Genomic DNA, 115,343 nt, shown 5'->3' with positions numbered 1-115,343 from the left:
CAAACCTTGCGTGAACTTAAACGTCGTGGTGGCGGTACCGCGTTGACCACCGCTTGTGCTGCCGGTGGGCTTGGCTCAGCAATGATTTTGGAGAGTAACTAATGACTGATACGAAACGCGCATTTACTTTAGAAACGCGTGACGATGGCGTCGCGGTTATTCACATCGATGTGCCTGGCGAATCAATGAATACCTTGAAAGCGAGCTTCGCTGAAGAGGTAAGTGAGGTACTGGGCAAACTTGAGCAACTGAGTACGCTCAAAGGTATCGTGGTTATTAGTGATAAGCCGGGTTCATTTGTCGCTGGTGCTGATATCAGTATGATTGATGATTGCGAAAATGCTGCTGACGCGGAAAGTCTTGCGCGCCAAGGGCAAGCGATGTTTGATCGCATCGAGCAATTGTCGGTACCTGTTGTCGCAGCGATTGACGGTGCTTGTTTAGGCGGTGGTTTAGAGTTGGCACTCGCCTGCCATTACCGCGTTTGTACGGATAATGACAAAACTTCGTTAGGCTTACCTGAAGTGCAATTAGGCTTGCTGCCGGGCTCCGGTGGTACTCAGCGCTTGCCACGTCTGATTGGCATTCAAAAAGCACTGCCGTTGATTTTGGCCGGCAAGCAGCTGCGGCCTAAGCAAGCTAAAAAGCTGGGTATTGTTGATGATGTTGTGCCAAGTAGTATTTTGCTTGAAGCGGCCGTTGAGAAGGCGCTAAAGAGCAAAGCAAAAGTACAACGAGTGCACCACAGCTTACTCAATAAAGGCCTTGAAGGCACTCGTTTTGGTCGTGGCATCATTTTCAAGAAAGCGCGCGAGCAGGCGCAGGCAAAGGCTAAAGGTAATTATCCGGCGATCGATGCCATCATTGATACGATTTCCTATGGCGCTGACCATGGCTTCCAAGAGGGGCTTCAGTACGAAGCGCGCCAATTTGGCATGCTCGCGATGACACCAGAATCGAAGCAATTACGCGGTATTTTCTTTGCGACAACGGCGATGAAAAAAGAAACGGGTGCTGGTGATACTAAACCCGGCTCGGTAAGCCGCGTTGGCGTATTGGGCGGCGGTCTCATGGGCGGTGGAATTGCCTATGTAACAGCAGCAAAAGCCGAGATTCCTGTGCGCATTAAAGATATTGCTGAACAGGGCATTGTGCATGCAATGAAGTACAGCTATGACCTGCTAAACAAGAAAGTTAAACGTAAGCATATGCGCCGTGCTGAATTAGAAAAGACCATGCTACGACTCAGCGGTACCCTCGATTACTCTGGGTTCGAGCGCACCGATCTGGTAATCGAGGCGGTCTTTGAAGATCTTGAGCTGAAGCAAAAGATGGTCGCTGATATTGAGGAACATGCGCAAGAGCATACGATTTTCGCGACCAATACATCGAGCTTACCGATTACGCAAATCGCCGCAAAAGCCAAGCGTCCCGAGAATGTGATTGGGTTGCATTACTTTTCGCCAGTAGACAAAATGCCGTTGGCGGAAATTATCACTCATACGAAGACCTCCGATGCGACCATTGCAACGACCGTGGCGCTAGCGAAAAAGCAAGGCAAAACGCCGATCGTGGTAAAGGATGGCGCAGGCTTTTACGTTAATCGTATTCTTGCCCCTTACATGAATGAAGCGGCACGTCTGGTCCTCGGTGGCGAACCTATTGAAGCGGTTGATAAAGCCTTGGTTAAATTTGGCTTCCCAGTTGGTCCGATGAAATTAATGGACGAAGTCGGCATCGACGTTGCGGCGAAAGTTGCGCCAATTATGGCCAACGAGCTTGGCGATCGCTTTCGCGCACCAGATGCGTTTGGAAAGCTGTTAGATGACGAGCGCAAAGGCAAGAAGAACAAAAAGGGCTTTTATGCGTATAGCGGTAAAAAGCCTGGCAAGGAAGTCGATAGCAGCGTATACAACCTGCTCGGAGTTCAGCCAAATGCGCAGCTTAGTGGTAATGAAATAGCACGTCGCACGGTGTTTTTAATGCTGAATGAAGCCGCCTATTGCTTAGCCGAAGGGATCATCCGTAGTCCGCGAGATGGCGATATAGGCGCGATTTTTGGTATTGGTTTTCCACCATTTCGTGGCGGCCCATTCCGCTACATCGATAGCCTAGGCTGCGCTGAAGTTGTCGGCCAACTGCGCGGCTATGCTAAAGCACATGGCGAACGTTATGAGCCAGCACCGTTGTTGGTCGAAATGGCAAATGAAGGCCGTTCGTTTTATAATGACGATGACTAATACGAAGTAGGTGGCTATGCAGGCAGTTTCGGCTGACTTCATAGCCATTATTTAGGAGGTTGTTTTGTTGATCGCGCTGTGTTGTTTGTTGTCTGCGCTACTTGTTTATATTCAAGCTTTACGCAATGCCATGGGGGCTAAACGCTGGGGGTTCGCGGCGTTGATGCTTGGCCCGGTTGTTCTACCGTTATTTATCTCACACAAACGTATGACCTTGTTGCGCGCGTTGGGTCGCGACAATGTGCTTTGGCAGCCGCATTAAGGACTGTTTTTTAGCGTCGCAAGGGTGGTGCTAATATGGGCCAGAAAGTTCTCGCTGCGCAGCGGTTCGGCAAAGAGGAAGCCTTGCGCAAACTCACACTGTAAGTTGCTCAAGGTCGCTGCTTGTTCTAAGTTCACGACTCCCTCAGCAACCACATCAAGACCTAAATTGTGCGCCATGGCGACAATCGATGCGACCATGTTGCGGTCACGTTCAGCGCCATTGATGTCGTCGATGAAGGCCTTGTCGATCTTCAATGTTTGAATCGGGAAGCGCTTCAAATAAGCGAGTGATGAATAGCCAGTACCAAAATCATCGAGCGCTAGGTGAATGCCAAGGTTATTCAGCTCGGTCATGATTTCAATCGCGCGTTCGGGATCGTCCATAACCACGCCCTCTGTAATCTCTAGCTCTAAATAACTTGGATGAAGCTTTTCTTCTTGCAAAATAACCATGATGCGTTCGGCTAGATCGGGCTGCAAAAACTGCTTCGCTGACAGGTTGACGGCCACGCGGCCCTGCACGGCACCCGCTTCAACCCACTCGCGCATATCGCGGCAGGTTTGCCGTAACACGCGTTCACCGACATCGATAATAAGTCCAGTTTCTTCGGCGAGTGGAATGAACTCGGCGGGACTGACGACGCCGACGTCCGGTATCTCAAGCCGTACCAGTGCTTCCAAGCCGACAAACTTATTTGTGCGTAATGAAACCTTGGGCTGGTAGTGCACCTGCAAATAATTATTCCGTAGAGCGTGCCGTAATTGGTTTTCAACTTGCAACCGTCGCACGGCATTTTTGTTCATCGACTCATTAAAGAATTGGTACGTAGCACCACCACGATTTTTCGCATGATACATTGCCGTATCAGCATTCTGCAGTAGCTCTTGCGAGGATTGTCCGTCGTTCGGGTAAACAACAATACCTATCGAACTACTGACCACGATGTCATGGTCGCTAATATGAAATGGTTGCGAGAGACACTCTAAAATACGTTTAGCGGCGGAGGTGATCACCCGTACGTCAGTCGTATCCTCAAGCATCAAAACGAATTCGTCGCCACCGAGTCGATAAAAGGTGTCTTGTGGGCGGCCCACTTCACCAACACGCTCGGCAACATGCATGAGTAAGTGATCACCGACTTCATGCCCAAGTGAGTCATTGATTTTCTTAAAGTCGTCCAAGTCGAATAACAGCAGGGCATGCATAATACGCTTGCGTACTAAGTTTGAATGGCTGACTTGGAAGTAAGAGCGATTCGGTAGGCCCGTTAGGGTGTCGGTATTCGAAAGACGACGGAGTTCCCGTTCAGCGTTTTTACGATCGGTGATATCTGAGAAGGTAGCGACGTAATACGAAATTTCTTTACTCTCGTCACGGATGGCATCAAGGGTAAGCTCCATTTGATAAACGGTGCCATCCTTACGCAAATCCTCTAGCTCGCCATGCCAAGTTCCTTGCTGTTGCACTATTTGCTTGATCTGTTCAAGGTGATCTGGACTGTACAAACTAAAGCGCAGTGAACGGCCAATCATATCGTCGCGACGATAGCCAGTGATCCGTGAAAAGGACTGGTTGGTTTCCACCACATTAAATTGCGCGTCATAGATACAGACGCCATCGGAAATGTTAGTGATCGAGGCAGCCAACATCTTTAAGCGCTCTTCAGCGGTGACCAGTGGCGTTATATCTTTTAAGGTCCCGGTCATTCGGCGCGGGCGCTGTTGCTCATCGTAGGTAACAATCTTGCCGCGATCGAGAACCCACATCCAGCCTTTGTGTGAGGCTACACGATAGGTTTGTTCATAGTGGTCGGTTTTACCTTCAAGATAATTGCGCAGCGTCCAACGGACTTTGGCAAGATCCGCAGGATGGATATTTGATTTGCCGGTGTCATCACCAAAGCGAATTCCATCCTCTGGGAAGTTCTTTAACTGACGCCATGTGTTATGGCGATGTAACTCATCGGTGTCGATATGCCAATCCCAAAGTTGGTCGCCACTGCCCCACAAACTCAGCTTTAAGCGTTCCTCACTGTCGCGCAGGAGGTGAATGGCTTGTCGCCGCGTGCTAATAATGGCACCAACGCCGACGAGAATGCCGATGAGCAACGCCGCGTATAAAGCTATCGCCCATGGCGACAACCAAAGTGGGGCCGCAACATCAAGCTCGATGGTGCGTGTACCGAACCAATAGCTACCGTTTGGTGAGGCCTCTACACGAAACGTATAATTGCCGAAATCAAGATTGGTGTACGTTGCACGACGATAGTCCGCATCGGTATAAATCCAATTTGCGTCAAACCCGTCCAGTTTATAACGGTATTGAAGCTTTTGAGCACTTGGCGCATAAGGTGCGCCAAATTCAATGGTGAGCGGTTCTTGCAAGCGCGGAACATGCAGTTGTGTCGCATTGTAAAGTTGCGCGAGATTGCGTTCGTCAAGGGTATCGGCACTTATGGGCTTATTGGCAACACGTAAGGTAATCAGCTCCACACGCCAGTCATTACCCGAGCCAACTTGAGCGTATGCTGACGGGGTTAGACTAGTGAGCGAAAATGCACTAGTTAGCAACAGTAAAAAAGCGACAGCTATGCGGCCCAGAACTATTTTGTTTTGGGTGCAAGCCGACCACCACTTTCTCAATTGTGTATCAAAGCGCACGTGTCATCCCATTGTTGGGTTGTGTTTCGCCACAACTCTTATTTTTGTTATACCGCTCAAGTTACCCAATAATCTCGAGGCTGTCAAAGTTCTTTAGGAGTTGCCGTAATATAGCCGTGATGCCCCGTTGTAGCTAGGATTTCGGCTAATTGCTTGATGAAAAACAAAGTTGTATTCGATTCAAGCTCTAGGGCCATTTGTTCAAGGCGGTCAAAACTTACATCAGCTGGCGAAATAGTGCTCCATAAACGCTGACTACGTAAGCGTAAATTGGTATCTGGTTCACGTAACTTACGAATGAGGTATCCCTTCACTTGCTCGAGTTCATCGTGAATACGATCATCGAATTGACTTAAAAAATGCTGCCTAAATTCGTCAAGTGCGTCGCATAAGTGCTCTGCTTGCTGGTTACTCGATTGCACATACATGAGTAGATGAGGGCGCTGCTCTATCGGCATATAGGTGCTGCCCACCAGATAACCGAGTTGTTGACGCGTGCGAAGTTCATTAAACAAGTGCGGCTGAATAAACTGATTGAGCAACAACATATTGGTTTGTTGCAGGACGCTGGTGTCAGGGCCTTGGATAACCAGCATTGCCGCATGATCAGAGTGGTGCGTTTCAAGTTGGCCACGAGCGTCGAGTTTCCCAGCGTGCTTAAGTTGTTCGAGGTCGCGTGTGGCTGGCATGTTGGCTTGCAAGTCAGCTTGCATCGAAAAGCTTTGTGACGCACAGTCAGTCAAGGGCTTAAGTACGTTCGGGGTCAGATCGCCGTGGGCAAATAGCTTTAATTCAACCGCTGCAAATAATTGCTCATGCCAAGCATCGAAGCTTGCGCGGGTAATAGTGTCGAGGGCCTCTGCAAGATCGCTAAGTGCATACATATGAGGTTGTAGTAAAACATTTAAGCGAGCAAACAACAGATTTAGAGGTTTGTTCGCAAGCGCTGACTGCCAATTGACACATAGTTTTTGTTTGATATCGGCGAAGCGCGAGTCACTGAAAGACGTCGAACGCATGCGCTGCAGAAGATCTTTGCTGAGCTCTACGATACCTTGCGAGTAACCACTTATGTGTAAAGTGATGCCATAGTGCTGTGGGTAAATATTAAAATGTAGGCCCGCAATTTCGGCATCGTAACAATCTTCATTAAGGCGATCGATCATCAGTTCACACCAGAGGCGGGCGCTGGCGTAATGACGCGCACTCGCCGTAACATTTGGCAACGTAAATTGACAATAAATGTGCGCTTTGGGTGCTCTAAAATCAGGATCTTGTAAATGCCACAACGTGAGGCCTTCCGCTAGCTGATAACATTGTGGTTGCCGTGAAATCGGCTCTTCCAGCGGCAACGGTGAGCTTAACGGGTGGAGGTAAGGATTGGGCGCCGGCAATTGAATGCTTTTTGTTTGTGCATTCCGCCACTTGTCCTTCTGCTCTTCGGTGAACGGACGTAGTTGATAGTCAGTACCATAAATCGGTTCATGCTGATCGACTTCGACCTCTCGGTGAATCAGCGTTGCACGCAAATTGTCCACGTGCATAAGATTCAGTAATTCGCGAGCTTTAGTGGTATTGAGCTGGTCCATGCGATAGTCGCCAAAGATCAAGTCATGCGGCTCATAATGATGCATATTGATAGCAAGTTGTGGCGCAAGGTCGGCCGTCCGAGCTGGCTCTTGAAAACGAAATGCGTTAGCAATAGCGACTTGTCGCTCACGGTAACGCCAATCTTCAAGCCCCTCGTTCTTAATTCGTTCAACAGCTCCTAGCACTGCCATAATAATTTGATCGGTTTTAGCTAGCCCCTCCGCAGTGAGTTGCATGTTGAGGTTAAAGTCTTTGAAGTTACTACCACTAATACCGCCACCGGCAGCTAAGCTATTAATTAAATTTGCGTGATGCAGTTCAGCGTAGAGGCTGCCAGGTCCTTCGTAACCTAATAAGTGAGCGATGAAACTTGTGGTTTTGTAGGGGTAGTCGTCGTCGATGCTAGGTAGTGCGAAAGCAAGTATTAAACGGCGAGCGTCTTTTAATGGACGAACATTGAGTTGCACCGCACGCTGCTCAGGTAAATAAAGAGCTGCTTGTTCTGGGCTAGCAGAAGGCCCATTGCCGACGATGGCGCTAAAGTGCTGGTGCGCCAATTGTTCTAGCTCGTCCAGTGATTGCGGGCCCGCCAACACAAGTGTCATACGATTGGCTCGGTACCAGGTCGCGAAAAACTCACGCATGCGATGGTCTAGGCCGGTGGTGTCACCGTTTTCTGTAAGTGTCGCGAAATTCCCTACGGAAAACTTTGAAAAGGGATGCGCAGGATTGGCGGTTGCCTTGTGGACTTGATACAACCGTCGTAACTCGTCTTTGCGTTTCATCTGAAACTCAGACTCTATCGCATTAACTTCTTTGGCAATCCATTCAGGGTTGAATGTCGGCTCGTAAAAAAAGCGCGAGAATCGGTCGAGAGCAGCGGCGAAGCTTGTGGCGTCCACACTGCAATAGTAACTACTGTACTCAGTTCCCGTCCACGCATTGTGGTGACCGCCGTGTTGATGAGTAAAGTCTTGGTAAGCAGTGGCTTCGGGGTATTTGTGGGTTCCCAAAAACAGCATGTGCTCGAGGAAGTGAGCAAGTCCTTGGGTGTCATTGGGATCTTGGAAGTGACCGGCAGCGACCGCTACAGCGGCTGTGCTCTGTTGTGCATCAGGATCGTGTACGAGCGCACAGCGCAAGCCATTAGGTAAGCGAACCATCGCATAGTGGCGATGGTCAGTCGGGCTTTTAATAATGTCAGTGAAGCGCTCGAGGCTGTTGCTCGGTTCCATACACTCCCCATTCGGTGCTTAAAATTACGGAAGTGCGCTGGCAACAGCCTGTTTATTGATCCAGCGGCGTGTCAAAATTCTTTGGACGATCAAAATCACCAGCATAGTCTGTGAGTTTATTATCAACGAAAGTGAGCGTCACTGTTCGACGATAATCATCACCACTGCCAGAATCCATGTTGAATACATAGTACCAAGTGTCGTCGGCAAATACATTTTCGGCGACCGGTGCGCCAAGAACATAATTCACTTGTTCTTTGCTCATACCGATGCGCAGTTGGTCAACATCGCGTTGCTCCAAATAGTTACCTTGTGGGACGTCAATCCGATGTACTAGACCATCAAATACGGAGCAACCACTCAGTGCGATCACTAGGCTTGCCAACAATAATTTCTTCATAAAATAGACTTTACTTCTCGTTTATGGAGTTCAATAGTTCTGATGATAAACAAAGCAAGGCTGAATAACTAGCCTTGCAGAGTTTAGATTGACCTATTTATTGCGGAAACGTTCATTTAGCTAGCATTTGCCAATAATTCTTTGGCATTCGCTTTGGTGGTATCGGTAATGCGATCTCCCCCAAGTAACCGTGCTAGCTCGATCACACGGTTGTCGTGATCAAGGGCGGTCATTTGGGTTTCAGTATGCTCACCGTCGGTCGTTTTATCTACCCGTAATTGTTGGTGAGCTAGGGCGGCAACCTGCGGTAAATGTGTCACGCAAATCACCTGATTTTGCTTGCCAAGTTGGCGCAATAATTTACCAACTGTAGCGGCAGTAGCACCACTTACACCAACGTCAACTTCATCAAACATTAGTGTCGGAGTTGTCATTTGTGCGGCGGCAATCACCTGTACCGCAAGACTGATACGCGAAAGCTCACCGCCGGACGCGACCCGAGCCAATGACTGCAGCGGTTGGCCTGGGTTGGTGGTAACTTGGAATTGCACATTATCGGTGCCAACACGTGTTGCTGGTGCATCGGCTTGATGCTCCACTGCAATAACGAAGCGCCCATGCGGCATATTTAATTCACGCATGGATTGTGAAATTTGTTCACCTAACTCTTTTGCCGCGTGTTGGCGCTGTGCCGATAGCTTTGCAGCACATGATCGATAATGTTGTGCGGCAACTTGAACGGCTTCATCAGAGTTAGCCAGCGCATCCGCGGCGGCGTCGAGCTCTGCTAATTCAGCTTTCAATTGCGCATGTAAACTTGGCAACGCCGTTGGTTCAAGTTGATGCTTGCGCGCTAATTGCACAGCTTGGGTGACACGTTTCTCGGCGTTTGCTAAAGCATCCTGGTCGAGCTCGATAGCGTCACTGTAATGACGTAATTCACGGGCTGCTTCTTCGATTTGGACACTGGCTTCAGTCAGCATTTTAACTGCGGGCTCGAGTGTTGGATCATTGTCGAGTTGCTGTTCCAAGCGTTGTACGGCAGCCTGAACTAACCCATAGGCATTATTATGCTCACCTTCGAAGAGGGCATTGACCGCAAATTGGCTGTCTTCTTGTAAAGCAGAACTGTTACTCAATTTCTTATGCAGTTGTTCGAGCTCTTCGTATTCACCTTCTTGCAGTGCGAATTGATCCAGCTCTTCCACTTGATAACGGATCAGTTGTGATCGTGCTTGACGCTCTTCCTGTTGTTGTATCGCTTGTTTTTGTTTTTTTCGCAAATCGTACCATTGGCGATAAGCCGAGCTAACATCGTTAAGCAGGTCATCATGGCGTGCGTACGCATCAAGTAATTCAAGCTGGTGTTCCGGTTTGGTGAGCAATTGGTGTTCGTGTTGACCGTGAATGTTCACTAACAGCGGCGCTAGTTGCTTCAATTGTGTGACGTTCACAGGGCAACCATTGATCCACGCTTTAGAACGCCCTTCGCGGGTTATGACACGACGCAGAACACAGTGTTCAGGTTCATCTTCGTCGAGCAACTCTTGTGCCGTTAACCATTCATGTGCGGGGCCTGACGGGATTAGTTGAAAACTTGCGATGACTTCCGCTTTCTCTGCACTAGGGCGAATGGCATCACTATCGGCACGGTCGCCCAAGCAAAGCCCGAGAGCGTCGAGAGCAATTGATTTTCCTGCGCCGGTTTCACCGGTAATGGCGGTCATACCTTGTTTAAAGTCAACGTCGAGTTGCCGAACGACGGCAAAATTGCGAACGTGTAGATGCACCAACATAAAAAAGCTCCTTACGCATAACGTGCTACAACTACTGTGTTTACATACAGTAGTTATACAGTATTTATACAGTAATGCAAGTCAGAGCTTAAAAGAGTCGGCTACCCCAACCGAGTTTATTTCGTAACACTTTGAAGTAGCTGTGATCTTTAGGGTGTAATAGCGTCAAAGTATAGGCGTATTTGTGGATCAACACTTCGTCGTTGGGGAGTACTTCCATGCGCATATGGCCGTCACAACTTAACTGCAAATTACCATTATCCGGTGAAGGTTTGAGGTGTAAGGTACAGTTCGCACCGACCACGATGGGGCGACTACTTAAGGTATGTGGGAACATAGGAACTAAACTAATCGCGTCTAATCCCGGGGTTAAAATTGGTCCGCCACCGGATAACGAATACGCAGTGGAGCCGGTAGGCGTGCTTACGATTAATCCATCAGAACGCTGGCTATAAACGAAGTCACTGTCGACATAAACTTCAAACTCGATCATGTGGGCGACTTTGTCAGAATGCAGCACGACCTCGTTGATCGCACGACCAACATTATGGCGATGACCATTACGGATGACTTCGGCTTGTAATAGGAAGCGTTCTTCAGTGATAAAGTCACCCGCTAATACCGCACGAAGTTGCTGCATGACATGGTCGGGGTCAAGATCGGTAAGAAAACCGAGGTTGCCGCGGTTAACGCCGACCACGGCGACGTTATGCTCGCAAAGAATGCGTGCCGCGCCGAGCATGTTGCCGTCACCTCCCACGACCACTGCTAAGTCTGCGGCTTCACCCAGTTGCTCGAGGGGAAGGGTCGCTCGTTCACGCCGATCGAGCTGTTGCGCAGTGCGCTCTTCAATGATGACATCCAAACCAAGGGATCCCAACTCTTGCTCTAAGGTAAGGAGCGTGGCGCGGGTCGCTTCATGATTGACCTTACCGAGTAGAGCAATGCGTTGAAAGGCTAGCGCCTGTGGATTTGCCATAAAACTTCCCTCGATTTTTATGCAAAATACCTTGAATCAAAAAATCGTGCCCCCATAACAGAGCACAAGCTTAGTTATATCACATTGAAAGAGTAACGAAACATGACCCAACACGATTCTGCGAAGGAAAATGAACAAAAAGTTGCAGTTGATGAGCACGAGCCAGAAACTGTAGAGCAGACAGAAAGCGAGACGCAAGACAGCGGTGAAGAGCAAGTACTGTCAACCGTAGCAGACGAACGTATTGCTGAGCTGGAGCTTGCACTCAGTCAAGCGGAGCAGCGGGCGGAAGAATCGAAAGATCGTGCCGTACGAGCTGTCGCCGAAATGGAAAATGTGCGTCGTCGCGCTGCGCAAGATGTTGAGAAGGCGCATAAATTTGCTCTGGAGAAGTTTGCCAATGAATTGTTGACTACGGTCGACAATCTCGAACGCGCGCTAGCGATCGCAGACCAAGAAGAAAGCATTAATGCCAACTTTCTGGAGGGTATTGAGCTTACGCACAAGAGCCTGCTGAGCACGCTAACTAAATTTGGTGTTGAAGCGGTTGGCGAAGAAGGAGAAACTTTTAATCCAGATTTGCATCAAGCGATGTCAATGCAAGCTGCTGAAGGCAAAGAGAACAATACTATTTTGGCGGTGATGCAAAAAGGCTACACATTGAGCGGACGTTTATTACGTCCAGCGATGGTAATGGTGGTAAAAAACTGACACAGGTTTGAAACAAAGAAGCCAGTCTAGGGGCGTCCTGAGCAACATTTTTAGGTTGTAATGTTGTTCTTATGGTTTATTATCAAGCGTTAGGGGGAGGAAAAGCCTGCGCTTTCGAGTTCCTCTTAGATGATAATCATCATAAAAACAATAAAGGATGTCCTATGACTACATTCCTCGAAGAGTTGAAGCTGAGTCGCTTGGCTATCGCTATGGGTTGCGTGTTCGCCGCAACAAGCCCTGTAGCCTTAGCGCAAGATACCGGTTCAGACGAAGATAATGACAATGCGGTAACTGAAGAACCGCAAGAGAAAATCCAAGTTTTGGGTTCTCGCATCCGCACTGATGGCCTCGACCAGGCCGCTCCTGTTGAAATCATTAATGCCAGCGACGCCGTTGACCAAGGTCTTGTCACGCTTGGTGATTTATTGCGTACTTCTACCGTTGCTGCGGGTTCAAACCAAATCACAGCGGCGACTTCAACTGCCTTTGTCACCGAAGGTGGTACGGGTACTGAAACCTTCTCGCTGCGTGGTTTAGGCGCGAACCGTACGTTGGTATTGTTGAATGGCCGCCGTATCGGCCCTGCGGGTACTCGTGGTCAGGTTTCTGCGTTCGACTTGAACATCATGCCTTTGTCTGCCGTTGAGCGTGTTGAGATCCTGAAAGATGGTGCTTCTTCACTTTACGGTTCTGACGCTGTTGCTGGTGTTGTAAACATTATCACTAAATCGGGTGATGAAAGTAGCCTCAACCTGAACATGAGTCAGCCGATGGACGACGGCGGTGCTCAGTTCCGCTTAAGCGGTACCATGGGCCGTAGCTTTGACAGCGGCTCATTACGCGTAGTCGGTGACTACCAGCGCACCCAAGAGCTTGCGCGTGGTGACCGTGATGTATTTGCTTGTGGTACCCCTTACTTCTTCGACCCAGATTCAGGTGAGCGTGTCGATGTAGTTGATCCACGTACCAACGAATACCATTGTAATGACTTACTTTGGGGCCATGTTTGGATCTATGACTACTCGGGCGAAGTACCTCCAGGTGCAAAAGCGCAGTATGATTACGATGGTGACTTAGGTCAGTACCTCGACTCGTTTAACGATCGCGCGACCGGTCCTAACTCTATGCGTACCCCAGAAGGCTGGTACCCAGTCGCTTATGACCGTGAATCGTTCGGTGTAACCAATGCCGACCATCCTTTCCAAGACTTAGAAACGCTTTCACCAGAAACTGAAGTTGCGACTGTTTTTGTTGAAGGTGAATACTGGGCGTCAGATACCACAACTTTGTACACCGAAGTGTTGTTAAACCGTCGTAAAACCATCACAAATGGTTATCGTCAGTTCTGGAGCTACCTCTACAACGAAAACTTCTTCTCTGGTGATACGCGTAGCGAAGGCTGGACAGGTGCGCAGTGGTTAAGCCCAACGCCGATCACGGATCACTCGGGCAGCGAAATTACTGTAGATTATCGTCGTTTTGTTGCCGGTATCGAAGGCTCAATCGGTGATTGGTACTGGGATATCAACTACCAAGACAGTCGCAGTGATGGTGACTATCAGCAGAAAATCATCTACCAAGATGCGATTTTCGATCAGAACTTCCTGACCGGCTCATGTGAAGGTATGGAGCTGTCGGTACGTGGTATTCCTTGTAAAGATGTACCGTGGCTCGATCCGCAATTCTTGGCGGGTAATATCAGCCCAGAAATGCAAGAATTCTTGTTCGGTTCTGAAACCGGTAACACCATTTATAACCAACGCACGTTGGAAGGTATTATTACTGGTGATCTAATGGAACTCCCAGCCGGCTTTGTAGGCATGGCAGCGGGTCTATCGTTCCAGCAAGATAAGATCAATGATACCCCAGGAGAAGTGACACTTCAGGGTAACAGCTGGGGTATGTCATCTGCAGGTATCACACGTGGTAAATCATTCACGCGCGCAGCCTTTGCAGAAGTGCAAATCCCAGTTGTTCGAGACTTGCCATTAATGGAAAGCTTGGATGTTTCGGTTTCAGGTCGTTTCACTGACGTTTCAACCTATGGTAGCGATACTACTTATAAAGCGGGCTTGAACTGGTCAGTGGTTGAAGGTTTCCGTATTCGTGCTTCACGTGGTACATCGTTCCGGTCACCAGCGCTTTACGAATTGTTCCTAAACGACCAGTCAAGCTTCGCAAGCCAGCGTAGTGTTGATCCATGTATTCGTTGGGGTGAGAATCTCGAACAGGGTAATATTTCCGATAATGTTGCGGCAAACTGTGCTGCTGACGGCATCCCGGAAGATTACGCTGGTGGTGCAATTTCAGCCACAGTCGTCACTGGTGGTGGTTTCGGTACGCTTAAAGCTGAAACTTCTACTGCGAACACTGTTGGTTTCGTCTGGACACCAAGCTTCACTGATTTCGCGATGAGTATCGACTACTTCGATATCGAAATCGAAGGTGAAGTAACACTGCTTGGCGCAGGCCAAATCGTTGGTGGTTGTTATTCGTCACAGAACTTCGAATCAGAGCCGCTATGTGATCAGTTCTTCCGTAATGAAACTGACCTGCGCGTTGAAGAAGTTCAAGGTAATTACTTGAACATCGCAAGCCAAGTGAATACTGGTGTCGATTTGCAAATGAGCTATCCGTTCTCTACTGATTTCGCTGAGTTCGAATTGAGTTATGAGCACACGTATCAGATTGAAGCTTCAAGCAAATTACTACCAACCAGTGAGCGCCAAGACCGCGCTGGTCGCTTAGGTCGCCCTGAGCACGTGGGTAACTTCAACTTTGCGATGATGAAAGGTGATTGGACCTATAACTGGACCGCACGTTACATCGGTGAAGCATCGAACCACGAGTGGTATGGTGACGGCGAGTACCGTGATGATGCTACTTATTGGGGTGAGGAGGTTCGTATCGACCTTGCTACTCCATCGGTGATCTATCATGCGTTCTCTGCAACTCGTGACTTTATCGACGAAGGCTTGAGTATCACTGTTGGTGTTGCGAATGCATTCGATAAAGAAGCTCCTCAGATTTCTTCGAGCAGCTACGCGACGCGTGTAGGTAACGCAGCCTTCTACAGTCAGTACGACTGGTTAGGTCGCCGTGCCTTCGTCAACATTGCTTATGACTTTTAATTAGCAGTGTAGACACAAGCACTAAGATAAAATGCCGACTTTTTGTCGGCATTTTCTTTTTTATAGGCCGCGAAAATGGCAAACTCATAGAACGAATAACAACAACAGTGAGCAAACAATGGCGCGTATTGTGACCAAGCCTGATACTCTTAACGAACGTAATCAGGACTTTGACCAACAAGTTCTAACCGTTCCCGTTTTTTTGAATTCAGTGCCGAAATGTGGCACCCATTTAATTCGCAATATCTTTCGGATGTTTGTGCCCGTAAACCAGCAATACCACGATACTTTCATTCAAATTCCGGTTTTGCGGCAGCATGTCGGAGCGTTTAATCCGTTGCAGCCCAAATTAAGTTGGGGGCATTTGCTTTTTTCTGACGAGGCCTGCATCGCGCTTCACAAAGCGCAGCATATTGTGGTGGTCCGTGACCCTTACGACTGGGTTTTAGCGCGCGCACGTTTCTTCTTATCAGATAATTTTCAAGGTAATTTAGAGCATCTCAAGGCTGGGCAAATTAATCTTGAAGAGATTCTCAACATGATGATTTTTGGTATCCACCAAAAAGTGCCGTCATTGGCTGATATTTTCGATAATAACGCAGCAGCATGGTTGGGCACGGGTGTGAAACTGGTGCGCTACGAGGAGTTGCGCGACAACGTCGTCAATCTCGACAGCGATGAAGCAGAGTCGTATTTCCGCGAATTGTTGGCACCGCTTAACTTACGCGAATTTCCAGCGGACTGGCGCGAGCGTATCCGCGTGGGTGCGGATCGCGAGCAAAGCGGGACCTACCGCGATAACTTGAGCAATACAGCATTTTCGATCCCGAATGAGCTACCTGAGCAACAACGTAAACTGGTTGATTATGCAGCTCCGGGCCTCCGAACGTTACTCGGTTACAACGAATAATTACAACGCACTAAGCGGAGTAGGTTATGGAAAAGCGGAAGATTCTTATTGTCGGTGGTGGCTCGGCTGGCTGGATGGCGGCTGCTTATCTCAATGGCGCGTTAAATCGGCGGGGTAATGACCATCGTGTTGATATCGAGCTACTCGAATCACCTGACACACCCCGTATTTCGGTCGGTGAAGCAACGATTCCCTCGATGCGACACTTACTCGCCGCTATTGGTATTGACGAAATGGAATTCATGCGGGTCACCGAAGGTACGTTTAAGCAATCGATCAAATATGTGAACTGGGTTCACAATGACAACAGTTTTTACCACCATCCGTTCAGTAGTCTACGCGCTCAACCTATTGATTACGCCGGTAGTGATTGGCTTCGCTCTGACCGCAGTGTGCCGTTCATGGAAACCTGCTCGATTCAGCCTTTAGTTTGTGAGTGGGGGCGCGCCCCCGTTATGTTTGGTGAATGGCGCATGGGGGCGCGGCTTAATTATGCGTATCAGATGAATGCGCAAAAATTTGCCGATTATCTGCGTGACTTCTCCACCGCTCGAAATGTTGTACATACCATGGCCAATATGGCGGAAGTGAAGAAGCATGCCAATGGCGATATTGCGAGTGTTACCACCGACAAAGGCCAAGAAATCACGGCGGATATTTTTGTCGACTGTACCGGCTTCCGCTCGCTGCTGTTGGAAAAAGAAATGGGCGTTGGCTACGAAGATTTTGGCAAGTACCTGCTTTGCGATCGTGCGGTGACGATGCACGTGCCATATGACACGCATTATCCAGGCATGGTGCGGCCTTATACGACCGCTACAGCGTTGTCGAACGGCTGGATTTGGGATATCCCCATGCAAACCCGTCGTTCGATTGGTTATGTGCATTCCAGTGCCTTCATTGATGAAGAGGCAGCCGAGCGTGAAATGCGCGCCTATCAGGGCGGCAATACCGATGATTTACCGTGCCGTTTTATACCTTTTAAAGCAGGGCGACGTCATCAACAGTGGCAAGGTAATTGTGTCGCTATTGGCTTATCTGGCGGTTTTATTGAGCCACTTGAATCGACCGGACTTTATTTGAGTGATTTAGGTGCGGTGCTACTCGCTGAGCACTTTCCTTGGCGCCGAGAAGATCAAGAAATTCTTGCTGCACGATATAACCGTCTGATGACCAACCGTTATTATGAAATTCTCGATTTTATCAACATGCATTACTGCCTGACGAAGCGCACTGATACCGAGTTTTGGCGTACCGTACAAGAGCGTGAGCACATTACTGATCGCTTGCAAGCTAAGTTTGAGTTTTGGCGGCATAAGCCACCGAGTGCTCATGACTTTCAAGACCAAAATTTCGCTGCGCTTGTTGGGCAAGCCGATGGTGCGCTGCCACCGCTCGGTTCTGGTCTGATGGATGCACGCTCTCCAGTAGATACGGGCGGCTTATGGAATCACGAAAGTTACGAATGCATTTTGTATGGCATGGAATTTTTGCAAGAGGAATGTGATCAATGGTTCGGTGAGCGCCGTCCACCAACCCAAGTCAATCCGGCAATTTTGCAACGTTTGCAAATGGCGCGACAGATGCTACCGCCACATGAACTCTGGCTCCAGCGAGCGTTGGGCATGAAGGACTACCCAACAGCTGCGCGTCCAAAAGGCTGGGTTTAAGAAAAAAATTAACCACAAGGCTTGTAATCCTTTTTCGCAACCCCATAACACTGTCAACCAAAGATAAATTACCTGAGCGGGCATTGAAAAAATTTAGAGATGCCCCATATCAGGAATAACGAAGTATTTTGAATGTTGGAGTTTGGAGACAGTCATGGGCAAAATTATTGGTATTGATTTAGGTACAACGAATTCGTGTGTTGCTGTACTTGATGGCGACAAAGCACGCGTTATCGAAAACGCTGAGGGTGATCGTACAACGCCTTCGGTAGTAGCGTTTACAGACGACGGTGAAACTTTAGTGGGTCAGCCGGCCAAGCGTCAGGCGGTAACCAACCCAAATAAAACCCTATTTGCAATTAAGCGTTTGATTGGTCGTCGTTTTAAAGATGATGAAGTGCAGCGCGACATCGGCATTATGCCTTACAAAATTGTCGAAGCGGACAATGGTGATGCATGGGTTCAGATCAATGACGATAAGAAAGCGCCACCGCAAATTTCTGCTGAAATCTTGAAAAAGATGAAGAAAACTGCGGAGGACTTCCTTGGTGAGAAAGTGACCGAAGCAGTTATTACTGTGCCTGCCTACTTTAACGATGCGCAACGCCAAGCAACCAAAGACGCTGGCCGCATTGCTGGCTTGGAAGTTAAGCGTATTATCAACGAGCCAACCGCAGCTGCACTTGCTTACGGTATGGACAAGAAGAAAGGCGATAACACCATCGCTGTGTATGACTTAGGTGGTGGTACTTTCGATATTTCAATCATCGAAATCGATGAAGTTGAAGGCGAACATACCTTTGAAGTACTTGCTACCAATGGTGACACTCACCTTGGTGGTGAAGACTTTGACAACCGCTTAATCAATTACTTGGTTGAGCAGTTTGAGAAAGACCAAGGTATCGATTTACGCAAAGATCCTTTGGCAATGCAGCGTCTAAAAGAAGCGGCCGAAAAAGCTAAGATCGAATTGTCATCTGCACAGCAAACCGAAGTGAACTTGCCGTATATTACTGCGGACAACACCGGTCCTAAGCACTTGGCGATTAAAGTAACGCGCGCCAAGCTTGAGTCATTGGTTGAAGACTTGATCAGTAAGTCATTGGAACCGGTTAAACAAGCACTTGCAGATGCAGACCTCTCGGTCAGCGATATTCAAGACATTATCATGGTCGGTGGCCAAACGCGGATGCCGAAAGTACAGCAGGCCGTGACCGATTTCTTCGGTAAAGAGCCACGCCGTGACGTGAACCCTGACGAAGCAGTAGCTGTGGGTGCTGCGGTGCAGGCTGGTGTGTTGCAAGGTGACGTGAAAGATGTCTTGTTGCTTGACGTAACGCCATTGTCGCTCGGTATCGAGACCATGGGCGGCGTGATGACCAAACTGATCGAGAAGAATACGACGATTCCTACGAAGCAGTCGCAAACCTTCTCAACTGCTGAAGACAATCAGTCAGCGGTAACTGTTCATGTTATCCAAGGTGAGCGCAAGCGTGCGGCAGACAACAAATCATTAGGTCAATTTAACTTAGAAGGTATTCGCCCAGCCCAACGTGGTGTACCGCAAATCGAAGTAACCTTTGACCTCGATGCTGACGGTATCTTGCATGTGTCTGCGAAAGATAAAGACACAGGTAAAGAACAAAAGATCACCATTAAAGCTTCATCAGGTCTAAGCGACGAAGATGTCGAGAAAATGGTACGTGACGCCGAAGCACACGCTGAGGAAGACCGTAAGTTCGAAGAGATGGTGCAAGTACGCAACCAAGCGGACGGCTTAGTGCATGCGACTCGTAAGCAACTTGAAGAAGTTGGTGACAGCTTAGATAGCGCAGAGAAAGAGAAAATCGAAGCGGCTATCGGTGAGCTAGAAGCAGCTGTGAAGGCGAACGATAAAGAACAAATCGAAGCCAAACAGCAAGCGCTTATTGAGGCGTCGAGCAAGCTCATGGAAGCAGCGCAGCAAAAAGCGCAGCAAGCTGGCGCTGATGCCGATGCTGGCGAGCAACAAGCGAAGCAAGACGACGATGTTGTTGATGCTGAGTTTGAGGAAGTCAAAGACGACGAGAAAAAGTAAGCATACGCCCACCGGGTGTCTGTGATAACAACGCACGGGGGTTGCCAGCAGGTGGCCTCCGTGTGTTTGTATCAGGACAAAGCAAATTAGGAAAAGTGGAAGACGCAAGATTATGGCGAAACCAGATTTTTATGAAGTGCTGGGCGTAAGCAGAGATGCCAGCGAACGCGACATCAAAAAAGCTTATAAGCGTATGGCGATGAAGTATCACCCAGACCGTACCAAGGGTGATAAAGAGCTAGAGCTTAAGTTTAAAGAAGTGAAAGCAGCGTATGAAGTCCTTATGGACCCACAAAAACGCGCAGCCTACGACCAATATGGACACGCAGCCTTTGAACAAGGCCAAGGTGGCTTTGGTGGTGGCGGTGCTGGCGCAGCCGACTTCGCGGATATTTTTGGTGATGTGTTCGGTGATATCTTTGGCGGCGGCCGGCGCGGTGGTGGTCGTGCGCAAGCGGCACGAGGTGCTGATTTACGCTACAACCTTGAATTATCGCTGGAAGAGGCGGTGCGTGGTAAAGAAGTCGAGCTGAAGATACCGAAACTGTCAGAATGTGAAGATTGTGACGGTTCAGGTGCGCGCAAAGGTAGTGGCGCAGAAACCTGTTCACACTGTCATGGTGCTGGCCACATCCAAATGCGCCAAGGCTTCTTTGCGGTGCAGCAGCCATGCCCGCACTGTCGTGGGCGCGGCAAGGTCATTAAAGATCCATGCCGCACCTGTCATGGCGAAGGTCGCGTAGAGCGCACTAAAACCCTGAATGTAAAAATTCCGGCAGGCGTTGATACCGGCGACCGTATCCGCTTAAATGGTGAAGGTGAAGCGGGTGAAATGGGCGCTCCAGCGGGCGACTTGTATGTGCAGGTTCACGTGCGCGAGCATCCAATTTTCAAACGTGATGGCAATAATTTATATTGTGAAGTACCTTTAAGCTTTACGCATGCAGCGTTAGGTGGCGACATTCACGTGCCGACATTGGAAGGCAAGGTGAAACTGAAGATACCTGCGGAAACGCAAACCGGTAAGCTGTTCCGCTTGCGTGGCAAAGGTGTCCGTTCAGTTCGTACTGGAGCGACTGGCGATCTTATCTGTAAAGTGGTGCTGGAAACACCGGTCAACTTGTCAGAAAAGCAGAAGGATTTGTTGCGTCAACTGGATGAGTCGATGGGCAGTGGCGATGAAGCCGCACGTTATCGCCCGAAAGAAAAAGGCTTTTTCGATGGCGTAAAACGTTTCTTTGATGACCTCCGTGGCTAGTCGCGGAGGCGAAAGTTAGGAGAAAGCATATGCGCACCTTGAAGACGGTTTTCATTGCAACGGCAGTCGCTGGACTGGTGGCTTGTACGCAATCGCCGACAGGTCGTTCGCAACTGCAACTATTTAGCAGTGATGAACTGGCTCAACTGGGTGCGCAAAGTTATAGCTCCATTAAAGAAAAAGAAAAGGTTTCACGAGACCCAGCACTCAATCAGTATGTGCAGTGCATTACCAATGACCTCATCTCGGTGCTGCCATCACCATGGTCGCAGCAGCAGTGGGACGTAACGGTATTCGAGAGTGAGCAGGTGAATGCGTTTGCCTTGCCGGGCGGAAAGATTGGCGTTTATACCGGACTCATCGATGTTGCCGAAACTCCCGATCAGTTAGCCGCGGTTATCGGCCATGAAATTGGCCACGTGATTGCTCAACATAGCAATGAGCGGATGTCGAATCAGTTTGCGGCAGGTCTTGGTTTGCAGCTTGGTGGTATGCTCATCGGTCAAGAAATGGATAGTGACCAAGCGGCGCTGGTGATGGGTGTGCTCGGTGTGGGCCTACAATTAGGTTATATTTTGCCTTACTCGCGGATTCACGAGAGTGAGTCAGACGAACTGGGGATGCAGTACATGGCATCGGCCGGTTATGATCCGCGTGAAGCGGCAGAGTTGTGGCGAAATATGGCCAAACAAGGCGGGCCAACGCCACCAGAATTCTTATCAACGCATCCATCGCCACAAACCCGCATCGATGCGCTAGAGCAACTAAGCGCTGAAGCAATGCCAACCTATCGCCAAGCCCCCCGCGCGAACTGCCCGAAACCTTAACAGCGTTCTTTGCTGTTGGTAGCCCGTGGTTCTACCACGGGTCAAACCTAACGTTTTGACCATTTTCGTTGAATTCAGCATAACCCGTGGTAGAACCACGGGCTACCCGTAATGCCGAACGTGCGAATAACGCATAACGCATAACAATTCGATCTAATCGTAAATCACGGAAGCCCCGTACAATACGCAAAAGTTCAACAGCGAAGAGGATGTATGCTGAAAGCGTGGTTTGCGATTCCGTTCTGGCAACGGGTGCTGGGTGCCTTTGTAATAGGTGTTGTGGCCGGTTTACTGGTGCCTGACGTAGCGGTGCAACTGAAGCCGCTGGGCGATGTATTTATTCGAGCATTGAAAATGCTTGTAGCGCCACTGATTTTCTGTGCGATTGTGAATGCTATTTTGCAGTTTGGTGAAGGCGAAGGTCTTGGCCAGATTGGTGCGAAGACGGTTGGTCTATTCTTGTTCACTGCGGTGATTGCCAGTCTCATTGGTTTGAGTGTCGGTAGTCTGTTGGACGTGACTGCGACACAAGACTTGAGTGCTGCTGCAGATTATCAAGAGAAAGAGGTACCAGGGCCCGCTGCAGTATTTTTGAACATGATTCCGGTGAATCCGTTTGCGGCATTAGCCGAAGGTAAGATCTTGCAGATTGTTGTGTTCGCTGCATTAGTGGGGATTGCGATTCGCCAAGTGGGAGAACCAGCTCGGGCTTTAGGTAATGTACTAAAGTCTGGTGCACAGGTTATGTACCGTATTACCAAAATGGTGTTGGAACTGACGCCTTTTGGGGTATTGGGCCTGATGGCTTGGGTTGTGGGGCATTATGGGCTAAGTAGTTTGGCGCCATTGGCGGCCTTTATTGGAGCCATTTATCTGGCGTGCTTACTCCATATTTTCTTAACCTACGGCACTATGGTGCGTTTGGCTGGGATGTCGCCCTGGTACTTTTTTAAATCTGTGTTTTCGGCGCAGCTCGTGGCATTTACTACCTGTAGTAGTTTTGGCACGATTCCGGCGGCGCACCAAGCGATCACGGAACGTTTAGGGGTGAAGAAGTCTTATGCGAGTTTCGTGTTGCCACTAGGCGCGACGATTAATATGGATGGTTGTGGCGGCATTTATCCGGCTATTGCATCGATTTTCATCGCGCAACTTTATGGTATTCCGCTAGAGTTCACTGACTACTTGTTAATTACCGCGACAGCTACCTTGGCATCGATTGGCACAGCGGGCGTGCCCGGCACTGCTTTAGTGATGCTGACCGTAACCTTAAATGTGATAGGCTTACCGCTTGAAGGTATTGCTTTTATCGCTGCGGTCGACCGAATTATTGATATGATGCGTACAGCAACAAATGTAACCGGCGATATGGCGGTTTCCGTCGTCTTGGGTCGGCAGGAACGCGAACAAACTTTAGCAATGGAATCGACATCTTGATGAGAGTTGGAGTAATTGGCGCTAGTGGGCGCATGGGGCAGGCGGTCCTGCAAGAATTGTCTGAGTCTGAATTAGTGCCGGCTGCGGCAGTGGTAAGCGCGCACTCAGCCCGTCTTGGGCAGCCTACCTTGGCCGGACTAAATTTTTGTGCTGGCAGCGAACTGCAAGCCGGCGCTGTTGATGCCCTTATCGACTTTAGTTTACCTGCAGCTTTAGCGAGCAATTTGCAGCTCGCGCAGCGCTTGGGTGTGCCTATTGTGGTGTGTACAACAGGGTTAAACACCGAACATGAGGGGCTGTTAGAGAGTGCCGCTAAATCGATTCCACTGCTTTATGCGGCAAATACCAGCGTCGGTGTTTGTTTACTCGAGCAATTGGTGCACTTGACCAGTGCGAGTCTGCCTGCTGCCGATATTGAGATAACCGAAGCCCATCATAGTGCTAAACGTGATGGCCCATCGGGTACTGCACTATTACTTGGCAAGGCCGCTGCTCGAGGCCGTGGTGCGAACTTCGCTGACGTCGATGCAGGCGTTCGAGGTGATGGCTTGCGCGAGCCGGGCAGCATCGGTTTTGCGGTACTGCGGGCCGCCGATATCACTGGTGAACATTCGGTATTAGTTGCACAGCCAGGGGAGCGCATCGAGTTACAGCATCGAGTGACGGATCGACGTATTTTCGCAAGCGGTGCTGTGCACGCTGCGCAGTGGCTTGTTGAGCAACCTGCTGGACGTTATAGCATGGCGGACAGTTTAAACTTAAGGGATCACCTTACGACGTTACTGAAACAAATTTAGCTAGACGCAGCAGCGCTTTTTTTATAGAATACGACCAATTTGCCGACGCAAAGTTGGCAAGCTGAAAACGCGCACTTTTAAGCTGGTGCAAGGTAATCAACGGGGAAGTCAATTTTTGATTCACCCGTTTTTTTATGTACGGAGGTTAACCTTGAGTATTCTAGCGAGCCATTCAGCGAGCAAAGCCATTTTGGTGCTTGCGGATGGAACTGTTTTTCACGGCACAGCTATCGGTGCCGGTGGCACGGCAGTCGGCGAAGTTGTTTTTAATACCGCCATGACCGGCTACCAAGAAATTCTCACCGATCCCTCCTATGCTGAACAAATCGTTACTCTCACTTATCCCCATATTGGCAATTACGGCACTACCCACGAAGACGAAGAATCCAACCGCGTTTGGGCTAAAGGTCTGGTGATCCGTGACATGTCACTTAAAGCAAGCAACTTCCGTCAAGAGCAATCACTAGGTGACTATCTGCGGCAGCGAAATGTGGTAGGTATTGCGGATATTGATACGCGTAAATTAACGCGCATTCTGCGCGAGAAAGGGGCGCAAAACGGCTGTATCATGGCCGGTAATGTCGATGGCGAACTGGATATCGACAAAGCGCTAGAGCTTGCCCGCGGTTTCCCGGGACTACAAGGTATGGATCTCGCCAAAGAGGTGACGATTCGGACGCCACACGAGTGGACGAGCACCAGTTGGCAACTAGGCGAAGGCTTTGGGGAATTAACTGAGCCTAAGCTTCATGTTGTTGCCTACGATTATGGTTGTAAGCGTAATATTTTGCGTATGTTGGCGGACCGCGGCTGTAAAGTCACTTTGGTGCCAGCGCAAACACCTGCGAAGGATGTCCTCGCACTGAATCCAGACGGTGTGTTTTTGTCGAACGGGCCAGGCGATCCAGAACCTTGTGACTATGCGATTACTGCGATTCGCGAGCTAATTGAGGCGAAGTTACCGATTTTCGGTATCTGTTTAGGTCACCAACTATTAGCGCTGGCCAGCGGTGCGAAAACTGGCAAAATGAAGTTTGGTCACCATGGTGCCAACCATCCGGTGCAAGATCTAGCCACTGGCCGCGTGATGATTACCAGTCAGAACCATGGCTTTGCGGTCACCGAAGACAACCTTCCGGACAATTTAAAAGTGACGCACAAATCACTCTTCGACGGCACGTTGCAGGGCATCCACCGTACGGATGTGCCGGCCTTTAGTTTCCAAGGACATCCTGAAGCTAGTCCAGGGCCGCACGATGCCGCGCCATTGTTTGATCACTTTATTGAATTGATGAGCCAGCACGCCTAAGCGCTGCCGGAACGGAGGACGAATTTAATTATGCCAAAACGTACCGACATAAAGAGCATCCTCATTCTAGGCGCTGGCCCAATCGTGATTGGCCAGGCCTGTGAGTTTGATTACTCGGGCGCGCAAGCTTGTAAAGCTTTGCGTGAAGAAGGCTACAAAGTCATTCTGGTGAACTCGAATCCAGCCACCATTATGACTGACCCAGAGATGGCAGATGTGACCTACATCGAGCCGATTCACTGGGAAGTGGTTGCCAAAATTATCGAAGTTGAGCGTCCAGACGCAGTACTGCCGACCATGGGTGGGCAAACGGCGTTGAACTGTGCGCTCGATTTGGATCGACACGGTGTCTTGGAAAAATACAATGTCGAAATGATCGGCGCGAACGCTGATGCGATTGATAAAGCTGAAGACCGCGACCGTTTCGATAAAGCGATGAAGGCGATTGGTTTGGAAACACCAAATGCCGAAGTCGCGCACAATTTAGACGAAGCTTTTGATGTACTTGATCGCTTGGGCTTCCCATGCATCATTCGGCCGTCGTTCACGATGGGCGGCAGCGGTGGCGGTATTGCCTATAACCGCGAAGAATTTGAAGAAATTTGTCGTCGTGGCCTCGACCTTTCAACCACCAATCAGCTGTTGATTGACGAATCGTTGATCGGTTGGAAAGAATACGAAATGGAAGTGGTACGCGACAAAAATGATAACTGCATTATTGTCTGTGCCATTGAAAACTTTGATGCGATGGGCATTCATACCGGTGATTCGATCACGGTAGCTCCAGCGCAAACGTTAACGGACAAAGAATACCAGTTGATGCGTGATGCAGCGATGGCAGTGTTGCGCGAAATCGGTGTGGAAACCGGTGGTTCAAACGTCCAGTTCGGTATCGATCCAAACACTGGCCGCATGGTAGTGATTGAGATGAACCCGCGCGTTTCACGCTCTTCAGCGTTGGCATCAAAGGCTACGGGCTTCCCAATTGCAAAAGTTGCGGCCAAGTTGGCAGTGGGTTACACCCTTGATGAACTTGAGAACGAAATTACTGGAGGCGTAACTCCGGCATCGTTCGAGCCTGCACTTGACTACGTAGTTACCAAAATCCCACGCTTCAACTTTGAAAAATTTGCCGGTTGTAATGACCGTTTGACCACGCAGATGAAGTCGGTGGGCGAAGTGATGGCAATTGGTCGTAACCAACAAGAGTCATTACAAAAAGCACTACGTGGCCTAGAGATTGGCGCCACAGGATTTGATCCTATGGTTGACCCGTCTGACCCAGAAGCACGCGGTAAAGTTATTCGTGAGCTTAAAGAACCAGGTGCCGAGCGCATTTTTTACATTGCCGATGCCTTCCGATTAGGCATGACGGTACACGAAGTATTTGAGCAGACCCGCATCGATGAATGGTATTTGATTCAGATCGAAGAAATCGTCTTGCTGGAAGCTGAAATACAGAAGCTTGGCATGGCGGGGCTCGACGAGCGTGTATTGCGCGTATTGAAGCGCAAAGGTTTCTCGGATGCACGTATTGCCGACATTCTTGATGTCGCTGAAGCAGAAATTCGCCGTCGTCGTCACGAGCTCAACGTGGTACCTGTTTACAAGCGTGTTGATACCTGTGCGGCAGAATTTGCATCAGATACGGCTTACATGTATTCGACCTATGACGAAGAATGTGAAGCTGCGCCATCGGATCGTGAGAAGATCATGGTCATTGGTGGTGGTCCTAACCGCATTGGTCAGGGTATCGAGTTTGATTATTGCTGTGTTCATGCCGCGCTTGCGCTGCGCGACGACGGTTACGAGACCATCATGGTCAACTGTAACCCAGAAACGGTTTCCACCGATTACGACACCTCGGACCGCTTGTACTTCGAGCCGATCACTTTGGAAGACGTGCTGGAAATCGTGCGCGTTGAACAGCCGAAAGGTGTGATTGTTCAGTACGGTGGCCAAACGCCATTGAAGTTGGCTCGTGAACTTGAGGCGAATGGCGTTCCTGTCATTGGTACCTCGCCTGACGCTATCGATCGTTCAGAAGATCGTGAGCGCTTCCAAAGTGCAGTACGTCGTTTAGGCTTGAAGCAGCCAGAAAACGCTACGGTCACCAAGGTTGACCAAGCATTGCGTGAAGCTGAGCGTATTGGCTACCCACTGGTTGTGCGTCCAAGCTACGTACTGGGTGGCCGTGCCATGGAAATCGTCTACGATGAAAGCGACTTGCATCGTTATTTGACCGATGCTGTGAAAGTTTCGAATTCGGCACCGGTGTTGCTGGACCGTTTCTTAGACAATGCGATTGAGGTGGATGTAGACGCCATTTGTGATGGGCAAGACTTGTTCATCGGCGGCATTATGCAACACATTGAACAAGCCGGCGTGCACTCAGGTGACTCAGCTTGTTCCTTGCCGCCTTACTCGTTAAGCGACAAAATTCAAGACGAGCTACGCGAGCAAATGCGTAAGCTAGCTTTTGAATTGAACGTTCATGGTCTTATGAACGCACAGTTTGCCATTAAAGATGATGAAGTGTACCTGATTGAGGTGAATCCGCGTGCGGCGCGTACAGTGCCTTTCGTCTCGAAGGCGACCGGTGTGCCGTTGGCGAAGATTGCGGCGCGGGTGATGGTGGGACAGACCTTGCAGCAGCAGGGCTATACCAAAGAAGTTATTCCACCTTACTTCTCGGTGAAAGAAGTCGTGATCCCGTTCGCTAAATTCCAAGGTGTGGATCCAATTCGCGGGCCAGAAATGCGCTCTACCGGTGAGGTCATGGGTGTTGGTGAAAGCTTTGAAGAAGCCTACGCCAAAGCGAACCTTGGTGCTGGTGAAGCGCTGGCGAAAGCAGGTAAAGCATTGTTGTCGGTACGTGATGGCGACAAAGCACGCTTGTTTGATCTTGCGCGTGGTTTGCTTGGCCTCGGCTTCTCGTTAGAGGCCACTCGCGGTACAGCGAAGATGCTTAGCGAAGAAGGTATTACCTGTTCGGTAGTGAATAAACTGCAAGAAGGCCGGCCAAATATTGTTGATGCAATTAAAAACGGCGAGTACAGTTACATCATTAATACCGTAGAAGGGCGCCAGGCAATTGAAGACTCAGTCTACATTCGTCGTGAAGCACTCTTGAATAAAGTGATTTACACCACCACGTTAAATGCAGCCTTTGCCACTGTTAAAGCAAATACTGCAGATGACCGAGCACGGGTAAATTCACTGCAGTCATTACATAAAAGGGTTCAAACAGCATGAGTCAAATTCCAATGACGACCCGCGGCGCCGAGATGCTGCGGGAGGAATTGAAGCGTCTAAAAACTGAAGATCGACCACGCATCATCCAAGCGATTGCCGATGCGCGTGAACACGGTGACTTGAAAGAGAATGCCGAATATCACGCTGCACGCGAGCAGCAGGGTTTTTGTGAAGGGCGTATTCAAGAGATTGAAGCAAAACTGTCAAATGCACAGATTATTGACGTTACTAAGGTACCTAACCAAGGCAAAATCATCTTTGGCTCGACGGTGACACTTTACAATACGTCAACCGATAAAGAAGTGAAGTACCGTATTGTTGGTGATGATGAAGCGGATATCAAACAGAACCTGATCTCTGTGAATTCACCCATTTCTCGTGCACTGATTGGCAAGCAAGTAGATGACGTGGCGCGAGTGAACACGCCTAACGGCGAAGTTGAATACGAAGTCGTGAGTGTGGAGTATATTTAAAATCCACGTCTAACGACTTGTTATTTCTCATCATTTAAGAACGCGATTAATTCGCGCTCTTTTTGTTTGCGCTCCTTCCCACTCTGTGGAGCACCTTGATAATAGTCTTGCACATCCGGAAAGACTTCTTCGATGGGGCGCTCCAATACTTTGGCAAGCGCAACAGCCACCGAGCGCGAACGTGCCTTTCGCGAGGCCACTTTCGATATGAGGGACGGGCTTTTGCCTAACGCTTTTGCGAGCATCGAAAAGTCGAAACCGCGTTGCGCTAATTCCATTTTTATTTTTTGACTATCCATTGTGGCTCAGCTGTGGTTGAATGTTTTCTTGTGAATTCACTGTGAGTTCACATAGAATTCAAATGAATTGTTTTAGAAGTCAAAAGACACTATTTAAGGGAAAAAGATGTCAAATGACACAGAGATAAATACTACACAAGGACCGCAGAAAAGCAATGTTGAAATGCTCAATATGGACGAGGTGGTTGCGCGGTTACGACTGTATTTTGGCGATGAGTCAACTGCCTCGTTAATGCGTCGGCTTGGTATTCCACAGTCCACTTATGGCAACTGGCGACAACGCCAGAATGTCACCTATGATCATTTGGTCCAAGGGCTTTTGCGCGTCGGTATTTCATTGGATTGGTTTTTTGCGCCACGCCAGCAACTCGATTATCCACGGCCGTCGGACTTACATGTGGACGAGCCGATTATGCTGCACTACAAGCCGTCTTCTGACACCGAGGAGGTACTGCGGGCGACAGCCGAGGTGAAGCCATTCCTACGACGTTATCAATTACCGGAAACGCCGCGTAATCAGCAGTTGTTGGTGGATACTTATTTAGCATCGCGCGCCGATCATATCGGACTTGACTTTGCTTTGAATCAAATTGCATTAGCGTTGAGTTGGCAGCCAGATGACACGTCGGACGACGAAGACTGAAGAGGACGAAAGCGCGGTCAAGACAAAGACGTGCATCGTAGGGCTACGATGCACGTGACTAAATAGAGTTTATCGACGAGGAAGTTGAATTTTACCCTCTGGACTTGGCTTGTAGAGGGTTAAAATTTTACCGACGACCTGCACACGGTAAGCTTGTGTATGGGCAAGTATGGTTGCGTAGACTTGCTCACGCACTTCACGATCTTCCTCTGGCACTTTCACTTTAATTAATTCGTGGTGATTAAGCGCCAGTTCAATTTCGGCCATTACACCTTCCGTTAGGCCGTTAGCGCCCAACAAGACGACTGGTTTCAGGCTATGCGCCAGACTTTTTAGGTGCTGTTTTTGTTTATTGCTTAATGTTAACCCTGCGGCCATGTAATAATATCCTACTATCACTTGAATTTTCGCTATTCTACCGCCATCTGGGTAGAAGAAGCCAGTTTTGGTATTGAGGCAATGGGAAAAAAACGATCAGCAAGCAGCACCCGATGGCTGCAAGAGCACTTTAGTGATCATTATGTACAAAAGGCCCAGAAGAAAGGGTTACGTTCACGTGCGGTGTTCAAAATCGAAGAGATTCAGAATAAAGACAAGCTCCTGAAACAGGGAATGACCGTGGTTGACCTTGGCGCTGCGCCAGGTGGCTGGTCGCAGTATGTGGTAGAGACGCTGCAGGGTAACTGCCAAGTCATTGCCTGTGATATTTTACCGATGGACCCGATTGCTGGAGTAGACTTTCTTGAAGGGGACTTCCGCGACGAAAGTGTGTTGAATGCTTTATTGAACCGCATCGGTGGTAAAAACGTAGATGTAGTACTGTCGGATATGGCACCCAACATGAGTGGTAACGATAATGTCGATCAACCACGTGCGATGTATTTGGTTGAGTTGGCATTAGACATGTGCCACCAAGTTTTGAAACCGAATGGCAGTTTTGTCGTCAAAGTATTCCATGGACAAGGTTTCGAAGAATTTTTGAAAGACGTACGCGCGGCATTTAAAACCGTGAAAACGCGCAAACCAGACTCGTCTCGAGCACGTTCTCGTGAGGTCTATTTGGTAGCGACAGGATACAAATTGTAGTAGGCTGTTGCGCATGCAACGCAAGTAAATGAGGTAGTCAGCTTTGAGCGATATGGCAAAAAATCTAATTCTATGGCTAGTGATCGCTGTTGTTTTGATGACAGTGTTCAATAGTTTCAGTCCCGGTGCAAACAATGGTTCGCAGGTCGCATACAGTCAATTTGTGTCACAAGTGAACAATGGTGGCGTGCGCAAAGTTGACATCGACGGACGAATGATTACCGCGCAGTCGCGTACAGGCGATACCTTTACCACGGTAATGCCAGTGCATGACCCTGACTTGCTAAACGACTTGTTAGAAAACAACGTCGAAGTGGTAGGTAAACCACCAGAAGAGCCTAGTATCCTGACTTCGATTTTTATTTCGTGGTTCCCGATGCTATTGCTGATCGGGGTGTGGATTTTCTTCATGCGACAAATGCAAGGTGGCGGCGGTGGCCGTGGAGCCATGAGCTTTGGTAAGAGCAAAGCTCGGTTGATGAGCGAAGATCAAATTAAGACCACGTTTGCCGATGTCGCCGGTTGTGATGAAGCCAAAGAAGAAGTTTCTGAACTGGTAGATTACTTACGTGACCCGAGCAAATTCCAGCGTCTTGGCGGCAAGATCCCGAAAGGCGTGCTGATGGTCGGTCCTCCAGGTACCGGTAAGACGTTGATTGCAAAGGCCATTGCTGGTGAAGCAAAAGTACCTTTCTTCTCAATTTCTGGTTCAGACTTCGTCGAGATGTTCGTCGGTGTCGGTGCGTCGCGTGTACGTGACATGTTCGAACAAGCGAAAAAGTCAGCGCCTTGCATCATCTTTATTGACGAGATTGATGCGGTAGGACGTCAACGTGGTGCCGGCCTTGGTGGCGGTCACGATGAGCGTGAGCAAACCTTGAACCAAATGCTAGTCGAGATGGATGGTTTCGAAGGCAATGAAGGTATTATTGTGATTGCGGCGACCAACCGTCCAGACGTACTTGACCCTGCGCTCTTGCGCCCAGGCCGTTTTGACCGTCAGGTACCTGTAGGCTTGCCAGATGTGCGAGGTCGTGAGCAAATCTTAAAAGTACATATGCGTAAGGTACCGCTTGGTGATGACGTTGATGCATCAGTTATCGCGCGTGGTACGCCTGGGTTCTCGGGTGCCGATTTAGCAAACCTAGTGAACGAGGCTGCGCTATTTGCGGCGCGTAATAACAAACGTGTCGTGGCGATGGAAGAATTTGATAAAGCCAAAGATAAGATCATGATGGGTGCGGAACGTCGCTCAATGGTCATGACTGATGAAGAAAAAGCGATGACCGCTTATCACGAAGCTGGTCACGCCATCGTTGGTCGTTTAGTGCCAGAACATGATCCGGTCTACAAAGTGTCAATCATTCCACGTGGTCGCGCTTTAGGTGTCACCATGTACTTGCCTGAGCAAGATCGTGTGAGTCACACCAAGCAACATCTTGAGAGTATGATTTCAAGCTTGTTTGGGGGCCGTTTGGCTGAAGCCATCATTTATGGCGATGAGAAAGTGACGACCGGCGCTTCTAACGATATTGAGCGAGCTACGCAAATTGCGCGTAAAATGGTAACTCAATGGGGACTTTCTGAGAAAATGGGCCCATTGCTGTACGCTGACGATGAGAACGAAGTTTTTCTTGGTCGTTCAGTGACTCAGCACAAGCACATGTCAGATGATACCGCGCGAGCGATTGACCAAGAGGTTAAGCTCTTCATTGACCGCAATTACGACCGCGCGAAACGTATTCTTGAAGAAAACATCGATATTTTACATTCGATGAAAGACGCACTGATGAAATATGAAACCATCGATGCCGATCAAATTGATGATCTGATGAATCGTCGTGATGTACGTGAACCGCGTGACTGGCAAAAGCCGGACCAAGATAACAATACCAGTGGTGGTGCAACGGCAAGTTCCGAAGAACGACCGTTGACAGATGGTAAGCCGGGTGACGCACCGGCCAGTTAAAAAGAAAGCCCCGACTTCGGGGCTTTTTTATGAGGATCGAGCCATGAGCACAGCCGTACTTCCCCAAGTGATGGGTATTTTAAACGTCACACCGGATTCATTTTCCGATGGTGGCCGTTTTAACCACCTCGACCAAGCGCTGCGCCAAGCAGAGCAGATGATTGCCAACGGGGCGAGCTATATCGATGTCGGTGGTGAATCGACCCGCCCTGGTGCCGATAGCGTAGGAGTGCAAGAAGAAATCGACCGTGTCATCCCAGTGATTGAAAAGCTGCGCGCCGAAACGAATGTGGCGATTTCGTTAGATACCTGCAAGACAGCGGTTATGGCTGAAGGCTTAAAGCAGGGGGTGGCAATGATCAATGATATTCGTGCCCTGCGAGATAATGGCGCGCTAGCGCTGTTGGCGCAGCATGACGCTGATGTTTGCTTGATGCACATGCAAGGTGAGCCGCGCACGATGCAGCATGAACCGCGCTACGATGATGTGGTTGTTGAAGTAAAGGCGTTTTTACAGGACCGTATTCGCGCCTGCGAACAAGCTGGAATCCATAAAGAACGTCTTTTTCTCGATCCGGGCTTTGGTTTTGGTAAGTCTGTAAGGCATAATTACCAGTTATTACAACGCATGCAGGCCTTTCATGAACTGCAGTTACCGTTGTTGATTGGCGTGTCGCGTAAGTCGATGTTGGGTCATGTTACTGGCCGCGACGTAACCGACCGTCTACCAGCGAGTCTTGCTGCCGCAACGATTGCAGCAATGAAAGGGGCACGTATTATTCGCGTGCATGATGTCAGGGAAACGGTTGATGCAATGAAAATAGTTGCTGCAACCTTGGCTGGAGATTTCAGTTGAGTCAACGTAAGTATTTTGGCACTGATGGCGTCCGCGGACGTGTCGGTGACTTTCCTATTACTCCGGATTTTGCCGTTAAATTAGGTTGGGCGGCAGGAACTGTATTGTCGAAGTCTGGCAATCAACGCGTTTTGGTGGGTAAAGACACGCGGTTGTCGGGTTATATGCTCGAGTCTGCGCTTGAGGCAGGATTGCTCTCTGCTGGTGTGAGTGTTGAATTTCTTGGGCCGATGCCAACCCCCGCGGTGGCGTATTTAACGCGTAATTTTCGTGCGGCTGCTGGCATTGTGATTAGCGCTTCGCATAACCCTTATTACGACAACGGTATTAAGTTTTTCTCTGATTCGGGAAGTAAGCTGCCTGATGCGGTGGAAAGTGAGATTGAACGTTTATTAGACCAAGAGTTGGTCTGTGTGCCGTCCGAACAAATGGGGCGCGCTAGTCGTATCGACGACGCTCCTGGGCGCTATATTGAGTTTTGTAAAAGTGCGTTTCCGAGTGAACTGTCGCTCACCGGATTAACTATCGTGGTGGACTGTGCCCATGGCGCCACTTACCACATCGCTCCAGACGTTTTGCGTGAACTTGGTGCACAAGTGATTGAAATTGGTACTGCGCCAAATGGCGTGAATATCAATGCAAACTGTGGTGCAACGGATCTGGCTGCGTTGCAAGCGGCAGTCAAAGAGCACAAAGCTGATCTCGGTTTCGCCTTGGATGGCGACGGTGACCGTTTGATGATGGTCACAGCCGAAGGACGCATCATCGACGGTGACGATGTTATTTACATTCTTGCTCGTGCGGCCCAACAAGATGGCCTTTTACAAGGTGGTATCGTTGGCACATTGATGTCGAACTTTGCCCTCGAGAAATTTTTTGCTGAGCGGAATATTCCGTTTGTGCGTGCCAAAGTTGGCGACCGCTATGTGATGGAAGAATTAGTGAAACGCGATTGGAAAATTGGCGGTGAGAATTCTGGCCATATCATCAATCGTCAATTTCATAGCACTGGTGACGGTATTATTGCTGGGTTACAAGTGCTTACTGCGATGCAACGAGAGCAGTGCAGCTTGGCAGAGTTAATGAAAGGGTTTGAAAAGTACCCGCAAACGTTGATTAACGTCCGCTTCAAAGCCGGTTCCGATCCACTCAGCGATGAAGCGGTCAAAGCCGCGGTAAAAGACGTGGAAGAACGCTTGGGCGATGAGGGCCGAGTATTGTTACGCAAGTCAGGTACAGAACCCTTGATTCGTGTAATGGTTGAAGGCCGTGATGAACAGATCACCAAGTCCTTCGCGCAACAAATTGCTGGCGAAGTTGAGGCGGCGGCGAATTAATAAGCAGTCTCGCTGATTTATCGAATTCAGTACTTGTAAGTTAGCGGCAGGTTATGTAATATCTCGCCGCTCTTGAGGTAGCAACTTAAGACCAAGAGGCAACTATGCAACGGCAATCGTTAGTTATCGCTAACTGGAAAATGAATGGCTCACGCCATCTAGTGAAGCAGTTGGCAAAGACCTTGCGCGATGCGCCGGAAGTGTTAGCTGACGTGACTGTCGCGGTATGTCCTCCAGCAGTGTTACTTGCGGCGTGGCAAAGTGAAGTGTTTTATGACCAAGTGCACCTTGGTGCGCAAGACGTCAACGAAAATGCTGCAGGCGCGCACACTGGTGAGCATAGCTTAGATCTTGTCGCTGAAGCCGGTGCTGAATACGTGCTCGTTGGACATTCAGAACGTCGACAGTTCTATGGCGATACTGAACAGCGGATTCAGGCGAAAGTTGCTGCAGCGTTAAGTGCTTCCGAGACGAAATTTAAAGTCGTTCTCTGTGTCGGCGAAAGCGAGCAGGAACGTGAAGCGGAACAGACCATGCAGGTCGTGCAAGCGCAGCTAGAAAGTGCCTTGCAAAACGTAAGTAGTGCGCAAATGGCGCAGGTGGTTGTTGCTTACGAACCCGTTTGGGCTATTGGTACTGGTAAAACAGCTAGCCCGGCGCAAGCACAGGAAGTTCACGCATTTATTCGACAGTGGCTGCAACAGAAGTATGATGTTGCGGGCACGAGCGTACCACTTCTGTATGGTGGTAGCGTAAAGGCAGAGAATGCCGAAACTTTGTTTGCAGAAGCAGATATTGATGGCGGCTTGATCGGCGGCGCAAGTCTTGAACCAGAAGCGTTCCTTGCTATTTGTCGCGCAGCGCAAGCCCGGAGAAGTTAACTATGTACGAATTTTTATTGATTGCGTATCTTATCGTAGCCATCGTGCTGATCGGTTTTATCATGATTCAGCAGGGCAAAGGTGCCGACATGGGTGCGTCTTTTGGTGCTGGTTCATCAAATACGGTATTTGGCTCAGGCGGTTCAGGTAACTTTTTGACCCGTACTACAGCCGTCGTAGCGATTATCTTTTTTGTATTAAGTCTGGTTCTAGGTAATCTTTCTTCAGGTAATGGTGATGTTGAAAGCGAGTTCGAAACTATCGAAACGCCAGCACCAAGCATGAACGAAGTTCCAGCGTCTGACGAAGAAGTTCCTAACTCTTCAAGCGACGTACCTGAGTCAAACTAAGTAACTGTTTTTTGCGGATGTGGTGGAATTGGTAGACACGCTATCTTGAGGGGGTAGTGCTTTCGGGCGTGCGGGTTCAAGTCCCGCCATCCGCACCAAATAGAGCAACTGAATGTTGGTTGCGTTTCCTTCGGGAATCCTTATAATATGGACACGTTTTCGGACGCGGGGTGGAGCAGTCTGGTAGCTCGTCGGGCTCATAACCCGAAGGTCGTAGGTTCAAATCCTGCCCCCGCAACCATTTAACAAAGGGTCCAGTGTTTTAAAAGCCCCGCAGCAGTTCGGGGCTTTTTACTATGTGACCTCTGCTGCAATGCGGTACGGCTAGGAACTAGCGGTCGAATTGGCAGCACTAACACTGGGCGTTTACGCCCTTTTTTTGTTTCAGGAGTTCAAGAATTTGGCACGTATTGAAGAACGCTTAGTCGAGATGCTAGAGCCTGCAGTGGCGGCGCTAGGGTTTGAGTTATGGGGTGTGGAATTTGTTCGCGCTGGCAAGCACTCAACTCTGCGCGTTTATATTGATGATGAAAACGGTATTAGTGTTGATGACTGTGCCGATGTAAGCCATCAAGTAAGCGCGTTATTGGATGTTGAAGATCCAATCTCAAGTGAGTATTACTTAGAAGTTTCGTCGCCCGGTATGGAGCGACCGTTCTTTAGTGCGGCACAAATGCAAGACTATCTGGGCGAAACAGCGGCGGTAGAGCTGACCATGGCTCAGCAAAACAAACGCAAATTTAAGGGCGTGATCAAAGCAATTGATGGCGACCAGGTTGAATTCGAAGTTGATGGTGAACCACTGAAGGTTAGCTACTCAACAGTTAAAAAAGCTCATTTAGTTCCTCAGTTTAACTAAGGATTGCGCAGGCGAGGCAAGATAATGGCAAAAGAGATTTTATTAGTTGCAGAAGCTGTTTCGAATGAAAAAGACGTGTCGAAAGACAAGATCTTTGAAGCGCTAGAGTCTGCGCTGGCACATGCAACCAAGAAAAAATATGACGGTGATATCGACGTACGCGTCAGTATTGACCGTACTACCGGTGATTTTGACACGTTCCGTCGCTGGTTAGTGGTCGACGACACTGAGCAGCCGCTTGAGCATCCTTATCGCGAGATTAGTTTGGCTGCGGCACAGTATGAAGATGCGTCGGTAGAAGCTGGCGATTATGTCGAAGAGCAAATCGACTCGATTCAGTTTGACCGCATAACGACGCAAACTGCGAAACAGGTTATCGTGCAAAAGGTACGTGAAGCTGAGCGCGCGAAAGTGGTTGATGAATACAAAGACCAAGTGGGTGAGCTTGTCAGCGGTATCGTGAAGCGCGCGAACCGTGAACACGTGCTACTCGACCTTGGCAATAATGCCGAAGCGATGATTTATCGTGAAGAGATGTTACCGCGAGAGTCGGTGCGCGTAGGCGACCGTGTTCGTGGTTTGCTTTACGATGTTCGTCCTGAAGCGCGTGGCGCGCAGTTGTTTGTGAGCCGCACGCATCCTGACTTCTTAGTGGAATTATTCCGCATCGAAGTTCCAGAGATTGGCGAAGAGATGATCGAGATCCGTGGCGCAGCCCGCGATCCAGGTTCACGAGCTAAAATTGCGGTGAAGAGTAACGATCGCCGTATTGACCCCGTCGGTGCCTGTGTAGGTATGCGTGGTGCGCGAGTGCAAGCTGTTTCTGGTGAGCTTGGTGGTGAGCGTGTTGACATCGTCTTGTGGGACGATAACCCAGCACAATTCGTGATCAACGCGATGGCGCCTGCTGAAGTAGCGTCGATTGTTGTGGACGAAGATGCGCACACCATGGATATCGCCGTAGAAGAAGGTAATTTAGCTCAAGCGATTGGTAAAGCTGGACAAAACGTACGCTTGGCGAGTCAGCTGACTGGCTGGCAGCTTAACGTGATGTCTGAAGAAGAGTTTACCGAGAAGAACGAAGCAGAAGCGCAGCGTTTGCTTGATTTGTTTACTAAGCATCTCGCTATCGATGAAGATTTCGCCGCGGTATTGGTTGATGAAGGTTTCTCAACACTTGAAGAAATCGCTTATGTACCAATGGACGAGTTATTAGCTATCGAAGGCATGGACGAAGATATCGTTGACGAACTTCGTAATCGTGCACGTGCAGTGTTAACAACGAAAGCACTGAAAGATGAAGAATCACTTGAAAGCGCAGAGCCAGACGAGACCCTCTTGAACTTAGAAGGTTTGGATCGTCATTTGGCGTATGTGTTTGCCAGCAAAGGGATCATTACCCTTGAAGATCTGGCTGAGCAAGGTATTGATGATCTTGCTGAAATTGAAGAGTTAACCGAACAACGAGCTGGTGAGCTGATTATGCAAGCGCGTAATATTTGCTGGTTCGGTGACGAAGAATAAGATCAACGGGGGTACGACGGACTATGGAAGAAGTAACGCTGGATAAACTAGCTGAAGATGTAGGTACGACAGTTGATCGTTTGGTGACCCAATTTGCTGAAGCTGGCATGAAAAAGTCAGCTGGCGATTCGGTAACTGAAGACGAAAAACAAGCGCTGTTGGCGCACCTTAACAAGCAACATGGCGGCAAAGGCCCGCAAGAGCCGAGCAAAATGACGTTGAAGCGGAAAGAGAAGAGTACGCTTAGCATTGGCGGCGGTCCGCGTAGTAAGTCTGTGCAAGTTGAGGTGCGGAAGAAGCGTACGTATGTGAAGCGTTCTGCGCTCGAAGAAGAGCAAAAAGCTGAGCAAGAAAAAGCTGAGCAGGAACGTTTGGCTGCTGAAGCAAAACGCAAAGAAGAAGAGGCGAAAGCTGCGGCAGAAGCCAAAGCTAAAGCTGAGCAGAAAGCAGCGGAAGAGAAGGCCAAACAAGAAGCTGCGCGCAAAGAGAAAGAAAAAGCTAAAGCGAAAGCTGAAGCTGAAAAGCGTGCTGCGATGACGCCAGAAGAGCGTAAGAAAGCAGACGAAGCGAAAGCTGAAGCTGAAAAATTACGTAAGGCGCAAGAAGAAGAAGCTCGCAAAAAAGCTGAGGCTGAAGCGGCACGTCAAGCTGAAGAAGCGCGTAAACTTGCTGAAGAAAATGAAGCACGTTGGCAAGAAGAAGAAGCCAAGCGTAAGCAAGCTGAGCAAGAAGACGTTCACTTCACCACCTCTCAGTATGCACAGGAAGCGGAAGACGAGCAGGACGTCGATGAAGAGCGTCGTAATCGTAAAAAGTCGAAGCGTCGTGCGAAAGATGATGAGCGTGATGAAGCTCCACGTCGTGAAAAACGTCGTAAGGGCTCGAAGCGTTCAACTCTACAGCAAGCCTTTAATAAGCCTGCAGCACCAGTTGAACGTGAAGTGAAGCTTGGCGAAACCATCACCGTAGGTGAGCTTGCTAACCGTATGGCAGTAAAAGCGAGCGAAGTCATCAAGACCATGATGAAAATGGGCGAGATGGTTACCATTAACCAAGTCCTTGACCAAGAAACAGCATCGCTTGTTGTTGAAGAGATGGGTCACAAGGTTCAGTTGGTGAGCGATAATGCGCTCGAGCAAGAAGTACTTGCTGAACGTAACGAAGGTGAAGAAAAGGCGAAAGCGCCACGCGCACCTGTCGTTACCGTTATGGGTCACGTTGACCACGGTAAAACCTCACTGCTGGATTACATTCGTAAAGCTAAAGTCGCTTCAGGCGAAGCCGGTGGTATTACGCAGCATATTGGTGCTTACCACGTTGAAACCGGCCATGGCATGATCACCTTCTTGGATACTCCAGGTCACGCAGCGTTTACTTCAATGCGTGCTCGTGGTGCCAGTGCAACGGATATCGTTATTCTTGTCGTTGCAGCGGATGACGGCGTAATGCCGCAGACCATTGAAGCGATTCAGCACGCGAAAGCTGCTGGCGTGCCGATTGTGGTAGCCGTGAACAAGATGGATAAGCCGGAAGCAGATCCAGATCGCGTGAAGAATGAACTTGCTCAGCGTGATGTTATCCCTGAAGACTGGGGTGGTGACGTACAGTTTGTGCCAGTGTCTGCACACAGCGGTCAAGGTATCGACGAGTTACTTGAAGCCTTGTTGTTGCAAGCCGAAGTACTTGATTTACAAGCTGTATCTGATGGTATGGCGCACGGTATCGTAATTGAATCACGCCTTGATAAAGGTCGTGGCCCAGTAGCGTCTATCTTGGTTCAAGAAGGTACCTTACGCCAAGGCGATATCGTTCTTTGTGGCCTTGAATATGGTCGTATCCGAGCGATGCGCGACGAACTTGGCCGTGAAATCAAAGAAGCTGGCCCTTCGATTCCAGTCGAGATTCTAGGTCTGTCTGGCGTGCCACAAGCTGGTGATGAAGCAACAGTTGTACGAGACGAGCGTAAAGCTCGTGAAGTTGCGAATTATCGTCAAGGTAAATACCGTGACGTGAAGCTTGCGAAACAGCAGAAAGCGAAGCTGGAAAACATGTTTGCGAACATGCAAGAAGGCGACGTACAGGAACTTAATATCGTTCTGAAATCAGACGTACAAGGTTCTTTGGAAGCCATTGCAGATTCGTTGCAGAAACTCTCTACTGATGAAGTGAAAGTCAATATCATTGGTAGCGGCGTTGGCGGTATCACTGAAACTGATGCGTCACTTGCCAGTGCTTCAAATGCTATCGTGGTGGGCTTTAACGTTCGTGCCGATGCTTCAGCGAAGAAAGTCATTGAGCAAGAAAGTGTGGACCTGCGTTATTACAGTGTCATTTATGACCTGATTGACGAAGTGAAACAAGCCATGGGCGGCATGCTTGCACCTGAGTTCAAGCAACAGATCATTGGTTTGGCCGAAGTTCGTGACGTGTTCAAGTCGCCGAAGATTGGGGCAATTGCCGGCTGTATGGTCACCGAAGGTATCGTGAAGCGCTCTGCGCCTATCCGCGTATTGCGTGACAACGTGGTGATCTATGAAGGTGAACTTGAGTCACTACGTCGCTTCAAAGACGATGTGCAGGAAGTACGTAACGGCATGGAATGCGGTATCGGCGTGAAGAACTATAACGACGTTAAAGTTGGTGACCAAATTGAGGTCTTCGAAACCGTCCAAGTCGAACGGAGTCTATAACCCTTATGGCGAAAGACTATAGTCGTACAGAACGGGTCGGTCAGCAGTATCAGCGTGAAATAGCGCTGATACTGCAACGTGAAATCAAAGATCCGCGGGTATCCATGGTGACGGTGTCAGCAGTGGAAGTCTCGCGCGATTTGGCCTATGCCAAAGTCTTCGTTACCTTCTTACAAGACGATGACCAGCAAGTGAAGCAAGGTCTGAAGGTGCTTAACGACGCCTCAGGCTTTGTCCGTTCATTGTTGGGTAAGCGTGTACGTGCGCGGATAACGCCAGAATTGCGTTTTGTACATGATCCGTCGTTGAACGAAGGTATTCGTATGTCACGTTTGGTTGATGACGCGATCCGTCGTGACGAAGAACGCACGCACTCTAAGGATGAGCACGGAGACGACTAATGGGACGACGTAAATCGGGTCGCGAAATTAGCGGCGTGATTGTCTTAGATAAGCCTCTGGAACTTACCTCAAACGCCGCACTACAACAGGTGCGGCGTTTTTTTGATGCCCGTAAAGGTGGCCATACTGGGGCGCTGGACCCATTGGCAACCGGCGTTTTGCCACTGTGCTTTGGTGAAGCGACTAAACTCTCTCATTTTGCCTTAGAAGCTGACAAAACCTATGTGGTCACGGCAAAGTTGGGGCAGCGCACGAGTACCAGTGACGCTGAAGGCGAGGTAGTTGAAGAGCGGCCAATAAACTTTACTGAGCAACAGCTGACAGCGGCTATCGCGCAGTTTACTGGAGCGCAAGAGCAATCACCGTCGATGTTCTCTGCCCTCAAACATGAGGGGCGACCACTGTATTACTATGCGCGTCAAGGCATTGATGTGCCGCGCAAGTCGCGCGTTATCACCATTCATAAAATTAGTCTAATTGAGCTGTCAGGTGACTTGTTGACCCTTGAAGTGACTTGTTCAAAGGGCACTTATATTCGCACCTTGGTGGACGATATGGGCCAGTATTTAGGCTGTGGAGCTCACGTACAGGCGCTACGACGCACTTGGATTGAAGGGGTAGAGGGTACCATGGTCACCCCTGAAGAACTCGCTGCTCGTGCCGCGCAATGTGACCCCGGAAGCGGTGATTTCGCCGCGTTGGATGCCTTGCTGTTACCTTGCGATACGGTGATCCAACAAATCCCTGAAGTTTTTATTGAGCCTAATGATGGACCGCGCTTCACAGCGGGGAATCCAGCGCAAGCGGTCAACGCAACTGCGCAACCTGAAGATGTGATTCTGCGCGTGAAAACTGCCGACCAGCACGAACTGTTAGGTTTAGGCTTTTGGCGCGACAATAAAATTATGCCGAAGCGGGTGCTTAGCATTGCTAAAATTTAGCTGAGTACGTATAATGCTCGGCGATCGCGTCGGTGCTGAATTAGTGATTGGCACTGACTGTTTTAACTACTAGGAGTAATTTATGTCACTAACTGCGGCACAAAAAGCTGAAATCGTTAAAGATTATGGCCAAGGCGAAAACGACACTGGTTCACCAGAAGTTCAAGTCGCTTTGTTAACCCATAACATTAACGAGTTACAGGGCCACTTTAAAGAACACGCAAAAGACCATCACTCACGTCGTGGTTTGTTGCGCATGGTAAGCCAACGTCGTAAATTGTTGGACTACCTGAAGCGTAAAGACAATCAGCGTTATGCGACTCTGATTGAGCGACTCGGTTTACGTCGCTAAGCAATGTTCGAAAAAGGGGGCCGCAAGGCCCCTTTTTACTTATAAAAGCGCTATTGGCTATTCGCTGTTCGCTATTTGATAGATCAAAACAGATAACGAACAGCAAATAGCAAATAGCAAAGAACGTAATCAAGAAGAAAGTAGGAAAGGAAAAAAACGTGAATCCAATAACTAAGCAATTTCAATACGGTCGTCACACAGTGACACTAGAAACTGGTGCGATGGCGCGCCAAGCGACCGGAGCCGTGCTTGCGAGCATGGACGATACAACTGTTTTGGTGACTGTGGTTGCCAAAAAAGAAGCCAACGAAGGGCAAGACTTTTTCCCACTCACAGTTAACTACCAAGAGCGTACCTACGCTGCGGGTAAAATCCCTGGTGGTTTCTTCAAGCGTGAAGGCCGTCCATCTGAAAACGAGACCTTAACGTCGCGTTTGATCGACCGCCCAATTCGTCCGCTGTTCCCTGAAGGGTTCAAGAACGAAGTTCAAATTATCGCCACTGTCGTTTCAGTAAACCCACAAGTAAGCCCTGACATCGTAGCGTTGATTGGTGCATCTGCTGCACTTTCAATTGCTGGCGTTCCTTTCGCTGGCCCAATCGGTGCAGCGCGCGTTGGTGTTCTTAACGATGAATACGTGTTGAACCCAACTTTGGACGAGTTAGCTGAATCTAAGCTTGACTTGGTCGTTGCTGGTACAGAAAACGCGGTGTTGATGGTTGAATCTGAAGCACAGTTACTGTCTGAAGATGCGATGTTAGGCGCAGTGGTTTATGGCCACGAGCAAATGCAATCAGTGATCACTGCAATCAACGAATTTACCGCTGAAGCTGGTAAGCCGAAGTGGGACTGGCAAGCTCCTGCAGAAAACACTGCATTGAAAGACAAAATCAAAGCGTTGGCAGAACAGGGTATCGGTGATGCTTACCGTATTACTGAGAAAGCCGAGCGTTATGAGCAAATCAGCAAGTTGCGTGATGAAGTCGTCACCCAATTAACCGCTGAAGATGAAACACTTGATGCAAAAGAAATCGGCGATATCTTCCATGCGCTAGAAAGCGACGTGGTGCGTAGCCGTATTATCGCTGGTGAGAAGCGTATCGATGGCCGTGACCCAGATATGGTCCGTGGCTTGCATATCGCTACAGGCGTATTGCCGCGCGTACACGGTTCAGCTGTGTTTACACGTGGTGAGACCCAAGCTTTGGTTGCCGCAACCTTAGGTACTGAGCGCGATGCACAAATGATCGATGACTTGGTGGGTTCAAGCAACAATCGCTTCATGTTGCACTACAACTTCCCTCCATACTGCGTGGGTGAAACCGGTTTTGTTGGCTCACCTAAGCGTCGTGAAATCGGCCACGGCCGTTTGGCGAAGCGTGGTGTGCAGGCGGTAATGCCTTCACAGGACGAATTCCCGTACACCATCCGTGTGGTTTCTGAAATCACTGAATCGAACGGTTCAAGCTCAATGGCTTCTGTGTGTGGTACTTCGCTCGCATTGATGGACGCTGGCGTACCTATCAAAGCATCTGTAGCAGGTATCGCTATGGGCTTGGTGAAAGAAGGCGATAAGTTCGTCGTACTTTCTGACATCCTTGGTGACGAAGATCACCTTGGCGACATGGACTTTAAAGTAGCCGGTAGTAAAGACGGTGTGACTGCTTTACAGATGGATATCAAGATTGACGGTATCACTCGTGAAATCATGGAGCAGGCACTTGAGCAAGCGAAAGCTGCACGTTTACACATCTTGACTGTGATGGATGATGCGATCTCTGGCGCTCGTGAAGAACTGTCTGATTTCGCTCCGCGTTACCACACCATGAAAATCAATCCGGACAAGATCCGCGACGTGATCGGTAAAGGTGGCGCAGTGATTCGTGAATTGACGGAAAGCACCAACACCAACATCGAGATCAACGACGACGGTACTGTGCGTATTGCTGCCACTGACCAAGCGTCAGCGCAAGCGGCGATTGACCGTATTAAAGAGTTGACTGAAGACGTTGAAGTCGGTCGCATCTACCAAGGTAAAGTTGCACGTATCGTCGATTTCGGTGCGTTCGTGACTATTTTGCCTGGTAAAGATGGCTTGGTACACATCTCGCAAATCGCTGAAGAGCGCGTGAACGATGTAAACGAGTACCTGACTGTTGGCCAAACTGTTCCAGTGAAAGTACTGGAAATCGACCGTCAAGGCCGCGTACGTTTGAGCATGAAAGACGCAGCAGAGAAACCAGCGCAAGCTGAAGCTGCCGAGTCAGCAGACAATGCAGAAGAGAAAGGTCAAGACGAAGCGGAGTAAGTCGCGTTTCGGATCTTTACAATTCTCTACGAAAAGGGGCTTCGGCCCCTTTTCTTTTTTGTTGAAAGTTGCGCTATGATGGAAGCCACACCAGCGAGAAAGGAAGTGGTATGAATTACGCGAAAGTCGTTGCCGTGTTATTAACCATAGGAGCGCTTAGCGCTTGTACGGTAACGCCGCAAAAAGAGCAGGGTATGCTCGCCAACCTAGTGGTACCGACCCCCCAAGTGGCTGATGGTAGATTCCAACTGGAAGTGGCTAAGCTGACGGAAGTGATCACCCGTGGTGAAGACGAACTCGATGCAGAAGCTATGGGGCAGTTGCTGTATCGCCGCGGTAGCCTTTATGATGCGCTTGGGCTAGCAACGCTGGCACGAATCGATTTTAATCGGGCGCTGGATTATCAGCCGCGACTTGCCGATGCCTACAATTATCTAGGTATTCACTACACCCAAGTTGGTCAGTTTGATTATGCTTATGAAGCTTTGGATGCTGCGCTTGAGCTTGAGCCAGAGCATCCTTATGCACACCTAAATCGCGGTGTAGCGGGCTATTATGATGGTCGTTTTGACCTCGCACTTGCCGATTTTGAGCGCTTTTATAACGCCGACCCAGACGATCCGTACCGGGCTCTTTGGCGCTATCTAGCGGCGGTTGAGCTTGACGGTGCGGAGCAAGCAACGCAGCAACTTGCGGCAGCGCGCTTAGCGACGAACTCTGATGCTTGGGCATGGGGGATTGTCGACCTCTATGTTGGGGGGATGAGCGAGCAAGAGTTTTTGCAGAGTTATGCAACGAAGCAATTGGGCGCTGATGAAACACTAGCCGAGCGAATGTGTGAGGCTTATTTCTATTTGGGCAAACTACAGCAGTTGCAGGGCAAGTGGGAAACCGCTGCGGTCTATTTTCGGTTAGCCTTGGCGACCAACGTGCACTTATTTTTAGAGCATCGCTATGCCGCCATTGAAATGGATGCGAGTCAAGCGCGTGCGACTCAACAAGCACAACGTAAATAAGGCTAAATTAGCGCTAGCAACGGCCGCATTGCTGGTCAATGGCCTGAGTTGGGCACAAATGACCAGCGTCGATGGTGCTATGGGTTATAACCCATTCGCACAAGCAGCGCAGACAACAACCTGTGAAGCGGGCGATGAGATTATTTCTGTATGGCTGCCGCAACAGGGCGCTGAGATAGCAAAGTCGGTTCTGCAACGTTGGCAAAGTCATCCATTAGCTCGCCTGAGCGATTGCCTTGAACCGCGCTACTACACCACTGCGGCGTCCCTGCAATGTACTGCATCTGGCGAACGCCAACACATGCGTTGTGATTTACCGCTGTTGCCGCACGAGGTTACGCAGCGGCATATTGTTTTTACCCAAGCTGAAATTGCGAGCGCGTCGACCACGCAAATGGTGCTACCACTCACCGCACAATTAAGTGTCTTTGCCCATGAAATGGCTCATTGGCTTGGTTTTGCTGACGAATATGAAATGTCGCCAAGCCTTGCGCAACATTACTGCAGTGGCCGTTATAATCATCCGTCTTTGAATGTGGTGACGACTCAACAACAAGAGCTTTCAAGCGCGCAATTAAAACAACTTTGGCGCCGCTTACCTTGGCGTGATGCGGTGTCTGATTGGCGTATATTGGGGCAACAGCAAGCCGATGGCTATTGGCGTTTAGGTTCTGCAAAAGATAGTGACGTAGGCCTTTTCGCTAGCAAAACCTGCGCTGGAGTTGCGGGTGTCTATAGTTGGAAGCCAGTGGCGCGCTTAACTGCGATGGAGTACCACGATGTTAACTATTGGCCAGCGGTTTACTTAGAAACGGCGCTGAAGTTACAACGCCGTAGCGGTCTGCGCGATCATAATAATTGGGCAGAGTAGGGCGAAAAACCAGACTAAACTACGTAGTTTGTCCCAGTTCGCCAGGTAGAGCACGTGGTAAAGGATTCGAAAGCTAATAAAGCCTACCGCAAGCCATTGATTCAACTCTGTAACTTGGTCGGTAGCAATCACCACTAGTACTGCCGCAGCGAACAAAGGAAACGCCTCGTAGGCATTGTAGTGACCGGCTACAGCCCGTGCTCCCGCACCCGTTAAGCGTTGTTGTTGGGCTCGTGGGTGGCGGTTGTCGTAACCATTATCGCGGTTCTGAAAATACACTACTGGCGCTTTGGCCGCGATGGGTAGCAAGCCGGCAATTAGCAAACACCAAATCAAGATACTCATCGCGCACTCCTTATCAGCTATTTGACTTCTTTACCGGCGGCCTGCAGATCGGCGTGGTATGAAGAACGTACAAGCGGACCGCTGGCGATATGGGTAAAGCCCATTTTGACGCCTTCTTCGCGGAACATTTCAAACTCGTCTGGGGTAACGTAGCGTGTTACCGGCAAGTGATGACGGCTTGGCTGCAAATACTGACCAATAGTGAGCATATCGACATCATGTGCACGTAAGTCGCGCATAACCTCGAGGATCTCTTCGTTGGTCTCGCCGAGGCCTACCATAAGACCTGACTTAGTACGAACATCCGTGCGAGCTTCTTTGTAGCGCTGCAGCAACTCCAGTGACCATTTATAGTTAGCACCTGGGCGCGCAGCTTTGTACATGCGCGGTACAGTTTCTAAATTGTGATTGAAAACGTCAGGCGCTTCATCGCTAAGAATATCGAGCGCAACCTGCATGCGACCACGAAAATCCGGTACCAAGACTTCGACCTGAATGCCAGGGCTGTGCGCGCGGATCTCGCGAATACAGTCGGCAAAGTGTTGCGCACCGCCGTCGCGTAAGTCATCACGGTCTACCGAGGTAACCACAACATACTTCACTTTCATGTCACGTACAGTAGCACCGAGTTTAACCGCTTCTTCAGGATCAGGCGGTAACGGTCGGCCGTGCGCAACGTCACAGAATGGGCAGCGCCGTGTACAAATCGCGCCTAAAATCATAAAGGTAGCGGTACCGTGATTAAAACATTCAGGTAAGTTTGGACACGAAGCTTCTTCACAAACCGAGTGTAAACCATGCTTGCGCATCGCTTGCTTGATTTCATCAATACGTTGCGTTGAGGCTGGCAACTTCACTTTCAGCCACTCAGGTTTACGCAACATTTGGTCACGTTCAGTTGGGACCACTTTTACCGGGATCAATGCCATCTTGTCGGCATCGCGTAGTTTGACGCCCGGTTCAACTCTAACTGGCTTGGACATAAGCGTTGTCGAATCCTGTCTGTTGGTGAATGTCTTGATAGCCCAATCGTTCTGCAAAGAGTGCAGTAACACGTTGAGCGGCCTGAGCTACTTCTGCAGGGCCACCGAGCTCGGCGGTTTGAATCATCTGCATACCAGCATAGCCACAGGGGTTTATGCGTAAAAATGGACTCAAGTCCATATTAACATTGAGTGCCAGCCCATGAAATGAACAACCGCGTCGAATTCTTAGGCCTAACGAGCATAACTTAGCGTCATCAACGTATACGCCAGGTGCATCAGGACGCGCAGCCGCCGTAACATTATGTTCCGCCATTAAGGCTACGATCGTTTCTTCGATATGGGTCACGAGTTGGCGTACGCCAATTTTAAGACGTCTGAGGTCGAGTAAAAAGTAGACCACCAGTTGTCCTGGGCCGTGATAAGTCACTTGACCACCGCGGTCGACTTTCACCACCGGGATATCGCCGGGCGCTAAAAGATGCTCTTCTTTGCCAGCTTGCCCCTGTGTAAATACCGGCTCGTGTTCGAGCACCCATAGTTCATCGGCGCAGCTTTCGTCACGCTGGTCAGTATAATTTTGCATCGCCTGCCATACGGGTTCGTAAGGCTGTCGACCTAACTGACGAATAATCAGCTTAGAGGACATAGCGTACGTCTTCGATGGCCGCTAACGCGTGGTATAGCGTTTCAATGTGCGTTTGGCTTTCGACCCGCACTTGGATCGAAACCGAATGATAGTTGCCTTTACTACTTGGCTTTACGGTCGGGCTGTAATCGCCCGGCGCATGTTCTTGCGCAACCGCAACCACCGCGTCAGGAAGGTCTGGTTTCGCCAAGCCCATTACCTTAAAGGTAAAGTGGCAAGGGAATTCAACCAGCTCGTCAAAACGGGTTCTTTGCATTACCTACTCCTCTGTACTTTACTGCGCGCTGAGTTGGCGCTTGCTGGCGTGGAAAGCATGTACCAGTTGTTCAGTGACCTTCCCACAACCGCCTTGACCGATGATTATATCATCAATTTGCCCAATCGGCTGTACTTCGCGGCTGGAACTGGTAAGAAAAAGCTCGTCCAATTGTGCTAGGTCAGTCACCGCAAAAGCTTGCTCGTGAACCGGTATTCCCAATTCGCGCGCAAGTTCAATGACCCACATGCGGGTGATGCCAGGTAAAATCAAGTGGTCGGTAGGTGCCGTATAGAGTTCACCGTTTTTAACGGCAAAGTAGTTACTTGAAGCACCTTCAGTAATCAAGCCATCACGGTGAAGGATGGGCTCTAAGGCGCCGCAAGCTTGGGCTTGCTGTTTTAGCATGATGTTGCCGAGCAAACTGATGCTCTTAATGTCACAGCGTAACCAGCGAATATCTTCGAGTAAGGTAGCTTGAGCTGGGGCCGGAACATCCCAGTGCACGGGCATGGCTGACACGCTCGCGAAAATAGTGGGCGCCAACGGTCCTTGCGGCAGATGGGAGCGTTTCGCCTCTGCTCCACGGGTGACTTGGATATACACTAAGGCGTTGTCGCTTTGATTGCGTGCCAAAAGGTCATCTATAAGCTCAAGCCAAAACTGCTGCCCGGCGCTTTCGATCGCAAGTGCAGCAAGTGAGCGTTCGAGTCGCGCTAGATGGTGTTCGAGGAGAAAAGGTTGGCCCTGATAGACAGGTACGACTTCGTAGATGCCATCCGCAAATAAAAAGCCTCGGTCAAAAACCGAGACTTTTGCAGCTTCCGGGGCGAGCCACTCGCCATTTAAATAGACGCTCTCAGGCATGTTCGCCCCCTTAAACTAAATAATTACTCGCTTTCAAACTTACGTAGTACCCAGTCGGTAAGCTGCTTAAACACACCGCCCTCAGCAACGTCATTTAAGGTGACCAACGGATAGGAAACGAGGGTTTCGCCTTCGAGCTGAATACTTACGGTGCCAACTTCGGTACCTTTTGCAATCGGAGCTTCAAGTTCTTGAGCAAGTTCAATACTGGCTTTCAAGTTTTCGCGTTGGCCGCGTGGCAATGTCATAACGGCGTCATTAGCAATACCAAGTGCTACGGTGTCTTGTTCACCGCCCCAGACACGCTGATCAACAAAGCTTTCGCCGGCACTGTAAGCTTGTACTGTTTCGTAGTAACGGAAGCCATAGTTAAGCAACTTTTTACTTTCAACTTTACGTGCTTGCTCACTCGTTGTGCCCATGACTACAGCCACCAAGCGTGTATCGCCTTCAACTGCTGAAGATACTAGGCTGTAACCGGCTTCTTCGGTGTGACCAGTCTTGATGCCATCAACGTTCATGCTGGCATCCCACAATAAAGAGTTGCGGTTGTATTGTTTAATGGAATTGAAGGTAAATTCTTTCTCGCTGTAAATCGCATACTCTTCAGGGACGTCACGAATAAGCGCAATGCCCATTGTCGCCATGTCGCGTGCTGAAGTGTATTGTTCTGGATCTGGAAGACCATGGCTGTTCATAAAGTGGCTGTTGGTCATACCAAGCTCGAACGCATAATTGTTCATCAAATCAGCGAAGGCACTTTCGCTTCCGGCAATATGCTCGGCCATAGCGACACAGGCATCGTTCCCCGAAGAGATAATAATGCCACGGTTCAAGTCAGCTACGCTGATTTGTTTACCAACCTCGATAAACATTTTTGACGATTCTGGGAAGTTCTTTGCCCAAGCATTTTCGCTGATGGTCACCAAGTCATTCGGGCTTACACGACCATCTTGAATTTCGCGACCGATGATGTAGCTGGTCATCATTTTTGTCAGACTTGCGGGGGCGAGTTGTTCGTCGGCATTCCCCTCGGCGATCACGTAGCCCGTGGTGTAATCTACCAAAATATAACCTTTGGCATTAACTTGTGGGGCTGGCGGGATAATCGCGGCATTTGCGGCGATGCTAACAAGACCCGCAAGTAGGGCGACGGCACGCGTCAACTGTGATACGACAGATTGCATGATTGATTTCTCTACGTTGTCTTAATATATGGATTTAGCGCGCCGAATAGTAGCACAGCCGCACTCGAAAGGCAGCGTCTATGGGCTCACCGGCACTCGAAAAACATCGCTATAGCCATCAGCTCTGAGCTGTAGGAGTAGTTGATTGGTTTGCGCTGCGGCAAACGGCCCCAACATTACAGCATGTAGACCATTTTTGGCTCGAGTAGTTGCAGGTACTTCATAGATTTGTGCTAATTTCGTAGCTTCTTGTTCGAGACGCTGTGGATCACTCCCCGCGACCACTTGAATATAATACTGACTTTGCGTATCGGGTTCGAGTGGTGGCGCAACCGCCAATGCTTGGTTGGCACCCTCCGGGTGCAAAGCTTCGATGCGAACTCGCGCGGTGCCGGTGGCAAGCATGCCGAGTTTGTAGGCGGCAACGTACGAAAGGTCGATCATACGATCACCGTGGAAGGGACCACGGTCATTCACCCGAACCACTACAGACTTATTATTGGCAAGGTTCGTAACACGCACATAAGTAGGCAGTGGCAAGGTTTTATGTGCAGCACTCATGGCGTACATATCGTAGGTTTCGCCATTCGATGTTAAGTGACCGTGAAACTTTTCACCATACCAAGAAGCCGTACCTTCAGCGATGTAGCCGCGGGCATCCGGCATGATGTTGTAGGTTTTACCGAATAAGGTATAAGTGCGGTTACCTTGGCGGCTTGGGGGGAGTGTTTTCGGCGTAGGTTCAACCAGTTCATCAGCATGGGGTAAGCGGCTCGGGATACTATCATGAGCTTGGCTATAACGACTGCTCGGTGCAGAACTGCAACCGACGAGCAGCAGAAGAGTCAAAGCGAGGCTAATAAGTACGCGAGTCATGCTTGATCGTGAGTCCTAAACAAAGAGTGTTAGCGTTAGTAGTGTTCAGCGACAACTTTGGCACAAGCAGCGACCAATAGGTAGTCATAAAGCCGTAAAACTTCTGCAAACGCCTTATTCCATGACTTAGGCATGCACCAAGCGACGGTTCGTCGCGATTGCCATCAGTAAACCAAAACCGGCGAACAATGTCACCATCGATGTACCACCGTAAGAGATCAGAGGTAGTGGTACGCCGACCACCGGTAGCAGGCCCGAAACCATGCCCACATTAACCATCACGTAGATAAAAAAGGTTAGGGTGAGGCTGCCGGCCAAAAGCTTTTGGTACACGCGTTGGGCGCGCATCGCAATAATCATGCCGCGAAAAATGATAAATCCGTACAAGGCGAACAGACCGACCACGCCAAGCAAGCCAAACTCTTCACTAAAGACGGAAAAAATGAAGTCCGTATGACGTTCAGGTAAAAACTCTAGTTGTGACTGGGTGCCGTGCAGCCAGCCTTTGCCCTCGATCCCGCCAGAGCCAATCGCAATCTTCGACTGAATAATCTGGTAACCAGCGCCTAATGGGTCACGCTCGGGGTCTAAGAAGGTTAGTACCCGTTGCCGCTGGTAATCACGCATCAAAAACATCCACAGTACGGGAATAAAAGAGCCAATGGCGACGGCGAAAAAGCCAATAAGCTTCCATGACATACCGGCCAGAAACAGCACGAAAATTCCTGAGCACGCAATCAGTAATGAGGTTCCCAGATCTGGTTGATTAGCAATCATGAGCACCGGGATAATGAGCAACAGAAAGGCGCCTGCAAGCCGTGTTAGTGTTGGCGGCATACCTTGTTCAGCGATAAACCAGGCTATCGCCATGGGTACCGCAAGTTTCATTAATTCTGAGGGCTGAATCGTCGCAACACCTAGGTTAAGCCAGCGTTGTGCGCCTTTGCTGCTCTCACCGACTAAGAGCACAGCAACAAGTAAAACAAGCCCGACACTGAAAATCGGTAGTGACCAGCGCTGCACACTATCGAGTGGTATTTGCGCAATCACGAACATGGCCACAAATGCTGCACCGACACGGATAACCTGGCGTTCGGTCATCGCCATGCTCTCGCCGCTAGCGGAATAAACGGTGAACAAACTCACCACCGAAATCACTAGCAACGCCAGAAAAAGCGGGGGATCGATATGTAAACGTTGTAACCAAGACGTTTGTTGTTGTTCAGGGAGCATTGGCGGCCACCGTTTCTTCAGGTTGTTTCGCAGCGAAGTAAAAATCGAGCAGTTCACGCGCCATCGGTGCAGCCACAGAACCACCGCCACCAATCACGTTTTCAGCAGTGATTACGATGACCACTTCAGGATTCTCCGCTGGGGCGTAGCCCACGTACATAGCGTTATCGCGGTAACGTTCGGCGATTTCTTCAGCATTGTATTCTTCATCTTGACCGATACTGCGAACTTGCGCAGTACCCGTTTTACCTGCCGAGGTATAATCTGCACCTTTGAATGCTTTATGAGCAGTGCCCTTGATACTGGAAACGACTTTTTCCATGCCGTCGAGGGCAATATCCCAGTGCTCCGGATTACGAAGCTGTACTGGCGGTTTTTGTTCAATAACCGCGGGGAGCTCAATTCCCGCATCTTGAATCGCTCCGAGTAAACGTGGCACAGGCCGCCCGCCACGATTGACCATGACTGCCGTGGCAACCGCAAGTTGCATCGGGGTGACCGTCCAGTAACTTTGCCCGATACCAATAGAAACAGTTTCTCCGGCATACCAAGGCTGATTAAAGCGGGCGCGCTTCCAACCGCGACTAGGCATTACGGCAGCTGATTCCTCGCCGATGTCGATACCGGTGAGCTCGCCGAAGCCATATTGGTACATGTGCTCTGAAATCGTATCGATACCTAATTTTAGCGCAAGGTCGTAATAAAAAGTGTCGCAACTTTCAATAATAGCGGTGTCGACATTAACCCAACCATGGCCCCAAGATAACCAGTCGCGGTATTTGTGATTCACGCCCTTAATTTGAAACCAACCGGGGTCCCAAACTTGGCTGTCGCGGGTGATCGTGCCTTCCTCTAGGCCTACTACGGCCAGTTGAGGCTTGATGGTAGAGGCTGGCGGGTACCCCCCTTGAGTGGCGCGATTAAGTAATGGTGAATGACGTGAGTTCAACAAGCCTCGGTATTGCTCAACCGAGATACCTTGGGCAAACCAATTGGGGTCATAGCTTGGTTGGCTCACCATTGCTAAAATGCCACCATCTTCAGGGTCCATGACGATGATGGTACCGCGCTGTTCGCCTAATATTTTTTGCGCTTGTAATTGCAGCTCAATGTCTATTTCCAGCACTAAGTCTTGGCCGGGGATCGGCGGTTCAATTTCTAACGTACGTAATTGTCGTCCGTGAATATCAACTTCAATTTGTTGATAGCCAACGGTGCCATGCAGTTGTTCTTCGTAGTAACCTTCGACACCAAGCTTACCAATCGTGCGTGTTGCTGCATAATTGGCATTGATGCCCTGTTCTTTAAGGCGTTGCACGTCACGTTGGTTGATTTTGGCAACGTAACCGAGTGCGTGGGTGAGCGTCTCGCCATAGGGGTAATAACGGACGAGGCGGGCTTCAATGCTGACGCCAGGAAATTCGTGTTGCCGCGCAGCAAAGCGCGCTGCTTGCGCTTCGCTCATTTGGTCAAGCAAGATAACTTGTTCGAAGCGTCGTTCGCGTTTGCGGTTACGTTCAAATTGATCGAGTTGTTCTTGCGTAAGTCCAAGTAAATTACTTAGGTCTGTGAGTGTTTGCGTTAGGTCTTCGACGCGTTCGGGAACCACTTCGAGACTCAATACAGGAATGTTCTCTGCTAATAATTTGCCGTTCCGATCATAGATGAGGCCGCGGTTGGGGGCTAAGGGTACAACTTTGATGCGGTTATCATTCGAGCGCGTTTGGAAGGTTTCGAACTGCTTAACCTGCAGTTGATACATGTTCGCTAACAAAATCATGAAAACACTCACCACAATCACCAGCGCAACAACCACTCGGCGCCCGAATAAAGCGCTCTCGGCATGGTGGTCGCGAATCGTGGTACGGCGTCTTCTCATCATTTATTCACGGTGGTACGGGTGGTTAGCGTTGACACTCCAAGCGCGATAAAGCGCTTCTGCAAGGATAACCCGCACCAACGGGTGGGGTAGCGTGAGTGCCGATAAACTCCAGCGTTCATCTGCGATGGCACAGCATTCCGATGCGAGTCCTTCAGGACCGCCGACGAGCAGACTGATATCGCGGCCATCCATTTGCCAAGCGCTTAAGCGTTCGGCAAGCTTCGGGGTGTCCCATGCACGGCCACCGACTTCAAGGGTGACCACGCGGTCACCTTTACCGATAGCCGCTAACATAGCATCGCCTTCCTGTTTAGTCAGCCGTGCGATGTCGGCGTTTTTACCGCGTTTACCCGCCGCGATTTCGATCAGTTCGAGCTGACAGTCAGCGGGTAGTCGCTTGGCGTAGGTGTTATAACCTGTGGTGACCCAATCGGGCATTTTCTGTCCGACAGCAATCAACCTAATGCGCATTAACGCGGACCCCAGAGCTTCTCAAGTTCATAAAAGTCACGGATTGATTCTTGCATAACGTGTACAACCACATCACCAAGATCAACTAATACCCACTCGGACGTCTCAGCTCCTTCAACGCCAATAGGGGGGATGCCATGATGTTTTGCTTCGGTCGCAACATGGTTGGCGAGACTCTTTACGTGCGTTTTCGAGTTGCCCGAGCAGACCACCATGTATTCAGCGATATCTGTTTGATCGTGCACATCAAGTACTTTGATATCCCGACCTTTTAAATCTTCAAGTTTATCGACCACAAAGTCGCGTAATTGTTCAGCTTGCAAAAGTGAAATTCTCCATGATGTATTTCAGCGGCTTAGTTTACCACGAGCGCGACGGAAAAAGCAGTGCCTAGCGACCGTACAAATGCTGTTGTTCAATAAAGCGCGCAACGCGGGCCGGGACTTGTTCTCGCCACGCGGTGTTACTGGCAATTGCAGCACGTAATTCGGTTGCTGAGACGGCAATATTGGGGGGGTCGAGTAGGTGGATTTTGTTGCTATGCGTGCGCACTAGCTCTTCGACTGCGGTTGTCCACGGCGTGTCTTGCGCAAGCCTTTGCATGACCGCTAAGTCAGCGTAATTGAGGAGCTCCTGCCAGCCGTACCAGCTATCAAGTTTGGCAAATGCATCGTTGCCAAGTAGAAAAATAAGCTTATCCTGCGGCCAGCGCTCATGCATTTCACGTAAGGTAAGTAGGCTGTAGGACGGGCCGTCGCGCTTAAGCTCCCAATCTTCAGCAACAATTTGAGGGTTTCCCGCATAGGCGAGTTCAACCATGGTAAGACGTTGCTCAGCGCTGGCGCCGGGGTAGTCGCGATGGGGCGGTTGCGCACTTGGCATAACATGCATCACGTCGCCATTGAGTTCGGCGAATGCCGCCAATGAGGTGGTCACATGACCGTTATGAATGGGGTCAAAAGTGCCACCAAAAATTATGCGTAACATGAGCTTATGAATTCGGGTTCTTTCGCAGGAGCGCACAGCAAGACGACCGCATGGCAGTACAGCGTTGCAAAGTCTTCGCCTGAGTCGCGTTTAAAAGCGTATTCTAAACGGACAAGTAAGCGACTTAAACGCGCTAAATGCTCGCGGCTAATGCGCTTAGCAAAGGCTTGGTAGGCGCCTTCTTGGTTGCGCCAAATCCCCAGTGACATAAGTTCTCGAGACCCAAGGTTGCCTTGCTGTAAGCGCTCGAGCTTTTGTAGCTCGCGTTGCAGCATCCAATTCAAAATAGCAATTTCGGCTTCTTCTTCGAGCAATCTTTGCAAACGTTTCAAGGCGCTTTTAAGGTCCCCAGCAAGAATCGCTTCTTGTAAGGCAAACACGGTAAAGCGACTTTGATCTTGGGCTGCATCCATGATTGCTTGCGGAGTAAGCGGTTGCGGCAAATCAGTTAATGCTAACTTTTGCAGTTCTTGATCGAGCGCAAGCAAGTTGCCTTCAAACCAATCGGCTAATAACTGCACTGCATCGCTGGTTAGGCTGACATTGTGACGTTGACTGCGTTGTTGAATAAAGTTAGGTAACTGTCGGCGGTCAGGGCTGTTGGCCTGCACTACCGGGCCAGCTTGCTGCAATAGTTGGAACCATTTGGCTTTAAGTTGCTCTTGTTTGAGTTTGGGGCCGGTAATAACCAGTATTTGGTCGTCCGGTAATTCCGCGCAATACTGTTTGAGGGCTTCGGCACCTTCACGGCCAGGTTTCGCATCAGGGAGCTCTAGTTCGACCAAGCGAAGGTTGGAAAACAAGCCAAAGTTGGCGCCTTGTTCTATTAGCTGTGACCAGTCAAACTGCTGATCTTGGATAAACCGAGTCCGTTCATCGATGCCTTGAGCGCGTGCTTGCGCACGCACCAATTGTAATGCGTCATCGAGCAACAATGGCGTATCGCCAAACACTGAAAGTAAAGCGGGGAGGCCATGTTTTTTCAGGTGCTGTTCGAGTTCCGCCAGTTGCATTATGGACTCTCGGCAAGTTGAGCGATGACCTGTCGCAACAGTTGTTGTGCAGCTTGTTCACGCATTTCGGCGACTAACACTTCGCGTTCACGCGTTTTGGCAAGGGCAAAGTTGGGATCGTCTTGGTAATCACGGAAGACTTCGACCTGCAATGCTTTCTCGGCTCGCTGTGGCGCGCGCAACACGTAGTCGACGGTGTAGATAAGTTCGTATTCGGCCACCTGACCACTCGCGGAAAGGCTTAACGTGCGCCGAGTTAGGCTATCGCGTACGATGTCGATGTTGGCGTACTGATTGCTACTGCTGGCAAGAACCTCGACACCCGCTAAGGTAAAGCGTTCACGCACTTGTTCAGCGACTTCACTAAATTGCGGTGCCGAGATACTCGCTTGCTGCAGTTGCGGCGGCAGTTGATAACTACCGCGCAACTGGAAGCCACAACCTGCTAGCGATACTACTGACAGCAATGTGAGAGTGAGCACTAAATTACGCATTGTGGCTTTTCCTTTGTCTTAACAGCTCCGCTTAGAACCTTTATTGCCAACCTTAATTGGCGACCTTAATTCGCGACAATATTCACCAGTTTACCCGGCACATAGATTTGCTTGCGAATGGTTTTATCGTCAATGAAACGCTGAACATTTTCATCCGCCACCGCAGCAGCAATAACGGCATCTTGCTCGGCATCGGCGGGCACGTTGATCTTGCCACGCACCTTACCATTCACTTGCACCACAACTAAAATACTACTGGCGACCAAGGCTGATGCATCGACTTGCGGCCACGGTGCGAAGGTAATGTCACTGTCGTGCCCGAGTTCGTGCCAAAGCGTTTCGCTTAAGTGCGGTGTGACTGGTGCAAGCATCAGTACTATCGCATCTAATGCCTCACGCATGATGCCACGGTCAATGGCGTCTTCGAGGCTGGCTTTTTGCAGCTTGTTCAAGAGTTCCATGATCGCCGCAATCGCAGTGTTAAAGTTCTGGCGGCGGCCCATATCATCGCTAACTTTTTCAATAGTGCGATGTACTTCACGTCGCAGCTCTTCTTGTGCGCTCGATAGTTGGCTAAAGTCGTTGCTATGCTCTTGCGTGGCCACCGCTTGATAGTCGGCAACCAAACGCCAGACGCGGCGCAAGAAGCGTTGTGCGCCCTCGACACCAGAATCAGACCATTCAAGGGTTGCTTCCGGCGGCGCGGCAAACATCATAAACAATCGCACGGTGTCAGCGCCGTATTTATCGATCATAACCTGCGGGTCGATGCCGTTGTTTTTCGACTTCGACATTTTAGTCATACCACCGTAATGCACTTCTTTACCGTCGGTCGTTAAGATCGCTTTGACAATCTGACCTTTACTATCGCGTTCGACAATTTCAACATCAAGTGGTGAGTACCACGTGATCTTACCGTCGTCAGCTTCACGGTAGTAACTGTCAGCTAAGACCATACCTTGCGTGAGTAGGCGTTTGAAGGGCTCGTCTGAGCTGACTAAACCGGTGTCACGCAACAACTTGTGGAAAAAGCGCGCATACAAGAGGTGCAAGATGGCGTGCTCAATACCGCCGATGTATTGATCCACAGGTAGCCAATAGTTCGCTTGCTCAGGATTCAACATTCCGTCGTGGAAGTTTGCACTACAGTAGCGAGCGTAGTACCAAGACGACTCCATAAAGGTATCGAACGTATCGGTCTCGTGTTCTGCTGGCGCGCCGTTATAGGTGGTTTTACGCCACTCAGGGTCGGCCTTAATCGGTGATTGGGTACCATCCATCACAACGTCTTCCGGCAAGGTTACCGGTAACTGGTCTTCTGGCACCGGTACCGAGGAGCCATCGGCCAAGTTGAGCATTGGGATTGGCGTGCCCCAGTAGCGCTGGCGCGAAACCCCCCAATCACGTAAACGATAGTTGACTTGACGGCGGCCAATACCTTGTTGGCTCAACTCTGCGGCGATAGCATCAAAGGCTTCGGCGCTGCTCATACCCGAATAGGGCCCTGAGTTGACCGTGGTGCCTTTGGCGGTGATTGCGGCTTGGCTAATGTCGTGCTCACCTTCGGCGGGGTCGATCACCACCTGAATAGGCAAGTCGTAAGCAGTGGCAAACTCCCAGTCACGTTGGTCGTGCGCGGGAACAGCCATGACTGCGCCTGAGCCGTAGTCCATCAAAACAAAGTTGGCGACCCAAATGGGGATTTCTTCACCAGTCAGTGGATGCTTAGCATGAAAACCAGTTGCCATGCCTTTTTTCTCGATGGTGGCAAGGTCCGCTTCGGCCATTTTGGTGGTTTGAATACTCTCAATAAAAGCTGCCAACTCAGGGTTGCTGGCTGCAGCCTCTTGCGCCAATGGGTGTTGCGCAGCAACTGCCATGTAAGTGACACCATAAAGGGTATCCGGACGCGTGGTGTAAACCGTTAGTGGCTTTTCATGGTTGACCACGGAAAAGTCAATTTCAACGCCTTCAGAGCGGCCAATCCAGTTGCGCTGCATGGTTTTCACCTGCTCAGGCCAACCTTCAAGTTGCTCTAAATCGTCAAGTAACTCATCGGCATAGGCGGTGATTTTAATAAACCACTGAGGTATCTCTTTTTGTACTACTTTGGCGCCTGAACGCCAGCCGCGGCCATCGATAACTTGCTCATTGGCCAATACGGTGTTGTCTACTGGGTCCCAGTTGACGGTAGCGTTTTTCTTGTACACCAAGCCTTTTTCGTAGAGCTTGGTGAAGAACCACTGTTCCCAACGGTAATAGTCGGGGCGGCAGGTTGCCACTTCACGCGACCAGTCGTAACCAAAACCGAGCGATTTAAGCTGGTTACGCATGTAGTCGATGTTCTGATAAGTCCACTTGGCAGGTGCCGTTTTGTTGGCGACTGCGGCATTTTCTGCCGGTAGGCCAAAGGCGTCCCAACCCATTGGTTGTAGGACATTTTTGCCTTGCATACGTTGATAGCGGGCTACCACATCACCAAGTGTGTAATTGCGCACATGGCCCATGTGTAATTTACCGCTAGGGTACGGAAACATCGACAGGCAATAGAATTTCTCTTTACCTGGTTGTTCGGTAACTTCGAAAACTTTGTCGCTTTCCCAACGCTGCTGTACGGCAGCTTCAATCTGTGCTGGATCGTAATTATCCTGCATGAACTTTGACATCTGAGAACCCATTAAATCGCTGGCTAAAATGAAAAACTTACAGTGCGTACCACATCACTAACATCACCACGATGCCGGCAAGGCCAAAAAAACCATACTCGAAGCGTTCGCGCTGTTCGGCGTCGCGATCGTCTGGGTTGCGGTGAAAGAGAAACATGCCAATGCTTGAGACACCCAAGGTGCCAGCTGCGGTTAACAGGGCAAACAGGACTGCTGCAAAGATATTTTCCATGATGTGTTCCAACTGTTAATGAAGAGACGCTAGTAAAAGTGCTTACAGTTTACTGATTTTAGCGGCGAATGACTACGGGTAATGCACCGCCAATCAGGATCAAAATCGCTAACAACCAAGCACCGTAGCCACCCCATAACGCAAATGGCGTTAAGCCTTGCACGATCGGAACTTGTGCTGACAGCGTGGCGGCTTGAAACTGCTCAGCCCGCGCGAGCCACTGTCCGCGTTCGTCGGTCATCGCGGTGATGCCACTATTGGTGGCACGGATCAATGGGCGTCCCAGCTCGATTGCGCGCATACGGGCGATTTGCATATGCTGGGCGGGGCCGTGGGAGCGACCAAACCAAGTATCGTTGCTAACGGTAAGTAAGAAGTCCGTGCCTGGTGTAAAATTCGCCCATACCTGCTGTGGAAAGGCGATTTCATAACAAATAGCGGTGCTAAAGTCCCAGCCTTTAGCGCGCAATGGTGCTTGCACGTAGGCGCCGCGACTGAAGGATGACATGGGCAAATTAAAGAGTGGAGCCAAGGGGCGGAGCAAATCACCAAATGGCACAAATTCACCGATCGGTAATAATTGATGCTTTTGAAAGCGATTGCTGTGACCGTGGTGGTAAGCTTCTTCGACTCCGAAACTACCGTCTTGTCCCAGCGCAATGACTGAGTTGTAGTAGTCGTCACCGCCAATATCGATAATCCCAGTGATTAAGCCGGTTTCGGTTTTTGCCATTTCGTCGTGCATGATGGCAAGAATGTCATCGGTGTAGGGTTCCGGCATAGTAACCGCTGACTCTGGCCAAATCACCACGTCATGGTCGTTGTAGAGTGTCCTGGTTAAGTCCAAATAGAGATTCAGGTTCGGCCAGTGTTGATCGGGATCCCACTTGATCGACTGACTGATGTTGCCTTGCACCAGTGCTATTTTTACGTGTTCTCCGGTACGCGAGATGGCGGTGAGCTGACTCAACACGAACGGCAACAACAACAGGCCTGCGATGACAGCAGGTGCGCGCCAATGCCGTTGTTCAATGGTACGGACCGTGAGTAAGGCAATGGTCATCAGTATGACGCTGAGGCCGGTGCCACCAAACCAACTGGCGTAGCTGGCGAGCCAAGTATCGGTTTGGGTATAGCCTAAATCGAGCCACGGAAATCCAGTAAGCAACCAACCACGCAGCGCTTCCGCCGCTAACCAGGTGAGTGGTAGGCTCCAATAGCCTATTGCGCCAAAACGCACGTTAAGCCAGCGCCACGCGAATAAAGCCAAGGCGGGAAATAGACTGAGATAAGCAAATAAGAGTAACAGAATGCCAACAGAGGCGATGGGATGTAAGCCACCGAAGGTATCAATGCTAACGTAGATCCAACTGAGTCCAGCAGCAAACCAGCCGAGACCGAAGAAATACCCTAAACGCCAAGCATCACTTGGTTTCTTATCTTGCAAAAGCCACAACAGGGCAGGCATGACCAGAAACGGTAGCCATGCTTGCGCAAACGGCGCATAACTAAATACCAGCACGGCGCCAAGCCCTAGGCAGGCAAGGCGGCTAAGGGCTGCCTGCCAACGTCGCGTTGTGCGTGGCATGGTTAAACGTCCGCTTCTTGCTCAGGGGGTGGCTCGGGAAAGCTCACCTGCAATTGTTGGATACGACGTTTGTCGGCGCCAGTGACTTTGAAATTAATGCCACTTAAAACAATTTCTTCACCGGGCTTGGGCAGGTGACCAAAGCCATGCGCAACCATGCCGCCAATGGTGTCGTATTCTTCGTCACCAAATTGGGTTTCGAAGTAATCATTGAAGTCTTCGATAGTGGTTAAGGCTTTCACCGAGTAGCGGGATTTATTGATACGGCGAATATCGGCTTTGGTGTCTTCGTTGTAGTCGGTTTCGTCTTCAATGTCACCGACAATTTCTTCCAGAATATCTTCAATGGTCACGAGGCCGGAAACACCGCCATACTCGTCGACCACAATCGCCATATGATAGCGTTGTGAGCGGAACTCTTTCAGCAGTACGTCGACACGTTTGCCTTCTGGCACAATCACCGCAGGGCGAATGACCTTGGTCAGCGCAAATTCATCGTCGGTCATGCCAAAGCCATACGCCAGCAAATCCTTGGCGAGCAATATACCTTCAACATGGTCTTTATTTTCACTGATGACCGGATAACGGCTGTGTTGGGCGTCAATTACAATAGGTAAGAACTCATCGACTTTTTGATTAATGTCGATGGTGACCATTTGCGAGCGCGGCACCATGATGTCGCGCACTTTGAGTTCGGCGACGTCAAGCACGCCCTCAATCATTTCTTTGGTGTCGTTATCAATCAGGTCGCGTTCTTCAGCGTCCTGAATAAGATCGACTAACTCTTCGCGGCTGTTCGGCTCTCCGGTAAACAGTTGCAACAGTTTTGTTGCCCACGATTTACGCGCAGAACCGTTGGTAGAGTGGGGATGGTCATCGCTCATTAGCTGGTATTGCTCCGTTTAGTCACCAACTTCGACATAAGGGTCAGCAAACCCTAAGCCGGTTAAAATAGTCGTTTCGAGGCGTTCCATACGGTCCGCTTCAGCGTCTTCAATATGGTCATAACCTAGCAAATGCAAGGTGCCGTGTACAATCATATGCGCCCAGTGTGCCACTAAGGTCTTGCTCTGCTCGCTGGCTTCGCGTTGCACCACGGGGGCGCAAATCACCAGATCACCGAGCAAAGTCACGGGCATCGGAATCGGTGCCGTGAACGGAAACGATAGCACATTGGTCGCGTAATCGCGTTCCCGGTAGCTATGGTTGAGTTCGCGGCCTTCGTCTTCATCAACAATGCGCACGGTCAGCTCAGCTGCACCGTCTTGCCATTGGACGCCTTGTAAAGCCGCCTGCACCCATGCCTCAACTTGTTCGGCCGTCGGCAGATGTTGCGCTGCCGAGGCATTTTGCAGGTCAACTGTTAAGTCAATCATGCGCGGCCGTCAAAGTCTTCATAGGCTTGCACAATACGTTGCACGACGGGGTGACGCACGACATCGCCGGCTTGGAAAAAGGTGAAACTAATATCGGGCACGTCGCGTAAAACCTCGATCACATGCCGTAAGCCTGACTTTTGTCCACGCGGCAAGTCAACCTGGGTAATGTCACCGGTAATGACGGCACGTGAGTTGAAACCGATCCGCGTCAAGAACATTTTCATCTGTTCACAGGTGGTGTTTTGGCTTTCATCAAGAATAATAAAGGCGTCGTTGAGTGTGCGTCCACGCATGTACGCGAGTGGTGCAACTTCAATCACGTTACGCTCGATCAGTTTCTCGACGCGCTCAAAACCAAGCATTTCAAACAAGGCATCGTAGAGCGGACGCAAATACGGGTCGACCTTTTGCGCTAAATCACCGGGTAAGAAACCAAGTTTCTCGCCGGCTTCAACTGCGGGGCGGGTGAGCAGAATACGACGAATTTCTTGACGTTCAAGGGCATCGACAGCGGCTGCTACGGCCAAGTAGGTTTTACCGGTACCGGCAGGGCCGACACCAAAATTGACGTCGTGACTTAAAATCGCGCGCACATACTCGGCTTGATTATGATTACGCGGCTTGATCATGCCGCGCTTGGTTTTGATGTGCGTCATTTTCTCAGCCGCAGGGTCGCCTTTCCCTTGCTCGAGCACATTCGCTTGTTGAATCGCTAAATGCACTTGTTGCGGCTCGATTTCGCCAGCTTTGCCTTTAACTGTCGCTGTTTCAACGTACAGGTCACGTAGCAGCTTTGCTGCCGCGTTGACGGTATGTTGCGGACCAATTAAGCGAAAGGCATCGTTACGGTAGGTAATTTCAATGCCGAGGCGGCGTTCAATGTGCTTTAAATTTTCATCGAACGGGCCGCAGAGCTCGGCCAGACGCCGGCTATCTGCCGGCTCTAGGTTTATATCTAATGTAGTGAGCTGTGGACTCAAAAGAACCTCTTTTAGCTTGCTTACGACGACTGTTGTGGCGGAATAAAGCTAGCCACACCAAGCTCATCAGGTTGCGTGCGTGCTTGGCGCGCAAGAATGGTTTGCGGTGCGGTATCGACACGCAGCCCCATTTCATCTTCAACCCGAATCACGTCACCGCGCAGTGAGTTTGCAAATACGTCAGTGATCTGCACATCGACGAATTTACCGACCATGCGTGGGTCACCTACAAAGTTGACCACACGGTTGTTTTCGGTACGGCCACTCAGTTCCATCGGATCTTTCTTCGATGGGCCGGTCACCAAAATACGTTGTTCAGTGCCTACCATACGCCGCGCATGGGCGTGTGCCTGTTGGTTCAAGCGCTGCTGCAAAAGCTGCAGACGCTGTTTCTTAGTTTCTTCAGTGACGTCATCAGGCAAGTCCGCCGCTGGTGTTCCAGGGCGCGCACTGTAAATAAAGCTGAAGCTTAAGTCGAAGTCGATAGCTTGAATCAAGTCCATGGTCGCTTCGAAATCCGCGTCGGTTTCGCCTGGAAAGCCGATAATAAAGTCAGATGACATAGCCATCTCTGGGCGGATTTTCTTCAGCTTGCGAATCTGTGCTTTGTATTCAAGCGCGGTGTGGCCGCGCTTCATCAGCGTCAACACGCGATCAGCACCACTTTGCACTGGCAAGTGCAAATGATTCACCAGTTCTGGAATGGTCGCGTAGGCCTCGATAATGTCATCGGTGAACTCCACCGGGTGCGAGGTGGTATAGCGAATACGGTCAATACCATCAATTGCAGCCACTAAGTGCAACAATTCTGAGAAGCGGCAGACCGAGCCATCGAAGTGTTCGCCGCGGTAGGCGTTCACGTTTTGCCCAAGCAAGTTTACTTCGCGTACGCCTTGCTCTGCCAATTGTGCGATTTCATAGAGCACGTCATCAACCGGACGGCTAACCTCTTCACCGCGGGTATAGGGCACCACACAGAACGTACAGTACTTGCTGCAACCTTCCATGATTGAAACAAACGCCGAAGGGCCATCTGATGTTGGCTCAGGCAAGCGGTCGAATTTTTCAATCTCTGGGAATGAGATATCTACCATTGGTGTATGGTCGCTTTGCACCTGCTTGACCATTTCTGGTAAGCGGTGCAACGTTTGCGGACCAAACACGATATCGACAAATGGCGCACGGCTACGAATGTGCTCACCTTCTTGTGAAGCCACACAACCGCCAACCCCGATCACGAGGTCAGGCTTGCTGTCTTTCAGCGTTTTCCAGCGACCGAGCTGATGAAACACTTTCTCTTGGGCTTTTTCACGAATCGAGCAGGTGTTGAGCAGGATCAAATCAGCATCTTCTGCTTCGGCTGCGACTTCATAGCCGTGGGTTGCCTTCAGTAGATCTGCCATTTTTGCAGAGTCGTACTCGTTCATCTGGCAGCCCCAAGTTTTGATGTATAACTTCTTGCTCATAAAATTGTTGCGCTCACTTGCGTTGGTGTATGTCAAAAGGGTCGTTATTTTAGCCTGTTCTGACCTCAACTGCCAACTTTGCCGCTGCTTTCTGCTTTCCGTCTTGTACGAATGGCAAGATAACCTGCCACAGTGATGATTGCGGCGCCAACGAGCATGTACCAGGTAATGGCTTCGTCCCAGAACCAATACCCCATCAGCGCTGCAAAAATAACCGAGCTGTAGGTGAACACACCGACTCTTGCGGCGGGGGCGATGGAGAAGGCTTTGGTCATGCCAAGCTGTCCTCCGACGGCTAACAAGCCCATCACGGCAATGCCTATCCAGTGTTCTGCGGCGATAGCTTGACCAAGCCACAGCAGCGGAATGGCCGACAGCAGCGTGCCAAGGGCAGCGAAGTAGAAGACGATTTTGCTTGATGACTCCGTCGCTGACATTTGTCGAATCAGTGTTTTGGTGAATGCAGCCAAGCAAGCAGCGATAAAGGCAACGAGAATAACCGGCGATAACTCAGCGCTGACGGGGTTTAAAAACACGAATGCGCCCAAAAAGCCAATGGTAATCGCAATCCAGGTTTGCGGAAGAACAAGTTCATTGAGCCAAAGTCGTCCGATAATTGGGATCAAGAATGGCGACAACAGTAATACCAGCGTCGCTTGCGCAAGAGGAATGGTGGCAATGGCATAAAAAAATAGGTACATGGCTGTTAGGCCAGCAATACCGCGGGTTAAGTGGAAACGCCAAGCTTTCGTTTTAAATGCACCAGGGCCTTTGCGCCATAGCCATGGCAAGAGTACGACAAAGGTCATGAGACTGCGGAAAAACACCAGTTGCTCAGACGGTACGTCAGTGCTCAAATACTTGACCATAGCACTTACTCCGGCAAAGCAAAGTTCTGCAGCTAATACAAGCAAAGACGCAATGACGACCGTGCGTTGAGGAGTTTCCATAACTGCCATAGATTCACGCCTTAGATGCAAGCCTTAGTTTCAGTAAGGAAAGATAAAATGAACCGATATCTTATCACGAACAGTTATTTCAGTGGCGGGGCTGTGTATACTTGGAGCTGTGTTTTCTATTATGCGAGCTAAGTTAACTGGGTAAGAGCTAACGATGCAGATTGTGATTGTAGGCGGTGGTTTGGTGGGAGCGAGTGCGGCAGTTGCTGCGCTGCGTGACGGACACAAAGTAACGTTGCTTGAACGCGGTGCGGCACCTGATGCTGCCGCAGCGAACGGCGATTGGGATTTACGCATTTCATCAGTTCACCAAAAAAATGTGGAATGGTTGGAACAGCTCGGCGTTTGGACTCATGTCGATGCGCAAAAGTTCTTCAGCTATGACGGTTTAAGCGTCACCACCCGCGATCGACAAAGACTTCATTTTGCTGCTGATGAGGTCAATGCTGAACGGTTAGGCGTGATGGTCGAAAATGAAGCCTTAGTGCGCGCCTGTTGGCAATTGCTACGCACGCATGAGGCCGCTAAGTTGCTGGCCGAAACAGAAGTACAGAACTACGACCTTGAGCAACGTGTGATAACACTTAGCGATGGTAAGACGCTGAGCTACGATCTATTGCTGGGTGCCGATGGCGCCAATTCTGCCGTGGCCAAAGCTGCTGGCATAGGCATGCGCGGCTGGGATTACGGCATGCGTTGCTTATTGGCGATTGCTGAAGTTGAACAACCGTTGCCGACCGAAACATGGGAAGTTTTCCGCGCCGACGGTCCTTATGCACTATTGCCGCTGGGTAGACATTTAGCATGTCTCATCGATTACCGTGCAGAAGAAGAGTGGCACAATGTGACAAAGGCCGAAGTTGAGCAAAAACTTCAGGCTACTTTCGCTGATGTGATTGGTCCTTACAAGTTACAAAAACAGGCAAGCTTTCCATTACGCCGCCAGCGTGCGCTGCGTTATTTTGATGCTCGAGGTGTGGCTCTGATCGGTGATGCCGCGCACAGTATTCATCCGCTGGCTGGGCAGGGCGTGAACTTAGGCTTTGCGGATGTGCAGGTTCTTTTTGAGCGCCTGGCTGCAGAACCACTGACGTCAGCGCTGACAAGTTACGAGCGACAGCAAGTGCACGTGAACCAACAAATGATGCGTGCCATGGATGCCATTCACTTTGGTTTCCGTAGCGAACATTTATTACCGCGCGCTGCCATAGCAGTTGGTTTAGGTGCCGTAGCGCAGATCAAGCCATTAAAACGACAGATTATTAAAACGGCTATGGGATGGTAGTCGTTGAAAAGCAAGCATAAAAAAACCGCCGAAGGGCGGTTTCTTTGCATCGTTGCGGCCACCATGTATAAGATGGTGCGGAGGGAGGGACTTGAACCCTCACGTCCTTTCGGACACTAGCACCTGAAGCTAGCGCGTCTACCAATTCCGCCACCACCGCAACAAGCAGTGAGATGGCTGGGGTACCAGGATTTGAACCTGGGAATGGCGGGATCAAAACCCGCTGCCTTACCGCTTGGCTATACCCCAACTCTCGGAAAACAGCTTTTAAGTGGCTGGGGTACCAGGATTTGAACCTGGGAATGGCGGGATCAAAACCCGCTGCCTTACCGCTTGGCTATACCCCAACTTAGGCTTAAAAACTTGCGCTCACCGTGAAAGGTTGGTGCGGACGGAGAGACTTGAACTCTCACGCCGTGAGGCACTGGAACCTAAATCCAGCGTGTCTACCAATTCCACCACGTCCGCCCATTGCAATTTGGTTGGTGGCTACGGCGAGATTCGAACTTGCGACCCCAGCATTATGAGTGCTGTGCTCTAACCAGCTGAGCTACGTAGCCATACCAAAAATTTTCAAACTGCGCTCGGTGAGTGCGGCGCGTATTATGCAAATCAGGGACTCAAGCGTCAACCTCTTTTTCGCAAAAAAACGCGTTTGCTGGCGCGATTGCTCAAAAAAACGTTCGTTTGGTTATTTAATCAACGCCAGTATCTTTACCACGGCAATTCTTCCCCATTACTGTGACGGAAACAACCGGTGGTGGCGAGCGTGAGCTCGTCGATGCGTTTGACCAAGCGCGAGGCGGCTTCTTCGGCGCTGATGTCGCCGCGGTTGTTGACCATGTCGGTTTGTACGTAGCCGGGGTGCAGCATAGCGACCGCAATTCCAGCATCTTTGAGGTCGTTGGCCAGTGAGACGCCAGCGGCGTTAAGTGCGGCCTTGCTCATACGGTAACCGTATTGTCCGCCAGAGCCATTGTCGGCCATGGAGCCCATGCGCGAGGTGATTAAAATCAACTTGCTCTCTTTCTTCAATAGTGGCCGCAGCGTGCGGCTCAACTCTAGTGGTGCCACAGCATTGACGGTGAACTGGCGTTGCATGCTGTCGGTGGCAAAGCTGTCAAAGTTGTCGCCTTCGAGAATCCCGGCGTTGTTGATAAGAATATCAATCGGCTCGTCAGCAAGGCGCTCGGCGAGCAGCTCGCGCGCTTTTGCGTCGGTGACGTCAATCCCATCAATAATAGCGACGCCAAGTTGTTCTAGTTCGGCTGATGGCTTTCGACAAACGGCGGTGACGTTTGCGCCGCGTTGCTTAAATTGCGTGGCGAGGGCTAAACCGATACCGCGGTTAGCGCCTGTAATGACAACATGTTCGCTCATAGTTACTCCTTTGCTGAGTTTAAATTAGTCGCCGCCGGGAATGCCCCCGTGGGTCAGTTTTTTCGGATCGAGTAAGGCTTCAAGTTCGTCCCGTGAAAGGTCGGTCATTTCTTCGGCGACGTCGATGACAGGGCGTTGCTCCTGATAAGCTCGCTTGGCGATTTTCGCCGCTTCGTTGTAACCAATCACCGAGTTCAATGCCGTGACCAAAATTGGATTGCGTGCGAGTGCTTCCTCGAGGCGATCATGTTTAACATTGAAATCAGCAATGGCGTCATCGGCGAGGCTGCGCATGGCTTTGGCGCTGATCTCAATGCTTTCAATCAGGTGATACGCAATTAGCGGTAACATCACGTTGAGTTGGAAGTTACCTTGTTGTGCCGCTGTGGCAATGGTTTGGTAACTGCCTGCAAGGTGCGCTGCGACCATAGCCACGGCCTCAGGAATGACGGGGTTCACCTTGCCGGGCATAATGCTGCTGCCGGGCTGCAAGGCTTTGAGTTCAATTTCGCCCAGCCCTGCCAATGGCCCGCTGTTCATCCAGCGTAAGTCATTGCTGACTTTCAGTAACACTGCGCCACAGGCATTTAATGCGCCGGCCAGTTGTAGACTGAGTTCTTGCCCCGAAATACCGGCAAAGGCATTGGTCGCTGGGTGAAAATACTGTTCGGTACGTTCACTTAAATGCTGGCAAAACTGCTGGCGAAAGGCTTGTGGGGCATTAATGCCGCTGCCGACAGCGGTGCCGCCTTGGGGCAGGGCACGTAAGCGCTCGCAAACTTCGTTAATGTTGAGCTGGCAGTGATGCAGTTGCGTGCTCCAAGCACGTAGCTCTTGCGCCATAGTGATCGGCATGGCGTCCATTAAATGGGTGCGACCGGTTTTCACCACTTCTTCTAGGCTTTGCGCTTTCTCTTCAATGGTGCGCTGCAAATGTACAATAGCGGGCAGCCATTCGTCATGCAAAGCCAATACGCAACTGACCTGAATGCTGGTTGGAATAACGTCATTACTGCTCTGGCTGCAATTGACGTGGTCGTTCGGGTGCACCTTGGGACCGTTAGCACGGTGAACCGTTTCTGCCAAAACTTCGTTCATATTCATGTTGGTACTGGTGCCAGAGCCGGTTTGAAAAATGTCGAGGGGGAACTGGCTCATATCCGGCGCTGCGCTAATTGCGTCGGCTGCCTTTACAATAGCTGCAGCTTGAGCTTCGGTGAGTAAGTCGAGATCAGCGTTGGCTTGGGCGGCAGCGGCTTTAATATGGGCTAGGGCACTGATGGTGCGAGCGGGAAAACGGAGGCTGCTGAGGTGAAAGTTCTGTCGAGCACGTTCGGTTTGCGCGCGCCAGAGCGCTTCTGCTGGTACCTCAATTTCTCCCATGCTATCTTTTTCGATACGAGCTTGTTTCGACATACTTAGTTCCTCTTCTAAGGATTCACTTAATTATTATTAAGCATGGGGTGCAAATGCTGAACTTTCAAATCTCACTGCGACTTTTACTGCCGACGCTCTTGTTTGTTGGCGGATTGACGATGGTTCAAAGTCAGGCGCGTGAACTTGAAATCGTGGTTACTGACGCTAACGGGCAAGTGCTCCCGCAAGCGGTCGTTTCTATCGACTTTGCGCCCGCAGCAAAAGCACCCACAGCAGCCATCATTGACCAGGTCGATCGCTTGTTCACCCCATTTATTTCAACGATCCAGCCGGGCTCAACGGTGAACTTCCCGAACAGCGATAATATCCGCCATCAAGTGTATTCGTTTTCGCCAGCGAAAACCTTTGAGTTACCTCTGTATAGTAACCGCGAGGCTCCGGCGATCACTTTTCCAGAGCCAGGCATTGTGGTGTTAGGTTGTAATATACATGACCACATGCGGGCTTATTTGTATGTGAGTCCGCATGCGCAATCACGTTTGACGGATGACAATGGCCTCGTGATACTTGAAGCACCTAGCGATGCTACGCAGGTGCATGTGTGGTATCCTGGGCTTGGTGATGAAACTACCGCCGAGCGCCACTTTGACGTAGCGAGCGATCAAGCGCAGCTGCGTGTGCAACTCCAAGTCGCGCCGCAACAGCAAAACCCACCACCGCCATCACCGCTGCAGCAGCGCTTTAATAAGTTAAAAGACCATGCGCATTAGTTTTCGCTCTCGGCTACTGCTGCTCTTTATCAGTTTGGCTGGCGGCGTGCTACTGGCCACGCTGATCGCGGTGACGTTTGCTACTGAAAAGCAGGCTGAACTGACGGTGGAGCGTGAACTCGCCGTGAGTGAGCGGGTATTAGGTGAGCTACTTAAACGTCGGGGCGAGCAATTAGAACAAGCGGCACAGGTATTGGCTGATGATTTTGGCTTTCGTGAGGCCGTCGCTAGTGGTGAGCAAGCAACCCTCGTTTCCGCCATGGTGAACCATGGTGATCGCATTGGTACGCAGTTGATGGCGCTGTATAGCGTCGACGGTGAAGAATTAGCAAGTACACATGCACTGCCAACAGGAACCGATTTTAGTGCGTTACGTGGCGTGCGCTTGATTGACGGTGAACTCTTTCAACTGATAACCGTGCCTGTGCGCGCGCCAGATGTTATCGCCTACGCAACCTTGGGCTTTATTATCGATGACCAACTTGCCGATGCGCTTAAGCAACTGACCAATACTGATCTGACATTCTTTGATAGCCAGGGACAACGGGTGCTCGCCTCGAGTTTAAAGCAACCATTGCAACAAGAGTTGCTGACCGCGGCGGGCCAAGATCAGCTTACCGCTTGGCTAGAAGAACAGGAACTCGCTGGACATTTGTCGACATTTAATGCCATTGAATTGTTGGTAAGTACCTCGCGGCTCGATGCGACGCAAGCTTTTCAGAACTTGCGCACGCAATATTTAGGTTTCGGTTTTGCAACGTTGTTGGTTGCATTGGTCTTAGCAATTGCGACTGCAAGGTATTTTAACCAGCCGCTCGCGCGTTTAACCCAAGCAGCCGAAGCCTTGCGCCGAGGTCGCTATGACGCGCCCTTGAACCTTAAACGCCAAGACGAGTTTGGCCAGTTAGGGGCAACTTTTGACACTATGCGTGAGGCCATTGCCGATCGTGAGCAACGCATTGTGTATCAACTCGAGCATGATTTGCTAACGAGTTTACCGAATCGCGAATCATTTTATAAAAACCTTCAACAACGCCTGACTGCGCGACAGAGTGGGGTCATGCTAGTACTCAACATCATGCGCTTTCGTGCCCTCAACGATAGGTTAGGACAAAGTTTCGGAGACCAAGTTTTACAACACGTTGCTAAGCGTTTGCGTGAAGTGTTTGCTGCAGATTGTTTTGTTGCGCGCTTGGCGAGTGATGAGTTTGTGGTGCTCTGTGATACCGCCGCAGAAGAGCAACTTGGCGCAAGTCTCAAAACCCTGCAGCGCACACGTTGGCATGTAGGTGAGGCGAGCTATCGCTTGGAGTTTCGAGCTGGCACAGTGCGCTTTCCGGAATACGGGGCTGAAGTCGATGTGTTGTTGCGGCGTGCGCAATTAGCCGCACAGTTGGCGCGTGCAGAGAAGCAACTCTTGGCGTCGTATCAGCAGGGGAGTGACGAGAGTTATTTGCGTCGCTTGCAGATTCTTCAGGCATTGCCCGATGCCATCGCAAGCCGCAAGTTGCAGTTGCATTATCAACCTAAAATCGATTGTACAACGGGTCGCGTGGTTGGTACAGAAGCTTTGATTCGCTGGCAACACGAACAGTTGGGCGTGATTCGACCTGATGAATTTATTCCGCTCGCCGAGCAGTCCGGCGATATTCTCCGAGTGACGCGATGGGTATGCGAGGCGGCTTTGAATCAACAACAGTATTGGTTGGAGCAGGGCGTCGATGTGCAAATGTCGGTGAACCTATCCGCTTTAGATTTGCAGTCTGATGACTTTGTTCAGTTCATCGCTACGGAACTCGATAAACGCCATCTTGATGCTTTTAAATTAACGCTGGAAGTCACTGAAAGTGCGGTGATGGCTGACCTCGAAAAGGCGCAACAGCGCTTGCGCGAGCTGCGTGAACTAGGCTGTAAGATAGCGCTCGACGATTATGGTACGGGCTACGCGTCGTTAGCGCAGTTGAAGCATCTTCCGCTCGACAAATTGAAGCTGGATCAAAGCTTTATCCGCGGTCTAAATAGCAATGAAAGTGACCGTATTATTGTGCAGTCAACATTAACTTTAGCCCATCAGCTGCACTTGCACACCGTCGCTGAGGGCGTCGAAGAAGAAGCCGCTTGGCTGCTATTGCAAAAGATGGGGTGCGATACCTTGCAGGGCTATTATTTTAGTCGCCCCTTGGTGGCAGTGGAATTTGAGCAGTGGCTTATAAACGAAGCTCCAAAGTTTAATGTGAAAGAGAAAAAGGCATTCAATGATGATTAATGCATTTGCTAAGCAGGTTGGGATTGGCCTTATTGCAGGCATCAGCTTGGCTTGCCAAACAGTTTACGCTGATGATGGGAAATTGCTTGCGACCGGCGCTGTGACCTCTATCGAGGGCTCTGGTGGTGGTGGTATCGTGCCATGGGCAACCACCGCGAGTTACGCTGAGGAAGGCGAGTGGGGCGTAACCGTGAATGCCAACTTTGCGGATGTCGAAGACTTTCAGTTGGGCGTGCAGAGCCTTAACTTCACCTACGATAATCGTGTTGAAGTAAGTTTCGCTCAGCAACGCCTAGGCCTGAACACTATTGGCGGAGACCTAAAACAAGATATCTTCGGCGTTAAGGTGCGACTCGCGGGCGATTTAGTTTATGGCGATATGCCGCAGTTAAGCGTTGGATTACAACACAAGCGCAACCAAACTTACGGCTTGCCCGCTGCGGTTGGCGCGCAAGACGACAGCGGCACGGACTTTTACTTTAGTGCCGCGAAAGCCTGGCTTGCAGGCCCTTTGGATAGAACTTGGGTGGCCAACTACACACTGCGGGCAACGAAAGCGAACCAATTAGGTTTGCTGGGTTTTGGCGGCGATAAGAATGACAGTTATGACTATGTGAGCGAAGCCAGTTTGGGGATGTTCGTTAATCGCTATTGGCTGGTTGGTGTGGAGTATCGTCAGAAGCCCGATAATTTGGGCTTTGCCAAAGAGTATGACTGGCGTGACGTGTTTGTCGGCTGGTTCCCAACTAAATCGGTCGCTTTGGTGGTCGCGTATGTTGATCTCAAATCGATCGCAGGTTTGCCTGATCAAACAGGTGCCTATGCGTCATTACAGGTGAGCTTCTAAGGAGTAGCGGCGATGAAATTTTTGCAAATGACCTTGATGAGTTTCGTTCTCCTGCTTGCCAGTGCGGGCGCTCATGCGAGTTCCCTCTACCAGGAACTTGGTGAAAAACAGGGCATTGATGACCTCATGGCGACCTTTGTGCTGGAGATTGCGGAAGACGAGCGGGTGATCGAGCACTTTGAAAATGCCGACATTGATCGTTTTCATCGCATGATCAGTCTGCATGTTTGCGAGTTAGTGGGCGGGCCCTGCACGTATGACGGCGCCAATATGATTGAAGTTCACACCGGCATGGGTATTACCCGTACTGAATTTAATGCGATTGTGGAAAATTTAATTGATGCCATGGAACAACATGAGATTCCTGTTTCTGCGCAAAACCAATTGCTTGATATTCTTGCTGATTTCCATGGCGAAATCGTAGGTCGTTAATTATGACGCTTGTCTCAACCGAATGGCTCGCGGCACGTCTAGATGATCCACAGGTCAAAGTATTTGACGCCAGCATGCAAAAGGTTATCGGTCGTACTCCGCTTGAATACGACCATTTACAGGTGATTCCTGGCGCGCGCAACCTTGTGCTGGAGCAGGAGTTGACTGACACAAACGCGTCGCTGCCCAACGCGTTTCCTTCGGCTGAGCAAGTCACACAATGGTTGCGGCATAATGACGTCGATCCTGACGACACTCTGGTTTTGTATGATAATCAAGGCATCTACTCCGCGCCTCGAGCATGGGTGGTATTGCAGGCCATGGGCCTGTCGAACGCTGTCATTTTGGATGGTGGTTTGCCAAAGTGGTTGGCGGAGCAGCGTCCAGTTGCCAATGAATACCAAGCCGCAAAGGGCACCGGAACGGTCACTGCGCAATTGCAGCGCGAGTGGCTTGCCGCCTGCGATGAGGTGCTGCACGCTTCGACAAGCGGTGAGGCTGTTATTGTGGATGCGCGTTCAGCGGAGCGGTTTGCGGGCAAGAAAGAAGAGCCGCGAGCGGGGATACGTGCGGGGCACATGCCTAATGCGAAAAATTTGCCTTTTGCTATGGTTCTGCAGGGAGACGGGTATGCCAATGTTCAACAACTTCAGCGGACCTTCGCCGAGCTTAGCGAGCAGCAGCCTCTTATTATCACCTGTGGCTCCGGTATCACCGCCTGCATTTTGCTGGTGGCGGCACGACTTGCTGGCTATCAGCAGGTGAAGCTCTATGACGGGTCATGGTCGGAGTGGGGGAGTCGAGACGATCTCCCTATCGAGACAGGTGAGCACTAAAAAGCCCACCGAAGTGGGCTTTTCTGAGGACTCTTTGCGTTTGGCGCTTAAACGTTAAAGCGGAACAAAATCACATCACCGTCTTTTACGATGTAATCTTTACCTTCTTCACGACGTTTACCTGCTTCTTTCGCGCCTTGCTCACCTTTGTAAGTAATGTAATCATCGAAAGCGACCACGACGGCACGGATAAAGCCTTTCTCAAAGTCAGTGTGGATTTTACCTGCGGCCTGCGGGGCAGTAGCGCCGACAGGAATCGTCCAAGCGCGTACTTCTTTAGGACCTGCGGTGAAGTAGGTTTGCAGGTTCAGAAGCTCATAACCACCGCGGATAACACGGTTCAAACCCGGTTCTTCGATGCCTAAATCAGCCATGAATTCAGCTTTCTCGTCGTCATCAAGCTCGGCGATTTCGCTTTCAATTTCCGCGCAAACAGGAACCACGATAGCGTCTTCTTTCGAAGCGATTTCGCGCACTTTGTCCAGATACGGGTTGTTTTCGAAGCCGTCATCGTTGACGTTAGCAATGTACATGGTTGGCTTTAAGGTCAACAGATTGTACGAACGAATGGTTGCACGTTCGTCTTTACTGAGTTCCACCGAGCGTGCCATGTCACCGTTTTCAAGCGCTGGCAATAACTTCTCAAGCACGGCGATTTCAGCGACGGCTTGTTTGTCGCCGCCTTTGGCTTTTTTGCCTAAACGGTGAATCGCTTTCTCGACGCTGTCGAGGTCAGCCAACGCCAGTTCGGTATTGATGACTTCAATATCTTCTTGCGGGTTCACCTGACCAGCAACGTGCACAATGTTGTCGTTCTCGAAGCAACGTACCACGTGACCAATGGCGTCAGTTTCACGGATATTAGCGAGGAACTGATTGCCCAAGCCTTCGCCTTTCGATGCACCCTTGACCAAGCCAGCAATGTCAACGAACTCCATGGTGGTTGGCAGCACGCGTTGTGGATTCACAATTTCTGCGAGCTTGTCCAAGCGCGGATCAGGTACAGCGACCACGCCAGTATTTGGCTCAATGGTACAGAAAGGGAAGTTAGCTGCTTCGATACCAGCTTTGGTTAAGGCGTTAAACAAAGTAGATTTACCAACGTTCGGCAAACCAACAATACCGCATTTGAATCCCATACTTATTCTCTCTCTGTACGTTAAAGCTGTGCTTTGAAACTATGCAGCTGCTGCTGTGCAGCGCGCATGTCTTGATCGAGCAACAATTCTATACTGTTGCATGCTTGCGCAATGGTATCGTCCATCAACTGTTGGTCTTGTGCAGGCGCTTTACCCAACACATAGCCGGTCACTTTGCTTTTGTGCCCCGGATGACCGATACCAATACGTAAGCGATGAAAATCAGGGCTACCAAGGGCAGCAATCATGTCTTTGATGCCATTGTGGCCACCACTGCCGCCGCCAGTTTTGAACTTGGCAACGCCTGGAGGCAGATCTAATTCGTCATAAGCAACCAGAATTTCTTCTGGCTTGATTTTGAAGAAGTTCGCCAAAGCGCCTACCGACTTTCCGCTTTTGTTCATAAACGTCATCGGCTCGAGCAGACGTAAGTCCCATGCACCTTTTTGTAAGCGCGCGGTATGACCAAAGAATTTTGTTTCGGGTTGCAAGCTCAAGCTATAGCGGCGGGCGAATTCTTCGACCAACCAGAAGCCTGCATTGTGGCGGGTTTGGGAATATTCGGGGCCTGGATTTCCCAGGCCCACGAGTAGACGAATTGTCGACATAATGCCTTATTCTTCGTCTTTTTTGTCTTCTTCTTCACTTTCTTTAGCGGTTGGTACTTCTGGAGAAACTTCTTCAGTCTCTTCAGTTTCTTCTTTCTCTACACGTGGTGCAGTGATAGAAACGACCGCTTGGTCATGGTCTTCACCTTTGGTTAACTCGACCAATTCAACGCCGTTTGGCAATGCAAGGTCAGTTAAGTGCAAGGTGTCACCAATCGCCATGTTTGCTACGTCAACTTCCAAGTACTCAGGTAAGTCTTTCGGCAAACAAGTGATTTCAACGTCATTCACGTGGTGAACAACAACACCGCCTTCGTCTTTCACGCCTTTCGCAGTCTTCTCGTTCAAGAAGTGCAGTGGTACGTGGGTGTGTAACTTCTGACCTTTTTCTACGCGTTGGAAGTCAAGGTGAGTCAACTTAGGCTTGTATGGGTGACGTTGAATGTCCTTCAAGATAGCCTGATGCTTCTTGCCGTCGATGACCAAGGTCAAAATGTGCGAGTAGAAAGCTTCGTAATCGGCCATGTTGTTCACTTTGTTGTGATCAAGGGTCAATGACACAGCTTCTTTGTTCGCACCGTACAAGATTGCAGGCACTTTGTCTGCGCGACGCAGGCGGCGGCTCGCACCTTTCCCTGTATCAGTACGCAGTTGTGCTTGAATAGTAAAATCGATATCCGACATGGAGTGTCTCCGTTAAATAAAAATAAGTCGGTGATTCGCGACCAAATCCCGACACTTTCCTCGCTCATTTTCGAGGGCGCGGAATAGTACCACCCGCGCCAACAAAATTCAATCAATACTCAAACATTGCCGAGATGGATTCTTCGTTGCTCACGCGGCGCAATGCTTCTGATAGCATGCCGCTCAAGGTTAACTGGTGAACCTTATCTAAGGCCTTCATTTCAGGGCTTAATGGAATGCTATCGGTGACCACAACGTGGTCAATGTTCGATTCGCGAATGTTGTTCACCGCACCACCAGAAAAAACTGGATGCGTTGCGTAGGCGAACACTCGACGTGCACCGTTTTCTTTCAGGGCGTCAGCAGCTTTACAAAGCGTACCGCCAGTGTCGATCATGTCGTCGACGATGATGCAATCGCGATCTTGCACGTCACCGATAATGTGCATTACTTGCGATTCGTTTGCCCGCGGGCGACGTTTATCGATGATGGCAAGGTCGATGTCATTCAATAACTTGGCCATTGCTCGCGCTCGCACGACACCACCGATGTCTGGTGAAACCACCACAGGGTTATGGAATTGTTGTTTACTCAAGTGCTCAAGCAAGACAGGGGTACCAAAGACGTTGTCGACTGGGACATCGAAGAAGCCTTGAATCTGTTCGGCATGGAGGTCAACGGTTAAAACACGGTCAACACCAACACTCGAGAGAAAGTCTGCGACGACTTTAGAGGTGATAGGCACACGTGCAGAACGTACGCGGCGGTCTTGGCGAGCATAGCCAAAATACGGCATGACAGCAGTGATACGACCGGCCGATGCGCGACGCAGGGCGTCAACCATGACAATAAGTTCCATGAGGTTGTCATTGGTAGGAGCGCATGTTGATTGGATGATAAAAACGTCAGAACCACGGACATTTTCGTTGATTTTTACGCTGATTTCACCGTCGCTAAAACGGCCAACCTCGGCATCGCCGAGTTTGATGTAGAGTCGGTCAGCAATCTTCTGGGCGAGTTCTGGCGTGGCGTTGCCAGCAAAGAGCTTCATGTCAGGCACACTAAACCTCAATCTTAGTTGGTCAGGTTGTCAGTTGAAGCCTGCCGCAGTTGCTGGCAGACCGGGGATTCGTTTAAACCACGTGCGACAAAGCCATTCCATTGGGCGGGCATCCGTGCGAGCGCAGCACGCGCTAATTCTTGGCTTTCAAAAGCACCGAAGAGACAGGCGCCGGTACCGGTAAGCCGAGTTGGCGCGTATTCTACCAACCAGTCGAGGGCCTTGGCAACTTCGGGATACAGTTCGCGGACTAGTGGCTCGAAGACATTCTGTGTGGTTTGCTGCTGCCAAGTCTCGCGAGCGAGCGGTAGGCAGTCCCGTTGCAATGCCGGGTGTTGGAACAGTGTCGCGGTACTAATATGGACGCCGGGATCAATGACCAAGTACCAAGGACTGCTAGGCTGTACCGGGTACAGCTGCTCGCCAATGCCTTCGGCGAATGCGGCGTGCCCGCGCACAAAAACAGGTACGTCAGCCCCTAGTTGTAAGCCAAGCTCAGCGAGCTGATCTTCATTGAATTGTAAGTCCCATAGTCGATTAAGGGCGAGCAGCGTTGTTGCCGCATCCGACGAACCACCGCCTAATCCGCCGCCGTAGGGGAGACGTTTATCCAGAATGATGCGTACCCCTTGCTTTACCGACTGCTTCGTTTGCAGGAGCTGTGCTGCGCGTACCACCAAATTATCAGCGGTGTTGAGTGCGGCAGCTGAACATTGAAATTCAATCGCTGGTGTCGTTAAGCGCGTAAAGCTTAAAACATCGTGCAGATCTAAAAACTGAAAGACGCTCTGTAACTCATGATAGCCATCGTCACGACGCCCAGTGATATGCAAAAATAGATTTAGCTTCGCTGGCGCGGGTAAAACTAAAGTTTCCATTCGCTCACCCGTAACTTAATTCGCCAGGTTGAACTACGCAGTTCAACATTGTGCGGCAAAAATAGCTGTCCAGATTGCTGTTCGTAGTTATTTAATTGCACTTGCCATTGTTGCTCATTGCGTGTGACCAGGTAACTCATTAGTGGTGCCACTGCGAGTTCTTGGTTATTGAGCAGCAGGTAGCGCTGCTGTTCGGCGCCTTGCGGCCGGCCGCCGACAATAACCTGCTGTAACAGCATAATGGGCAGCTCAAAGTTGAACAACCGCGCCACCAACGATTCGGCGTTGTAGCCATAATAGGCTTGCTCGTCTTCATCGTAGTAGGTTGCTCCTTGTGCATCCTGTTCTAACCGCGCCAAAGTGCCTTTTAGTGGATGATAAAAGCGCAGCTGTAAGCGCTCAGGCGATTGTTTCCACTCGAGGTAAACCGCGTCACGCTCATCAGCAGTTAAATTAAACAGGGCGATTTGCCCGCGTAACTGCCAATGTTGCAATGCGTCGACTTGAGCTTGATGACGAGCCACAGCGTTCGCATCGATTGCGTCCATCGGAATTTCTTCAGGTGGCGCTGCGCAGCCAGTCAAAATCAGTGAAAACAAGAGCAATAAGCGTAGTTTCATGGACTTGTCCAAGGTTTGGTGTGCTTTTCATCATGCGGCCTTTAACGTACAATTAGCGGCGTTTTGCTGTGCCAGAGGCTCGCTTTTTTCCATTATGACTATTTTTGCACTCGGTGTTAACCATAAAACCGCTTCCGTAGACTTACGTGAGCAAATAGCGTTCTCGCCTGAGCAGTTGCATAGCGCACTGCCAGCCCTGCGTGAGCAGACGGGTGTGCGTGAAGCGGTGATTGTGTCGACCTGTAATCGCACCGAGATTTATTGCCACGCCGATGGCCAAAATGGGCCGTCGAGCGATTTATTGCTCGGCTGGCTAGCTGGCTATCACGGAGTGCCTGCGACGGCCTTGCAAAGTCACAGCTATTGCCACACTGATGCTGCTGCCATCGATCACCTCATGCGTGTTGCAAGCGGTCTTGATTCGCTGATTTTAGGTGAGCCGCAAATCCTTGGACAAGTGAAGCAGGCTTATCAGTTCGCCAAAAATCAAGCTAGCGTGGGTGGCATTCTCGAGCGCTTGTTCCAGCAAACTTTTCACATTGCTAAGCGCGTTCGCAGTGAGACTGCGGTGGGAGAAAACGCAGTTTCGGTAGCCTTTGCTGCGGTGAATTTGGCGCGACACATTTTTGCGGATTTAACGCACGCATCGGTATTATTGGTGGGCGCTGGCGACACCGCCGAATTGGTGGCACAGCACTTAACCGAAATCGGTGTCGATAAGCTTACGGTCGCTAACCGGACATTAATGCGCGCTGAAACCGTGGCGAGTAAGTTCAACGGGCAAGCGCACACCCTTGGCGAACTGCCAGAGTTACTGCCGCAAGCTGATATTGTTATTTCTTCGACCGCGAGCACACTGCCGATCATTGGCAAAGGCTTGATTGAAAGCGCATTGAAGCAGCGCAAACGCAAACCCATGCTGCTCATTGATTTAGCTGTCCCACGCGACATTGAAGCGCAAGTGGATGAGCTCAGCGATGCTTATTTGTATAGCGTTGATGACCTGCAAGGCATCATTCAAGAAAACATGCGTAACCGTGAAGAAGCGGCGGCGCAAGCACAGGCGATGATCCTCGAGCAAACCGAGCAGTTTATGACGTGGTTGCGTGGTCTGGATCATGTCGATGTCTTGCGTGATTTTCGGCAACACACTGAGCAACTGGCGCAGGATCAGTTACAACGTGCTCGCAATCAATTGGCGGCTGGTAAGCCTGCCGAAGAGGTGATGGCTGAACTCACGCAAAGGCTTACTAAACAATTTTTACACGCACCAACCAGAACCTTGCGTGAAGCCGGAGCGAAAGGCGATTACCAAACGCTCGCGGTATTTCAGCAACTCTATAACGATAACGATTAAGGTTTCTTAAGCTATGATGAATCCTTCGATTACCCGCAAACTCGAAGCCCTTTTAGAGCGCTACGAAGAAGTGCAGCATTTGCTAAGTGATGCCGGCATTATTGCGGACCAAGAGCGCTTTCGTGCGCTCTCACGTGAATACGCTCAATTAGAAGAGTTGGTGAAGTGTTTTCGTGATTATCAGCAAGCCCAAGAAGACGCCGCAGCGGCGGAAGAAATGCTCGCTGAAGATGATGCTGAAATGCGAGAAATGGGTCAGCTGGAGCTCGAAACTGCGCAAGCCAAGCAAGAAGAGCTGGCGCAGGAATTACAGATTCTCTTGTTGCCACGCGATCCCAATGATGATCGTCCATGTTATTTAGAAATCCGTGCTGGAGCAGGTGGTGATGAAGCAGCCATTTTTGCTGGTGACTTGTTCCGCATGTATAGCCGCTATGCCGAGCAACATGGTTGGCGGGTGAGTATTGTCAATGCCAACGAAGGTGAGCACGGCGGTTACAAAGAGGTGATTGCGCACGTTTCTGGTGATGGCGCTTATGGGCGGATGAAATTTGAATCGGGTGGGCACCGTGTCCAACGTGTTCCTGAAACCGAGTCACAGGGCCGCGTGCACACGTCAGCGTGTACGGTCGCAGTGCTACCAGAAGTGCCTGAAGCAGAAGCCATCGAGATCAATCCGGCGGATCTACGCGTCGATACCTTCCGCGCCTCGGGAGCCGGTGGTCAGCACGTTAACCGTACCGATTCGGCGATTCGTATTACCCACATTCCGTCAGGTATTGTGGTGGAGTGCCAGGACGAACGTTCACAGCACAAAAACCGAGCCAAGGCGATGTCAGTATTGCAAGCACGCTTGCAACAAGCGGCTGATGACAAACGTTTGGCCGAAGAACAAGCAACTCGTCGCAGTCTCGTTGCCAGTGGCGACCGGTCGGAGCGGATTCGTACCTACAATTATCCACAGGGGCGCGTTAGCGATCACCGCATCAACCTAACCCTTTATCGTTTGGATGAAGTCCTCAATGGTGCGCTGGACCTCATTCTTGATGCTATTGTGCAAGAGCACCAAGCCGATCAGCTCGCCGCCTTGGCTGAGCAACAGGGGTAAGGGTGCAAATTCAGGCTTGGTTGCGCCATGCGCGAACATGTATCGAGGCAAGCCAAGCGGCAAGTGCAACGCCGCAATTGGACGCCGAAGTGCTACTTGCGCATGTGCTGTCGTGTTCACGCACTTATTTGCATACTTGGCCTGATAAAGTCCTCGATGAGCAGCAACTAAAGAGCGCTGAAGGGCTATTGCAACAGCGGGCGACCGGATTACCAGTCGCGCACCTGCTCGGCGAACGAGAATTCTGGTCGTTGCCTTTACAGGTGAATGCGAGCACGTTGATCCCGCGGCCGGATACGGAGTGCTTGGTTGAACAAGCACTGCAATTATCCTTGCCGGCGCAAGCGCGCGTGCTTGACCTTGGTACGGGCACCGGAGCCATTGCGCTGGCGCTGAAAAGTGAGCGACCGCGGTGGCAAGTTGTGGCGGTAGATAAAACTATCGATGCCGTAAAGCTGGCACAAGCGAACGCCGCGCGCCTAGGACTTGCTGTTGAAGTGCAACAAAGTGATTGGTTTCGTAACATTGCCGACCAGCGCTTTGACTTAATTGTAAGCAATCCGCCGTACATTGATGCTCGCGATCCGCATTTACAACAAGGCGATGTACGTTTTGAACCACACTCTGCTTTAGTGGCTGGAGCGAGCGGTTTTGCTGATTTAGCAACAATCATAACAACCGCCCGGAGCTACCTGAACGCAAACGGCTGGCTGGTCTTGGAACATGGTTGGCAACAGGCGGAGCGATGTCGTTTAGCGCTGCATGAGGCGGGTTATGGGCAGGTACAAAGTCAACGCGATTATGCTAATCTGGAGCGCATAACCTTTGGCCAATGGGAATCAGATAAAGGGAGCGAGACGGATGTCGAATGAATTCTTATTTGCCCATGAACAACCGGAAAAGAAAACATCAGAGGCGACCCCGCAGCGACCGAAATGGAAAATTTTGATCGTTGATGACGAGAAAGAAGTTCATGCGGTGACCCGATTAGCACTGATGGACGTGACCTTTGAAGGCGCGGGACTGGAGTTTCTCAGCGCTCACTCTATAGCGGAAGCTAAGGCACAAATTGATGCCCATGAGGATTTGGCGCTGGTTTTGTTGGACGTCGTCATGGAAACGGATGATGCCGGTCTGCAGGTGGCAAATTACATTCGCCAGCACAAAGGCAATCAACAAGCACGGATCATCCTGCGCACGGGGCAACCTGGTCAAGCTCCTGAACGTGCGGTGGTGCTCAATTATGATATTAATGACTACAAAGCGAAGACCGAGCTAACGTCACAAAAACTGTTTACGAGTGTGATGTCCGCCTTGCGTTCATATCGCGATATTATGCAGGTGGAGCAGCAACGTCAGCAATTGGAAAACCGTCTTAAACGCATCGTCGAATTACTCACGAGCGACTATCCAGCCGCCGCTGCCGCGGTGCAACAACAATTAGAACAAGAGGACTCAAAGTGATCCCATACATCGCGTTAAAACATCTCCATGTCACGTTCGTGGCCATAAGTGTGTTATTATTTGTGCTTCGCTTTTTTTGGCGCAGCATTGATGCCAAGGTCGCACAACAGAAGTGGGTTAAAGTTGTTCCCCATGTGATTGATACCTTCTTATTGTTGACGATCGTCGGTATGTTGTTGCATTGGGGCCAATGGCCATGGGAAACCTCATGGTTAGGTAATAAATTACTTGGTTTAGTGGGTTACATTGCGTTTGGTTTAGTGGCGATGAAAGCACAAACCACAGCATTGCGCTTCGGTGGTTTCATTGTCGCGTTGGGCTGGATTGGTTTTCTGTTCCATGTGGCCTTCAGTAAGCAAGCGTTGATTGGTTGATTTTTGGGCTAACTCTGAATAAAGGATGCTATGCAAAGTACTATGCGGTTTTCGTACTTAGAACATGTTGAACATGAACTGTTACCGACCATTGAAATTCTTTGGGAGGTGAGTCGCGTTTTTCATGCGGATAGCGATCATTATGTCAGCTCATTTTACCAGCAGCTGAGTGGCTTAAAAGAGCACTCAGAGTTGACGGAGCTAGATGGCGTGGAGCTCCTGCGGGAACTCTGCCGCGTATTTTACTGGCAGCTCGGCTTCAGCAAGGCGCCTGAACAGCTGCTAACCAATAAACGGGTGTTGGTCGATCGGGCTATTCGCCTGCGCACCGGCGAACCCTTTAGTTTGGCGCTGCTCTTACAAGAAGCTGCGAATTATTTTGGTCTAGAGCTTGAGCTGATTGACTTTCCAGACTACCCATTATTGCGCTTTGACCACGATCAGCATAGCTACTTTGTTGATCCAAGTAGCGGTGACCTGCTGTTAGGCGAGCAGGTGCAGGAGCGCTTTGAAGATGCTACCGAAGGTAGCGAAGACTTTAGCTGGGACAAACTCGAAGCGGCCGAGCAAAAGCATATTTTAGTGCGTTATTTGAGTGAGCTTAAGCATGCGTTTATTAGCGATCGGCGCTTTGCCGATGCGCTGACCACTGTGCATATGTTACTCACTATTTTGCCCGACGATCCTTACGAGATACGTGACCGCGGCTATATTTTGGAAGAACTGGACTGCAATCACGTAGCGGTTGACGATTATCAGTATTTTGTCGAACAATGCCCTGATGATCCAAGCGCCCAGTTATTGCGCTTACAGTTAGAGAATTGGACAACCCCGCAAACCGTTTTGCATTAATTATAATAACGATAAGAGGTGAACGTGGAAGCTGCTCCCTTGATTACGAATGATGGTATTATTTTCGGCTTATTGGCCGTAATTCTTGGTGCCATTTTTTATACCCAACAGAGTACGAGTTCATTCTGGCAGAAGTTTTATCAGTGGGTGCCAGCTCTGTTGCTTTGTTACTTTGTGCCATCGTTGCTGAATACGTTCGGCATCGTAAACGGTAGTGAGACCGCCATTTACCCGTTGGTGATGGACTACTTACTACCGACCTGTTTGGTGTTATTGACCTTAAGTTTAGATTTAAAGGCAATATTTCGCCTTGGCCCGAAACTCTTGATTCTCTTCCTTACGGGTACTGTCGGTATTGTCATTGGCGGACCGATCGCATTGCTGATCGTGTCGGCGATTTTCCCGGAGATGCTTGGTGGTGCTGGCCCTGATGCGGTATGGCGCGGGATGACCACTATCGCTGGTAGCTGGATCGGTGGCGGTGCAAACCAAGCCGCGATGAAGGAAGTTTACGAAGTCGGTGGAGAAATTTTCTCAGCCATGGTTACCGTCGACATTATTGTCGCAAACCTGTGGATGGCTGTGTTGCTCTACATGGCAGCAAACAGTAAAAAAATTGATGCGCGTATTGGTGCTGACACCAGCGGTATTGAAGCGATTAAAGAACGCGTCGAGAAATATGAGGCCGAGCACCGTCGCGAAGCCAAACTACCTGATTTGGTGTTCATCTTAGCTGTCGGTTTTGGTGTGGCGGGTCTTGGCCACTTAGGTGCTGATTTTATCGCGCCTTACATCGCTGACAACATGCCGGTATTAAAGGACTTTAGCTTAGATAAAAAGTTCTTCTGGTTGATCGTCATTGCGACGACCTTGGGTGTGGCGCTGTCGTTTACTAAGGCGCGTAAACTTGAGGGCGTCGGTGCATCCAAAATTGGTTCGTTGTTTGTTTATATCCTCGTTGCGACCATTGGTTTGCATATGGATGTGAGCGCAATTATGGAAGTGCCGAAGTACTTCTTAATTGGCGGCATTTGGATGCTTATTCACGCTGGTTTGATGTTGCTTGTCGCGCGTCTTCTGAAAGCACCAGTGTTTTACATGGCCGTAGGTAGCCAAGCCAACGTCGGTGGGGCCGCGTCGGCACCTGTCGTGGCCTCAGCATTCCATCCGTCATTGGCACCAGTAGGTGTACTATTAGCGGTTCTTGGTTATGCATTAGGTACTTACATGGCCTATATTTGTGGACAAATTCTACGCGTAATCGCAGCTGGTTAAGGATACGACGTGTTTAATACTGAAGTGATCAAAGTCGGTGACGTGCAAGTGGGGAACCACTTGCCGTTCGTATTATTTGGCGGCATGAATGTGCTCGAATCACGTGACATGGCGATGCGCGTAGCTGAGCACTATGTTGAAGTCACCCAACGTTTGGGAATTCCTTACGTCTTTAAAGCGTCGTTTGACAAAGCGAACCGTTCATCGATTCATTCGTACCGTGGTCCGGGACTTGATAAAGGGCTCGAGATCTTTGCGGAAATCAAGCGTACGTTCAATGTTCCGGTGATCACCGACGTGCACGAACCCCATCAAGCGGCACCTGTGGCAGAAGTGGCTGACATCCTGCAATTACCGGCGTTTTTGGCGCGGCAAACCGACTTGGTTGTTGCTATGGCAAAAACGGGTGCGGTCATAAACGTGAAAAAACCGCAGTTCTTAGCGCCTCATGAAATGCGTCATATTCTGAAGAAATTTGCCGAAGCGGATAATCATAAAGTGATTTTATGCGAACGTGGCAGCTGTTTTGGCTATAACAACCTTGTCGTTGATATGCTCGGTATGGACGAAATGCGGCAAATGGCTCCTGTCATGTTCGATGCGACACACGCATTGCAACGTCCAGGTGGTCGCGCTGACTCCGCCGATGGTCGTCGAGCGCAGGCCGCAGTGCTGGCGCGCTCAGGTATGGCATTAGGGCTGGCTGGATTGTTTATCGAAGCGCATCCTGATCCTGATCAAGCGAAGTGCGATGGCCCATGTGCACTACCGCTGAGTAAGCTAGAGCCGTACTTACAACAAATGCAGGCCGTGGATAACCTCGTGAAAGGTTTCGCCCCGTTGGATACCTCGAACGTTTAGGTTGAAAGGCTGATTTACCACCTTGCACCCATGCGCAACATGCTTTAAATTAAAACGCATGTTTAAAATGGATGTTCCAAACGGTGGTGAAGATGGCCAAGCGCATCACAACCCAAGAAAAAATTCTTAATGCTGCTGAAGCTTTGTTTGCAGAACAAGGCTTTGAGCAAACCTCTTTGCGGCAAATTACCACTGAAGCCAACGTTAATTTGGCTTCAGTCAATTATCATTTCGGCTCCAAAAAGGCGCTCATTCAAGCGGTAATGGCGCGTTACCTTGAAGTCTTCATGCCTAAGCTTGCTGAACAGCTCACTGTGCTGAATGCGCGTGGTAATTTTTCCACCCGTGATGTCTTCGATTGCTTCCGCGAACCGCTCGCTGAGTTAAAGCAAGTGCGAAAACACGGCCCGACTTTATTTCTCAGTTTGCTGGGTTTCGCCTATGCTGAAATACAGGGTCATCTGCGTCGCTATACCATGGAACACTTTGGCGAAGTCATGGCGTTACTGCTTGATACTTTGCATCAAGCGAATCCGCAACTCAGTCCGGTCGACATGTTTTGGCGACTACACTTCGTCTTAGGGGCTACCGTGTTTGCGCAAGTTTCGGGGCCAGCGTTGCGAGAAATAGCCGCCGCAGACTTTGGTGAAGCAGTGGCTGCCGATCAAGTGATCGACCGACTCATTCCATTTCTTGCCGGCGGCCTAGACGCAGCAAGTCATTCTTCAACTGTGGAGTAAAGAAAGCTATGGAAATCCTCATTCTACTGATTGTCGCCGCTGTGTTGTTGTTTGCGGTGAAAGAAATTCGGCGGAGTTTGATTAGTCGTCCAATGTTTGGCTTTTTTAAGCGTGTGCTCCCGCCGTTGTCGAATACCGAACGTGAAGCTATGACCGCCGGTGATGTCTGGTGGGATGCTGAACTTTTTAGTGGCCGTCCTGATTGGCATCGTTTCCATCAACACAAGCCACCCCAGTTTACTGAAGAAGAACAGGCCTTTATTGATCATCAACTGGAAAAACTGTTGGCCATGCTCGACGACTTCCAGATCGTGCAGCAAGATCGTGACCTACCGAAACAAGTTTGGGATTACATTCGCAAAGAGAAGTTTTTTGCGATGATCATTGGCAAAGAGTTCGGTGGTTTAGATTTTTCGCCTGCCGCAAACTCGTACATCGTCTCCCGCATTGCGACCCGATCTATCAGCGCAGCGGTGACGGTTATGGTGCCGAACTCATTGGGGCCAGGCGAGCTGTTGAGCCATTACGGTACTGACGAACAAAAAAATTATTGGTTGCCGCGACTTGCGGATGGTACCGATATTCCCTGTTTTGCTTTAACTGCACCCGAAGCCGGTTCGGATGCGGGCGCGATTCCTGACACTGGAATTATTTGCAAAGGCGAGCATGACGGCAAAGAAGTGGTCGGTATCCGCCTGAATTGGGATAAGCGTTACATCACTCTTGCACCGGTCGCTACGGTATTGGGTTTGGCCTTCAAACTCTACGATCCAGAGGGCTTGTTGGGTGATAAAGAAGACATCGGTATTACCTGTGCGCTGATTCCTACGAACCACCCTGGGGTGGAAACCGGTGAGCGTCATTTCCCGTTGAATCAAGCCTTTATGAATGGTACTACCTACGGTAAGGACGTCTTTATCCCGTTGGATTGGATCATCGGTGGTCAAGAATACGCTGGCAAGGGCTGGCGTATGCTGATGGAATGTTTGTCGGCGGGGCGAGGGATTTCATTACCTGCGTTAGCCACTGCGACGGGGCATGTCGCACAACGAATGACCGGAGCCTATGCTTACGTGCGCCAACAGTTCGGTTTGCCGATTGGTAAATTTGAGGGGGTGCAAGAAGCGTTGGGGCGGATTGGTGGTTTCAACTACAGCATTGAATCCATGCGGCGCTTAACCGTTGCTGCCTTATGTGAAGGTAAGAGCCCATCGGTGATTACCGCGATGACCAAATACCACATGACGGAAATGGGCCGTCAGGTGATGGAAGATGCGATGGATATACACGCCGGTAAAGGTATCCAGTTAGGACCGAAAAACTATCTCGGTCATGGCTACATGGCAACCCCTGTATCGATCACTGTTGAGGGTGCCAATATTCTTACCCGCAACTTGATGATTTTCGGACAGGGGGCAACACGGTGCCACCCTTACGTACTGAAAGAGATGGACGCTGCGGCAAACCCCGACGAAGAGCAAGGTTTACGTGATTTTGACGAGCTGTTGATTAAGCATATCGGCTTTGCTGCCAGCAACTTTTTTGGCAGTTTGTGGATGGGGTTCACCGGTGCGCGCTTCAACGCCAGCCCAATTAGTGGTCCCACAGCCCGTTATTATCAACATCTTACCCGTATGAGCCGGGCGCTGGCCTTAACCGCAGACGTTGCGATGTTGATTTTAGGTGGTGACCTTAAACGCAAAGAGATGCTATCGGCGCGTTTAGGTGACGTACTTAGTCATCTTTACATGGCTTCCGCAGTGCTCAAACGTTACGAAGATGATGGTCGTCAAAATGGCGACATGGCCTACGTGGACTATGCAGTGCAACGTCACTTGTACGAGATTGGCGAGGCTTTTCGTGGTTTTCTTGCAAACTTTCCAAATCGTTTTATCGCCTGGACGTTGCGCTTGGCAATTTTCCCGTTGGGTATTCACTACGAAGCGCCTAATGATGAACTCTTGCAAGACATTGCCGACGATATGATGGTGCCAGGAGTGACGCGTGATCGGCACACCTTCTTGTGCTATTGGAAAGATGACCCGAAAGATATGACCGGTCACATGGAGCTGGCGTTCGTTGGCATGAAGGAGCATGAAGCACTCTATAAACGTCTACAGAAAGCCGAAAAACGTGGTGAGATCCCACCTGACTTGGCGGGCGACGAATTGGTCAAAGCTGCTCGTAAAGCGGATTTAATCACCGCAGACGAAGCGAAGAGCTTGAAAAAAATTGAACAGTTGCGTTTAACGGCAATCGCCGTGGATCAGTTTGCGCCAGGGACGTTAGAAAAGAAAACGTTCGCCTAATCAGTGGAGAAGGCGAACGTTTAGTGTGACGTACTAGCTCAATAAAGAGTTCTTAACCAATCGGCTTATAGCGCATGCGGTGTGGTTCCATCGCTTGCTCGCCGTGGGTTTGCTTCATGTAAGCTTCGTAGTCAGTGTAGTTACCTTCATAGAAATTCACTTGGCCTTCATCACGGTAATCCAAGATGTGTGTCGCCACACGGTCGAGGAACCAACGGTCGTGCGAAATAACCATGGCTGAGCCTGGGAACTCCAACAAGGCTTCTTCGAGCGCCCGCAGGGTTTCGACGTCAAGGTCGTTGGTTGGCTCATCGAGCAACAACAGGTTACCACCAGCTTTGAGCAGTTTAGCTAAGTGTACTCGGTTGCGTTCACCACCGGACAACTCGCCGATACGTTTTTGCTGGTCATTACCTCGGAAATTAAAGCGGCCAACGTAGGCACGACTGTTGATCTCGAAAGTACCGATGCGCAGCACGTCTTGCCCGTCAGAGATTTCTTGCCACACCGTGTTGCTGTCGTCCATGTCATCACGGAACTGGTCAACGCTGGCCAACTGGACGGTGTCGCCAAGTTCAATGGTGCCGGCGTCCGGTTGCTCTTTGCCCGTTAGCATGCGGAATAGGGTCGATTTACCCGCACCGTTAGGGCCGATGATACCGACAATCGCACCTTTCGGAATGCTGAAGCTTAAGCCGTCAATCAGCACGCGATCGTCATAGGATTTTTTCAAGTCGTGCACTTCCACAACCTTGTCACCCAAGCGTGGACCCGGTGGAATAAAGAGTTCGTTGGTCTCATTACGCTTCTGGTAATCACCACTTTGCAGCTCTTCAAAGCGCGACATACGTGCCTTGCTCTTCGCTTGGCGGCCTTTAGGATTCTGGCGTACCCATTCGAGCTCTTGCTTGATGCTCTTTTGGCGGGCTTTTTCGGCTTTTTCTTCTTGCTCGAGGCGCTTCTCTTTCTGCTCTAGCCAAGAGGAGTAGTTGCCTTCCCATGGAATGCCGTAACCACGGTCAAGCTCAAGGATCCAACCAGCGACGTTATCGAGGAAGTAACGGTCGTGGGTGATGGCCACGACGGTACCGTCGTAGTCATGCAAGAAGCGTTCGAGCCAGGCTACTGACTCAGCGTCCAAGTGGTTGGTCGGTTCGTCGAGCAGCAACATGTCTGGTTTGCTCAGCAATAAACGGCAGATAGCGACACGGCGGCGTTCACCACCCGAAAGTACCGCAATTTTGGCATCCCACGGCGGTAAACGCAGTGAGTCAGCGGCGCGCTCGAGGATGTTTTCAAGGTTATGGCCGTCTTTGGCTTGGATAATAGCTTCAAGCTCACCTTGGCGTTTCGCTAGAGCATCAAAGTCGGCATTTTCGTCTGCATAGGCAGCGTACACCTGGTCGATTTCAGCTAATGCGTCTTTAACTTCGGCAACCGCTTCTTCAACGGTTTCGCGCACGGTTTTAGTTTCGTCGAGTTGCGGTTCTTGCGGCAGGTAGCCAATTTCAATACCTGCTAACGGTCGTGCTTCACCATCGATTTCTTTATCGATGCCCGCCATGATGCGAAGTAGGGTCGACTTACCTGCGCCGTTTAAACCCAAAACGCCAATTTTAGCACCTGGGAAAAATGACAAGGAGATGTCTTTCAAAATGGTCTTTTTCGGCGGGACCACTTTACTTACCCGCGACATGGAATAGATATATTGTGCCATAACAGCAACGGTTCCTTTTTTTAAGGCTAAGACAATGGTCGCTATTTTAACCCTTAAGTTGGCGTGAACCCAAGTATATTGGTAAACTACCGCCACAAATGTTGTCCCGTTAGAAGTCAGGAGCCCCGATGTTAAAAAACAGCATGAACATTGCCGATTATGATGCCGATCTTTGGCAAGCGATGACTGGCGAAGTTGAGCGCCAAGAGCAACACATTGAACTTATCGCCTCGGAAAACTACACCAGTCCACGTGTGTTGCAAGCGCAGGGCTCGCAACTGACCAATAAATATGCCGAAGGCTATCCACACAAGCGTTACTATGGCGGTTGTGAATATGTCGACGTGGTTGAAGACTTGGCTATCGAGCGTGCCAAGCAATTGTTTGGCGCTAAATACGCAAACGTCCAACCCCATGCTGGTTCGCAAGCAAACTCGGCAGTTTTCTTGGCTTTGTTGGAAGCGGGTGACACGGTATTAGGTATGAGCTTGGCCCATGGAGGGCACTTGACCCACGGTTCAGGCGTCAACTTTTCAGGGAAGTTATACAAAGCTGTGCAGTACGGTCTTGATGAAAGTACCGGTGAAATCGACTACGCCGAAGTGCGTGAATTAGCGCTTGAGCACAAACCTAAGTTAATCGTCGCAGGTTTCTCAGCTTATTCAGGCATCGTTGACTGGGCGAAATTCCGTGAAATCGCCGACGAAGTTGGCGCTTATTTGCTAGTGGACATGGCGCACGTTGCAGGTTTAGTTGCGGCTGGCCTGTATCCAAGCCCGATTCCACATGCTGACGTGGTGACCACTACAACGCATAAAACACTTGCCGGACCACGTAGCGGTTTGATTTTGTCAGGTAAAGATGATGAAGCACTGCACAAAAAATTAAACAGTGGAGTGTTCCCTGGCAGCCAAGGTGGTCCTCTGTGTCACGTGATTGCCGCTAAAGCGGTAGCGTTTAAAGAAGCGATGGAACCGGAATTCAAAGCTTATCAGCAGCAGGTTCTTGATAATGCGAACGCGATGGTGAAAGTGATGCAGCAGCGTGGCTACAAAATCGTTTCGGGTGGCACACAAAACCACTTGTTCTTGGTTGATTTAATCGATAAAGATATCACGGGTAAAGATGCTGACGCCGCCTTGGGCCGTGCTTACATCACCGTGAACAAAAACTCGGTGCCGAACGATCCACGTTCACCTTTTGTCACCTCGGGATTACGCCTAGGAACGCCGGCGATAACGCGTCGCGGCTTTAAGGTTGCTGAAGCTGAGCAAGTCGCTAACTGGATGTGCGACGTGCTTGATGATATCGGTAACGAAGAAACCATCGCGCGCGTGCGTGAAGATGTGAAAGCGCTGTGCAAGCGTTTTCCAGTGTATGGCTAATTCGCTTTACTAGCCCAAAGGAAAAGTAGCCCAAAGGAAAAGTTATGCATTGTCCGTTTTGCGGTACTCAAGACACTAAAGTTATCGACTCTCGATTGGTTGCGGACGGTGCTTCCGTGCGCCGTCGTCGTGAGTGTACTGACTGTAAAGAGCGTTTTACGACCTTTGAGACCGCAGAACTGATTATGCCGCGGGTAATTAAGTCCGATGGCTCGCGTGAACCTTTTAATGAAGACAAGTTGCGGGCTGGTTTATTGCGCGCGCTTGAAAAGCGCCCTGTGAGCCTAGAGGCCATGGAGCAAGCCATTCAGAACGTGAAGTCGGCGTTACGTGCGACGGGTGAACGCGAAATCACCAGCCAAGTGATCGGCGGTTTAGTCATGGATAACTTAAAAGCCCTCGATAAAGTCGCTTATATTCGCTTTGCGTCCGTTTATCGTGCGTTTGACGATATTCGTGAATTTGGTGAAGAAATCGCCCGTCTCAACGACTAAGCGAGGAGCCACACATGGCCCAGCTTAACGAGCCAACCTTACAAGCAGACGCACACTACATGCAGCAGGCTTTGGAGCTAGCTGCACGCGGTGCTTTTAGTGCGGCGCCAAACCCCCTTGTCGGTTGTGTTATTGAGCACCGCGGGCGTGTAGTCGGGCGCGGTTGGCATGAACGCTCAGGTGAGCCTCATGCCGAAGTTCATGCGTTGCGTGAGGCAGCAGCGCAAGCCGTTGGAGCAACGGCGTATGTAACCCTCGAGCCGTGCAGCCATCATGGCCGCACCCCACCCTGTGCAGATGCTTTGATTAAGGCGCAAGTGACACGGGTGGTGGTCGCTATGCAAGATCCAAATCCATTGGTGGCCGGACAGGGGATTGCGCGCCTGCGTGACGCCGGTATTGAAGTTGTTGTGGGCGTACTCGAAGATGCCGCACGACGGCTAAACCGCGGTTTTATTTCTCGTATGGAGCGCCAACGGCCTTGGTTACGTCTGAAAATGGCCATGACGCTTGATGGCCGCACCGCTCTTGCGAATGGCCAAAGCCAATGGATTACTGGTTCAGAAGCTCGTCATGACGTGCATCGTTACCGCGCCCAAGCCGGTGCGATCTTAACCAGCGCACGTACCGTAATGATGGACCAAGCGCAAATGACCGCGCGTCACCCTGAGGTGCAACATCAACCTTTGCGAGTTGTGCTTGATCGTCAGGCACAGTTGCCACCAAACGCTAATTTTTATGCGATTGATAGTCCGGTGCTACGGGTCATTGATGCCGCACAGGACGCATCAACAAATGAACACCAGTGGCCCGCGCATGTAAGCACGCTTGCCTTACCGGCAAGTGCTGGTCGGTTACCGTTACGCAGTCTATTCGACAAGCTAGCGGAATTGCACATCAATGATGTCTGGACCGAGTGCGGTGCAGAGCTAGCAGGCGCTTTAGTGGCTGCTGAGCTCGTGGATGAATTTGTTATTTATATGGCGCCGAAATTGTTCGGTTCTGACAGCCGAGGGCTGTTGCAACTGCCGCTATTTGAGCGCGTTGAACAGGCGCCGGAATTAGTTTACGAGAGTGTCACTCCAGTTGGCACCGATCTACGTATTATTGCTCGTCCGCTGCATAGCGGCGGAGTAAGCAGAGGAGAATTAACGTCGTGAGTCAACTACACAGTGCGGCTGAAATAATTGAAGATATTCGCCAAGGCAAAATGGTTATTTTGATGGACGATGAAGATCGCGAAAATGAAGGTGATCTGATCATTGCCGCTGACTGCATTACGCCAGAAGCGATTAACTTTATGGCGCGTTACGGCCGTGGCCTGATCTGTTTAACGCTCACTGAAGAGCGTTGTGCGCAGTTACGTTTACCGTTGATGGTGAATCAGAACAATGCTCCTTATGCGACGAATTTTACCGTATCCATCGAAGCCGCCGAAGGGGTGACCACCGGCATTTCTGCCGCTGATCGTGCGCGGACGGTGCAAGCTGCGGTAGCGAAAGACGCCAAACCAGATGACTTGGTTATGCCGGGGCACATTTTTCCGTTAAAGGCCAAAGAGGGTGGCGTGTTGAACCGTGCTGGTCATACTGAAGCAGGTTGTGATTTAGCCCGCTTAGCCGGCTTTGAACCAGCGGCTGTCATCGTCGAAGTGCTGAATGAAGATGGCACCATGGCGCGCCGTCCAGATTTGGAAAAATTTGCTGCTGAGCACGACCTTAAAATCGGCACCATCGCTGATTTGATCGAGTACCGCTCGCTCACCGAGAAAACGGTAGAACGCAAGGCACAGTGTCGTTTGCCGACGCGTTACGGCGAATTTGAGTTGATCACCTTCCAAGATACCATTGATAAACAAGTTCATTATGCGCTTATTCATGGTGAGATTAACGAAGATGCGCCCGTCAATGTTCGTGTGCACTTGCAAGACACCTTTAACGACTTATTTTCAACCGATCGTGCTAGTCAACGCAGTTGGCCGTTAGGTCATGCGATGGATTACATCGGTAGTAATGGTGGCGTGCTCGTGGTGATTGGGCGGACGCAAACGACCGACGATATTCTAGAGCAAGTGCAAAGTTTTGCTGCCGAAGATCGTGGCGAGAAAAAACCAAGTGCAGCGGCGTCGAACGCGTCACGTAACGTGGGTATTGGTTCGCAGATTCTTGCCGACCTTGGCGTGCACAAGATGCATTTGATGAGTTCGCCTAAACGTTACTCGGCGTTATCTGGGTTTGGCTTAGAAGTCGTCGACTTCATCGAAGATAACGATTGAACTTGTTCGCTTAAGCGTTGATTTGTTGGCGCTATCCAGCCCGCTGCGGCGCTTGCCGCAGCGACAAAACCATTCAAATAGGCAATTTCCATCGGTCGTTGATGCAAGTAGTCTTGCAGCATTGATGAGCGGTTGCGGGCGGTTTGCTCAACTACCTGTTGCGCCTGTGTCAGCAAGTCATCGGTAGCTAAAGTCACCCCCTGGTAGGCAGCCAAACGGACAATTTCTTCGGCCACTGATCGCCATTCTGCGGGGGCAACGTGTTGAGGAAGTTCGCCGTTGCGGCAACGGTGAAGCACCGTGTACGGATTAATAAGGCAATTGATGGCGAGTTTTTGCCAACGTCGCACGCGCAGATCTGCTTGCCAATGCAAGGGCGGTAGTGCGCGCGCTAAAGCGGTAAAGAACTCCGGTTTTTCTGCAGTTCCAGTCATTGTCCCTAGCCAGCTTTGGCCATGACCGCCGTGAACCACCTCAGCGCCGTCACGATAGGCCCCGTGGGTTGTTACCCAATGCCAGTCTTGCGGGCGTAGCCATTCTTCTTCGTTGGCCAACATACCGTTGTAACTGAGGATTAACGTTGACTCCGCAAAGGCTTCATAGCGGCGCAGCTCTTCGATGAGCGGGACGACTTGATAGGCTTTCACAGCGGCGAAAATAAGGCTCGGCTGCAACAGTTGAACATTGCTCTGGAAGCGAAATGTCTGCCCGTCGAAACGAATTTCGGTAGAACCTGTGCGCCGGAGCTTGAGTTGCACCTGTTCGTTCTGTTGCGCAAGGTGGACGGCCATAAGACTGCCTAATGCACCTTGGCCGATAACACACCACGGTAACTTACTTGTCACGAGCCAACTCCGTGTCAGCGCTTGGTGCTTGGATCCTATGCAACGCTTTACGCAGCACGATTAATAACAATAATCCTGGAGTGACCATGACGGCGGTTAGGATGAAAAACAACGACCAATCACCGTTGAGCCAATCGACGACAAACCCACTGTAGGACGATAAGAGTGTGCGACCTAAATTACCCAGTGATGCTAAAAGTGCATACTGTGTTGCGGTAAACGCACGGTTACAGAGCAGGCTAATGAACGCGACGAAGGCCACCGTCGACCACGCACCGGTAAAGCCATCAATGATGACTGCCGCGAGCAACAAATTTGTGTCGGGACCCACCACAGCGATCCAAGCGAACATCAGGTTACTGGCCGCCATGGCGATGCCGCCAATAAATAGTCCGCGCATGGTCCCTAAGCGCACGTTGACCATACTGCCGATGATGGCAAAAACGATAGTCACCCACCACGTCACCATTTTCGAATAGACCGCGATGTCGTCATTGGTAAAGCCGACTTCTTTGTAAAAGACGATACTCATACGGCCTAAAAAGGCTTCGCCGATTTTAAATAAGAAGATAAAGCTTAAGATTGCGACAGCAAGACGCCAGCCGGCGCGTTTAAAAAATTCAGCGATGGGATCAACTAAGGTTGTGCGAAACCAATCCTGCCAGCGTGTGAAGGGTTTCAATTGCGCTCGATAGCGCGTTGATTCGCGTACGGCCAGGACAATGATAAGTTGTACGGCGAGAACGCCTGCCATGATTTTGTAAGCTGCTTGCCAGTCCCACGCGGTGCCATCGACCAAGAAAAACGGCAGTGCTCCAAGGCCACTGTAGCCGGTCCACCAGCCCGCAGTCGCCATTGCTGCGCCGGCAGACTGCAGATGACTTTCGTCTTGACTAAACGTCTCGATGCGAAACGCGTCGATGGCAATATCCTGCGTTGCTGAGGCTACCGCAATCGCTAATGCGCCGGCCGCTACCCAAAAGGCATTTTGCGCAAGATTGAGGCCACTTAGGCTAAGCGTTGCTGCAATCAGAATGACTAAACAGAGTGCTAACCAACTGCGTCGCTGGCCAAGCCACGGCTGCAACAGCGGCAGCTTGACGCGGTCGACAAGGGGAGACCATAGCGCATTGACCGAATAGGCCACAAAAACCATGCCGAACAAACCAATCTCACTGCGTGACACGCCTGCTTCTTGTAACCATGCGGAAAGCATGGAACCAATCAAGACCCAGGGAAAGCCACTCATGATGCCAAATAAGAAAATGACCCAAATGCGCGGCTCTAGGTAGACACGGAAGTCTTTGTACCATGGTTGTTGGGTGTCAGTTGAACTCATTGTTGCGGCATTACTTCGGCACGAATCAGCACCGGTGGCTCGGCTGGAAAGTCACGCCAACCGGTTTCGGCGTGAAACGGCATGGATTCGACTTCAGCAAGTTTGTCGAGCACTTCATAGCCTTCAGCAATGGTGCCAAATACCGCGTAGCCCCAGCCGTCCTCAGGATCGAGCGATGGATTGTCAGCGACGTTAAAGAAAAACTGGCGGGTTGCTGTATGCGGATCATTTTCGCGCGCCATGGCGATGGTGGCATACTTATTTTTTAAGCCGTTGCCCGATTCATTAGGAATCGGTGAACCGGTTTTCTTGGCGACCAGCTCTTTATCATAGGCGCCACCCTGTACGACAAAACCAGGCACGATACGGTGAAAAATAGTGCCGTTATAACTACCGATATCAACATACTTAAGGAAGTTTTCGACCGTCAGTGGTGCTCGGTGACGATTCAATTCAACGATAATATCGCCGTGACTCGTCACCAGCTTCACTCGTGGGAACGGGTTATCGGGCTGCACATCGGCGTGTGCAACCGCACTTGCGGTTAGGTTGGCAACCAACAACAGTAGGGCGCTAAACAACGCTTTCATAATTTACCTTTTGCTCGGGTTTTACGTCAGACAGCTATACACCACAAATTTGGCGTTACTAGCAACCTGCTTCACTTGTTTAAAGAGGCGTTTTAAAGGGTGATAATACGGTAGATGACGGTTCGCTACCAGTCGCATTTCGCCGCCTTTACGCAGTACGCGTTTGGCATCACGGAACATTTGCCGAGCAATATGCTCCGTGATGGCATGCTCTTGATGAAACGGAGGGTTGCATAAAACAAGGTCAACACTGTGGCTGGTGAATTGGCTTAAACAATCATCAGTAACGGCACGATAACTTGGAGTGGTAGCGAGATTCTGTTCGATGTTGAGGCGACAGGAAGCTACCGCTAAATGGGACTCGTCGACCCAGGTCACTGCGCTACTCGGTGAGCTCTGCGCATAAACAAGGCCTAAAACACCGTTGCCACAACCGAGATCAATGACCTCTGATGCACCTGGTTCGGGCAGGTTATCAAGTAATAATCGTGCGCCAATATCGAGTTGATTGCGGGCAAACACGCCAACATGATGATGCAGCGTAAGGTTATGCTCGGTAAGCTGCCATTTGCTCATAAAGTGCTCGGTGTTAAGCGGTACCGATCGCACCCGAGCTGTGAGTACACGGCATTTACGTTGGATCAACGAGATGTCGATCTCATCGCAGTACTTTGCAAAGAGCTCGCGAACTGCTGGTGTGAACAGTTTACTCTTTGCCGCTGCGCGCAACGGTGTACCCGGTTGCAATTCACTACTTAACTTGGCGAGTTGGAATTCCAGTAGGCTTTGACTCTTCGGTATCTTGAGCCAAACACTCTCAGTTGCTTGCGGCAATGTTGCCAATGGGTCAAGCTGCGTTAGCTCGGTCGACAACTGATTTAAGGCTAAATTTGCAAGTTGACCCTGCTGGCTGACGAAGGAGTCGTTGACCGTTGTGACCTGACAGTGCGCGAAAGGTAAAAGCAGGGCGCCCCATTGGTCGTTAAGTACTAATGGTTGATGGGTCGCTTCCAGAGCAGTAACGTCTGCGGCTATGTGTTGGTGCAATAGCTCATCCGCCGCGTCCCATGCTTGTAAAGGGTCGTTGGTGCGCAGCGGGTAGCGTTTTAACTGACAACGTCCCGCAGGACTTACTAAGAGCGAGGGCGCACTGGTAGGGGTTGTTGATTTTGCCATTGGTCGGACATTTCTCTTATTAACATTCGTGCTATGATAGCGAAAAACGTGCAGTGACTATAGGTTTTAAACAGTGAAAAAATACGCAGAAATTACAGGTTGGGGTAAATGTTTGCCGCCTGCGGTCATGACGAATGATGACTTGGCGACATTCTTGGATACGTCGGATGAATGGATTCGCACCCGTACAGGGATAGAAGAACGTCGAGTTAGCTCGGTAGGAACGTCTAAGTTGGCGACGGTCGCAGGGCGCAATGCGCTGGCTGCGGCAGGGCTTGACGCGAATGACCTCGATCTTATTTTGGTGGGTACCTGCACGCCTGACGAAATTATTCCTAATGTAGCCTCCGCAGTGCAACGTGACTTGGGTGCCAAATATGCGGCAGCGTTCGATCTGAATGCCGCCTGCAGTAGCTTTTTGTATGGTATGCACTACGCAACCCAAGCGATTCGCACAGGTGTGCACAAGAAAGTACTTATTATTGGCGCTGAACGTTTAACCCGTATTCTCGACTGGACCAAACGAGAGAGTGCTGTATTGTTCGGTGATGGCGCCGGGGCTATGGTCCTCGAAGCGTCGGACGAAGAGTGTGGCTTACTCGCTTCACATGTCACCTGTGACGCCGATGCTCGCGACGTTCTTGCATTGGAATTTGGGATGAGTTTCGACCGTTTTGGTTTCGATGGCATCATGCCCTTCAATTTTGTCGGCCAAGAGATTTTCAAACGTGCCGTAAAAGGCATGAATCTCGCCGTTGAAAAAGTATTTGCCGAGACGGGATTGACCACAGCCGATATCGATTCATTAATACCGCACCAAGCGAATAAACGTCTCATCGATTACCTTGCTAAAATGTGTAAGGTACCGGAAGAAAAAACCGTTATTAACATTCAAAAATATGGCAACACCTCGTCGGCAACCTTGCCTATTGCATTCTGTGAAGCAGTCGAGCAGGGCATTGTTAAGCCGGGCGATACCATTGTCTCTGCGGTTTTTGGTGGCGGACTCACCTGTGGCGCTGGCATCATCAAATGGGGCCAGCGCGTGACGCCGTTACAGCCGAACGATGAACAACTGCCAAGCGACGGCCAAACCGCGCTTGACTTGATTCTGCCAATGCACCAAAAAACCAAAGCCGCATGGGAGCGCCGTGAGCATGAGTGAACACATCCAAGTTGCGCAACGTGACGGCATTGTCTGGATCACCTTAAATCGTCCAGAGAAGAAAAATGCATTAACTCAGCAAATGTACTTGGATCTAAGTGCCGCACTGGAACATGCCGAGCGCGATGGTAAAGTTGCTGCCGTGGTTCTGCAAGGTGCCGGTGGCAACTTCTCCGCTGGTAATGACTTGCATGATTTTTTAGCCGCTGACGAGCTTGATGAAAACTCGCCACCGTTTGAATTTCTGTTCACCCTTAGCCGCTTAAGTGTGCCAGTGATTGCCAGTGTAGAAGGTGTGGCTATTGGTATCGGTACAACGATTCTGCTGCATTGTGATTTAGTGCTAGCCAGTGATGATGCGCAGTTTGCGTTACCGTTTATTCATCTTGGTTTGGTGCCGGAAGCGGCATCGAGTCAGTTACTTCCGTTACTGTGTGGACATTTGCGTGCTGCAGAACTATTGCTACTTGGCGATACCATTGATGCCACTACTGCGCTGACCTATGGTCTTTTGAATAAAGTCGTCGCGAAAGATGAATTAGCAGCGACCACGGAAGCGCTTGCTGGACAGCTTGCGAGTAAACCCGTAAGCGGCCTCCGAGCAACCAAAAACCTGATGAAACAGCCGACGGAAGCCGTCGCCGACCGAATTTCACGTGAAGCACAGGTGTTTATTAAAGCCTTGCATTCGGACGCTGCCCGCGAAGCTATTGCCCAACGACTACACAAGAAAAAATAATTTCCGTAAAACGGTTGTTTTCTAAGCAAGCGCACCCACTTTACTTGCGGGGCGCTTACGGATCATGGATAATGCGCGCCGTTATGGTGGCCCTGTTGGTCCCCCCGCAACACGAACTGGTGAACCCGGTCAGGCCCGGAAGGGAGCAGCCGTAGTCAGGGATGTGGGTGCCGGGGTGTGGCTGGCAGGGCCGCCACCCTCCCTTCAAAACTCCAAAAGCGTTATTCGTCCGCTTCGCTCTTCGTACACTTCGTTGTTCGTCCGCTTCGCTTTTCGGGGCATTGCATCAGCTTCAGCTTTGCGGTCTAATCATTTTTATTTTTTCGAATAGCGCAGCGTACGAAAAACGAACAGCGCAGCGGACGAATCACGAAGAGCTGAACCATGCCTAAGAATAAAGATGCTGTGTATTACAGCGACTACCTGAAACTCGATACCTTACTTTCTGCACAACAACCCCATAGCCCCAAATATGGCGCTGAAGCTCATGACGAAATGCTATTTATTATTGTGCACCAAGTCTATGAGCTTTGGTTTAAACAAGTACTGCACGAATTACGTGCAATTCACGCCGACTTCAGTAAGCCTCAGCTCGACGATAAAGCACTGTATCTAGTAGCACATCGTTTGCGCCGAGTACTGACCATTCAAGATTTAATGAATGATCAGGTTGCGGTGATCGAAACGATGACGCCGCAGGAATTTTTAGAGTTTCGCGACTATTTAGTTCCAGCATCCGGTTTCCAGAGTATTCAGTTCAAGGAACTTGAAATTCGTTTAGGGCTGACGCGAAAAACGCGTATTGCTTTTGATCAGCAATCCTTTTACAACCGTTTGAATGAGCAGGATCGCAACTACCTAGAAGAACTTGAACAGCAGCCAACGCTGTTTGATTGCGTTGATGATTGGTTGGCGCGCATGCCTTTTCTTGAATTTAAGGACTTCAAATTTTGGGATATGTATCAAGCGGCGGTGAACGATGCGCTTGATCATGATGAAACCATCATTCGTGAAAATGCTGCTGATGAGGAACAGTTGCATACTGAACTGGCTGGAATTCAGGCGAACCGAGACAATTTTGCGGCGCTGTTTGATAACGAACGTTATAAAGTGTTGCAAGAAAGCGACGCAGTGCGTTTATCGCAACGAGCTATGCTTAGCGCACTGTTTATTACGCAGTATCGCGAGGAGCCGGCATTTAATTTAGCGTGGCAAGTGATTACCTCGCTCGCTGAAGTGGATGAAAAGCTCACCATATGGCGCTACAAACACGCAATGATGGTGCAGCGGATGCTGGGTACTAAGATAGGTACTGGCGGTAGCTCAGGGCATGACTATTTACGCCGTACCACAGAACAAAACCGAGTTTTCAAAGATTTCTTTGCAATGTCGACCTATCTATTACCGAAAAGTGCGTTGCCAGAACTACCAGAGCGGGTAAAAGCAGCGCTAGGGTTTTCGTCGTTGTCGGCTTTGGAAAAAGGCGACGGCGCGGCTTAAGGCCAGCATTTGTTGCTCAACGCGCAGGGCCAACCATTGCTGTTGGTCCGCACTTTGACTGCGTTCCAGTTGGCGTACGTTCGTCGCTAACTCATCACAGTAATGTTCCGGTGCGCTATGCGTGGTTTTAAAAAGCTGCGCATCGAACCAATCTTGAAATTGTTCCTCGCTAACACGTAATGCCAAGATCTGTTGACGCAAGTGTGCGATCTGGTGCTGGAGTCTTTGATATACCGTGCTTTCAGTTGGCATTAACTATTCCTATCAGAGTGTGTTTGTCAGAGTACCCCAGCGTGCGTTCGCACGGCAAGTGCAAGGCAAGATAACTCTTTAAGAAATGCACCTGTTACCGGCGCAGTTGCGGGCTGAACTTTCCTTGTCAAAATCCGTCAAAGTTAGAGAAAAATGGCTATACTCAGAGGGAAACTCAGAAGGGCAAAATTGACGTTTTGTTAAGAACCTGTAATTGCATCTTTATGCAGCTTTAGGCTAGGAATAATCTCATTTCACAGGTTGACAGGGTTTGTCAGATCGTGGGAGTATTGAGCAGATTATTGCTCTCAATATCGTGAGCAATAGCTGCAAGTGTTGATTAAACTCTTTTCGTCACTCAAATAACTGGGAAGTTGACGGCTCTAATTGTTGTCAGCAGAAAGTTAAATCAAATTGGTTGGGAACTATGACCAAAGTAATCAATAAAAGCAAAGTTGCAGCGGCCCTTGTTGGTGCGCTTGCAATGGCAGGCAGCGCTACCGCTGCTGCACAATCAGTACCTACGCTGCAAAGCGAAGGCGCAAAAACGCATCAAGCTGATGTACGTTCACAAGAAAAAATCAATTCGTTGTTCGAGCAGTCAAATGAATTGCTGTACGAATACCGTGGCATTGTAGACCAGTATGAACAGCTGAAAGTCTACAACGATCACGTACAACGTTTGGTTGATGACCAGAACGCGCAACTGGCTTCTCTACAGCGTCAGATCGACGGCATCGAAGACACCAAACAAGGTGTTGTTCCTTTGATGTACAAGATGATCGACGCTTTGGAGCAGTTTGTTAAGCTGGATATTCCTATCCACCGCGACCGTCGTTTAGAGCGTGTTGAGCGTCTACGTGACGTGATGGAAAACTCAAACGTAACCACGTCTGAGCAATTCCGTCAGATCACTGAAGCTTATCAAGCTGAAATGGACTACGGTTCTGGTTTGATTGCCTATGAAGGTAAATTGAACTTTGAAGGCGAAGAAATCTCTGTTGACTTCTTCCACCTTGGTCGTTCTGCGCTGATGGCGCAATCGCTGGATCTGAAAAACGGTTGGATTTATAACCAAGAAGCTGGTCAGTGGGAAGTCCTTGACGACGCCTACCTAGCTCCTTTAACGAAAGCCATCCGTATGGCGCGTAAGCAAAGCGCACCAGATCTTCTTAAATTGCCAATCTATGCAGCGGAGCGTGCAGAATGAACAAACTAGTGAAATCTTTGCTGGTAGCTACAGCATTCTCTCTAACCATGGGTGCGAGCTCTGCATACGCACAAGAGCAAGAAGTATCCAACGCAAAATCACTTGAGCAATTGCTCGAGTTGGTAAAAGAAAACCGCGCAGCTTCTCAGCGTATTAATGCTGAACGTGAAGCTGAGTTCACTTCTGACCGCGCCGACAAGCAAGCCTTGTTGAATCGTGCGAAGAAGCAGTTGGCTGATGAACGCGCACGTGGTGAGCGTTTACAGACTGAGTTTTCTGAGAACGAAATCGCTTTAGCGAACAAAGAAACTGAACTGCAAAACCAACTCGGTACTTTGGGTGAGATCGTCGGTGTTGCACGTGGTGCAGCCAGCGAAACCATCGGTCGTATCGCGACTTCAATCGTGAGCTCACAGTACCCAGGTCGTGAAGACATCTTGGAAAGTATTGCTGAAGCACGTGAAGTTCCAACCATTGAAGAGCTTGAAGAGCTTTGGTTGGCATGGTTAACCGAAATGAAAGAGTCGGGCAAAGTTGTGACTTTCCCTGCTGAAGTTACTTTGTTGGACGGTTCTACTGAACAACGTGACGTAACGCGTATCGGTGTTTTCAACTTGTTGTCTGACGGCGAATACTTCGTCTACAACGACCAAGCTGAAGAAATCCAGCCGTTAGGTAAGCAGCCAGAAGGCTACATTCTTTCAGCAGCTGATTCGTTCTTGAGCACTGAATCAGGTTACGAAGGCGTTTATATTGACCCTGCTCGTGGCCAGATTTTGAATCTTGCAACGCAAAAAGCGACGCTTGAAGAACAGTATCATCAAGGTGGCACAGTTGGTTATGTAATCACTGTAGTTCTTATCCTTGGTATCCTGATTGCTATCTGGAAAATCGTTACCTTGGGTTCAGAAGGCGCGAAAATCCGTGCTCAGCTTAAGAACACAGGTAATCCTTCAGAGAAGAACTCTCTTGGTCGTATCTTGAAAGTCTACCATGACAACAAGTCTGACGACGTTGAGAACCTTGAACTGAAACTTGATGAAGCCATCATGCGTGAAACGCCACGTATCGATTCTGGTGTTAACATCATCAAGATTTTCGCGGCAATCGCACCACTACTCGGTCTATTGGGTACGGTTATCGGTATGATCGGTACCTTCCAATCGATTACCTTGTACGGTACGGGTGACCCGAAAATCATGGCAGGCGACATCTCAATGGCGTTGGTAACCACCGCTATGGGTCTAATCGCTGCATTGCCATTAATTCTGATCCACGCAGTTGTTGCGGGTCGTGCTAAGAAGATCGTTCACACGTTGGACGAACAAGCTGCCGGTATTGTAGCCGCGCACGCGGAGAAGGAGTAATCCTATGCTTTACCTGATGGGCCTTTGGGAAACTATCAGGGATTTTCTGAGCACCGGTGGCGACGTTTTATATTTCGTCATGGGAGCGCTCTTTCTCATGTGGGTACTCATGATTGAGCGCTTCTGGTTCCTTACCGCAGTGTTCCCTAAGATGAAGAAAGATATCATCGCACAGTGGGACGCGCGGAAGGACACCACCTCTTGGTACGCTCACAGGATCCGTGAAGCATGGATTTCCGAGGCAGCTGATAAACTGAATGCACGTATGTTGTTGATCAAAACAACCATCGCCATGTGTCCGCTTATCGGACTATTGGGTACGGTAACCGGTATGATTACCGTATTCGAAACTATGGCAACGCAGGGTACCGGTAACCCTCGTTTGATGGCCGACGGTATCTCGATGGCGACGATCCCGACAATGGCCGGAATGGTTGCAGCACTGTCAGGCATGTTCTTTGCGACTCGTTTAGAGTCAAAAGTGAAACGTGCTCGTGACAAGTTGGTCGACAGTTTGCCACATCATTAAGAGAGAAGAATTATGGCACGTAAACGTATTCGTGAAGAGGAAGATGCAGCGATCGACATGACGCCGATGCTAGACATCGTATTCATCATGTTGATCTTCTTCATCGTAACCACCTCTTTCGTTAAAGAAGCTGGTATTGACGTGAACAAGCCAGAAGCTAGTCAGGCGCAGAAGAAACCTTCTGCCAACATCTTTATCGCTATTCGCGCGAATGGCGAAGTATGGATGGACAAGCGTATGGTTGATGTTGAGCGTGTAGGCGCCAACATCGAGCGTCTCTTGGCAGAACAGCCAACTGATATCGTAGTGATTCAGGCGGACAAAGAAGCCAAACATGGTGTTGTCGTTGAAGTCATGGATCAAATTAAGGAAGCGGGTATTGACAAGATATCCATAGCCGCAGAGGACGATTAATATGGTGCGCTTTATAGTATCAATACTATTAGGTGCTGCAGCTACGTTCCTTCTGTTCGCGTTCATGGCGTTCTTGATCAGCGGGGGCGACGGGCGAAATGCACCGCCTCCACCGTCATCAGTCATTGAGATTGTGACTCAGCCACCGGATTCGGAAGTGGATCAGCGTCGCCGTACGCCACCACCACCTCCGCCTCCACCGGCTCAGCCGCCGGAGACGCCACCAAACGAGCCTGATAACTCAGATGCCGATGGTATGAACTTGGACCTTGGGTTTGATGTTGACGTAGGTGGTACCGACACTGGCTTTGATGCGAGTGGTGGAATGATGCGTGATGGGGAAGCAGTACCTGTGGTACGTATTAACCCACGCTACCCACCAGCGGCAGCACGTGATGGTGTTGAAGGTTGGGTGATGTTGCGCTTTACCATCGATAAGACTGGCGGTGTTACTGACGTCGAAGTTATCGATTCAAATCCTCGTCGGGTATTTGACCAAGAAGCACGTCGTGCGCTCTTGCGTTGGAAGTACAATCCGAAGATGGTTGATGGTAAGCCAGTAGAGCAGCCGGGCCAGACAGTCCAACTCGACTTCAGCCTGGATCAGGAGTAATGATAATGATGCACAAAAAACTCACTATGCTTCTTAGCGCGAGTGTATTGTGTGGCGTTTTAGCGGCGGGTACGCCTGTCGCTAACGCGCAAGACATTAATTACAACTTGCCTACAGCAGAAGAAATTCAACAGCGTAAAGATAACCGTCGTAACTTAACGGTTTCAGAACGCGTTGGACGTCGAATCATGGCTGCTTTTGAGCTCTACAGCGAACAAGAAGACATCAAAGGTGCTATTGCTGAACTTGAAGCAGTAGAACCGCGCGAAGCTTTTGACCAAGCTTACGTTGATCGTTTTCTTGGTAACCTTTACGCCGCTGATGATCGCATCAATGACGCCTTTACTCGCGTCACCCGTGCGGCAGATGCAGACGTTTTAGGTTGGTCAGATCAGGCTTCAGCGATTAAACTCGCTGCCGACTTGAGCTTGCAACTTGAAGACTATCGCTCAGCACTTAAGTACTACGGCCAATGGTTGCAGTTTACGGGTGAAGCTAACGGTGATGTATTCTTGCGTATTGCGAACTCCTACTACGAGTTAAAGCAATTCGAAAAGGTAATTCGCCCAGCAGATTTGGCAATTCAAAGTTATGAAGAGCCAAACAAGAACCCATACGTACTGAAAGTTGCTTCGTATTACGAACGCAAAATGTACGCTGATGCAATCAATGTTCTCGAGTCTGGTCTTGAGATTTTCCCAGGGGAAAAGAACTGGTGGAATCAGTTAGGTATGATCTACATGTTGGAAGAGCAACTAGATAAAGCTCTGCAAACATTAGAAATTGCATATCTGGCGGGTTACTTTGAGAAAGAAAACCAGTTTAAAGCTCTCGTTCAGCTCTACTCTAACAATGGCATTCCTTATGACTCAGCACGTTTGATGGTGAAACATTTGAATGCTGGTGACATTGAGAAGACTGCGCGGAACTATCAAAGTGCCGCGAACAACTTCGAAATGGCACGTGAGTACAGCCGTGCAGCCGAAATGTACGCATTGGCAGCTGAGATTGCTGACGAGCGTGAAGATCGTGCTGACTACTATCGTAAGAAAGGTACAGCGCATTTGCGTGCGGAAGAATATCCGCAAGCAGCGCAAGCCTATCTAAATGCGATAGATCAAGGCTACGACGAACCAGGTGCGGTGTACATGTCACTGACTGAAGCGTATTTCTATCAAAACAAATTCAGCGAAGCGCTGAAGTATGTTAAAGAAGCGCAGAAGTTTGAAAACCAACGCCGTAATGCACGTAGTTGGGAATCTTATATTCGCAGCAAAGCAAGCAACTTAGGTGTGTCGTTGTAAGCGAAATAGTGCCTAACGACGCAAAAAAGTTGTAAAGCCCCGCTAGCCAAGCGGGGCTTTTTTTTGTAGAACAGCTATAGTTAACAAGTGTCGTATGACATAACACAACAGAGGACTACAACTATGAGCAACATGAAAAAATCAATGGCAGTCACCGTAGGTGCATTATTAGCAGGTGGTCTTTCTATGCAAGCCGCAGCAAATCCCTTTAGCTATTCTGATATGGGCTCTGGCTATCAGCAAGAAGAAAGCAAGGAGCGTGAAGCCAAATGTGGTGAAGGCAAATGCGGCGACATGAAAAAGGAAGAAATGAAAGAAAAAGCCAAAGAAGGCAAATGTGGCGAAGGTAAGTGCGGCGAAGGCAAGTGTGGTGAAGACCGCAAAGCTGACATGAAAGAGCACGCACATGATGAAGCCAAAGAAAAAGCCAAGGAAAAAGCCAAAGAAGGCAAATGTGGCGAAGGTAAATGCGGCGAAGGCAAGTGTGGCGGCGCATAAGTAATGCTGAAGACCGTAGGACTTGGTTTACGCCGTGAGTTTCTGGATGACGTCTTAACGCAAGCTCCCAACGTAGGTTTTTGGGAGCTTGCGCCAGAGAATTGGTTTCCGCGGGGAAACCAAGCCTACCGAACTTTAGATCGTATTCGTGAGCAGGCGCCTTTAACAAGCCACGGCTTATCATTATCCATCGGCAGTCCTGACCCACTCGATGTCGATTTTATTAAGCAGGTAAAGACGTTTCTCGATCGCTTTGATATCAGAATTTATAGCGAGCATCTGAGTTATTGCTCTGCTGCGGGTCAACTTTATGACCTGTTACCCATCCCTTTTACGCAAGATGCCGTCAACCATGTTGTGCAGCGCGTAAAACAAGTACAAGACATTATCGAGCGCCCGTTGGTACTTGAAAACGTTTCCTATTACGCCAGTTTCGGTAATGAATTGACAGAACTTGAGTTTATCAATGCCGTGCTTGCGCAAGCCGATTGTAAGTTACTGTTGGACGTGAATAATGTTTTCGTCAATAGCGTCAATCATCGCTATGATCCGTATGACTTTATTGCTGGGCTGCCAAGCGAGCGTATCGTTTATGGGCATATCGCGGGGCATACTGAAGAGTACGATGATTTGTTCGTCGATACTCACGGTGCAGATGTGAAGCAAGAAGTATGGGATTTGCTCGATTTTGCCTATGCAAAACATGGTATTTTCCCGACGGTTTTAGAGCGAGACTTTAACATCCCACCTTTGTCACAATTGCTGACTGAAATGAATAAAATTACCACCCATCAACAACAAACTGTTGGCGCACGTGACCCAAGACTTCAAACAAATACAGCATGAATTGGCCGCTTGGCTGCGCTCCGAGCGGCAGCCAGATGAAGCATTGAACGCTATTGAACCGCGGCGTTTGGCAATCTATCGAAGGCTGATTCACAACAACATTCGGCAGTTTCTGGATGCGGGCTTCCCGGTATTAAAAGAAGTACTCGCAAAGGACCAGTGGCAGGCACTTGTCGATAGCTTTATCGCGCAGCACCATGCGAACTCACCGTTATTTTCCGAAATTGGGGCTGAGTTTGTGCAATTTCTTGCGACATTAGATGTCGCGCAGTGTGACGCTAATGAGCTTCCTCCCTGGTTATTTGAACTTGCGCATTATGAGCGGCTTGAAGTGGATGTGTTACACGCAGATTTCGATGAGAATTTAAGAGTGGTAGGTGAGCTTTCAGATGACACCGTCCTCTATCTTAATCCCACGGCAGTTGTTGCGATTTATTACTATCCAGTCGCGCAGATAAGTCGCACTCAGCAACCTGACACTCAGCTAGCTGAACCGTATTGCGCCTTAGTGTACCGCCAGCCGGAGGCGGAGGTGGTGAGTTTTATGCAAATCAACACTCTGACAGCCTATGCCTTGGAGCAATTACGCAACCAACCACAAACCTTTACGCAACTGTTTGAAGGTTTACAGGTCCAATTCCCTAACTATGCTCCAGAGCAACTGGCGCAAGGCCTTTTGGCACTCATTCAAGATTTTTGCGAACGCTTTGTGTTGTTCACGAAGCCGTAATCGAGTATGATCCGCCCCGCAAAATTTAGCTGCAGTTATGAGGATTCCCCATATGGCTAATAATGAAATGGCTCACCATAAGAGCTTCCGCGATCCATCATGTAAGCCATGGATCGGCTGGTTAGCAGTACTGGTCGTTGTTGGCGTACCGTGCTTACCAGCAGTTTTGCAGTGGTTTAAACACCTAACTGCGTAAACATTCATCACGATAAGGCAACTTATGTCTCGCAAACTCTTGTTGGTCGAAGACAAACCAGCAACTCGTGCACAACTTCTCGACATCCTCGCGGAAACGCCATTTGTTGTGACCTGCGCAGAAGATGGCTTAGACGGGCTCAACCGTGCCAAAGCTGATACCTTCGACGTGGTCTTGGCGGATCACAAGATGCCGCTGTTGGACGGTATGAATTTACTGCGTAACTTGCGTAGCTTAGATGCCTACAAGCAAACCCCGATGTTGTTGATGTCGACCCAAGACGTCAAACACATCGAAGATAGCGCCCGTCGTAGCGGTGCCGATCTCTGTTTGGCAAAACCTATAGATAAACAGCGTTTACTCGAGTTGCTTGCCGATTTGTGGCAAACCATGCATCCGCAAGCGCATCCCGACAAGCGCTCCTCTGCATCATGACCGATATCATCAAGAACTCAATCCGAGCCATCCATGACTATCCCAAACCGGGGATCGTGTTTCGTGACATCACTCCTTTACTTGCCAATGGTGAAGCGTTTAAAGCAACCATCGAAGCTTTAGTGCAGCGTTACCAAAGTAAAGGGTTGACGAAGATTGTTGGCATCGAAGCTCGTGGCTTTATTTTTGGTACGGCGCTTGCTTATGCCTTAGGCATCGGCTTTGTACCTTTACGTAAACCCGGTAAGTTGCCTGGCAAGACTATTCAGCAACGTTACGCGTTGGAGTACGGTGAGGATGCGCTAGAGATGCATACCGATGCTCTTGACGCGACTGACCACGTGCTGATCATCGATGATCTTTTGGCAACAGGTGGCACGGTTTTGGCGGCTGTGGAGCTGATGAAACATGCGGACGTAACGGTAGAAGAGTGTGCGTTTATTATCGCACTGAACGCTTTACCAGGTGCCAAGCGACTACAACAAGCCAGCATTCCGTACTATACCCTGTGTGAATTTTGAGGTAACGTAAGGGCATCTTAATGTCATCGATTACCCGAGTTCGACAAGGAATCCAAGCATGAGTTATCAAGTGCTCGCCAGAAAATGGCGTCCGCATACTTTTAAAGAAGTCGTCGGCCAACAGCACGTTCTCAAACCTGTTATGAACGCACTTGCGTCAGGTCGCTTGCATCACGCTTGGTTGCTCACTGGAACCCGCGGCGTGGGTAAAACCACCATAGCCCGCATTCTCGCCAAAAGCCTAAATTGCGAACAGGGCATCACCGCCGAACCGTGTGGCCAATGTGGCGCCTGTACAGCCATTGATGAAGGTCGTTTTGTCGACCTGTTAGAAATTGACGCAGCGTCACGTACCAAAGTCGAAGATACCCGCGAGCTACTCGATAACGTGCAATATAAGCCCACGCAGGGCCGTTATAAGGTCTACTTGATTGACGAAGTGCATATGCTGTCGCGGCATAGTTTTAATGCTTTGTTGAAAACCTTAGAGGAACCGCCTGAGCACGTGAAGTTTTTATTGGCGACAACGGATCCACAAAAGTTGCCGATCACCGTCTTATCGCGTTGTCTGCAATTTAATTTGAAAGCCTTAGATCGCCAAGAGATCGCTGGTCACTTAGGCTATGTGCTCAAGCAAGAGGGCATAACTTATGATGACGCGGCGCTGACTGCCATTGCTCGTGCCGCACGGGGGAGTATGCGCGATGCGTTGAGTCTGACCGATCAGGCGATTGCACAGGGCGAGCAACAGGTGACTATGG

109 protein-coding genes, 7 tRNA genes, 1 other RNA gene and 1 pseudogene (2 of these 118 running past the window's edge) are annotated in these 115,343 nt (G+C 50.0%); 70 read left to right on the top strand and 48 right to left on the bottom strand.

The window, feature by feature from the left end; translation table 11 throughout:
• From fadI to CWI70_RS04735, 3 genes are all read left to right on the top strand, one after another.
• On the top strand, positions 1 to 102 hold the end of the coding sequence (fadI, locus tag CWI70_RS04745) for an acetyl-CoA C-acyltransferase FadI (RefSeq protein ID WP_126771020.1). The gene continues 1,209 nt to the left of window position 1, outside the view; 102 of the gene's 1,311 nt are visible here — the last part of the coding sequence; its start codon lies beyond the left edge, outside the window; its stop codon occupies positions 100 to 102.
• Positions 102 to 2,240, top strand: a complete 2,139-nt coding sequence (gene fadJ, locus CWI70_RS04740; protein ID WP_126771018.1) for a fatty acid oxidation complex subunit alpha FadJ — start codon at positions 102 to 104, stop codon at positions 2,238 to 2,240. The genes fadI and fadJ overlap by 1 nt, the downstream gene beginning before the upstream one ends.
• A gap of 64 nt (positions 2,241 to 2,304) precedes the next feature.
• The gene (locus CWI70_RS04735) at positions 2,305 to 2,502 is read left to right on the top strand and encodes a hypothetical protein (protein ID WP_126771016.1); all 198 of its coding nucleotides are present in this window, start codon (positions 2,305 to 2,307) and stop codon (positions 2,500 to 2,502) included.
• Here the strand turns inward: CWI70_RS04735 and CWI70_RS04730 are convergent.
• From CWI70_RS04730 to nadK, 5 genes are all read right to left on the bottom strand, one after another.
• Positions 2,499 to 4,997 (bottom strand): EAL domain-containing protein, encoded by a 2,499-nt coding sequence (locus CWI70_RS04730; protein WP_198677646.1) that lies wholly within the window; start codon positions 4,995 to 4,997, stop codon positions 2,499 to 2,501. The two genes, CWI70_RS04735 and CWI70_RS04730, sit on opposite strands and share 4 nt — an antisense overlap.
• A gap of 251 nt (positions 4,998 to 5,248) precedes the next feature.
• Positions 5,249 to 7,990 carry an insulinase family protein gene (locus tag CWI70_RS04725; protein WP_126771012.1) on the bottom strand — a complete coding sequence of 914 codons (2,742 nt, stop codon included), beginning with the start codon at positions 7,988 to 7,990 and terminating at the stop codon, positions 5,249 to 5,251.
• A gap of 52 nt (positions 7,991 to 8,042) precedes the next feature.
• On the bottom strand, positions 8,043 to 8,390 hold the full coding sequence (locus tag CWI70_RS04720; protein WP_126771010.1) for an outer membrane protein assembly factor BamE: 348 nt from the start codon (positions 8,388 to 8,390) through the stop codon (positions 8,043 to 8,045).
• Positions 8,391 to 8,506: 116 nt separating this feature from the next.
• Positions 8,507 to 10,186 carry a DNA repair protein RecN gene (gene recN, locus CWI70_RS04715; protein ID WP_126771008.1) on the bottom strand — a complete coding sequence of 560 codons (1,680 nt, stop codon included), beginning with the start codon at positions 10,184 to 10,186 and terminating at the stop codon, positions 8,507 to 8,509.
• An 88-nt stretch (positions 10,187 to 10,274) separates the two neighbouring features.
• Positions 10,275 to 11,165 carry an NAD(+) kinase gene (gene nadK, locus CWI70_RS04710; RefSeq protein ID WP_126771006.1) on the bottom strand — a complete coding sequence of 297 codons (891 nt, stop codon included), beginning with the start codon at positions 11,163 to 11,165 and terminating at the stop codon, positions 10,275 to 10,277.
• Between the two features lie 102 nt (positions 11,166 to 11,267).
• Here nadK and grpE point away from each other — a divergent pair, with 102 nt between their 5' ends.
• From grpE to greA, 12 genes are all read left to right on the top strand, one after another.
• Positions 11,268 to 11,876: a nucleotide exchange factor GrpE gene (gene grpE / locus CWI70_RS04705; protein WP_126771004.1), complete on the top strand. Its 609-nt coding sequence runs from the start codon at positions 11,268 to 11,270 to the stop codon at positions 11,874 to 11,876.
• 164 nt (positions 11,877 to 12,040) lie between these two features.
• Complete coding sequence (locus CWI70_RS04700; protein ID WP_126771002.1) at positions 12,041 to 15,010, top strand: TonB-dependent receptor domain-containing protein; 2,970 nt, start codon at positions 12,041 to 12,043, stop codon at positions 15,008 to 15,010.
• A gap of 118 nt (positions 15,011 to 15,128) precedes the next feature.
• The gene (locus tag CWI70_RS04695; protein WP_126771000.1) at positions 15,129 to 15,920 is read left to right on the top strand and encodes a hypothetical protein; all 792 of its coding nucleotides are present in this window, start codon (positions 15,129 to 15,131) and stop codon (positions 15,918 to 15,920) included.
• Between the two features lie 26 nt (positions 15,921 to 15,946).
• The gene (locus tag CWI70_RS04690; protein ID WP_126770999.1) at positions 15,947 to 17,590 is read left to right on the top strand and encodes a tryptophan halogenase family protein; all 1,644 of its coding nucleotides are present in this window, start codon (positions 15,947 to 15,949) and stop codon (positions 17,588 to 17,590) included.
• A 154-nt stretch (positions 17,591 to 17,744) separates the two neighbouring features.
• Complete coding sequence (dnaK, locus tag CWI70_RS04685; RefSeq protein ID WP_126770997.1) at positions 17,745 to 19,667, top strand: molecular chaperone DnaK; 1,923 nt, start codon at positions 17,745 to 17,747, stop codon at positions 19,665 to 19,667.
• 112 nt (positions 19,668 to 19,779) lie between these two features.
• Positions 19,780 to 20,925, top strand: a complete 1,146-nt coding sequence (gene dnaJ / locus CWI70_RS04680; RefSeq protein ID WP_126770995.1) for a molecular chaperone DnaJ — start codon at positions 19,780 to 19,782, stop codon at positions 20,923 to 20,925.
• Between the two features lie 29 nt (positions 20,926 to 20,954).
• Positions 20,955 to 21,752: a M48 family metallopeptidase gene (locus CWI70_RS04675; RefSeq protein ID WP_126770993.1), complete on the top strand. Its 798-nt coding sequence runs from the start codon at positions 20,955 to 20,957 to the stop codon at positions 21,750 to 21,752.
• Positions 21,753 to 21,965: 213 nt separating this feature from the next.
• Positions 21,966 to 23,189 carry a dicarboxylate/amino acid:cation symporter gene (locus CWI70_RS04670; RefSeq protein ID WP_126770991.1) on the top strand — a complete coding sequence of 408 codons (1,224 nt, stop codon included), beginning with the start codon at positions 21,966 to 21,968 and terminating at the stop codon, positions 23,187 to 23,189.
• Positions 23,189 to 23,986 (top strand): 4-hydroxy-tetrahydrodipicolinate reductase, encoded by a 798-nt coding sequence (gene dapB, locus CWI70_RS04665; protein WP_241967820.1) that lies wholly within the window; start codon positions 23,189 to 23,191, stop codon positions 23,984 to 23,986. Before CWI70_RS04670 ends, dapB begins: the two co-directional genes overlap by 1 nt.
• Positions 23,987 to 24,137: 151 nt before the next feature.
• Positions 24,138 to 25,295, top strand: a complete 1,158-nt coding sequence (gene carA / locus CWI70_RS04660; RefSeq protein ID WP_126770987.1) for a glutamine-hydrolyzing carbamoyl-phosphate synthase small subunit — start codon at positions 24,138 to 24,140, stop codon at positions 25,293 to 25,295.
• Between the two features lie 30 nt (positions 25,296 to 25,325).
• Positions 25,326 to 28,550 (top strand): carbamoyl-phosphate synthase large subunit, encoded by a 3,225-nt coding sequence (gene carB / locus CWI70_RS04655; RefSeq protein WP_126770985.1) that lies wholly within the window; start codon positions 25,326 to 25,328, stop codon positions 28,548 to 28,550.
• The gene (greA, locus tag CWI70_RS04650) at positions 28,547 to 29,023 is read left to right on the top strand and encodes a transcription elongation factor GreA (RefSeq protein ID WP_126770983.1); all 477 of its coding nucleotides are present in this window, start codon (positions 28,547 to 28,549) and stop codon (positions 29,021 to 29,023) included. Before carB ends, greA begins: the two co-directional genes overlap by 4 nt.
• Before the next feature lie 20 nt (positions 29,024 to 29,043).
• Here greA and CWI70_RS04645 read toward each other — a convergent pair whose 3' ends face one another.
• Complete coding sequence (locus CWI70_RS04645; RefSeq protein WP_126770981.1) at positions 29,044 to 29,322, bottom strand: helix-turn-helix domain-containing protein; 279 nt, start codon at positions 29,320 to 29,322, stop codon at positions 29,044 to 29,046.
• Positions 29,323 to 29,428: 106 nt separating this feature from the next.
• Here CWI70_RS04645 and CWI70_RS04640 point away from each other — a divergent pair, with 106 nt between their 5' ends.
• Positions 29,429 to 29,965: a helix-turn-helix domain-containing protein gene (locus CWI70_RS04640; RefSeq protein WP_126770979.1), complete on the top strand. Its 537-nt coding sequence runs from the start codon at positions 29,429 to 29,431 to the stop codon at positions 29,963 to 29,965.
• Between the two features lie 69 nt (positions 29,966 to 30,034).
• On the opposite strand, the gene yhbY is transcribed toward CWI70_RS04640, so the two are convergent.
• Positions 30,035 to 30,343: a ribosome assembly RNA-binding protein YhbY gene (yhbY, locus tag CWI70_RS04635; protein ID WP_126770977.1), complete on the bottom strand. Its 309-nt coding sequence runs from the start codon at positions 30,341 to 30,343 to the stop codon at positions 30,035 to 30,037.
• 81 nt (positions 30,344 to 30,424) lie between these two features.
• Here yhbY and rlmE point away from each other — a divergent pair, with 81 nt between their 5' ends.
• The 17 genes from rlmE (at position 30,425) to CWI70_RS04550 (ending at position 47,407) form a co-directional block, all read left to right on the top strand.
• A complete protein-coding gene (rlmE, locus tag CWI70_RS04630; protein ID WP_126770976.1) occupies positions 30,425 to 31,051 on the top strand; it encodes a 23S rRNA (uridine(2552)-2'-O)-methyltransferase RlmE in 627 nt (208 codons plus the stop codon).
• Positions 31,052 to 31,094: 43 nt separating this feature from the next.
• Complete coding sequence (ftsH, locus tag CWI70_RS04625) at positions 31,095 to 33,020, top strand: ATP-dependent zinc metalloprotease FtsH (protein WP_126770974.1); 1,926 nt, start codon at positions 31,095 to 31,097, stop codon at positions 33,018 to 33,020.
• 43 nt (positions 33,021 to 33,063) lie between these two features.
• On the top strand, positions 33,064 to 33,876 hold the full coding sequence (folP, locus tag CWI70_RS04620) for a dihydropteroate synthase (RefSeq protein ID WP_126770972.1): 813 nt from the start codon (positions 33,064 to 33,066) through the stop codon (positions 33,874 to 33,876).
• On the top strand, positions 33,873 to 35,213 hold the full coding sequence (gene glmM, locus CWI70_RS04615; RefSeq protein WP_126770970.1) for a phosphoglucosamine mutase: 1,341 nt from the start codon (positions 33,873 to 33,875) through the stop codon (positions 35,211 to 35,213). The genes folP and glmM overlap by 4 nt, the downstream gene beginning before the upstream one ends.
• A gap of 104 nt (positions 35,214 to 35,317) precedes the next feature.
• Positions 35,318 to 36,094, top strand: coding sequence for a triose-phosphate isomerase (gene tpiA, locus CWI70_RS04610; RefSeq protein WP_126770968.1), 777 nt, complete (start codon positions 35,318 to 35,320; stop codon positions 36,092 to 36,094).
• Between the two features lie 2 nt (positions 36,095 to 36,096).
• A complete protein-coding gene (gene secG / locus CWI70_RS04605; RefSeq protein WP_126770966.1) occupies positions 36,097 to 36,444 on the top strand; it encodes a preprotein translocase subunit SecG in 348 nt (115 codons plus the stop codon).
• A gap of 13 nt (positions 36,445 to 36,457) precedes the next feature.
• Positions 36,458 to 36,542, top strand: a tRNA-Leu gene (locus CWI70_RS04600).
• A gap of 66 nt (positions 36,543 to 36,608) precedes the next feature.
• Positions 36,609 to 36,685, top strand: a tRNA-Met gene (locus CWI70_RS04595).
• Positions 36,686 to 36,844: 159 nt separating this feature from the next.
• Positions 36,845 to 37,303, top strand: coding sequence for a ribosome maturation factor RimP (gene rimP, locus CWI70_RS04590; RefSeq protein ID WP_126770964.1), 459 nt, complete (start codon positions 36,845 to 36,847; stop codon positions 37,301 to 37,303).
• A gap of 24 nt (positions 37,304 to 37,327) precedes the next feature.
• Positions 37,328 to 38,827 (top strand): transcription termination factor NusA, encoded by a 1,500-nt coding sequence (gene nusA / locus CWI70_RS04585; protein ID WP_126770962.1) that lies wholly within the window; start codon positions 37,328 to 37,330, stop codon positions 38,825 to 38,827.
• Positions 38,828 to 38,850: 23 nt separating this feature from the next.
• The gene (gene infB / locus CWI70_RS04580; protein ID WP_126770960.1) at positions 38,851 to 41,517 is read left to right on the top strand and encodes a translation initiation factor IF-2; all 2,667 of its coding nucleotides are present in this window, start codon (positions 38,851 to 38,853) and stop codon (positions 41,515 to 41,517) included.
• 5 nt (positions 41,518 to 41,522) lie between these two features.
• On the top strand, positions 41,523 to 41,918 hold the full coding sequence (rbfA, locus tag CWI70_RS04575; protein ID WP_126770958.1) for a 30S ribosome-binding factor RbfA: 396 nt from the start codon (positions 41,523 to 41,525) through the stop codon (positions 41,916 to 41,918).
• Entirely contained in the window at positions 41,918 to 42,859 is a 942-nt protein-coding gene (gene truB / locus CWI70_RS04570; protein WP_126770956.1) for a tRNA pseudouridine(55) synthase TruB, read from the top strand. The genes rbfA and truB overlap by 1 nt, the downstream gene beginning before the upstream one ends.
• Before the next feature lie 82 nt (positions 42,860 to 42,941).
• Positions 42,942 to 43,211 carry a 30S ribosomal protein S15 gene (gene rpsO / locus CWI70_RS04565; RefSeq protein ID WP_126770954.1) on the top strand — a complete coding sequence of 90 codons (270 nt, stop codon included), beginning with the start codon at positions 42,942 to 42,944 and terminating at the stop codon, positions 43,209 to 43,211.
• 158 nt (positions 43,212 to 43,369) lie between these two features.
• Positions 43,370 to 45,520 carry a polyribonucleotide nucleotidyltransferase gene (pnp, locus tag CWI70_RS04560; RefSeq protein ID WP_126770952.1) on the top strand — a complete coding sequence of 717 codons (2,151 nt, stop codon included), beginning with the start codon at positions 43,370 to 43,372 and terminating at the stop codon, positions 45,518 to 45,520.
• 110 nt (positions 45,521 to 45,630) lie between these two features.
• Positions 45,631 to 46,536, top strand: a complete 906-nt coding sequence (gene nlpI / locus CWI70_RS04555) for a lipoprotein NlpI (RefSeq protein WP_126770950.1) — start codon at positions 45,631 to 45,633, stop codon at positions 46,534 to 46,536.
• Positions 46,508 to 47,407: a hypothetical protein gene (locus tag CWI70_RS04550; protein ID WP_126770948.1), complete on the top strand. Its 900-nt coding sequence runs from the start codon at positions 46,508 to 46,510 to the stop codon at positions 47,405 to 47,407. The genes nlpI and CWI70_RS04550 overlap by 29 nt, the downstream gene beginning before the upstream one ends.
• On the opposite strand, the gene CWI70_RS04545 is transcribed toward CWI70_RS04550, so the two are convergent.
• From CWI70_RS04545 to CWI70_RS04440, 22 genes are all read right to left on the bottom strand, one after another.
• Positions 47,360 to 47,752 carry an MAPEG family protein gene (locus CWI70_RS04545; protein WP_126770947.1) on the bottom strand — a complete coding sequence of 131 codons (393 nt, stop codon included), beginning with the start codon at positions 47,750 to 47,752 and terminating at the stop codon, positions 47,360 to 47,362. The two genes, CWI70_RS04550 and CWI70_RS04545, sit on opposite strands and share 48 nt — an antisense overlap.
• 17 nt (positions 47,753 to 47,769) lie before the next feature.
• A complete protein-coding gene (lipA, locus tag CWI70_RS04540; RefSeq protein ID WP_126770945.1) occupies positions 47,770 to 48,735 on the bottom strand; it encodes a lipoyl synthase in 966 nt (321 codons plus the stop codon).
• On the bottom strand, positions 48,719 to 49,384 hold the full coding sequence (lipB, locus tag CWI70_RS04535) for a lipoyl(octanoyl) transferase LipB (protein WP_126770943.1): 666 nt from the start codon (positions 49,382 to 49,384) through the stop codon (positions 48,719 to 48,721). Before lipB ends, lipA begins: the two co-directional genes overlap by 17 nt.
• On the bottom strand, positions 49,374 to 49,640 hold the full coding sequence (ybeD, locus tag CWI70_RS04530; protein ID WP_126770941.1) for a DUF493 family protein YbeD: 267 nt from the start codon (positions 49,638 to 49,640) through the stop codon (positions 49,374 to 49,376). Before ybeD ends, lipB begins: the two co-directional genes overlap by 11 nt.
• Before the next feature lie 18 nt (positions 49,641 to 49,658).
• The gene (locus CWI70_RS04525) at positions 49,659 to 50,507 is read right to left on the bottom strand and encodes an aminotransferase class IV (protein ID WP_126770939.1); all 849 of its coding nucleotides are present in this window, start codon (positions 50,505 to 50,507) and stop codon (positions 49,659 to 49,661) included.
• 23 nt (positions 50,508 to 50,530) lie between these two features.
• Positions 50,531 to 51,694 (bottom strand): D-alanyl-D-alanine carboxypeptidase family protein, encoded by a 1,164-nt coding sequence (locus CWI70_RS04520; protein WP_126770937.1) that lies wholly within the window; start codon positions 51,692 to 51,694, stop codon positions 50,531 to 50,533.
• Between the two features lie 78 nt (positions 51,695 to 51,772).
• Positions 51,773 to 52,570 carry a septal ring lytic transglycosylase RlpA family protein gene (locus tag CWI70_RS04515; protein WP_126770935.1) on the bottom strand — a complete coding sequence of 266 codons (798 nt, stop codon included), beginning with the start codon at positions 52,568 to 52,570 and terminating at the stop codon, positions 51,773 to 51,775.
• 126 nt (positions 52,571 to 52,696) lie between these two features.
• Positions 52,697 to 53,803 (bottom strand): rod shape-determining protein RodA, encoded by a 1,107-nt coding sequence (gene rodA / locus CWI70_RS04510; RefSeq protein ID WP_126770933.1) that lies wholly within the window; start codon positions 53,801 to 53,803, stop codon positions 52,697 to 52,699.
• Positions 53,793 to 55,682, bottom strand: a complete 1,890-nt coding sequence (gene mrdA, locus CWI70_RS04505; RefSeq protein WP_126772704.1) for a penicillin-binding protein 2 — start codon at positions 55,680 to 55,682, stop codon at positions 53,793 to 53,795. The genes rodA and mrdA overlap by 11 nt, the downstream gene beginning before the upstream one ends.
• A 3-nt stretch (positions 55,683 to 55,685) precedes the next feature.
• The gene (rlmH, locus tag CWI70_RS04500; protein WP_126770931.1) at positions 55,686 to 56,156 is read right to left on the bottom strand and encodes a 23S rRNA (pseudouridine(1915)-N(3))-methyltransferase RlmH; all 471 of its coding nucleotides are present in this window, start codon (positions 56,154 to 56,156) and stop codon (positions 55,686 to 55,688) included.
• Positions 56,156 to 56,479: a ribosome silencing factor gene (rsfS, locus tag CWI70_RS04495; protein WP_126770930.1), complete on the bottom strand. Its 324-nt coding sequence runs from the start codon at positions 56,477 to 56,479 to the stop codon at positions 56,156 to 56,158. Before rsfS ends, rlmH begins: the two co-directional genes overlap by 1 nt.
• Before the next feature lie 67 nt (positions 56,480 to 56,546).
• Entirely contained in the window at positions 56,547 to 57,143 is a 597-nt protein-coding gene (nadD, locus tag CWI70_RS04490) for a nicotinate (nicotinamide) nucleotide adenylyltransferase (RefSeq protein ID WP_126770928.1), read from the bottom strand.
• The gene (gene holA / locus CWI70_RS04485) at positions 57,131 to 58,156 is read right to left on the bottom strand and encodes a DNA polymerase III subunit delta (RefSeq protein ID WP_126770926.1); all 1,026 of its coding nucleotides are present in this window, start codon (positions 58,154 to 58,156) and stop codon (positions 57,131 to 57,133) included. The genes nadD and holA overlap by 13 nt, the downstream gene beginning before the upstream one ends.
• Positions 58,156 to 58,650, bottom strand: coding sequence for an LPS-assembly lipoprotein LptE (locus tag CWI70_RS04480; protein WP_126770924.1), 495 nt, complete (start codon positions 58,648 to 58,650; stop codon positions 58,156 to 58,158). The genes holA and CWI70_RS04480 overlap by 1 nt, the downstream gene beginning before the upstream one ends.
• Before the next feature lie 65 nt (positions 58,651 to 58,715).
• Positions 58,716 to 61,304 (bottom strand): leucine--tRNA ligase, encoded by a 2,589-nt coding sequence (gene leuS, locus CWI70_RS04475; RefSeq protein ID WP_126772702.1) that lies wholly within the window; start codon positions 61,302 to 61,304, stop codon positions 58,716 to 58,718.
• A 49-nt stretch (positions 61,305 to 61,353) separates the two neighbouring features.
• The gene (locus CWI70_RS04470) at positions 61,354 to 61,548 is read right to left on the bottom strand and encodes a hypothetical protein (protein ID WP_126770922.1); all 195 of its coding nucleotides are present in this window, start codon (positions 61,546 to 61,548) and stop codon (positions 61,354 to 61,356) included.
• A 58-nt stretch (positions 61,549 to 61,606) separates the two neighbouring features.
• Positions 61,607 to 63,136, bottom strand: a complete 1,530-nt coding sequence (gene lnt, locus CWI70_RS04465; RefSeq protein WP_126770920.1) for an apolipoprotein N-acyltransferase — start codon at positions 63,134 to 63,136, stop codon at positions 61,607 to 61,609.
• A 2-nt stretch (positions 63,137 to 63,138) separates the two neighbouring features.
• A complete protein-coding gene (gene corC, locus CWI70_RS04460; RefSeq protein ID WP_126770918.1) occupies positions 63,139 to 64,020 on the bottom strand; it encodes a CNNM family magnesium/cobalt transport protein CorC in 882 nt (293 codons plus the stop codon).
• Between the two features lie 18 nt (positions 64,021 to 64,038).
• Positions 64,039 to 64,512 carry an rRNA maturation RNase YbeY gene (gene ybeY, locus CWI70_RS04455; RefSeq protein ID WP_126770917.1) on the bottom strand — a complete coding sequence of 158 codons (474 nt, stop codon included), beginning with the start codon at positions 64,510 to 64,512 and terminating at the stop codon, positions 64,039 to 64,041.
• On the bottom strand, positions 64,509 to 65,495 hold the full coding sequence (locus CWI70_RS04450) for a PhoH family protein (protein WP_126770915.1): 987 nt from the start codon (positions 65,493 to 65,495) through the stop codon (positions 64,509 to 64,511). The genes ybeY and CWI70_RS04450 overlap by 4 nt, the downstream gene beginning before the upstream one ends.
• Before the next feature lie 20 nt (positions 65,496 to 65,515).
• Positions 65,516 to 66,961, bottom strand: a complete 1,446-nt coding sequence (miaB, locus tag CWI70_RS04445; protein ID WP_126770913.1) for a tRNA (N6-isopentenyl adenosine(37)-C2)-methylthiotransferase MiaB — start codon at positions 66,959 to 66,961, stop codon at positions 65,516 to 65,518.
• Between the two features lie 65 nt (positions 66,962 to 67,026).
• Entirely contained in the window at positions 67,027 to 67,920 is an 894-nt protein-coding gene (locus CWI70_RS04440; RefSeq protein WP_126770911.1) for a DMT family transporter, read from the bottom strand.
• A 154-nt stretch (positions 67,921 to 68,074) separates the two neighbouring features.
• Between CWI70_RS04440 and CWI70_RS04435 the strand changes: the two genes are divergently transcribed.
• On the top strand, positions 68,075 to 69,205 hold the full coding sequence (locus CWI70_RS04435; RefSeq protein WP_126770909.1) for an FAD-dependent oxidoreductase: 1,131 nt from the start codon (positions 68,075 to 68,077) through the stop codon (positions 69,203 to 69,205).
• Between the two features lie 73 nt (positions 69,206 to 69,278).
• Here the strand turns inward: CWI70_RS04435 and CWI70_RS04430 are convergent.
• The 7 genes from CWI70_RS04430 to CWI70_RS04400 form a co-directional block, all read right to left on the bottom strand.
• Positions 69,279 to 69,365: transfer RNA gene (locus CWI70_RS04430), tRNA-Leu, on the bottom strand.
• A 14-nt stretch (positions 69,366 to 69,379) separates the two neighbouring features.
• Positions 69,380 to 69,454 (bottom strand) — tRNA-Gln (locus tag CWI70_RS04425).
• 23 nt (positions 69,455 to 69,477) lie between these two features.
• Positions 69,478 to 69,552, bottom strand: a tRNA-Gln gene (locus CWI70_RS04420).
• Positions 69,553 to 69,588: 36 nt separating this feature from the next.
• Positions 69,589 to 69,673: transfer RNA gene (locus CWI70_RS04415), tRNA-Leu, on the bottom strand.
• A 15-nt stretch (positions 69,674 to 69,688) separates the two neighbouring features.
• Positions 69,689 to 69,765, bottom strand: a tRNA-Met gene (locus CWI70_RS04410).
• A 154-nt stretch (positions 69,766 to 69,919) separates the two neighbouring features.
• On the bottom strand, positions 69,920 to 70,585 hold the full coding sequence (locus CWI70_RS04405; RefSeq protein WP_126770908.1) for an SDR family oxidoreductase: 666 nt from the start codon (positions 70,583 to 70,585) through the stop codon (positions 69,920 to 69,922).
• Between the two features lie 24 nt (positions 70,586 to 70,609).
• Positions 70,610 to 72,001, bottom strand: coding sequence for a class II fumarate hydratase (locus CWI70_RS04400; RefSeq protein WP_126770906.1), 1,392 nt, complete (start codon positions 71,999 to 72,001; stop codon positions 70,610 to 70,612).
• A gap of 53 nt (positions 72,002 to 72,054) precedes the next feature.
• Here CWI70_RS04400 and CWI70_RS04395 point away from each other — a divergent pair, with 53 nt between their 5' ends.
• From CWI70_RS04395 to CWI70_RS04375, 5 genes are read left to right on the top strand one after another with little or no spacing between them, the layout of a single operon-like run.
• Positions 72,055 to 72,732, top strand: a complete 678-nt coding sequence (locus CWI70_RS04395) for a methylamine utilization protein (RefSeq protein ID WP_126770904.1) — start codon at positions 72,055 to 72,057, stop codon at positions 72,730 to 72,732.
• Complete coding sequence (locus tag CWI70_RS04390; RefSeq protein ID WP_126770902.1) at positions 72,722 to 74,998, top strand: putative bifunctional diguanylate cyclase/phosphodiesterase; 2,277 nt, start codon at positions 72,722 to 72,724, stop codon at positions 74,996 to 74,998. The genes CWI70_RS04395 and CWI70_RS04390 overlap by 11 nt, the downstream gene beginning before the upstream one ends.
• Positions 74,988 to 75,845, top strand: coding sequence for a DUF3034 family protein (locus CWI70_RS04385; RefSeq protein WP_241967819.1), 858 nt, complete (start codon positions 74,988 to 74,990; stop codon positions 75,843 to 75,845). Before CWI70_RS04390 ends, CWI70_RS04385 begins: the two co-directional genes overlap by 11 nt.
• 12 nt (positions 75,846 to 75,857) lie before the next feature.
• On the top strand, positions 75,858 to 76,277 hold the full coding sequence (locus CWI70_RS04380) for a group I truncated hemoglobin (protein WP_126770900.1): 420 nt from the start codon (positions 75,858 to 75,860) through the stop codon (positions 76,275 to 76,277).
• A gap of 2 nt (positions 76,278 to 76,279) precedes the next feature.
• Positions 76,280 to 77,113: a sulfurtransferase gene (locus CWI70_RS04375; protein ID WP_126770898.1), complete on the top strand. Its 834-nt coding sequence runs from the start codon at positions 76,280 to 76,282 to the stop codon at positions 77,111 to 77,113.
• A gap of 47 nt (positions 77,114 to 77,160) precedes the next feature.
• Here CWI70_RS04375 and ychF read toward each other — a convergent pair whose 3' ends face one another.
• The 6 genes from ychF to lolB all read right to left on the bottom strand — a co-directional run bounded on the left by ychF (position 77,161) and on the right by lolB (position 82,102).
• Positions 77,161 to 78,252, bottom strand: a complete 1,092-nt coding sequence (gene ychF, locus CWI70_RS04370; RefSeq protein WP_126770896.1) for a redox-regulated ATPase YchF — start codon at positions 78,250 to 78,252, stop codon at positions 77,161 to 77,163.
• A 20-nt stretch (positions 78,253 to 78,272) separates the two neighbouring features.
• The gene (gene pth / locus CWI70_RS04365; protein WP_126770894.1) at positions 78,273 to 78,860 is read right to left on the bottom strand and encodes an aminoacyl-tRNA hydrolase; all 588 of its coding nucleotides are present in this window, start codon (positions 78,858 to 78,860) and stop codon (positions 78,273 to 78,275) included.
• A 6-nt stretch (positions 78,861 to 78,866) separates the two neighbouring features.
• Positions 78,867 to 79,544 (bottom strand): 50S ribosomal protein L25/general stress protein Ctc, encoded by a 678-nt coding sequence (locus tag CWI70_RS04360; RefSeq protein WP_126770892.1) that lies wholly within the window; start codon positions 79,542 to 79,544, stop codon positions 78,867 to 78,869.
• Between the two features lie 112 nt (positions 79,545 to 79,656).
• Positions 79,657 to 80,604 carry a ribose-phosphate pyrophosphokinase gene (locus CWI70_RS04355; protein ID WP_126770890.1) on the bottom strand — a complete coding sequence of 316 codons (948 nt, stop codon included), beginning with the start codon at positions 80,602 to 80,604 and terminating at the stop codon, positions 79,657 to 79,659.
• Between the two features lie 14 nt (positions 80,605 to 80,618).
• Positions 80,619 to 81,482, bottom strand: a complete 864-nt coding sequence (ispE, locus tag CWI70_RS04350) for a 4-(cytidine 5'-diphospho)-2-C-methyl-D-erythritol kinase (protein WP_126770888.1) — start codon at positions 81,480 to 81,482, stop codon at positions 80,619 to 80,621.
• Positions 81,470 to 82,102 (bottom strand): lipoprotein insertase outer membrane protein LolB, encoded by a 633-nt coding sequence (lolB, locus tag CWI70_RS04345; protein ID WP_126770886.1) that lies wholly within the window; start codon positions 82,100 to 82,102, stop codon positions 81,470 to 81,472. The genes ispE and lolB overlap by 13 nt, the downstream gene beginning before the upstream one ends.
• Before the next feature lie 94 nt (positions 82,103 to 82,196).
• Between lolB and hemA the strand changes: the two genes are divergently transcribed.
• The 10 genes and pseudogenes from hemA to CWI70_RS04295 all read left to right on the top strand — a co-directional run bounded on the left by hemA (position 82,197) and on the right by CWI70_RS04295 (position 92,442).
• Positions 82,197 to 83,459 (top strand): glutamyl-tRNA reductase, encoded by a 1,263-nt coding sequence (gene hemA, locus CWI70_RS04340; RefSeq protein ID WP_126770884.1) that lies wholly within the window; start codon positions 82,197 to 82,199, stop codon positions 83,457 to 83,459.
• Between the two features lie 16 nt (positions 83,460 to 83,475).
• Complete coding sequence (gene prfA, locus CWI70_RS04335; protein ID WP_126772697.1) at positions 83,476 to 84,567, top strand: peptide chain release factor 1; 1,092 nt, start codon at positions 83,476 to 83,478, stop codon at positions 84,565 to 84,567.
• Positions 84,568 to 84,569: 2 nt separating this feature from the next.
• The gene (prmC, locus tag CWI70_RS04330) at positions 84,570 to 85,439 is read left to right on the top strand and encodes a peptide chain release factor N(5)-glutamine methyltransferase (RefSeq protein WP_126770882.1); all 870 of its coding nucleotides are present in this window, start codon (positions 84,570 to 84,572) and stop codon (positions 85,437 to 85,439) included.
• Positions 85,429 to 85,935 (top strand): annotated as a pseudogene (locus CWI70_RS04325) (response regulator); the annotation flags it as partial. The gene prmC and the pseudogene CWI70_RS04325, both read left to right, overlap by 11 nt.
• A 92-nt stretch (positions 85,936 to 86,027) precedes the next feature.
• The gene (locus CWI70_RS04320; protein ID WP_258807120.1) at positions 86,028 to 86,405 is read left to right on the top strand and encodes a SirB2 family protein; all 378 of its coding nucleotides are present in this window, start codon (positions 86,028 to 86,030) and stop codon (positions 86,403 to 86,405) included.
• A gap of 30 nt (positions 86,406 to 86,435) precedes the next feature.
• Entirely contained in the window at positions 86,436 to 87,257 is an 822-nt protein-coding gene (locus CWI70_RS04315) for a tetratricopeptide repeat protein (RefSeq protein WP_126770879.1), read from the top strand.
• Between the two features lie 24 nt (positions 87,258 to 87,281).
• Positions 87,282 to 88,532, top strand: a complete 1,251-nt coding sequence (locus CWI70_RS04310; RefSeq protein ID WP_126770877.1) for a DUF819 family protein — start codon at positions 87,282 to 87,284, stop codon at positions 88,530 to 88,532.
• A 24-nt stretch (positions 88,533 to 88,556) separates the two neighbouring features.
• Positions 88,557 to 89,393, top strand: a complete 837-nt coding sequence (gene kdsA, locus CWI70_RS04305) for a 3-deoxy-8-phosphooctulonate synthase (RefSeq protein ID WP_420849351.1) — start codon at positions 88,557 to 88,559, stop codon at positions 89,391 to 89,393.
• 92 nt (positions 89,394 to 89,485) lie between these two features.
• Positions 89,486 to 90,133 carry a TetR family transcriptional repressor PsrA gene (psrA, locus tag CWI70_RS04300; protein ID WP_126770873.1) on the top strand — a complete coding sequence of 216 codons (648 nt, stop codon included), beginning with the start codon at positions 89,486 to 89,488 and terminating at the stop codon, positions 90,131 to 90,133.
• 8 nt (positions 90,134 to 90,141) lie between these two features.
• The gene (locus CWI70_RS04295) at positions 90,142 to 92,442 is read left to right on the top strand and encodes an acyl-CoA dehydrogenase (protein WP_126770872.1); all 2,301 of its coding nucleotides are present in this window, start codon (positions 90,142 to 90,144) and stop codon (positions 92,440 to 92,442) included.
• Between the two features lie 52 nt (positions 92,443 to 92,494).
• Here CWI70_RS04295 and ettA read toward each other — a convergent pair whose 3' ends face one another.
• Complete coding sequence (ettA, locus tag CWI70_RS04290) at positions 92,495 to 94,159, bottom strand: energy-dependent translational throttle protein EttA (protein ID WP_126770870.1); 1,665 nt, start codon at positions 94,157 to 94,159, stop codon at positions 92,495 to 92,497.
• 128 nt (positions 94,160 to 94,287) lie between these two features.
• Between ettA and glyA the strand changes: the two genes are divergently transcribed.
• The 4 genes from glyA to ribBA are packed head-to-tail and all read left to right on the top strand — an operon-like array spanning position 94,288 to position 98,313.
• Positions 94,288 to 95,544 carry a serine hydroxymethyltransferase gene (glyA, locus tag CWI70_RS04285; protein WP_126770868.1) on the top strand — a complete coding sequence of 419 codons (1,257 nt, stop codon included), beginning with the start codon at positions 94,288 to 94,290 and terminating at the stop codon, positions 95,542 to 95,544.
• Between the two features lie 44 nt (positions 95,545 to 95,588).
• Positions 95,589 to 96,038: a transcriptional regulator NrdR gene (gene nrdR / locus CWI70_RS04280; RefSeq protein WP_126770866.1), complete on the top strand. Its 450-nt coding sequence runs from the start codon at positions 95,589 to 95,591 to the stop codon at positions 96,036 to 96,038.
• 14 nt (positions 96,039 to 96,052) lie between these two features.
• Positions 96,053 to 97,198 (top strand): bifunctional diaminohydroxyphosphoribosylaminopyrimidine deaminase/5-amino-6-(5-phosphoribosylamino)uracil reductase RibD, encoded by a 1,146-nt coding sequence (gene ribD, locus CWI70_RS04275; RefSeq protein WP_126770864.1) that lies wholly within the window; start codon positions 96,053 to 96,055, stop codon positions 97,196 to 97,198.
• Entirely contained in the window at positions 97,195 to 98,313 is a 1,119-nt protein-coding gene (gene ribBA, locus CWI70_RS04270) for a bifunctional 3,4-dihydroxy-2-butanone-4-phosphate synthase/GTP cyclohydrolase II (RefSeq protein WP_126770863.1), read from the top strand. Before ribD ends, ribBA begins: the two co-directional genes overlap by 4 nt.
• Here ribBA and CWI70_RS04265 read toward each other — a convergent pair.
• Genes CWI70_RS04265 through CWI70_RS04250 form a run of 4 tightly spaced genes read right to left on the bottom strand, consistent with a single transcriptional unit; the run spans position 98,253 to position 102,263 of the window.
• Positions 98,253 to 99,158, bottom strand: coding sequence for a ketopantoate reductase family protein (locus CWI70_RS04265; RefSeq protein ID WP_126770861.1), 906 nt, complete (start codon positions 99,156 to 99,158; stop codon positions 98,253 to 98,255). The genes ribBA and CWI70_RS04265 overlap by 61 nt on opposite strands.
• Complete coding sequence (locus tag CWI70_RS04260) at positions 99,148 to 100,497, bottom strand: AmpG family muropeptide MFS transporter (RefSeq protein WP_126770859.1); 1,350 nt, start codon at positions 100,495 to 100,497, stop codon at positions 99,148 to 99,150. Before CWI70_RS04260 ends, CWI70_RS04265 begins: the two co-directional genes overlap by 11 nt.
• The gene (locus CWI70_RS04255) at positions 100,494 to 101,087 is read right to left on the bottom strand and encodes a peptidylprolyl isomerase (RefSeq protein ID WP_126770857.1); all 594 of its coding nucleotides are present in this window, start codon (positions 101,085 to 101,087) and stop codon (positions 100,494 to 100,496) included. The genes CWI70_RS04260 and CWI70_RS04255 overlap by 4 nt, the downstream gene beginning before the upstream one ends.
• Positions 101,088 to 101,108: 21 nt before the next feature.
• The gene (locus tag CWI70_RS04250) at positions 101,109 to 102,263 is read right to left on the bottom strand and encodes a methyltransferase (RefSeq protein WP_126770855.1); all 1,155 of its coding nucleotides are present in this window, start codon (positions 102,261 to 102,263) and stop codon (positions 101,109 to 101,111) included.
• A 73-nt stretch (positions 102,264 to 102,336) separates the two neighbouring features.
• Here CWI70_RS04250 and CWI70_RS04245 point away from each other — a divergent pair, with 73 nt between their 5' ends.
• From CWI70_RS04245 to CWI70_RS04230, 4 genes are all read left to right on the top strand, one after another.
• Entirely contained in the window at positions 102,337 to 103,428 is a 1,092-nt protein-coding gene (locus CWI70_RS04245) for a ketoacyl-ACP synthase III (protein ID WP_126770853.1), read from the top strand.
• Positions 103,421 to 104,167 carry an enoyl-CoA hydratase gene (locus CWI70_RS04240; RefSeq protein WP_198677644.1) on the top strand — a complete coding sequence of 249 codons (747 nt, stop codon included), beginning with the start codon at positions 103,421 to 103,423 and terminating at the stop codon, positions 104,165 to 104,167. The genes CWI70_RS04245 and CWI70_RS04240 overlap by 8 nt, the downstream gene beginning before the upstream one ends.
• 93 nt (positions 104,168 to 104,260) lie before the next feature.
• An RNA gene (gene ffs, locus CWI70_RS04235) (signal recognition particle sRNA small type) lies at positions 104,261 to 104,357 on the top strand.
• A gap of 194 nt (positions 104,358 to 104,551) precedes the next feature.
• Positions 104,552 to 105,667, top strand: coding sequence for a tryptophan 2,3-dioxygenase family protein (locus CWI70_RS04230; RefSeq protein ID WP_126770849.1), 1,116 nt, complete (start codon positions 104,552 to 104,554; stop codon positions 105,665 to 105,667).
• On the opposite strand, the gene priC is transcribed toward CWI70_RS04230, so the two are convergent.
• Positions 105,617 to 105,919, bottom strand: a complete 303-nt coding sequence (gene priC, locus CWI70_RS04225) for a primosomal replication protein PriC (protein WP_126770847.1) — start codon at positions 105,917 to 105,919, stop codon at positions 105,617 to 105,619. The genes CWI70_RS04230 and priC overlap by 51 nt on opposite strands.
• Positions 105,920 to 106,346: 427 nt before the next feature.
• Here priC and CWI70_RS04220 point away from each other — a divergent pair, with 427 nt between their 5' ends.
• From CWI70_RS04220 to dnaX, 13 genes are all read left to right on the top strand, one after another.
• The gene (locus tag CWI70_RS04220; protein WP_126770845.1) at positions 106,347 to 107,129 is read left to right on the top strand and encodes a DUF3450 domain-containing protein; all 783 of its coding nucleotides are present in this window, start codon (positions 106,347 to 106,349) and stop codon (positions 107,127 to 107,129) included.
• Positions 107,126 to 108,496 (top strand): MotA/TolQ/ExbB proton channel family protein, encoded by a 1,371-nt coding sequence (locus CWI70_RS04215; RefSeq protein ID WP_126770843.1) that lies wholly within the window; start codon positions 107,126 to 107,128, stop codon positions 108,494 to 108,496. The genes CWI70_RS04220 and CWI70_RS04215 overlap by 4 nt, the downstream gene beginning before the upstream one ends.
• Positions 108,497 to 108,500: 4 nt before the next feature.
• Entirely contained in the window at positions 108,501 to 109,025 is a 525-nt protein-coding gene (locus tag CWI70_RS04210) for a MotA/TolQ/ExbB proton channel family protein (protein ID WP_126770841.1), read from the top strand.
• A gap of 12 nt (positions 109,026 to 109,037) precedes the next feature.
• A complete protein-coding gene (locus CWI70_RS04205) occupies positions 109,038 to 109,439 on the top strand; it encodes an ExbD/TolR family protein (protein ID WP_034732452.1) in 402 nt (133 codons plus the stop codon).
• A 1-nt stretch (position 109,440) separates the two neighbouring features.
• The gene (locus CWI70_RS04200; RefSeq protein WP_126770839.1) at positions 109,441 to 110,052 is read left to right on the top strand and encodes an energy transducer TonB; all 612 of its coding nucleotides are present in this window, start codon (positions 109,441 to 109,443) and stop codon (positions 110,050 to 110,052) included.
• A 5-nt stretch (positions 110,053 to 110,057) separates the two neighbouring features.
• A complete protein-coding gene (locus tag CWI70_RS04195) occupies positions 110,058 to 111,356 on the top strand; it encodes a tetratricopeptide repeat protein (protein WP_241967817.1) in 1,299 nt (432 codons plus the stop codon).
• A gap of 123 nt (positions 111,357 to 111,479) precedes the next feature.
• Positions 111,480 to 111,854: an HvfA family oxazolone/thioamide-modified RiPP metallophore gene (locus tag CWI70_RS04190; protein ID WP_126770837.1), complete on the top strand. Its 375-nt coding sequence runs from the start codon at positions 111,480 to 111,482 to the stop codon at positions 111,852 to 111,854.
• Between the two features lie 3 nt (positions 111,855 to 111,857).
• On the top strand, positions 111,858 to 112,700 hold the full coding sequence (locus tag CWI70_RS04185) for an HvfB family MNIO-type RiPP peptide maturase (RefSeq protein ID WP_126770835.1): 843 nt from the start codon (positions 111,858 to 111,860) through the stop codon (positions 112,698 to 112,700).
• Complete coding sequence (locus CWI70_RS04180) at positions 112,669 to 113,430, top strand: HvfC family RiPP maturation protein (RefSeq protein WP_198677643.1); 762 nt, start codon at positions 112,669 to 112,671, stop codon at positions 113,428 to 113,430. Before CWI70_RS04185 ends, CWI70_RS04180 begins: the two co-directional genes overlap by 32 nt.
• A 52-nt stretch (positions 113,431 to 113,482) precedes the next feature.
• Entirely contained in the window at positions 113,483 to 113,626 is a 144-nt protein-coding gene (locus tag CWI70_RS12395) for a hypothetical protein (protein WP_157980862.1), read from the top strand.
• A 24-nt stretch (positions 113,627 to 113,650) separates the two neighbouring features.
• Positions 113,651 to 114,061: a response regulator gene (locus CWI70_RS04175; protein ID WP_126770831.1), complete on the top strand. Its 411-nt coding sequence runs from the start codon at positions 113,651 to 113,653 to the stop codon at positions 114,059 to 114,061.
• Positions 114,058 to 114,582, top strand: a complete 525-nt coding sequence (gene apt, locus CWI70_RS04170) for an adenine phosphoribosyltransferase (RefSeq protein ID WP_126770829.1) — start codon at positions 114,058 to 114,060, stop codon at positions 114,580 to 114,582. The genes CWI70_RS04175 and apt overlap by 4 nt, the downstream gene beginning before the upstream one ends.
• A 58-nt stretch (positions 114,583 to 114,640) precedes the next feature.
• Positions 114,641 to 115,343, top strand: the 5' end (the start) of a protein-coding gene (gene dnaX / locus CWI70_RS04165; RefSeq protein ID WP_126770827.1) for a DNA polymerase III subunit gamma/tau. The gene runs 1,223 nt beyond the window's last position; only the first 703 of its 1,926 coding nucleotides appear in the window; the start codon lies at positions 114,641 to 114,643; its stop codon lies off the right edge, out of view.

It is taken from the genome of Pseudidiomarina homiensis, from assembly GCF_003987225.1.
GTDB classification, from domain to species: domain Bacteria; phylum Pseudomonadota; class Gammaproteobacteria; order Enterobacterales; family Alteromonadaceae; genus Pseudidiomarina; species Pseudidiomarina homiensis.
The sequence above is the reverse complement of the archived record's forward strand: the minus strand, read 5'-3'. Positions and strand labels throughout refer to the sequence as shown.

Excerpts from the sequence above, each read along its gene's own strand:
- CWI70_RS04390 (WP_126770902.1), top strand. The coding sequence starts at position 72,722 with ATGCGCATTAGTTTTCGCTCTCGGCTACTGCTGCTCTTTATCAGTTTG.
- CWI70_RS04200 (WP_126770839.1), top strand. The coding sequence starts at position 109,441 with ATGGTGCGCTTTATAGTATCAATACTATTAGGTGCTGCAGCTACGTTC.
- lolB (WP_126770886.1), bottom strand. The coding sequence starts at position 82,102 with ATGAAACTACGCTTATTGCTCTTGTTTTCACTGATTTTGACTGGCTGC.
- hemA (WP_126770884.1), top strand. The coding sequence starts at position 82,197 with ATGACTATTTTTGCACTCGGTGTTAACCATAAAACCGCTTCCGTAGAC.
- CWI70_RS04725 (WP_126771012.1), bottom strand. The coding sequence starts at position 7,990 with ATGGAACCGAGCAACAGCCTCGAGCGCTTCACTGACATTATTAAAAGC.
- dnaJ (WP_126770995.1), top strand. The coding sequence starts at position 19,780 with ATGGCGAAACCAGATTTTTATGAAGTGCTGGGCGTAAGCAGAGATGCC.
- CWI70_RS04295 (WP_126770872.1), top strand. The coding sequence starts at position 90,142 with ATGGAAATCCTCATTCTACTGATTGTCGCCGCTGTGTTGTTGTTTGCG.
- rlmE (WP_126770976.1), top strand. The coding sequence starts at position 30,425 with ATGGGAAAAAAACGATCAGCAAGCAGCACCCGATGGCTGCAAGAGCAC.
- grpE (WP_126771004.1), top strand. The coding sequence starts at position 11,268 with ATGACCCAACACGATTCTGCGAAGGAAAATGAACAAAAAGTTGCAGTT.
- infB (WP_126770960.1), top strand. The coding sequence starts at position 38,851 with ATGGAAGAAGTAACGCTGGATAAACTAGCTGAAGATGTAGGTACGACA.
- CWI70_RS04645 (WP_126770981.1), bottom strand. The coding sequence starts at position 29,322 with ATGGATAGTCAAAAAATAAAAATGGAATTAGCGCAACGCGGTTTCGAC.
- greA (WP_126770983.1), top strand. The coding sequence starts at position 28,547 with ATGAGTCAAATTCCAATGACGACCCGCGGCGCCGAGATGCTGCGGGAG.
- CWI70_RS04175 (WP_126770831.1), top strand. The coding sequence starts at position 113,651 with ATGTCTCGCAAACTCTTGTTGGTCGAAGACAAACCAGCAACTCGTGCA.
- fadJ (WP_126771018.1), top strand. The coding sequence starts at position 102 with ATGACTGATACGAAACGCGCATTTACTTTAGAAACGCGTGACGATGGC.
- CWI70_RS04250 (WP_126770855.1), bottom strand. The coding sequence starts at position 102,263 with ATGGCAAAATCAACAACCCCTACCAGTGCGCCCTCGCTCTTAGTAAGT.
- nrdR (WP_126770866.1), top strand. The coding sequence starts at position 95,589 with ATGCATTGTCCGTTTTGCGGTACTCAAGACACTAAAGTTATCGACTCT.
- miaB (WP_126770913.1), bottom strand. The coding sequence starts at position 66,961 with ATGAGCAAGAAGTTATACATCAAAACTTGGGGCTGCCAGATGAACGAG.
- priC (WP_126770847.1), bottom strand. The coding sequence starts at position 105,919 with ATGCCAACTGAAAGCACGGTATATCAAAGACTCCAGCACCAGATCGCA.
- rodA (WP_126770933.1), bottom strand. The coding sequence starts at position 53,803 with ATGCTCCCTGAACAACAACAAACGTCTTGGTTACAACGTTTACATATC.
- yhbY (WP_126770977.1), bottom strand. The coding sequence starts at position 30,343 with ATGGCCGCAGGGTTAACATTAAGCAATAAACAAAAACAGCACCTAAAA.
- CWI70_RS04210 (WP_126770841.1), top strand. The coding sequence starts at position 108,501 with ATGCTTTACCTGATGGGCCTTTGGGAAACTATCAGGGATTTTCTGAGC.
- ybeY (WP_126770917.1), bottom strand. The coding sequence starts at position 64,512 with ATGATTGACTTAACAGTTGACCTGCAAAATGCCTCGGCAGCGCAACAT.
- CWI70_RS04690 (WP_126770999.1), top strand. The coding sequence starts at position 15,947 with ATGGAAAAGCGGAAGATTCTTATTGTCGGTGGTGGCTCGGCTGGCTGG.
- CWI70_RS04215 (WP_126770843.1), top strand. The coding sequence starts at position 107,126 with ATGAACAAACTAGTGAAATCTTTGCTGGTAGCTACAGCATTCTCTCTA.
- dapB (WP_241967820.1), top strand. The coding sequence starts at position 23,189 with ATGAGAGTTGGAGTAATTGGCGCTAGTGGGCGCATGGGGCAGGCGGTC.
- CWI70_RS04220 (WP_126770845.1), top strand. The coding sequence starts at position 106,347 with ATGACCAAAGTAATCAATAAAAGCAAAGTTGCAGCGGCCCTTGTTGGT.
- rlmH (WP_126770931.1), bottom strand. The coding sequence starts at position 56,156 with ATGCGCATTAGGTTGATTGCTGTCGGACAGAAAATGCCCGATTGGGTC.
- CWI70_RS04260 (WP_126770859.1), bottom strand. The coding sequence starts at position 100,497 with ATGAGTTCAACTGACACCCAACAACCATGGTACAAAGACTTCCGTGTC.
- CWI70_RS04545 (WP_126770947.1), bottom strand. The coding sequence starts at position 47,752 with ATGAGTATCTTGATTTGGTGTTTGCTAATTGCCGGCTTGCTACCCATC.
- apt (WP_126770829.1), top strand. The coding sequence starts at position 114,058 with ATGACCGATATCATCAAGAACTCAATCCGAGCCATCCATGACTATCCC.
- CWI70_RS04480 (WP_126770924.1), bottom strand. The coding sequence starts at position 58,650 with ATGCGTAATTTAGTGCTCACTCTCACATTGCTGTCAGTAGTATCGCTA.
- CWI70_RS04720 (WP_126771010.1), bottom strand. The coding sequence starts at position 8,390 with ATGAAGAAATTATTGTTGGCAAGCCTAGTGATCGCACTGAGTGGTTGC.
- CWI70_RS04380 (WP_126770900.1), top strand. The coding sequence starts at position 75,858 with ATGAAATTTTTGCAAATGACCTTGATGAGTTTCGTTCTCCTGCTTGCC.
- leuS (WP_126772702.1), bottom strand. The coding sequence starts at position 61,304 with ATGCAGGATAATTACGATCCAGCACAGATTGAAGCTGCCGTACAGCAG.
- nadD (WP_126770928.1), bottom strand. The coding sequence starts at position 57,143 with ATGTTACGCATAATTTTTGGTGGCACTTTTGACCCCATTCATAACGGT.
- CWI70_RS04670 (WP_126770991.1), top strand. The coding sequence starts at position 21,966 with ATGCTGAAAGCGTGGTTTGCGATTCCGTTCTGGCAACGGGTGCTGGGT.
- carB (WP_126770985.1), top strand. The coding sequence starts at position 25,326 with ATGCCAAAACGTACCGACATAAAGAGCATCCTCATTCTAGGCGCTGGC.
- tpiA (WP_126770968.1), top strand. The coding sequence starts at position 35,318 with ATGCAACGGCAATCGTTAGTTATCGCTAACTGGAAAATGAATGGCTCA.
- lnt (WP_126770920.1), bottom strand. The coding sequence starts at position 63,136 with ATGCCACGCACAACGCGACGTTGGCAGGCAGCCCTTAGCCGCCTTGCC.
- pth (WP_126770894.1), bottom strand. The coding sequence starts at position 78,860 with ATGTCGACAATTCGTCTACTCGTGGGCCTGGGAAATCCAGGCCCCGAA.
- glyA (WP_126770868.1), top strand. The coding sequence starts at position 94,288 with ATGTTAAAAAACAGCATGAACATTGCCGATTATGATGCCGATCTTTGG.
- nusA (WP_126770962.1), top strand. The coding sequence starts at position 37,328 with ATGGCAAAAGAGATTTTATTAGTTGCAGAAGCTGTTTCGAATGAAAAA.
- folP (WP_126770972.1), top strand. The coding sequence starts at position 33,064 with ATGAGCACAGCCGTACTTCCCCAAGTGATGGGTATTTTAAACGTCACA.
- rbfA (WP_126770958.1), top strand. The coding sequence starts at position 41,523 with ATGGCGAAAGACTATAGTCGTACAGAACGGGTCGGTCAGCAGTATCAG.
- lipA (WP_126770945.1), bottom strand. The coding sequence starts at position 48,735 with ATGTCCAAGCCAGTTAGAGTTGAACCGGGCGTCAAACTACGCGATGCC.
- CWI70_RS04255 (WP_126770857.1), bottom strand. The coding sequence starts at position 101,087 with ATGAAAGCGTTGTTTAGCGCCCTACTGTTGTTGGTTGCCAACCTAACC.
- CWI70_RS04240 (WP_198677644.1), top strand. The coding sequence starts at position 103,421 with ATGAGTGAACACATCCAAGTTGCGCAACGTGACGGCATTGTCTGGATC.
- prfA (WP_126772697.1), top strand. The coding sequence starts at position 83,476 with ATGAATCCTTCGATTACCCGCAAACTCGAAGCCCTTTTAGAGCGCTAC.
- lipB (WP_126770943.1), bottom strand. The coding sequence starts at position 49,384 with ATGTCCTCTAAGCTGATTATTCGTCAGTTAGGTCGACAGCCTTACGAA.
- CWI70_RS04395 (WP_126770904.1), top strand. The coding sequence starts at position 72,055 with ATGCTGAACTTTCAAATCTCACTGCGACTTTTACTGCCGACGCTCTTG.
- ispE (WP_126770888.1), bottom strand. The coding sequence starts at position 81,482 with ATGGAAACTTTAGTTTTACCCGCGCCAGCGAAGCTAAATCTATTTTTG.
- truB (WP_126770956.1), top strand. The coding sequence starts at position 41,918 with ATGGGACGACGTAAATCGGGTCGCGAAATTAGCGGCGTGATTGTCTTA.
- CWI70_RS04640 (WP_126770979.1), top strand. The coding sequence starts at position 29,429 with ATGTCAAATGACACAGAGATAAATACTACACAAGGACCGCAGAAAAGC.
- CWI70_RS04700 (WP_126771002.1), top strand. The coding sequence starts at position 12,041 with ATGACTACATTCCTCGAAGAGTTGAAGCTGAGTCGCTTGGCTATCGCT.
- CWI70_RS04205 (WP_034732452.1), top strand. The coding sequence starts at position 109,038 with ATGGCACGTAAACGTATTCGTGAAGAGGAAGATGCAGCGATCGACATG.
- CWI70_RS04405 (WP_126770908.1), bottom strand. The coding sequence starts at position 70,585 with ATGAGCGAACATGTTGTCATTACAGGCGCTAACCGCGGTATCGGTTTA.
- CWI70_RS04185 (WP_126770835.1), top strand. The coding sequence starts at position 111,858 with ATGCTGAAGACCGTAGGACTTGGTTTACGCCGTGAGTTTCTGGATGAC.
- dnaK (WP_126770997.1), top strand. The coding sequence starts at position 17,745 with ATGGGCAAAATTATTGGTATTGATTTAGGTACAACGAATTCGTGTGTT.
- corC (WP_126770918.1), bottom strand. The coding sequence starts at position 64,020 with ATGAGCGATGACCATCCCCACTCTACCAACGGTTCTGCGCGTAAATCG.
- ychF (WP_126770896.1), bottom strand. The coding sequence starts at position 78,252 with ATGGGATTCAAATGCGGTATTGTTGGTTTGCCGAACGTTGGTAAATCT.
- CWI70_RS04440 (WP_126770911.1), bottom strand. The coding sequence starts at position 67,920 with ATGGCAGTTATGGAAACTCCTCAACGCACGGTCGTCATTGCGTCTTTG.
- secG (WP_126770966.1), top strand. The coding sequence starts at position 36,097 with ATGTACGAATTTTTATTGATTGCGTATCTTATCGTAGCCATCGTGCTG.
- CWI70_RS04190 (WP_126770837.1), top strand. The coding sequence starts at position 111,480 with ATGAGCAACATGAAAAAATCAATGGCAGTCACCGTAGGTGCATTATTA.
- CWI70_RS04385 (WP_241967819.1), top strand. The coding sequence starts at position 74,988 with ATGATGATTAATGCATTTGCTAAGCAGGTTGGGATTGGCCTTATTGCA.
- psrA (WP_126770873.1), top strand. The coding sequence starts at position 89,486 with ATGGCCAAGCGCATCACAACCCAAGAAAAAATTCTTAATGCTGCTGAA.
- CWI70_RS04315 (WP_126770879.1), top strand. The coding sequence starts at position 86,436 with ATGCAAAGTACTATGCGGTTTTCGTACTTAGAACATGTTGAACATGAA.
- mrdA (WP_126772704.1), bottom strand. The coding sequence starts at position 55,682 with ATGAGAAGACGCCGTACCACGATTCGCGACCACCATGCCGAGAGCGCT.
- CWI70_RS04525 (WP_126770939.1), bottom strand. The coding sequence starts at position 50,507 with ATGCCTGAGAGCGTCTATTTAAATGGCGAGTGGCTCGCCCCGGAAGCT.
- CWI70_RS12395 (WP_157980862.1), top strand. The coding sequence starts at position 113,483 with ATGGCTAATAATGAAATGGCTCACCATAAGAGCTTCCGCGATCCATCA.
- CWI70_RS04195 (WP_241967817.1), top strand. The coding sequence starts at position 110,058 with ATGATGCACAAAAAACTCACTATGCTTCTTAGCGCGAGTGTATTGTGT.
- CWI70_RS04435 (WP_126770909.1), top strand. The coding sequence starts at position 68,075 with ATGCAGATTGTGATTGTAGGCGGTGGTTTGGTGGGAGCGAGTGCGGCA.
- CWI70_RS04695 (WP_126771000.1), top strand. The coding sequence starts at position 15,129 with ATGGCGCGTATTGTGACCAAGCCTGATACTCTTAACGAACGTAATCAG.
- nlpI (WP_126770950.1), top strand. The coding sequence starts at position 45,631 with ATGAATTACGCGAAAGTCGTTGCCGTGTTATTAACCATAGGAGCGCTT.
- CWI70_RS04520 (WP_126770937.1), bottom strand. The coding sequence starts at position 51,694 with ATGCAATCTGTCGTATCACAGTTGACGCGTGCCGTCGCCCTACTTGCG.
- CWI70_RS04470 (WP_126770922.1), bottom strand. The coding sequence starts at position 61,548 with ATGGAAAATATCTTTGCAGCAGTCCTGTTTGCCCTGTTAACCGCAGCT.
- rpsO (WP_126770954.1), top strand. The coding sequence starts at position 42,942 with ATGTCACTAACTGCGGCACAAAAAGCTGAAATCGTTAAAGATTATGGC.
- CWI70_RS04400 (WP_126770906.1), bottom strand. The coding sequence starts at position 72,001 with ATGTCGAAACAAGCTCGTATCGAAAAAGATAGCATGGGAGAAATTGAG.
- CWI70_RS04375 (WP_126770898.1), top strand. The coding sequence starts at position 76,280 with ATGACGCTTGTCTCAACCGAATGGCTCGCGGCACGTCTAGATGATCCA.
- CWI70_RS04230 (WP_126770849.1), top strand. The coding sequence starts at position 104,552 with ATGCCTAAGAATAAAGATGCTGTGTATTACAGCGACTACCTGAAACTC.
- ribD (WP_126770864.1), top strand. The coding sequence starts at position 96,053 with ATGGCCCAGCTTAACGAGCCAACCTTACAAGCAGACGCACACTACATG.
- CWI70_RS04515 (WP_126770935.1), bottom strand. The coding sequence starts at position 52,570 with ATGACTCGCGTACTTATTAGCCTCGCTTTGACTCTTCTGCTGCTCGTC.
- CWI70_RS04675 (WP_126770993.1), top strand. The coding sequence starts at position 20,955 with ATGCGCACCTTGAAGACGGTTTTCATTGCAACGGCAGTCGCTGGACTG.
- ettA (WP_126770870.1), bottom strand. The coding sequence starts at position 94,159 with ATGGCACAATATATCTATTCCATGTCGCGGGTAAGTAAAGTGGTCCCG.
- holA (WP_126770926.1), bottom strand. The coding sequence starts at position 58,156 with ATGCAACTGGCGGAACTCGAACAGCACCTGAAAAAACATGGCCTCCCC.
- CWI70_RS04360 (WP_126770892.1), bottom strand. The coding sequence starts at position 79,544 with ATGTCGGATATCGATTTTACTATTCAAGCACAACTGCGTACTGATACA.
- ybeD (WP_126770941.1), bottom strand. The coding sequence starts at position 49,640 with ATGCAAAGAACCCGTTTTGACGAGCTGGTTGAATTCCCTTGCCACTTT.
- recN (WP_126771008.1), bottom strand. The coding sequence starts at position 10,186 with ATGTTGGTGCATCTACACGTTCGCAATTTTGCCGTCGTTCGGCAACTC.
- nadK (WP_126771006.1), bottom strand. The coding sequence starts at position 11,165 with ATGGCAAATCCACAGGCGCTAGCCTTTCAACGCATTGCTCTACTCGGT.